The sequence below is a fragment of the Leucobacter sp. VD1 genome (genome assembly GCF_037150695.1).
Lineage (GTDB): Bacteria > Actinomycetota > Actinomycetes > Actinomycetales > Microbacteriaceae > Leucobacter.
In genome coordinates this window covers 113531-227664 of record NZ_JBBCPO010000003.1, presented here as the reverse complement: position 1 = coordinate 227664, position 114134 = coordinate 113531, and the positions used below count along the sequence as shown (strand labels likewise).

Annotated in this window: 104 protein-coding genes, 3 tRNA genes and 3 pseudogenes (2 of these 110 running past the window's edge); 37 read left to right on the top strand and 73 right to left on the bottom strand. The window is 65.0% G+C overall.

The window, feature by feature from the left end; all coding sequences use genetic code 11:
• The 4 genes from folE to tilS form a co-directional block, all read right to left on the bottom strand.
• Window positions 1–541, bottom strand: partial view of a GTP cyclohydrolase I gene (folE, locus tag WFL22_RS10105; RefSeq protein WP_336992670.1) — the 5' portion only. 56 nt of this gene lie to the left of the window's left edge; only the first 541 of its 597 coding nucleotides appear in the window; it begins with the start codon at window positions 539–541; the stop codon falls past the left edge of the window.
• A gap of 2 nt (window positions 542–543) precedes the next feature.
• Window positions 544–2751 carry an ATP-dependent zinc metalloprotease FtsH gene (gene ftsH, locus WFL22_RS10100; protein ID WP_336992668.1) on the bottom strand — a complete coding sequence of 736 codons (2208 nt, stop codon included), beginning with the start codon at window positions 2749–2751 and terminating at the stop codon, window positions 544–546.
• Between the two features lie 150 nt (window positions 2752–2901).
• Window positions 2902–3453, bottom strand: a complete 552-nt coding sequence (gene hpt, locus WFL22_RS10095; protein ID WP_336992666.1) for a hypoxanthine phosphoribosyltransferase — start codon at window positions 3451–3453, stop codon at window positions 2902–2904.
• A 30-nt stretch (window positions 3454–3483) separates the two neighbouring features.
• Complete coding sequence (gene tilS, locus WFL22_RS10090; protein ID WP_336992664.1) at window positions 3484–4551, bottom strand: tRNA lysidine(34) synthetase TilS; 1068 nt, start codon at window positions 4549–4551, stop codon at window positions 3484–3486.
• Window positions 4552–4664: 113 nt separating this feature from the next.
• On the opposite strand from tilS, the gene WFL22_RS10085 reads away from it, so the two are divergent.
• Genes WFL22_RS10085 through ppa form a run of 3 tightly spaced genes read left to right on the top strand, consistent with a single transcriptional unit; the run spans window position 4665 to window position 7333 of the window.
• Window positions 4665–6065, top strand: coding sequence for a glutamate decarboxylase (locus WFL22_RS10085; RefSeq protein ID WP_336992662.1), 1401 nt, complete (start codon window positions 4665–4667; stop codon window positions 6063–6065).
• Between the two features lie 43 nt (window positions 6066–6108).
• The gene (locus WFL22_RS10080) at window positions 6109–6783 is read left to right on the top strand and encodes a hypothetical protein (RefSeq protein WP_336652019.1); all 675 of its coding nucleotides are present in this window, start codon (window positions 6109–6111) and stop codon (window positions 6781–6783) included.
• Between the two features lie 58 nt (window positions 6784–6841).
• A complete protein-coding gene (gene ppa, locus WFL22_RS10075) occupies window positions 6842–7333 on the top strand; it encodes an inorganic diphosphatase (protein ID WP_336652020.1) in 492 nt (163 codons plus the stop codon).
• Window positions 7334–7471: 138 nt separating this feature from the next.
• On the opposite strand, the gene WFL22_RS10070 is transcribed toward ppa, so the two are convergent.
• From WFL22_RS10070 to WFL22_RS10060, 3 genes are all read right to left on the bottom strand, one after another.
• Complete coding sequence (locus WFL22_RS10070) at window positions 7472–8809, bottom strand: peptidoglycan DD-metalloendopeptidase family protein (RefSeq protein WP_336652021.1); 1338 nt, start codon at window positions 8807–8809, stop codon at window positions 7472–7474.
• A 104-nt stretch (window positions 8810–8913) separates the two neighbouring features.
• Window positions 8914–10113, bottom strand: coding sequence for an acyl-CoA dehydrogenase family protein (locus tag WFL22_RS10065; protein WP_336652022.1), 1200 nt, complete (start codon window positions 10111–10113; stop codon window positions 8914–8916).
• A gap of 98 nt (window positions 10114–10211) precedes the next feature.
• Window positions 10212–10676: an Lrp/AsnC family transcriptional regulator gene (locus WFL22_RS10060; RefSeq protein ID WP_336652023.1), complete on the bottom strand. Its 465-nt coding sequence runs from the start codon at window positions 10674–10676 to the stop codon at window positions 10212–10214.
• A 208-nt stretch (window positions 10677–10884) separates the two neighbouring features.
• Between WFL22_RS10060 and WFL22_RS10055 the strand changes: the two genes are divergently transcribed.
• Entirely contained in the window at window positions 10885–12243 is a 1359-nt protein-coding gene (locus WFL22_RS10055; RefSeq protein WP_336992660.1) for an MFS transporter, read from the top strand.
• A 10-nt stretch (window positions 12244–12253) separates the two neighbouring features.
• On the opposite strand, the gene WFL22_RS10050 is transcribed toward WFL22_RS10055, so the two are convergent.
• Entirely contained in the window at window positions 12254–13018 is a 765-nt protein-coding gene (locus WFL22_RS10050; protein ID WP_336652025.1) for a FadR/GntR family transcriptional regulator, read from the bottom strand.
• A gap of 292 nt (window positions 13019–13310) precedes the next feature.
• Here WFL22_RS10050 and WFL22_RS10045 point away from each other — a divergent pair, with 292 nt between their 5' ends.
• The 5 genes from WFL22_RS10045 to WFL22_RS10025 all read left to right on the top strand — a co-directional run bounded on the left by WFL22_RS10045 (window position 13311) and on the right by WFL22_RS10025 (window position 20076).
• A complete protein-coding gene (locus WFL22_RS10045) occupies window positions 13311–14831 on the top strand; it encodes an ABC transporter substrate-binding protein (protein WP_336992658.1) in 1521 nt (506 codons plus the stop codon).
• Window positions 14832–14931: 100 nt separating this feature from the next.
• Entirely contained in the window at window positions 14932–15879 is a 948-nt protein-coding gene (locus tag WFL22_RS10040; RefSeq protein ID WP_024355634.1) for an ABC transporter permease, read from the top strand.
• Between the two features lies 1 nt (window position 15880).
• Window positions 15881–16792 carry an ABC transporter permease gene (locus WFL22_RS10035; protein WP_336652027.1) on the top strand — a complete coding sequence of 304 codons (912 nt, stop codon included), beginning with the start codon at window positions 15881–15883 and terminating at the stop codon, window positions 16790–16792.
• Entirely contained in the window at window positions 16789–18609 is a 1821-nt protein-coding gene (locus WFL22_RS10030; protein ID WP_336992656.1) for an ABC transporter ATP-binding protein, read from the top strand. The genes WFL22_RS10035 and WFL22_RS10030 overlap by 4 nt, the downstream gene beginning before the upstream one ends.
• A 63-nt stretch (window positions 18610–18672) precedes the next feature.
• Entirely contained in the window at window positions 18673–20076 is a 1404-nt protein-coding gene (locus WFL22_RS10025; RefSeq protein WP_336992654.1) for an amidase, read from the top strand.
• A 107-nt stretch (window positions 20077–20183) separates the two neighbouring features.
• Here WFL22_RS10025 and WFL22_RS10020 read toward each other — a convergent pair whose 3' ends face one another.
• Together WFL22_RS10020 and WFL22_RS10015 are read right to left on the bottom strand one after the other, a co-directional pair.
• A complete protein-coding gene (locus WFL22_RS10020; protein WP_336992999.1) occupies window positions 20184–21062 on the bottom strand; it encodes an SDR family NAD(P)-dependent oxidoreductase in 879 nt (292 codons plus the stop codon).
• Entirely contained in the window at window positions 21059–22552 is a 1494-nt protein-coding gene (locus WFL22_RS10015) for an aldehyde dehydrogenase family protein (RefSeq protein WP_336992652.1), read from the bottom strand. Before WFL22_RS10015 ends, WFL22_RS10020 begins: the two co-directional genes overlap by 4 nt.
• Window positions 22553–22727: 175 nt before the next feature.
• Here WFL22_RS10015 and WFL22_RS10010 point away from each other — a divergent pair, with 175 nt between their 5' ends.
• Window positions 22728–23858 carry a 3-isopropylmalate dehydrogenase gene (locus tag WFL22_RS10010; RefSeq protein ID WP_336992650.1) on the top strand — a complete coding sequence of 377 codons (1131 nt, stop codon included), beginning with the start codon at window positions 22728–22730 and terminating at the stop codon, window positions 23856–23858.
• Window positions 23859–23917: 59 nt separating this feature from the next.
• Here the strand turns inward: WFL22_RS10010 and WFL22_RS10005 are convergent, their stop codons facing one another.
• The 5 genes from WFL22_RS10005 to WFL22_RS09985 form a co-directional block, all read right to left on the bottom strand.
• On the bottom strand, window positions 23918–24862 hold the full coding sequence (locus WFL22_RS10005) for a DUF808 domain-containing protein (protein ID WP_336992648.1): 945 nt from the start codon (window positions 24860–24862) through the stop codon (window positions 23918–23920).
• A 93-nt stretch (window positions 24863–24955) separates the two neighbouring features.
• A complete protein-coding gene (locus tag WFL22_RS10000; protein ID WP_336992646.1) occupies window positions 24956–25198 on the bottom strand; it encodes a hypothetical protein in 243 nt (80 codons plus the stop codon).
• Window positions 25199–25327: 129 nt separating this feature from the next.
• On the bottom strand, window positions 25328–26446 hold the full coding sequence (locus WFL22_RS09995; protein WP_336992644.1) for a fatty acid desaturase family protein: 1119 nt from the start codon (window positions 26444–26446) through the stop codon (window positions 25328–25330).
• Between the two features lie 145 nt (window positions 26447–26591).
• Window positions 26592–27134 carry a YaeQ family protein gene (locus WFL22_RS09990; protein ID WP_336992642.1) on the bottom strand — a complete coding sequence of 181 codons (543 nt, stop codon included), beginning with the start codon at window positions 27132–27134 and terminating at the stop codon, window positions 26592–26594.
• A gap of 61 nt (window positions 27135–27195) precedes the next feature.
• Window positions 27196–27864 carry a fasciclin domain-containing protein gene (locus WFL22_RS09985; protein WP_336992640.1) on the bottom strand — a complete coding sequence of 223 codons (669 nt, stop codon included), beginning with the start codon at window positions 27862–27864 and terminating at the stop codon, window positions 27196–27198.
• A gap of 181 nt (window positions 27865–28045) precedes the next feature.
• Here WFL22_RS09985 and WFL22_RS09980 point away from each other — a divergent pair, with 181 nt between their 5' ends.
• The 5 genes from WFL22_RS09980 (at window position 28046) to WFL22_RS09960 (ending at window position 32266) form a co-directional block, all read left to right on the top strand.
• The gene (locus tag WFL22_RS09980; RefSeq protein WP_336992638.1) at window positions 28046–29785 is read left to right on the top strand and encodes a cytochrome c biogenesis protein DipZ; all 1740 of its coding nucleotides are present in this window, start codon (window positions 28046–28048) and stop codon (window positions 29783–29785) included.
• 57 nt (window positions 29786–29842) lie between these two features.
• Entirely contained in the window at window positions 29843–30442 is a 600-nt protein-coding gene (sigK, locus tag WFL22_RS09975; RefSeq protein WP_336652038.1) for an ECF RNA polymerase sigma factor SigK, read from the top strand.
• Complete coding sequence (locus WFL22_RS09970) at window positions 30439–31203, top strand: anti-sigma factor (RefSeq protein WP_336652039.1); 765 nt, start codon at window positions 30439–30441, stop codon at window positions 31201–31203. Before sigK ends, WFL22_RS09970 begins: the two co-directional genes overlap by 4 nt.
• A gap of 146 nt (window positions 31204–31349) precedes the next feature.
• Window positions 31350–31763, top strand: a complete 414-nt coding sequence (locus WFL22_RS09965) for a DUF4383 domain-containing protein (RefSeq protein ID WP_336992637.1) — start codon at window positions 31350–31352, stop codon at window positions 31761–31763.
• Window positions 31763–32266 (top strand): hypothetical protein, encoded by a 504-nt coding sequence (locus tag WFL22_RS09960; protein ID WP_336652041.1) that lies wholly within the window; start codon window positions 31763–31765, stop codon window positions 32264–32266. Before WFL22_RS09965 ends, WFL22_RS09960 begins: the two co-directional genes overlap by 1 nt.
• A 30-nt stretch (window positions 32267–32296) precedes the next feature.
• Here the strand turns inward: WFL22_RS09960 and WFL22_RS09955 are convergent, their stop codons facing one another.
• Window positions 32297–32515, bottom strand: coding sequence for a hypothetical protein (locus tag WFL22_RS09955; protein WP_336992636.1), 219 nt, complete (start codon window positions 32513–32515; stop codon window positions 32297–32299).
• A 111-nt stretch (window positions 32516–32626) separates the two neighbouring features.
• On the opposite strand from WFL22_RS09955, the gene WFL22_RS09950 reads away from it, so the two are divergent.
• The 3 genes from WFL22_RS09950 (at window position 32627) to WFL22_RS09940 (ending at window position 34395) form a co-directional block, all read left to right on the top strand.
• Complete coding sequence (locus WFL22_RS09950; protein ID WP_336992634.1) at window positions 32627–33367, top strand: SDR family oxidoreductase; 741 nt, start codon at window positions 32627–32629, stop codon at window positions 33365–33367.
• 69 nt (window positions 33368–33436) lie between these two features.
• Window positions 33437–33970, top strand: a complete 534-nt coding sequence (locus WFL22_RS09945; protein ID WP_336652044.1) for a cysteine hydrolase family protein — start codon at window positions 33437–33439, stop codon at window positions 33968–33970.
• Entirely contained in the window at window positions 33967–34395 is a 429-nt protein-coding gene (locus WFL22_RS09940) for a GNAT family N-acetyltransferase (protein WP_336992632.1), read from the top strand. Before WFL22_RS09945 ends, WFL22_RS09940 begins: the two co-directional genes overlap by 4 nt.
• 59 nt (window positions 34396–34454) lie before the next feature.
• On the opposite strand, the gene WFL22_RS09935 is transcribed toward WFL22_RS09940, so the two are convergent.
• Entirely contained in the window at window positions 34455–34970 is a 516-nt protein-coding gene (locus tag WFL22_RS09935) for a potassium channel family protein (RefSeq protein ID WP_336652046.1), read from the bottom strand.
• A 130-nt stretch (window positions 34971–35100) separates the two neighbouring features.
• Window positions 35101–35397, bottom strand: a complete 297-nt coding sequence (locus WFL22_RS09930) for a hypothetical protein (RefSeq protein ID WP_336992630.1) — start codon at window positions 35395–35397, stop codon at window positions 35101–35103.
• Between the two features lie 215 nt (window positions 35398–35612).
• Between WFL22_RS09930 and WFL22_RS09925 the strand changes: the two genes are divergently transcribed.
• Together WFL22_RS09925 and WFL22_RS09920 are read left to right on the top strand one after the other, a co-directional pair.
• Window positions 35613–36485, top strand: coding sequence for an oxygenase MpaB family protein (locus WFL22_RS09925; protein WP_336652048.1), 873 nt, complete (start codon window positions 35613–35615; stop codon window positions 36483–36485).
• A gap of 171 nt (window positions 36486–36656) precedes the next feature.
• Window positions 36657–38549 carry a heavy metal translocating P-type ATPase gene (locus tag WFL22_RS09920; RefSeq protein ID WP_336992628.1) on the top strand — a complete coding sequence of 631 codons (1893 nt, stop codon included), beginning with the start codon at window positions 36657–36659 and terminating at the stop codon, window positions 38547–38549.
• Between the two features lie 160 nt (window positions 38550–38709).
• Here the strand turns inward: WFL22_RS09920 and WFL22_RS09915 are convergent, their stop codons facing one another.
• Entirely contained in the window at window positions 38710–40368 is a 1659-nt protein-coding gene (locus WFL22_RS09915) for a hypothetical protein (RefSeq protein WP_336992626.1), read from the bottom strand.
• A gap of 561 nt (window positions 40369–40929) precedes the next feature.
• Between WFL22_RS09915 and WFL22_RS09910 the strand changes: the two genes are divergently transcribed.
• Window positions 40930–41655 (top strand): hypothetical protein, encoded by a 726-nt coding sequence (locus tag WFL22_RS09910; protein ID WP_336992624.1) that lies wholly within the window; start codon window positions 40930–40932, stop codon window positions 41653–41655.
• A 78-nt stretch (window positions 41656–41733) separates the two neighbouring features.
• Here the strand turns inward: WFL22_RS09910 and WFL22_RS09905 are convergent, their stop codons facing one another.
• From WFL22_RS09905 to WFL22_RS09860, 10 genes are all read right to left on the bottom strand, one after another.
• Window positions 41734–42120 carry a hypothetical protein gene (locus tag WFL22_RS09905; RefSeq protein ID WP_336992622.1) on the bottom strand — a complete coding sequence of 129 codons (387 nt, stop codon included), beginning with the start codon at window positions 42118–42120 and terminating at the stop codon, window positions 41734–41736.
• Window positions 42121–42201: 81 nt separating this feature from the next.
• Window positions 42202–45060 (bottom strand): SNF2-related protein, encoded by a 2859-nt coding sequence (locus WFL22_RS09900; RefSeq protein WP_336992620.1) that lies wholly within the window; start codon window positions 45058–45060, stop codon window positions 42202–42204.
• 20 nt (window positions 45061–45080) lie between these two features.
• Window positions 45081–47660 carry a DEAD/DEAH box helicase gene (locus WFL22_RS09895; RefSeq protein ID WP_336992618.1) on the bottom strand — a complete coding sequence of 860 codons (2580 nt, stop codon included), beginning with the start codon at window positions 47658–47660 and terminating at the stop codon, window positions 45081–45083.
• Window positions 47660–49795, bottom strand: a complete 2136-nt coding sequence (locus tag WFL22_RS09890) for a site-specific DNA-methyltransferase (RefSeq protein ID WP_336992617.1) — start codon at window positions 49793–49795, stop codon at window positions 47660–47662. Before WFL22_RS09890 ends, WFL22_RS09895 begins: the two co-directional genes overlap by 1 nt.
• A 3-nt stretch (window positions 49796–49798) precedes the next feature.
• Entirely contained in the window at window positions 49799–49987 is a 189-nt protein-coding gene (locus tag WFL22_RS09885) for a helix-turn-helix domain-containing protein (protein WP_336992615.1), read from the bottom strand.
• Window positions 49988–50466: 479 nt separating this feature from the next.
• A complete protein-coding gene (locus WFL22_RS09880) occupies window positions 50467–51627 on the bottom strand; it encodes a hypothetical protein (protein ID WP_336992613.1) in 1161 nt (386 codons plus the stop codon).
• Between the two features lie 2447 nt (window positions 51628–54074).
• A complete protein-coding gene (locus WFL22_RS09875; protein ID WP_336992611.1) occupies window positions 54075–54401 on the bottom strand; it encodes a type II toxin-antitoxin system HicB family antitoxin in 327 nt (108 codons plus the stop codon).
• The gene (locus WFL22_RS09870; protein ID WP_336992609.1) at window positions 54398–54649 is read right to left on the bottom strand and encodes a toxin HicA; all 252 of its coding nucleotides are present in this window, start codon (window positions 54647–54649) and stop codon (window positions 54398–54400) included. The genes WFL22_RS09875 and WFL22_RS09870 overlap by 4 nt, the downstream gene beginning before the upstream one ends.
• A 239-nt stretch (window positions 54650–54888) precedes the next feature.
• Window positions 54889–55734 carry a hypothetical protein gene (locus WFL22_RS09865; RefSeq protein ID WP_336992608.1) on the bottom strand — a complete coding sequence of 282 codons (846 nt, stop codon included), beginning with the start codon at window positions 55732–55734 and terminating at the stop codon, window positions 54889–54891.
• A 42-nt stretch (window positions 55735–55776) separates the two neighbouring features.
• Window positions 55777–56553 carry a helix-turn-helix domain-containing protein gene (locus WFL22_RS09860; RefSeq protein WP_336992606.1) on the bottom strand — a complete coding sequence of 259 codons (777 nt, stop codon included), beginning with the start codon at window positions 56551–56553 and terminating at the stop codon, window positions 55777–55779.
• A 616-nt stretch (window positions 56554–57169) separates the two neighbouring features.
• On the opposite strand from WFL22_RS09860, the gene WFL22_RS09855 reads away from it, so the two are divergent.
• On the top strand, window positions 57170–57685 hold the full coding sequence (locus WFL22_RS09855) for a DUF1643 domain-containing protein (RefSeq protein WP_336992605.1): 516 nt from the start codon (window positions 57170–57172) through the stop codon (window positions 57683–57685).
• A 104-nt stretch (window positions 57686–57789) separates the two neighbouring features.
• Here the strand turns inward: WFL22_RS09855 and WFL22_RS09850 are convergent, their stop codons facing one another.
• The gene (locus tag WFL22_RS09850) at window positions 57790–58500 is read right to left on the bottom strand and encodes a Fic family protein (protein WP_336992603.1); all 711 of its coding nucleotides are present in this window, start codon (window positions 58498–58500) and stop codon (window positions 57790–57792) included.
• Between the two features lie 28 nt (window positions 58501–58528).
• On the opposite strand from WFL22_RS09850, the gene WFL22_RS09845 reads away from it, so the two are divergent.
• Window positions 58529–59293: an IS6-like element IS6100 family transposase gene (locus WFL22_RS09845; protein ID WP_001389365.1), complete on the top strand. Its 765-nt coding sequence runs from the start codon at window positions 58529–58531 to the stop codon at window positions 59291–59293.
• A gap of 86 nt (window positions 59294–59379) precedes the next feature.
• Here the strand turns inward: WFL22_RS09845 and WFL22_RS12460 are convergent.
• From WFL22_RS12460 to WFL22_RS09785, 12 genes and pseudogenes are all read right to left on the bottom strand, one after another.
• A pseudogene (locus tag WFL22_RS12460) lies at window positions 59380–60147 on the bottom strand (Gfo/Idh/MocA family protein); the annotation flags it as partial.
• A 212-nt stretch (window positions 60148–60359) separates the two neighbouring features.
• Window positions 60360–60533 (bottom strand): hypothetical protein, encoded by a 174-nt coding sequence (locus tag WFL22_RS09835; protein ID WP_018022989.1) that lies wholly within the window; start codon window positions 60531–60533, stop codon window positions 60360–60362.
• A 156-nt stretch (window positions 60534–60689) separates the two neighbouring features.
• A complete protein-coding gene (locus WFL22_RS09830) occupies window positions 60690–61586 on the bottom strand; it encodes a carbohydrate ABC transporter permease (protein ID WP_018022990.1) in 897 nt (298 codons plus the stop codon).
• A gap of 36 nt (window positions 61587–61622) precedes the next feature.
• The gene (locus tag WFL22_RS09825) at window positions 61623–62579 is read right to left on the bottom strand and encodes a carbohydrate ABC transporter permease (RefSeq protein ID WP_026159504.1); all 957 of its coding nucleotides are present in this window, start codon (window positions 62577–62579) and stop codon (window positions 61623–61625) included.
• A gap of 21 nt (window positions 62580–62600) precedes the next feature.
• Complete coding sequence (locus WFL22_RS09820) at window positions 62601–63575, bottom strand: phosphodiesterase (protein ID WP_336992598.1); 975 nt, start codon at window positions 63573–63575, stop codon at window positions 62601–62603.
• A 33-nt stretch (window positions 63576–63608) separates the two neighbouring features.
• Window positions 63609–64364 carry a tyrosine-protein phosphatase gene (locus tag WFL22_RS09815; RefSeq protein WP_018022993.1) on the bottom strand — a complete coding sequence of 252 codons (756 nt, stop codon included), beginning with the start codon at window positions 64362–64364 and terminating at the stop codon, window positions 63609–63611.
• Window positions 64361–65716 (bottom strand): extracellular solute-binding protein, encoded by a 1356-nt coding sequence (locus WFL22_RS09810; protein ID WP_336992596.1) that lies wholly within the window; start codon window positions 65714–65716, stop codon window positions 64361–64363. Before WFL22_RS09810 ends, WFL22_RS09815 begins: the two co-directional genes overlap by 4 nt.
• 41 nt (window positions 65717–65757) lie before the next feature.
• The gene (locus WFL22_RS09805; protein WP_018022995.1) at window positions 65758–66900 is read right to left on the bottom strand and encodes an ABC transporter ATP-binding protein; all 1143 of its coding nucleotides are present in this window, start codon (window positions 66898–66900) and stop codon (window positions 65758–65760) included.
• A 101-nt stretch (window positions 66901–67001) separates the two neighbouring features.
• Window positions 67002–67151 (bottom strand): hypothetical protein, encoded by a 150-nt coding sequence (locus WFL22_RS09800; protein WP_018022996.1) that lies wholly within the window; start codon window positions 67149–67151, stop codon window positions 67002–67004.
• Window positions 67152–67169: 18 nt separating this feature from the next.
• Window positions 67170–67943: a MurR/RpiR family transcriptional regulator gene (locus WFL22_RS09795; RefSeq protein WP_018022997.1), complete on the bottom strand. Its 774-nt coding sequence runs from the start codon at window positions 67941–67943 to the stop codon at window positions 67170–67172.
• Between the two features lie 91 nt (window positions 67944–68034).
• A complete protein-coding gene (locus WFL22_RS09790; protein ID WP_206476969.1) occupies window positions 68035–68880 on the bottom strand; it encodes a metallophosphoesterase family protein in 846 nt (281 codons plus the stop codon).
• A 160-nt stretch (window positions 68881–69040) separates the two neighbouring features.
• Window positions 69041–70171, bottom strand: coding sequence for a Gfo/Idh/MocA family protein (locus WFL22_RS09785; RefSeq protein ID WP_206476970.1), 1131 nt, complete (start codon window positions 70169–70171; stop codon window positions 69041–69043).
• A 164-nt stretch (window positions 70172–70335) separates the two neighbouring features.
• On the opposite strand from WFL22_RS09785, the gene WFL22_RS09780 reads away from it, so the two are divergent.
• Window positions 70336–71100, top strand: coding sequence for an IS6-like element IS6100 family transposase (locus WFL22_RS09780; RefSeq protein WP_001389365.1), 765 nt, complete (start codon window positions 70336–70338; stop codon window positions 71098–71100).
• 215 nt (window positions 71101–71315) lie between these two features.
• On the opposite strand, the pseudogene WFL22_RS12455 reads toward WFL22_RS09780, so the two are convergent.
• The 10 genes and pseudogenes from WFL22_RS12455 to WFL22_RS09735 form a co-directional block, all read right to left on the bottom strand.
• Window positions 71316–71537 (bottom strand): annotated as a pseudogene (locus WFL22_RS12455) (Fic/DOC family N-terminal domain-containing protein); the annotation flags it as partial.
• A gap of 245 nt (window positions 71538–71782) precedes the next feature.
• Window positions 71783–71857: pseudogene (locus WFL22_RS09775) on the bottom strand (DUF4113 domain-containing protein); the annotation flags it as partial.
• An 11-nt stretch (window positions 71858–71868) separates the two neighbouring features.
• Window positions 71869–73164 carry a type II toxin-antitoxin system HipA family toxin gene (locus tag WFL22_RS09770; protein WP_336992583.1) on the bottom strand — a complete coding sequence of 432 codons (1296 nt, stop codon included), beginning with the start codon at window positions 73162–73164 and terminating at the stop codon, window positions 71869–71871.
• Window positions 73161–73445, bottom strand: a complete 285-nt coding sequence (locus WFL22_RS09765; protein WP_336992581.1) for a helix-turn-helix transcriptional regulator — start codon at window positions 73443–73445, stop codon at window positions 73161–73163. Before WFL22_RS09765 ends, WFL22_RS09770 begins: the two co-directional genes overlap by 4 nt.
• A gap of 79 nt (window positions 73446–73524) precedes the next feature.
• Window positions 73525–74838 carry a Y-family DNA polymerase gene (locus WFL22_RS09760; RefSeq protein ID WP_336992579.1) on the bottom strand — a complete coding sequence of 438 codons (1314 nt, stop codon included), beginning with the start codon at window positions 74836–74838 and terminating at the stop codon, window positions 73525–73527.
• A gap of 157 nt (window positions 74839–74995) precedes the next feature.
• Complete coding sequence (locus WFL22_RS09755) at window positions 74996–75781, bottom strand: hypothetical protein (protein WP_336992577.1); 786 nt, start codon at window positions 75779–75781, stop codon at window positions 74996–74998.
• Window positions 75782–75824: 43 nt separating this feature from the next.
• A complete protein-coding gene (locus tag WFL22_RS09750; RefSeq protein WP_336992575.1) occupies window positions 75825–76898 on the bottom strand; it encodes a type IV toxin-antitoxin system AbiEi family antitoxin in 1074 nt (357 codons plus the stop codon).
• Window positions 76899–76957: 59 nt separating this feature from the next.
• Window positions 76958–77197, bottom strand: a complete 240-nt coding sequence (locus WFL22_RS09745; protein WP_336992573.1) for a hypothetical protein — start codon at window positions 77195–77197, stop codon at window positions 76958–76960.
• Window positions 77198–77381: 184 nt separating this feature from the next.
• Window positions 77382–77819 (bottom strand): hypothetical protein, encoded by a 438-nt coding sequence (locus WFL22_RS09740; RefSeq protein ID WP_336992571.1) that lies wholly within the window; start codon window positions 77817–77819, stop codon window positions 77382–77384.
• Window positions 77820–77896: 77 nt separating this feature from the next.
• A complete protein-coding gene (locus tag WFL22_RS09735) occupies window positions 77897–78139 on the bottom strand; it encodes a hypothetical protein (RefSeq protein ID WP_336992569.1) in 243 nt (80 codons plus the stop codon).
• Between the two features lie 216 nt (window positions 78140–78355).
• On the opposite strand from WFL22_RS09735, the gene WFL22_RS09730 reads away from it, so the two are divergent.
• Window positions 78356–79057, top strand: a complete 702-nt coding sequence (locus tag WFL22_RS09730; RefSeq protein ID WP_336992567.1) for an SOS response-associated peptidase — start codon at window positions 78356–78358, stop codon at window positions 79055–79057.
• 7 nt (window positions 79058–79064) lie between these two features.
• On the opposite strand, the gene WFL22_RS09725 is transcribed toward WFL22_RS09730, so the two are convergent.
• From WFL22_RS09725 to WFL22_RS12450, 4 genes are all read right to left on the bottom strand, one after another.
• Entirely contained in the window at window positions 79065–79529 is a 465-nt protein-coding gene (locus WFL22_RS09725) for a LexA family protein (protein WP_336992565.1), read from the bottom strand.
• 712 nt (window positions 79530–80241) lie between these two features.
• A complete protein-coding gene (locus tag WFL22_RS09720; protein ID WP_336992563.1) occupies window positions 80242–80664 on the bottom strand; it encodes a type I restriction enzyme endonuclease domain-containing protein in 423 nt (140 codons plus the stop codon).
• Between the two features lie 203 nt (window positions 80665–80867).
• The gene (locus WFL22_RS09715; RefSeq protein WP_336992561.1) at window positions 80868–82532 is read right to left on the bottom strand and encodes a phage/plasmid primase, P4 family; all 1665 of its coding nucleotides are present in this window, start codon (window positions 82530–82532) and stop codon (window positions 80868–80870) included.
• Between the two features lie 141 nt (window positions 82533–82673).
• Window positions 82674–82829, bottom strand: coding sequence for a helix-turn-helix transcriptional regulator (locus WFL22_RS12450; protein ID WP_442918976.1), 156 nt, complete (start codon window positions 82827–82829; stop codon window positions 82674–82676).
• A 128-nt stretch (window positions 82830–82957) separates the two neighbouring features.
• Between WFL22_RS12450 and WFL22_RS09710 the strand changes: the two genes are divergently transcribed.
• Together WFL22_RS09710 and WFL22_RS09705 are read left to right on the top strand one after the other, a co-directional pair.
• A complete protein-coding gene (locus WFL22_RS09710) occupies window positions 82958–83695 on the top strand; it encodes a helix-turn-helix domain-containing protein (protein WP_336992559.1) in 738 nt (245 codons plus the stop codon).
• A gap of 100 nt (window positions 83696–83795) precedes the next feature.
• The gene (locus WFL22_RS09705; protein WP_336992557.1) at window positions 83796–84824 is read left to right on the top strand and encodes a site-specific integrase; all 1029 of its coding nucleotides are present in this window, start codon (window positions 83796–83798) and stop codon (window positions 84822–84824) included.
• A gap of 179 nt (window positions 84825–85003) precedes the next feature.
• On the opposite strand, the gene WFL22_RS09700 is transcribed toward WFL22_RS09705, so the two are convergent.
• The 8 genes from WFL22_RS09700 to WFL22_RS09665 form a co-directional block, all read right to left on the bottom strand.
• A tRNA-Phe gene (locus WFL22_RS09700) sits at window positions 85004–85076 on the bottom strand.
• A gap of 64 nt (window positions 85077–85140) precedes the next feature.
• Window positions 85141–85217, bottom strand: a tRNA-Asp gene (locus WFL22_RS09695).
• 30 nt (window positions 85218–85247) lie between these two features.
• Window positions 85248–85320, bottom strand: a tRNA-Glu gene (locus tag WFL22_RS09690).
• Window positions 85321–85437: 117 nt separating this feature from the next.
• Window positions 85438–85722 carry a hypothetical protein gene (locus tag WFL22_RS09685; RefSeq protein WP_336652051.1) on the bottom strand — a complete coding sequence of 95 codons (285 nt, stop codon included), beginning with the start codon at window positions 85720–85722 and terminating at the stop codon, window positions 85438–85440.
• Window positions 85723–85750: 28 nt separating this feature from the next.
• Window positions 85751–87121: a M18 family aminopeptidase gene (locus WFL22_RS09680; RefSeq protein ID WP_336992556.1), complete on the bottom strand. Its 1371-nt coding sequence runs from the start codon at window positions 87119–87121 to the stop codon at window positions 85751–85753.
• The gene (locus tag WFL22_RS09675; protein WP_336652053.1) at window positions 87114–88679 is read right to left on the bottom strand and encodes a leucyl aminopeptidase family protein; all 1566 of its coding nucleotides are present in this window, start codon (window positions 88677–88679) and stop codon (window positions 87114–87116) included. Before WFL22_RS09675 ends, WFL22_RS09680 begins: the two co-directional genes overlap by 8 nt.
• A gap of 60 nt (window positions 88680–88739) precedes the next feature.
• Window positions 88740–90119, bottom strand: a complete 1380-nt coding sequence (locus WFL22_RS09670; RefSeq protein ID WP_336992997.1) for an ABC transporter permease — start codon at window positions 90117–90119, stop codon at window positions 88740–88742.
• Between the two features lie 5 nt (window positions 90120–90124).
• Window positions 90125–90901, bottom strand: coding sequence for an ABC transporter ATP-binding protein (locus WFL22_RS09665; protein WP_336652054.1), 777 nt, complete (start codon window positions 90899–90901; stop codon window positions 90125–90127).
• 131 nt (window positions 90902–91032) lie between these two features.
• Between WFL22_RS09665 and WFL22_RS09660 the strand changes: the two genes are divergently transcribed.
• Window positions 91033–92082 carry an LLM class flavin-dependent oxidoreductase gene (locus tag WFL22_RS09660; protein ID WP_336992554.1) on the top strand — a complete coding sequence of 350 codons (1050 nt, stop codon included), beginning with the start codon at window positions 91033–91035 and terminating at the stop codon, window positions 92080–92082.
• Between the two features lie 206 nt (window positions 92083–92288).
• Here the strand turns inward: WFL22_RS09660 and WFL22_RS09655 are convergent, their stop codons facing one another.
• The gene (locus WFL22_RS09655) at window positions 92289–92783 is read right to left on the bottom strand and encodes an SRPBCC family protein (RefSeq protein ID WP_336652056.1); all 495 of its coding nucleotides are present in this window, start codon (window positions 92781–92783) and stop codon (window positions 92289–92291) included.
• 514 nt (window positions 92784–93297) lie between these two features.
• Between WFL22_RS09655 and WFL22_RS09650 the strand changes: the two genes are divergently transcribed.
• The 4 genes from WFL22_RS09650 (at window position 93298) to WFL22_RS09635 (ending at window position 97632) form a co-directional block, all read left to right on the top strand.
• Complete coding sequence (locus WFL22_RS09650; protein ID WP_336992552.1) at window positions 93298–95373, top strand: ATP-binding cassette domain-containing protein; 2076 nt, start codon at window positions 93298–93300, stop codon at window positions 95371–95373.
• A 182-nt stretch (window positions 95374–95555) separates the two neighbouring features.
• Entirely contained in the window at window positions 95556–96287 is a 732-nt protein-coding gene (locus tag WFL22_RS09645; RefSeq protein WP_336652058.1) for a VIT1/CCC1 transporter family protein, read from the top strand.
• Window positions 96288–96403: 116 nt separating this feature from the next.
• Window positions 96404–96793: an MGMT family protein gene (locus WFL22_RS09640; protein WP_336652059.1), complete on the top strand. Its 390-nt coding sequence runs from the start codon at window positions 96404–96406 to the stop codon at window positions 96791–96793.
• Window positions 96790–97632 carry a LysR substrate-binding domain-containing protein gene (locus WFL22_RS09635; RefSeq protein WP_336992550.1) on the top strand — a complete coding sequence of 281 codons (843 nt, stop codon included), beginning with the start codon at window positions 96790–96792 and terminating at the stop codon, window positions 97630–97632. The genes WFL22_RS09640 and WFL22_RS09635 overlap by 4 nt, the downstream gene beginning before the upstream one ends.
• 171 nt (window positions 97633–97803) lie before the next feature.
• Here WFL22_RS09635 and ypfJ read toward each other — a convergent pair whose 3' ends face one another.
• The 4 genes from ypfJ to WFL22_RS09615 all read right to left on the bottom strand — a co-directional run bounded on the left by ypfJ (window position 97804) and on the right by WFL22_RS09615 (window position 106761).
• Window positions 97804–98694 (bottom strand): KPN_02809 family neutral zinc metallopeptidase, encoded by an 891-nt coding sequence (gene ypfJ / locus WFL22_RS09630; RefSeq protein ID WP_336652061.1) that lies wholly within the window; start codon window positions 98692–98694, stop codon window positions 97804–97806.
• An 82-nt stretch (window positions 98695–98776) separates the two neighbouring features.
• On the bottom strand, window positions 98777–100840 hold the full coding sequence (locus WFL22_RS09625) for an acyl-CoA dehydrogenase family protein (protein ID WP_336652062.1): 2064 nt from the start codon (window positions 100838–100840) through the stop codon (window positions 98777–98779).
• Between the two features lie 300 nt (window positions 100841–101140).
• Window positions 101141–102796 (bottom strand): DEAD/DEAH box helicase, encoded by a 1656-nt coding sequence (locus WFL22_RS09620; protein WP_336992548.1) that lies wholly within the window; start codon window positions 102794–102796, stop codon window positions 101141–101143.
• Between the two features lie 2 nt (window positions 102797–102798).
• Window positions 102799–106761 (bottom strand): efflux RND transporter permease subunit, encoded by a 3963-nt coding sequence (locus tag WFL22_RS09615; RefSeq protein WP_336992546.1) that lies wholly within the window; start codon window positions 106759–106761, stop codon window positions 102799–102801.
• 55 nt (window positions 106762–106816) lie between these two features.
• On the opposite strand from WFL22_RS09615, the gene WFL22_RS09610 reads away from it, so the two are divergent.
• Window positions 106817–108112, top strand: a complete 1296-nt coding sequence (locus WFL22_RS09610; protein WP_336992544.1) for a DUF445 domain-containing protein — start codon at window positions 106817–106819, stop codon at window positions 108110–108112.
• Window positions 108113–108118: 6 nt separating this feature from the next.
• Here the strand turns inward: WFL22_RS09610 and WFL22_RS09605 are convergent, their stop codons facing one another.
• A complete protein-coding gene (locus WFL22_RS09605) occupies window positions 108119–108754 on the bottom strand; it encodes a hypothetical protein (protein ID WP_336992542.1) in 636 nt (211 codons plus the stop codon).
• Between the two features lie 129 nt (window positions 108755–108883).
• Here WFL22_RS09605 and WFL22_RS09600 point away from each other — a divergent pair, with 129 nt between their 5' ends.
• Window positions 108884–109090: a DUF3073 domain-containing protein gene (locus WFL22_RS09600; RefSeq protein WP_336652067.1), complete on the top strand. Its 207-nt coding sequence runs from the start codon at window positions 108884–108886 to the stop codon at window positions 109088–109090.
• Window positions 109091–109165: 75 nt separating this feature from the next.
• Here WFL22_RS09600 and WFL22_RS09595 read toward each other — a convergent pair whose 3' ends face one another.
• The 3 genes from WFL22_RS09595 to WFL22_RS09585 all read right to left on the bottom strand — a co-directional run bounded on the left by WFL22_RS09595 (window position 109166) and on the right by WFL22_RS09585 (window position 111582).
• Window positions 109166–109909 (bottom strand): phosphoglyceromutase, encoded by a 744-nt coding sequence (locus WFL22_RS09595; RefSeq protein ID WP_336652068.1) that lies wholly within the window; start codon window positions 109907–109909, stop codon window positions 109166–109168.
• 44 nt (window positions 109910–109953) lie between these two features.
• On the bottom strand, window positions 109954–111075 hold the full coding sequence (gene ygfZ / locus WFL22_RS09590; protein ID WP_336992540.1) for a CAF17-like 4Fe-4S cluster assembly/insertion protein YgfZ: 1122 nt from the start codon (window positions 111073–111075) through the stop codon (window positions 109954–109956).
• A gap of 204 nt (window positions 111076–111279) precedes the next feature.
• Window positions 111280–111582, bottom strand: coding sequence for a hypothetical protein (locus WFL22_RS09585; RefSeq protein ID WP_336652070.1), 303 nt, complete (start codon window positions 111580–111582; stop codon window positions 111280–111282).
• Between the two features lie 148 nt (window positions 111583–111730).
• On the opposite strand from WFL22_RS09585, the gene WFL22_RS09580 reads away from it, so the two are divergent.
• The 3 genes in view from WFL22_RS09580 to WFL22_RS09570 are tightly spaced (each overlapping or abutting the next) and all read left to right on the top strand, a layout consistent with a single transcriptional unit that may run on beyond the window.
• Window positions 111731–112405: a winged helix-turn-helix domain-containing protein gene (locus WFL22_RS09580; protein WP_336992538.1), complete on the top strand. Its 675-nt coding sequence runs from the start codon at window positions 111731–111733 to the stop codon at window positions 112403–112405.
• The gene (mshD, locus tag WFL22_RS09575; RefSeq protein WP_336992536.1) at window positions 112406–113368 is read left to right on the top strand and encodes a mycothiol synthase; all 963 of its coding nucleotides are present in this window, start codon (window positions 112406–112408) and stop codon (window positions 113366–113368) included. It abuts the gene before it with no gap.
• On the top strand, window positions 113365–114134 hold the start of the coding sequence (locus WFL22_RS09570) for an RNA degradosome polyphosphate kinase (protein WP_336992535.1). It continues 1357 nt past the right edge of the window; the window shows 770 of its 2127 coding nt (coding positions 1–770); the start codon lies at window positions 113365–113367; its stop codon lies off the right edge, out of view. Before mshD ends, WFL22_RS09570 begins: the two co-directional genes overlap by 4 nt.

The window sequence follows — 114134 nt, the reverse complement described above, 5'->3', positions numbered from 1 at the left end:
CCCTGGCACCCGCTGCGGCGAGCGTTCCGCTCGAGGCAACGGTGACGGTGACGGCTCCGGTCTGTCGCACGCCGCGATCGGCGACGCAGCCGTGGCTCGCTTCGAGCACCACGAGCACGCCCTCCGGGGCGAGTCCGGCGTTGAGCGCGTCGACGATCTGCTGGCCCAGGCGCTCCTGCACCTGGGGCCGGGCCGCAAGCGTGTCGACCACCTTGGGCAGCGCGCTGAGCCCGACGATGCGGCGGCCAGGCCGGTATGCGATGTGCGCGACGCCGCGGAACGGGAGTAGGTGGTGCTCACAGACTGAGCGCAGTTCGATATCGCGCAGCATCACGAGCTCACCGGTGTGTTCCCCGACAGGAACCGCGTCGGCGAGGTGCTGCACCGGATCTTCGCCAACCCCCGCGAAGAACTCCGCGTAGGCGTCGGCGACGCGCGCAGGGGTGCTCGCGAGCTCAGCGCTATCGGGATCGGATCCGATCGCGCTCAGCAGCTCGCGCACCGCTGCGGCGATGCGTGCACGGTCAACCCGCTCGGACATGTCTAGCGGGAGTCGTCGCGGTCGTCGCCAGCGTCGCGCACACCCAGATTGCGGGGAGGCGTGCTCGTTTCGCCTGGCGCGAGCGGCTCGTCACCGACGCGCTGCTGCGAAGACTCGACGTTGCCCTCGGCGGCATTGCCATCGGCAGCGCCAGCATCGGTGCCGTCATGGCCGCCGGGTGCCGACGTTGCCGTGGTGCCAGAAGGCTGAGCCGAGGCGTCGTCGGCCGGCGCTTCAACGCTCGGGCCGTGGTCACCGGGGTGGCGGTTGTCGGTGCGAACCGAGGCGGGCACCTCGATGGGCGGACGGTTGGACACCGGGCGCTCATCGTTAGAGAGCCAGGTGGGCCGCTCGGGAAGCTTCTTCACGTCACGGAAGATCTCGGCGATCTGGACGTGGTCGAGCGTCTCCTTCTCGAGCAGCTCGCGAGCGAGCGCATCGAGGATGTCGCGGTTGGTGACGAGCACCTCGTAAGCCTCGTTGTGCGCCTGCTCGAGCAGAGCGCGCACCTCGGCGTCGATCGATACGGCCACGCCCTCCGAGTAGTCGCGGGTCTGCCCGAACTCGCCGAGGAACGCACCCGGCTGGGCCTGGCCCAGCTTCACTGGGCCGACCGTGGCCGACATGCCGTAGTCGGTGACCATCTTGCGAGCCGTGCCGGTGGCCTTTTCGATGTCGTTGCCAGCACCCGTGGTGGGGTCGTGGAACACGAGCTCTTCAGCTACGCGCCCGCCCAGTGCGTAGGCGAGCTGGTCTTGCAGCTCGTTGCGAGTCACCGAGTACTTGTCTTCGAGCGGAATGACCATCGTGTAGCCGAGGGCACGGCCCCGGGGCAGGATGGTGATCTTCGTCACAGGATCGGTGTGGTTGAGGCCAGCGGCCACGAGCGCGTGACCGCCCTCGTGGTAGGCGGTGATGAGCTTTTCGCGGTCTTTCATCACTCTGGTGCGACGCTGGGGGCCGGCGATCACACGATCAATGGCCTCGTCGAGCGCGCGGTTGTCGATGAGCTGCGCGTTGGAGCGCGCCGTCAGCAGGGCGGCCTCGTTGAGCACGTTGGCGAGGTCGGCACCCGAGAACCCGGGGGTCTTGCGAGCCACGACCCCGAGATCGACGTTCTTCGAGAGCGGCTTGCCCTTCGCGTGCACCTGCAGAATCTTGAGACGCCCGGGCATATCGGGGGCGTCGACACCGATCTGACGGTCGAAGCGACCGGGGCGCAGCAGCGCAGGGTCGAGCATGTCGGGGCGGTTGGTCGCCGCGATCATGATGACGTTGGTCTTGGGGTCGAAGCCGTCCATCTCGACGAGGAGCTGGTTGAGCGTCTGCTCGCGCTCATCGTGGCCGCCGCCCATGCCCTGGCCGCGGCGCTGGCCGACAGCGTCGATCTCGTCGACGAAGATGATGGCCGGCGCGTTCGCCTTGGCTTCCTTGAAGAGGTCGCGCACACGGCTCGCACCGACGCCCACGAACATCTCGACGAAGTCGGAGCCCGAGATCGAGTAGAACGGCACCCCCGCCTCTCCGGCGACCGCGCGCGCGAGCAGTGTCTTGCCCGTGCCGGGCGGGCCGTACAGCAGCACACCCTTCGGGATGCGCGCACCGACGGCCTGGAACCGCGAAGCATCCTGCAGGAAGTCTTTGATCTCGTGTAGCTCTTCGACGGCCTCGTCGGCGCCTGCGACATCGGCGAAGGTGACCTGCGGCATGTCTTTCGACACGAGCTTGGCCTTGTTCTTGCCGAACTGCATCACCCCACGGCCGCCGCCCTGCATGGATGACAGCATCCACCAGATCAGCAGACCGATGAGCAGCAGCGGCAGCAGGAAGCCGAGCAGCGACCACAACGGGTTGGGCTGCGGCACCTTGTCGTTGAAGCCGCCCTTCAGATCGGCCTGATCGATAGTGTCGATCACGGCCTCGCCGCGCGGCGCCACATAGTAGAAGTAGACCTTGTCGGTGCCGGCCTTCTTGTCGACCTTTTCGAGCGAGAGATTGACTCGCTGGTCGCCGTCGATGATCTCGGCCTGCTTCACCTGGCCGCTCGAGATCATCTCGAGGCCGCGCTCGGTGGTGACCTCGCGGGTGTCACCGCCCGAGAGCAGCGACCACCCGAGCAGCACGATGATCGGTGCAACGATCAGGTACAGCAGCGGGCCTCGGAAGAGCTTGCGGCTCTTCGAGGTGCTCTTCGTCGGGTTCTGTGCCAAGTCGGGGCCTTTCGAGACGGGCGGTGCTGCGGGTGCAACCGTAAGCGTAAGCGTAGCCAATACCCCTGACATCGAACTGCGCTGGGGCGCTTGTCCGCTCAGGGCGGAGCGGTGGAGCCCCGCCAGGCATGCGGAGCTCGGCCCGCGCGATCAGCTGTAGACGTGAGGCGCAAGCACTGCGACATCGCGCAGGTTGCGGTAATCCTCGGCGTAGTCGAGGCCGTATCCCACCACGAACTCCACGGGAATATCGAAACCGACGTAGGCCACATCGACCTGCACCTTGAGCGCCTCAGGCTTGCGCAGCATCGTGCAGATGCGCACCGACTTCGCACCGCGGCTCTCGAGATTCTCCTTCAGCCAGGCCAGGGTGAGGCCCGAGTCGATGATGTCCTCGACGATGAGCACGTCGCGCCCCGTGATATCGCTGTCGAGGTCTTTCAGAATCTTCACGACACCGCTCGACTTCGTGCCGGCACCGTAGGAGGAGACCGCCATCCAGTCCATCTGCGCGTGAAAGCGCAGCTCGCGGGCGAGATCGGCCATCACCATGACGGCGCCCTTGAGCACGCCGACGAGCAGCGGCGGCGCGTCGGCGTAGTCGGCCTCAATCTCGCGGGCCATCTCAGCAAGACGGGCGTGAAGCTCGGCTTCGGTGTGCAGTACGACGGAGAGGTCATCCCCCAGCTGTTTCGCGTCCATGCGTCTATTCTTCCACTGCTCGGGGGCGGATCAGCGCGGCGCTCTCGGAGAACCCGTCTGCCGCGCGAATCCGAGCTGCGATTGCGCACGAGCGACGCGGATACCCGGCACGAAAACCGGCCCCTGCCCGTGCCAGTCGACGACCAGCGCGGCAATGCTTGCCGTGTGCTCGCGGCTCAGCTGAGCGCCGAAATTGCGGGAGGCGACAACGCGTATCACCCGCGCGAGCAGCGCCATCGGCAACGATGCGAGCTCGGCGACGGGCAGAGCGACCTGATCTGAGTCCCCGGCAGGGATGCTGCGATTCGCACGGGCGGCGATGCCCGCGGCGAGGGCGTCGAGCGCATCGGCGTCCTCGCGTGCGAGATCGGCACTGCGCGCGAGCGCCGCAGGCATCCCCGGCCCCAGCTCTTCCACCAGCATGGGCAGCACCCGTTCGCGCACCCGTACACGGGCGAAGGCCGGGTCGCTGTTGTGCGGATCGCGCCACGGCTCGAGGCCGGCCTCCGCACACGCGGCCTCGGTGGTGGCCCGGGTGATCTCGGGTGATGATGCGAGGAAGGGGCGCAGGATCGCGGTGTCGGGGCCGGTCTCTGAGAGTCGGCGCCGCTGCGGGATTCCGGCAAGGCTGCGAGTGCCGGAACCTCGTGCCAGCGCCAGCAGCACCTGCTCGGCCTGATCGTCGCGGGTGTGGGCGGTGAGGATCGCGGCAGCCCCTGTGCGCGCCGCGGCCAGCGCGAACGCCTCGTAGCGGGCGCGGCGCGCGTTCGCCTCAGGGCCTGCTCCTCCATCTTCAACAGCCACCTGCTCGACGATGACCGGCGCGAGGCCGAGCTGTTCGGCCTGCCGGGCCGCAGCAGCGGCGATATCGGCTGAGCCGCTTTGCAGGCCGTGATCCACCACCACCGCACCGGCCAGCAATCCCGCCCGCCTCGCCTCGTACGCGGTGGCCGCCGCGAGCGCCAGCGAGTCTGCGCCGCCCGAGAGGCCCACGAGCACGAGCGCAGCGGATCCGCCCCCCAAATCATCGCGCAAACACCACTCTGCGAGCGCGCGCCGCACTGCAAGCCTGGTGTCGAGAAGAGCGCGCTGTACCATGCGATCAACGTTAGCGGGAGGGGCAGCAGGGCAGGCCGCGAAAATGCTAGGGTGCACGAAGACCACGTGCGCTGGGCGTTAGGGCCTGCGCCGGTCACGGCGAAGGAGCAGTCATGTCTCATGTCAACCGTCATCACCACGGCGGCGATGCCCGTGCGCAGCTCGATGTGAACCCCGTGTTCGTCAGGCCTGGTGAAGCGACGGAGCTGCCGAAGTTCGAGCTGCCGAGCCACGCCATGTCGCCGAGCACCGCCTATCAGATCGTGCACGACGAGGCCATGCTCGACGGCAACTCACGACTCAACCTCGCCACTTTCGTCTCCACCTGGATGGATGACGAGGCGCTGCGGCTCTACGCCGAGGCCGCCGACAAGAACATGATCGACAAGGATGAGTATCCCGCCACCGCCGACATCGAGGAACGGTGCTGGCGCATGCTCGCGAACCTCTGGCACGTGCCCGACATCAACGACACGATCGGCACTTCGACGATTGGATCATCAGAAGCCTGCATGCTCGGCGGCCTCGCACTGAAGCGGCGGTGGCAGGAGCGCAGGCGCGCGGAAGGCAAGCCCGCCGACAGGCCCAACCTCGTGCTCTCTGCGGGCGTGCAGGTGGTCTGGGAGAAGTTCTGCAACTACTGGGATGTGGAGCCCCGCTACGTTCCGGTCACGGAAGAGCATCTTGTGCTCGACGGGCACCATCTCGAGCAGTACGTCGACGAGTGCACGATCGGCGTCGTCGCGATTCTCGGGCAGACCTACACCGGGCTGTACGAGCCGGTGCGCGAAATTGCGGCGAAGCTCGACGAGATCGAACGGGAAACCGGCGTCGATGTGAAGATTCACATCGACGGCGCCTCGGGCGCGATGGTCGCCCCGTTCTGCCAGCCGGAGTTGGTGTGGGACTTCGCGATCGACAGGGTCAATTCGATCAGCACCTCCGGCCACAAGTACGGCCTCGTGTACCCCGGTGTCGGGTGGGTGGTGTGGCGCGACCGCGCGGCCTGCCCGGAGAGCCTCATCTTTCACGTCAGCTACCTCGGCGGAGACATGCCGACGCTCGCGCTCAACTTCTCGCGCCCCGGCGCGCAGGTGCTGCTGCAGTACTACCAGTTCTTGCGTCTCGGCTTCGAGGGCTACCGGGTGGTGCAGCAGAACTCGCTCGAAGTGGCGCAGTTCCTCTCTGCCGCCATCGAGCAGATGCCCGCGTTTGAATTGGTGAGCCGCGGCGACACAATCCCGGTCTTCGCCTGGCGCCTGGTGGCCGGCCACACCAAGAACTGGACACTGTTCGACCTCGCGGATCGCCTCCGCATGCGCGGCTGGCTCGTCCCCGCCTACCCCATGCCCGATGACATGTCGGATCTCGTCGTGCAGCGGATCGTGGTGCGTGTGGGCCTGAGTCGCGATCTCGCAGGGCACCTGCTCGATGCCATCACCGATGAGGTCGCATTCCTCGACGCGCTGGAAAGCCCGCTGCCCAGCAGCGGCAACGGTGGGTTCGCCCACTGATCCGCCCCTGGTCGTGACAGCCAGACACCGATCGGAGCCGCCCATGCCGAGCAGCAGCCCCGCCGGGCCCGGCGGAGGGCCGGCAGCCCTGCTGATGCCGACGCTGCGCAAGCAGAGCGTGCTCTTCATGATCGGTTCAGCGCTGTTTGCCGTCGGTTCGGCGCCGGGGCTGTCGACGGTGCTCGGGCCGCAGCTGGGCAACCTGGCGTTCTTCATCGGGGCCTGGTGGTTCACCGCTGCGGGGTTTGTGCAACTCGCGCTGAGCGGGCCACCACGCGGCAGTGACGGGCGGGGCGCTCTGCGAGCAGAGTGGCTCTCAGCCGCGATTCAAAGCGTCGGCACGCTGCTCTTCAACGTCAGCACCACTGCTGCGCTCTCGGCGACAACGATGCTCGCCGAACGGCATCTCGTCTGGCGCCCGGACGCCGGCGGTTCATTGGCCTTCCTCGTCAGCGCGGGCTTCGCGTGCGCTGCCTACCGCAGCGCACACACGACACTGTGGGATCCGCGACGGGGCGAGTGGTGGTCGGTCGTGGTGAATCTCGCCGGCTGTGTGGCCTTCGCAGTGTCGGCGATCGGTGCTTTCATCGAACCCGACGGCGATCCGCTCTCTCCACCGGCCGTGGACTGGGGCACCTGCATCGGCGCGGTCTGCTTCTTCATCGCATCGTGGCTCGTGCTCCCCCGCCAACGCTCGGCGACGCATCGGGTACCCTGAGACCGGCAACACACACCGAGGCAGCCAGCTGCTGTCTCTGCGACAGAAAGAGGAGCGCATGGCCGCCGCATTCGACGCAGTCATCGAGATCCCCAAGGGGAGCCGCAACAAGTACGAGGTCGACCACGAGACCGGTCGGGTGTACCTCGACCGCGTGCTCTACACGGGCTTCGTCTACCCGACCGACTATGGCTTCTTCGAGGAGACCCTCGGCGAAGACGGCGATCCGCTCGACGTGCTCGTGCTGCTCGACTACCCGGTCTTCCCCGGCGTGGGTGTGAAGGTGCGCCCGGTGGGCGTGCTGAAGATGAGCGACGAGGCCGGCGGCGACGACAAGGTCATCGCCGTGCAGCACAAGGATCCGCGCTGGTCGCATATCCAGGACGTCGCCGATATCCCGGAGTACACCCGCAAGGAGATCGAGCACTTCTTCGAGCACTACAAGGATCTCGAGCCCGGCAAGTGGGTGAAGGTCGACGCCTGGGGTTCGGCCGCCGACGCCGAGCAGCTGATCATCGAGGCGCAGCAGCGCCTCGCAGAGCAGCACTGAGGCATTCCCGGGGCGCGAGGCACGAGCGCCCCGGGGCAGCAGCGCCTCGCAGAGCAGCACTGAGGCTGCGCGCACATACGAGTGAGGGGCTCAGGATCATGTGATCCCGAGCCCCTCACTCGTATGTGCGGACGCGTTCTAGAAGTTGATGTAGAACGCAGGGTTCACGAAGTCGTACCAGCCGCTGTCTTGGTTCGGGCGCATCTCGAAGTGGAGGTGGCAGCCGGTGCTGGCGCCGGTGCTGCCGACGTAGCCGACGACCTGGCCGGCGTTGACCCACTGGCCGCCGCTCACGCTGGCCCACTGAATCATATGGGCATAGCGGGTCTGCCAACCGTTGGGGTGGTTGATGTTCACCATGTTGCCGCCGCCGTATGGGTCCCAGTAGGACATGGTGACGGTGCCTGACTGGGCGGCCACGATGGGCGTCCAGCACGCGGTGGCGAGGTCGATGCCGGTGTGGTTCCAGCGGCCCGGCGAGCGGAAGCCCTCGGACACGTAGTAACCGCTGGTGGGGCGCACCCATCCGTTGCTGGAGACAGGGGGCGGGGGCGAGATCACGCCGCCGCCGCCACCGCCGCCACCCCCGGTGCCACCACCGGGGTTCTTGGCGGCCTCCTCCTGGGCACGGCGCAGCGCCTCGGCGGCCTCAGCTGCCTGCCGCTGGCGCTCCTTCTCGGCGGCGATGCGCTGCTCCTCCTCGATGCGCAAGCGCTCGCGGTAGCCGTCCACCGTGGATGTGGTCTCATCCTTGAGCGCTTCGAGTTGCAGCTGCAGCTCGCGCTGTTGGGCCTCCTGGGCCCGCACACGATCTTCCTGCGAGGCCGCGGCCTCGGCGGCGGCCTGCTCCTTCACGGCCTGCTCCTGTCGCAGCACTTCGCGCTCGGCGCGGGCGCTCTCGGCCTGCTGGCTCAGCGCGTCGGCGGTGTTCGCGGCCTGCTCGGCCTCCTCCGAGAGCTGCGTGTTGCGCTCGGTGGCCTTCGACATCGAGGCCATGCGCTCGAGGAGGGCGTCGGCGGTGCTCCCGTCCGAGTCGAGGAAGAGCTCCATGCTGCGGTCGACACCGCCGGAGCGGTACATCTGGGCGACGATGACGCCTGCGCGATCCGCTGCGGCCTCGGCCTCCTGGCGGCTCTCCTCGGCCTGGCGCTCAAGGTTCTGCAGCTTCTCAGTGGCACGCGCGAGGTTCTGCTCGGCGGCGTTCAGCTCGGCCATAGCGACGGACGCAAGAGTGCGCAGACGGTCGAGCTCCTGCTGGCTCTGCGAGAGCAGGCCCTCGATCTCGGCGACCTTCTTGCCCGCCGAGGCCTCGTTCTGCTTGGCGCGCTGCACGTCGTCCCAGGTGGGGAGATCGAGCGCCTGCGCGGGAGCCGGCGCTGCAACAGCCTGCCCTCCGACAAGCAAACCGGCGGCGAGCGCGCAACTGCCGAGCACTCCGAAGACTCGTCTCAACGACCCTGCGTTCTTCTTCCCCATGTCCCCTGACTCCGTTTTCCGGACAGTGTGGTCCCAGCCCACCGTAACACTCCCGCTCTCAGCACGCACGGCTGGCAACGATCGGCGGCAGGCGTTCGGGCGCATCAGCCGTCGAGCAGGGCCGCCGCGAACATCGGTCTGGCAGCGTCGACGCCCGGCGGGTGGAAGAGCCCGGCGGCGGCGTCACGGTAGAGCCGGCTCGCCTCGTGTTCGCCGTCGAAGCCGGCTCCGCCGGAGCAGATGAGCGCGGTCTCGGCGCAGCGACGGGCCGCGTCGGCGGCGTTGATGCGGGTGCTGACGAGGTGCAGCGGCCAGCGTGCGCCGTGGTCGACGGCGTCGTCGAGATCTCGGGTGATCGCGTCGAGCTGTGCGGGCACCGCGAGGTATCCGAGATGAGCGTCGGCGAGTCTGGTGCGGTGTTCGGGCACCTCGGCGAGGCTCGTGCCGCTGCGGGCGGATCGGCGCCGACGCAGCCCCTCAGCGGCGACATCGAGCGCGCGGCGCGCAACACCGGCGTAGACGGAGGCCACCAGCAGCTGAAAGTTGCTCGCGATTGCGAAGGTGAGGAGATCCGGGTGGTCGCCCGCAGGAATGCGGCGCGCCACGCGATCCGCCGGCATGGGCGCGCCGTCGAGCACCGTGGTGCGGCTCTGCGAGGCCCGCATGCCGAGCACGTTCCAGTTGTCGGAGACCGTCACCCCGCCGCCGTCGCGTTCGAGGAAGCCGAAGACAAGGGTGGGCTGTGCGGGGTTGCTGTCGTCGAGACCGTGCACGATGAGCCGCGTCCAGACAGGCGAGAGGGAGGTGAAGATCTTCACCCCGGTGAGACGGTAGCCGCCCTCACCGTCGGCTTCGGCACGGGTGCCCGACCCCTGCAACACCCAATCGTTGCCCGGCTCGCTGATGCCAAAGGCGAACATCTCGCCGGCCATCGTCTCCTCGAAGACACGCGCGAGGGAGCGGTCGCCGCGCACGAACATGGCGCGCGCCACCCCCGTGCACATGAGGTGCATGTTGATCGCGAGCGCCGTCGCCGGGGCTGCAGTAGCGAGTCGCTGCTGCAGCCGCGACACCTCGTGCAGGGTGAGGCCGGGGCCGCCATACTCCTCTGGCACGAACAGTCGGAGGTAGCCGCGCTCACGCAGCTCTGCGAGATCGTCGGAGCAGAAGCCGTTCTCGCGATCGGTCACGGCGGCTCGCTCGCGAAAGCGGTGCAGCAGTTCGTCTGGCAGATAGCGCTCGGCTCGTTCGGCGTGCCTGGCTTCGCGATCCGGGGCCTGATTCTTCGTCGCGTTCTCGCTCACCCGGCCATGCTATCGAGCGCCCCCAACGGGTGCGGTTCGACTTCCGGGGTTCTCCCCCGGCGCGGCGCAGCTGCGGCGCAGGAACCCGGATCCGCCACTCACTCCTCCGTCGCGAGCAGCGCAGTGACCCGGTACGGAATGACCTCGCGCAGGAAGAGGCTGGTCGAGGTGCGGTTGATACCGGGGCAAAGGCGGATCTCTTCGCTTACCCGGTAGAGGTCGTCTGGGTCTTTCGCGACCACACGTAGCAGCAGGTCGGTGCTGCCCGCGGGCGCGAAGCACTCGAGCACCTCGGGGATGTTCGCGAGCGCCTCGACGGCCTCGCCGATCTGGTGCTGGTCAAGTTCGACCTGCACGCTCGCCCCCACAGGGCGGCCAAGCGAGGCCGGCGAGATGCGCGCGCTGTGCCGCCGCAGCACCCCAGAGTCACGCAGCTTCTCGAGTCGCGTCTGCACGGTGCCCCGAGCGAGGCCGAGCCGCATGGCGATCATGGCGGTTGGCATGCGCGCATCCTCGTCGAGAAGCGTCAGGATGCGACGGTCAGTCGCGTCGATTCCGCTCATATTGCCCACTTTCTGCTTTATTTATCCGTGCAGTATTGATCATAATGATCAATTGGCATCAGCTCGCTTGCACGATTCGCAGCATGTCGCTGTACTAGCTCGCAGGGCGCGGTCAGCGCACCGACCCGGCCCCGCAAGCGCAGCACCCCGCGCTCGCGGATCGAAACGCAGCACCACCCCCGCTGCAGAACCGAAAGCGAACACGCCTGTGAGCACCACCCCTGCCCTCGCCTCCCCGGAAACCGACGCCGCCGGCGCGACCTCACCCCTCGTCGCGCTGCACCGACCGAGATTGCGTGCGACGCTGACCGCCCTCACCCTCTTCAGCCTGCTCGCCGCGGCAAACCTCGCCACGCCTCTCTATCCACTCATCGAACGCAGGCTCGGCATCGACAGCTTCGGCGTCACTGTCGCCTTCTCGAGCTACGTACTGAGCCTGCTCGGAGGGCTGCTGTTGTTCCGCCGCCTGAGCGACGAACTCAACCGCCGCACCGTGCTGGTCTGCGCGCTGGTGGCGACGGCAGCGGCAACATTCGCTCTTGCACTCGCCCCGACGTTGGCCTGGTTCTGTGCCGCACGGGCGGTGCAGGGACTCGCGATCGCGGCCGCGACCGGCACAGGGTCGAGCGCCCTGCGCGTCTTGCTGGCAGGACGCTCCGACCTCAGCGGACGCCTCACCCTGCTCGCCACCTCCGGAGGCGTCGCCGCCGGGCCGATCTTGGGCGGGCTACTCTCACTGCTCGGAGCCGAAACGAGCGCGCCGTTCCTCGTCTGGTCGGCGCTGCTGCTGGCACTCGCGCCAGCCATCCTGTTGATCGCCCCACACCGGGAGTGCCGCCAGGCGATGGCCGGGGCGCGACGCGGCAACCGAGGAAAGTCTTGCCCGCGCTCAGAGACAACGAGGCCCTGCACTGCGAAACGCAGCGCTTTCGCACCTCCAACAGACACGGCCAGCGCGGCCAAAACGGCCAGAACGGCCCACCCGGCCTGCTCCGACACCGCCCCAGCCGATGGAAACTCTACGATTCGATTCGCCGCTCTCGTCGGCTTCGCGAGCTTCGCGCTCTTCGGCCTGTGCCTGTCGCTCGCGCCTTCGTTGCTCTCCGAGTTGCTGGCGACCGACTCGCTCCCGCTGCTCGGCTTGCTCGCCTCGCTCGTGCTGCTGGCCTCGGCCACGATGCAGCTGCTGCCGCTGCGGGGGGCCTGGCGCGCACCTCTCGGTCTCTCGCTCTTCGCGGCCGGCCTGCTCGCGCTGGGCGTCGCCCCCGCCATGTCTGCCCCGGCCTGCTTCGTCGTCGGCAGCCTCCTCGCCGGCGCCGGGCAGGGTGTCGCATTCCAGGCGGCGTTCGGTGCGGCCGTCGCAGCGGCACCCGCGTCGCGTCATGCGTCAACCGTCAACCTGGTCTACGCCATTACCTACCTGGGCAGCGCGCTTCCCGTGCTCGGGCTCGGGCTCGTGGCTCGCAGCACCGGTCTCGCGCCGGCCGTGCTGGGGTTCGCGGTGCTCGTCGCGTGCGGCTGCCTCATCCTCGCGGTACGCTCCCTGCGCAGGAGCATCTGCCACTGAGCGCAGTCCGCTACGGGGCGCGGCCGAGAAACTGCTCGAGGGTCCGTTGTTCGGGGTCGCTCAGCATCGAGCTGAAGCGGTCAGCGAGCGCGGTGCGGGCGATCCGACCGGCCTCTGTCGCGTCGCGCCGTTCGATTGCCTCGAAGAGCCCGGTGTCGATGCGCACCGATTCGAGCTTGACGCTGTTGTCGCCCGGGCTGCGCTCGGCGTCGCGCTGCAGCAGGCCGCGCAGCGCACCCCAGACGGCGTGGCCACTGAGAGAGAGGATCTGATTGCCGCTCGCCGCCCATACACGCTCGTGGAACGCAAGGTCGGCGTCGGCGAAGTCGGGCGCATCGGCCTCGGCCGCCTCCCGCATGCGCTCGATCCCTTCGCGCATGAGCGCGAGCTCTGCGTCGGTGTGGCGGATCGCTGCCAGCTCGCTCGCGGATCCATCGAGGATGATCCGGTACTGCAGCAACTCAGCGAGATCGAGCGAGGCGGTGCCGAGCATGGTGCGGAATGATCGCCCGAGCGTATCGGGCGACGGTGCGAGCACCACGGGTCCGCCGCGGGTGCCGGGGCGCGGTTCGAGCAGACCCATGCTCTGCAGCACGCGCAGCGCCTCGCGCACGGTGGGGCGGCTCACTCCGAACTGACCCATCAGGTCGCGCTCGCTGGGCAGCTGGGATCCCACGGGGAATTCGCCCGAGAGGATCGCGTGCTCGATCTGCTCGACGATCCGTTGGTAGGTGTAGACCGGCGAGGCTGCGGTGAAGCTGTGCGAGGAGGTCAACGTTGAGGCTCCTTGGGGGCGCGTCGTCTGGCAGAGGCGCCTTCAGTCTAGTGCCCGGCGCGGCAGGGGCGGCGGGTGTTCCGGCCCGAGTCTCTAGGTCGGCTCTGTTGCACCAAGTGGCCTTACCATCTATCCTGTTGCTTGTCTCTCAGTGCCGAGAGCGCGATCGACGTCCTCCCGGTTCGAAAGCTCCTCGCGCACCGACGACAATGGCCTGGGGCAGGTTCCGCGCCCCAACGTCACATGCCCGACACGCCGACTCCGTCGGCACTCCCTGCGACAGGAAGCAAAGATGCGACGCAAGACACCACTCATCCTCACCGCGGCACTCGCGGCGGCCACGGCGCTCGTGCTCGCTGGCTGCTCGGCCGGCTCGGGCGGCAGCACCGGCGCAGCCGACACCGCCGAGCGCACCTCGGCCACCATCGCGCTCACCGCCGCACCCGTGAACCTCGACTTCACCACCACCGCCGGCGCGGCGATCCCGCAGGCACTCATGTCGAACGTGTACGAGGGCCTGGTCGAGATCAACCAGGAGGGCGAGATCGTCCCGCTGCTCGCCAAGGAGTGGAGCCTGAGCGACGACCGCAAGACCTACACCTTCACACTGAACGAGGGCGTTACCTTCTCGAACGGCGAGCCCTTCACCGCCGCCGACGTGAAGTTCAGCTTCGACCGAGTCAAGACCGACTGGACCACCACCCTCAAGGGCAAGATGGACGTCGTCGAAAGCGTCGAGGTACTCTCCGACACCGAGGTCGCGGTGCACCTCACCCAGCCCTCGAACGCTTGGCTGTTCAACATCGCCACCCCCATCGGCGCGATCTTCAGCCCCAGCGGCGTCGACGATCTCGCCAACGCTCCGGTGGGCACGGGCCCCTACGAGGTCGCCTCCTGGACCCCGAACGAGAGCCTTGTGCTCGACACCCGCGACGACTACTGGGGCGACGCCCCCGGCGTCGAGCAGGTCACACTGAAGTACCTCGCCGACGCCACCGCGACCACCAACGCCCTGCGCACCGGCGACGTCGACGCGATCGTCAACCTGCAGGCACCCGAGCTCGTGAGCACCTTCGAAGAGGACCCGGCCTTCGAGGTCGTCTCGGGCACCTCGAGCGGCGAGATCTCGCTGTCGCTCAACAACCGCATCGCCCCCTTCGACGATGTGCGGGTGCGCCAAGCCGTGCTGCACGCGCTCGACCGCCAGGCGATCATCGACACCGCCTGGAACGGCTACGGCTCGCTCACCGCCACCTACGTGACCCCGCTCGAGCCGTACTATGTCGATCTCAACGACGCCTACGAGTACAACCCCGAGAAGGCCAAGGAGCTGCTCAAGGAGGCCGGAGCCGAGAACCTCGACATCACCTTCAAGGTTCCGACTCGCCCTTACGCGCAGGCCGTCTCTGAGATCGTGGTCTCCCAGCTCGCCGCGGTGGGCATCAACGCCACCATCGAGTCGTCGGAGTTCCCGGCAGTGTGGCTCGAGGACGTGTTCACCAACCACAACTACCAGATGACCACGGTGCTCGCCGTCGAGGCGCGCGACCTGCTCACCGTTTTCAACAACCCCGACTACTACATCGGCTACGACAACTCGAAGATCGCGCCCATCGCAGCCGAGGCCGACGCCGCAGACGAGGCCGGCTACATCGAGGGCATGCAACAGGTGCAGAAGCAGATCGTCGACGACGCTGCAAGCGGCGTGCTGTTTCTCTTCCCGAACATCGTGATCACCACGGCAGGCCTCGAGGGCGTGCCGGAGAACGCGATCGTCGAGGCACTCAACCTCACCGATCTCTCCTGGAAGTAGCGACACCCGGTCCCCGGTCGCGGCGCCCCGGCGCCCCGACCGGGGACCATCCCGTACCCCCGTTCCGAGCCCGCCGATCCGGGCTGCGACAAGGAGCCCCATGGCCATACGACTACTCGTGAACCTCGTGCGCTTCGCGGCGACGTTCCTCGTGGCGACCGTCGTCGTCTTCCTCTTCATGCGGCTCATCCCCGGCGACCCTGCCCAGGTCGCTCTAGGCGTCAACGCCAGCCCCGAGCTGCTCGAGCAGATGCGCGCGCAGTTCGGCACCGACCGTCCCCTCGCCGTGCAGTACCTCGACTGGGTTGGCGGCCTGCTGCGCGGCGACTTCGGCGTCTCCTACGTCACCCGGCAGGACATCAGCCCCCTCGTCATCGACCGACTGCAGGTGAGTCTCATCCTCGTCCTCACCGCGATGGCGGTCGCACTGCTCGTCGCAATCCCGCTCGGCACGATCGCCGCCGTGCGCCATCGCAACTTCTCGGGCATCGCGATCGGTGCCGTCTCGCAGCTCGGCGTCGCGATCCCCGGATTCCTCGCAGGCATCCTGCTCGTCATCGTCTTCTCCATCCAACTCGGATGGTTCCCCGCGGGCGGCTGGACGCCCCCGAACCAGGACTTCGGCGAGTTCCTGCGCCGACTGTTCCTGCCCGTGCTCGCCCTCGCATCAGTGCAGGGCGCAATCCTCACCCGCTACGTGCGCAGCGCCGTGCTCGAGATCATGAGCGAGGACTACTTGCGCACCGCCCGCGCGAAGGGCCTCAGCAAGACGGGGGCACTGCTCAAGCACGGCATGCGCAACGCCGCGATCCCGGTCATCACCGTGACCGGCGTGCAGATCGCCGCGCTCATCATCGGCGCCGTGGTGATCGAGCGCGTCTTCGTGATCCCCGGCCTCGGCTCGATGCTGCTCGACGCAGTGGGCAACCGCGACCTGCTCACCGTGCAGTCGCTCGTGATGGTGCTCGTCGCGATCACCCTGCTCATGAACCTCCTCATCGACGTGATCTACACGATCGTCGACCCGCGCATGCGAAAGAGCTCCTGACATGGACACCACGCAGAACCCCGTCCCCTCCAGCCAGGCTCCGCGCACGAGCGCGATCGCCGCGCCCCGCACGCCCCGCCGTCGCATCGGACGCCGGCGCCTCTCACCCACGCTCATCGCAGGCCTCGTGCTGGTGGGCATCGTCGCCATTACCGCACTGCTCTCCTTCGTATGGACGCCCTACGACCCGGTGCAAGCGAACCCAGCCGACCGGCTGCAAGGACCGAGCCTCGCCCACCTCTTCGGCACAGACAAGTACGGCCGTGATCTCTTCTCCGGGATGCTCGTGGGCGCCCGCATCACCCTCTTCGTCGGTCTCATCTCGGTGGGTATCGCCCTGCTCGTCGGCACCCCACTCGGCATCATCGCGGGCATCCGCGGCGGCTGGATCGAAGAGGTCATCATGCGCACCTCAGACATCGCCCTCGCGTTCCCGGCACTGTTGCTCGCGATCATGTTCGGCGCCGTGTTCGGCCCGTCGACGGTGTCGGCGATGATCGCGATCGGCATCTCCACCATCCCGGGCTTCGCCCGGGTCGCCCGATCCGGCACCCTCCAGGTCATGAGCACGGAGTACGTGCTCGCGGCACGGGCCGCGAGCCAGTCGCGATTCCGGATCGCGGTGCGCCACGTGCTCCCCAACATCATCGGCATCGTCGTGGTGCAGTGCTCTGTGGCCTTCGCGCTCGCCGTGCTCGCGGAGGCGGCTCTGAGCTTCCTCGGCCTCGGCACCCCGCCGCCGACGCCGTCGTGGGGGCGCATGCTGCAGGAGTCGCAGCAGTTCCTCGGCACGCATCCCTCGCTCGCGATCTTCCCCGGCGTAGCCATCGCGATCGCCGTGATGGGCTTCAACCTGCTGGGCGACGGCCTGCGCGACCGATTCGATCCGAAGCTGAACGGAGGCCGCTCATGAGCGCCACCCCCGAAGCGGCCGGCACGCCGCTGCTCACCGTCGACCACCTGCGGGTCTCCGCCGGCGAGCGCACGCTCGTGCACGACTTCTCGCTGCACATGCAGCGGGGCGAGCGCATCGGCCTCATCGGGGAGTCCGGATCGGGCAAATCGATGACCACCACCGCGCTGCTCGGCCTGCTGCCCTCCGGCGTCACCGCGACGGGCTCGGTACGGTTCGGCGACTCGCCCCGCAACCTGCTCGAGACGCGCGACTCCGAGCTCATGAAGATCCGCGGCAACGACGTGGCGATGGTCTTCCAGGAGCCACTCACCGCACTCAACCCGCTCATGCGCGCCGGCGATCAGGTCGCCGAGATCATGCTGCAGCACCGCACCGTGTCGGGCAAGGCCGAGGCGCGACGCCGCGCGGTCGAGATGCTCGACGCGGTGAAGCTGCCGAACCCGGCCGAGGCAGCCAGGGCCTACCCGCACCAGCTGTCGGGCGGGCAGCGCCAGCGCGTGATGCTGGCGATGGCCCTCGCCAACGACCCGAGCCTGCTGCTCTGCGACGAGCCCACCACCGCGCTCGACGTCACCGTGCAGCGCCAGGTGCTCGACCTGATCCTCGAGCTGGTGCGCGAGCGCGGCACCGGTCTACTCTTCATCACCCACGACCTCGCCGTCGTCGCGAATATGTGCACGCGCGTGCTCGTGATGAACCAGGGCGAGATCGTTGAGGAGGGGCCGACCGAGCAGGTGTTCACCCGGCCGCAGCACCCCTACACGCGGGGCCTGCTGGCGGCGTCGGATCTCGAGGCGACCGATGCAAGCGGACGCCTCTTCACGGTCGCGAGCGCCGCGTCGTACGTGCCTCCGACCCCGGAGGAGGAGCGCGCCGCGGAGGCCGCGGCAGCGCAGGCCGCACGCGCCGCACGCGCGGCCCAGACTGCTGCGGAGACGGCCGACACCCCGGTGGCCGTGGCCGGCACGACCCCAACGGGCCCCGAGGCCGCCGCTCACACCGCTGAGCCGGTGATCCGCGTCACTGACCTCGTGCGCACCTACTCCCGGGGCCGCACGAGTCTCTTTAAACCAGCACCCCTCGTGCACGCGCTCAAGGGCATCTCATTCGAGGTGCCCGAGGGCGGCAGACTGGGCGTCGTCGGCGAATCGGGATCCGGCAAATCGACCCTGCTGCGCATCCTCGCGGGCCTCGACCAGCCCACCTCGGGCAGCGCTGTGGTCGCGGGCAACGAAGTGGCCGGCGCACGCGAGTCGCAGCTGCGCGAACTGCGCCAGAACCTGCAGATCGTGTTCCAGGATCCGATGGGATCGCTCGACCCGCGTATGACCGTCGAGCAGATCATCTCCGAACCCCTGCTCGTGCGAGGCCGCAACGAGAGCGCCGAGCAGCGCTCCCGCATGGTCGCCGAGATGCTCGAGGCCGTGGGGCTGCCTGCCGATGCGGCCGAGCGCTACCCCCACCAGTTCTCCGGGGGCCAGCGCCAGCGCATTTCGATCGCCCGCGCGCTCATCTGCCGGCCGAAGGTGGTGGTTGCCGATGAGCCCGTCAGCGCGCTCGATGTCTCGGTGCGCGCGCAGGTGCTCAATTTGCTCGCCGACCTCGTTGACGAGTACGGCCTCACGCTCGTGTTCGTGTCGCACGACCTCGGCGTCGTGCGACACCTCTGCGACTCGGTCGTGGTGATGCAGTCCGGCGAGATCGTCGAGGCCGGCGACACTGAGACCGTCTACAACGCCCCTCAGCATCCGTACACGCAGCGCCTGATCGATTCGTCGCTCACGCTGCGGCAGGAGCTGGCCAACGCTTTCTGAGCCGCCACGACCGCCCGCCCGATCCGCAGCCCCGCGGCCCCGCGCCGCAGTGAGGAGATCCACATGACCGACCCGCAGCAGATCATCACCCTCGACGCTGGTGCCCTCTCGGCGGCGTACGCGAGCGGCGATCTCACCCCCGACGAGGTCGCTGAGGCGGTCATTGCCCGCGTCGAGGCGCGCGAGCCCGAGCTGGGAGCCCTCTATCTGTTCGATCCCGAGCAGTTGCGCACCGACGCCGCGGCATCGGCGGCTCGTTGGCGTGCCGGCGAGCAGCGAAGCCGCTTCGACGGCGTGCCCGTGACGGTCAAGGAGAACATCGCTCGGGCCGGGCAGCCGAAGCCCTCCGGCACCGCAATTCCGAACCCGCCGATCGCCGAGCGCAACGCCCCCACCACCGACCGGTTGCTCGAAGCCGGTGCCGTGATCGTGGGCTCGACCACGATGCCCGACTGGGGCATGCTGTCATCCGGCGTCTCCAGCCTGCACGGCATCACCCGCAACGGCCTCGATCCGGCGCTCACCGCGGGCGGCTCGAGCTCGGGCGCGGGCACCGCGGCTGCCGCAGGCTACGGTCCCCTGCACGTCGGCACCGACATCGGAGGCTCCATCCGCCTGCCTGGCTCCTGGCAGGGCCTCACCGCGCTCAAACCGAGCGAGGGCCTCATCCCCCTTGACGTGCCCTACACCGGCCGCGCGGCCGGCCCCCTCACGCGCACGAGCGCCGACGCGATCCGCCTCATGTCGATCATTGCGCGGCCCGACCCCCGCGACTATCTCACGCGCCCGTACCCGCCGATGGACTGGTCGACCGAGCCGCTCTCCCCCGCCGGCATGCGCGTCGCACTGCAGCTCGACGCCGGTTCCGGCCTACCGGTAGAGGCCGAGACTCGCGCCGCAGTTGAGCGCGCCGCGCAGCTCTTCGCCGACGCAGGCGCCACCGTTGTGCCGCTCGACCCCTTCGTGCCCGCGGAGGTGCTCGACGGGCTCGTTGATTTCTGGCGCAGCCGCTCCTACGCAGACTACGAGGCGCTGAGCGAGACGGATCGCACTCATGTGCTCCCGTTCATCGCCGAGTGGTGCGGTGCCGGCGCCGGCTTCAGCGCGGCCCAGACGGTGCGCAACCGCGGCTGCGCCGACACCATGGCGCAGCTCACGCGCGCCGCGACCGAGCCGTTCGACCTGGTGCTCTCACCCGTGACCCCGGTGGCCGCGTTCGCCGCCGAGGATCCGATGCCGGTCACTGACCCGCTGCAGACCATGGGTCACATTTCGTTCACGGTGCCCTACAACATGTCGGGTCAGCCCGCCGTCTCGGTGAATGCGGCGGTGCAGGCCGACGGTCGCACCGTGGGGTTGCAGATCGCGTCGCGGATCGGCAGCGACGATCGTCTGCTGCGCGTCGCCCGCTGGTTCGAGACCGTGCGCGGCGACGCGGCCGCGGTCGATTGGGACTCGATCACGTAGTGCCGGGTTCCATCCCCAGGATGCGTCCGAGCCCCGTCTGTCAGCTTTCCGAGGGAAGCTGACATACGGGGCTCGGCTACTGCGGTGCGGGCGGCGCCGGCGCTGCGTTACGCCGTGGGCGGCGTGAAGCGGCCGTCAATCGCTGTCCAGCCGCCGTCGACGAACAGCGTGGATCCGGTGACGAAGCTCGACGCGTCGGAGGCCAGGTAGACGACGGCGCCGGCGAGCTCGTCGGGGCGCGACCAGCGGCCCAGCGCGCTCTTCGTGGCGTAGGCGCGGTCCCACGCCTCGTCCTGCTTGATCTGCACGGTGAGCGGGGTTTCCACGATGCCGGGGGCGACGACGTTGACGCGCACGCCCTGCGCGCCGAACTCGGCCGCCGCGGTCTTCGCGAGCTGCACGAGGCCGGCCTTGGTGGCGGCGTAGACGCCTTGCCCGGGCTCGACGACCTGGGCGCGGATCGATGCGAAGCCCACGATTGATCCGCCGCCGTTCGCGGCGAAGGCCTTGCCGAAGTGGCGGATCAGCTGGAACGACGAACGCAGGTTGAGGTTCACGACGCGGTCGTACTCGTCCATGGTGTAGTCCGCCATGCGCTTGCGCACGTTCATGGCGGCGGTGAACACGAGCGCCGAGGCCGTGCCGAAGCGCTCGGCGGCGGCTTCCACCTCGGCGTCGTCGAGCACATTGAGGCGGAAGGCCTCGGCCGCACCGCCGCGCTCGGCGATCGCGGCGGCGGTGGCCTGGGCCGCATCGAGCGAGAGGTCGGCGACGACCACGTGCGCCCCGTGGGCGGCGAGCGCCAGGGCGGCTTCGCGGCCGATGCCCCCGGCGCCCACGACCACGGCGGTGCGGCCGTCGAGGCGGAAGAGCTGAGAGTAGTCGGGGGTGCTGGTCATGCGGTGCTGCTTTCTGTCGGTGGGGGCGGCGCGGCGGGAGAGGCCTGAGCCGCGGGCGGCCGAGGCTGCGCGCGGCGGGGTGGTCAGCGGCGGGCGACGGGCCGGATCATCGCCATGCGGGTCACGGTGAACTCCTCGATGGCATAGCGGGGGCCTTCCCGGCCCACCCCCGAGTCCTTGACGCCGCCGTAGGGCATGATGTCGGATCGGAAGCCGGGGATCTCGTTGACGACCACACCGCCCACTTCGAGCCGGTCGAGCGCCGCGAAGGCGCTCTCGAGCGAAGTGGTGAAGATCGCGGCCTGCAGGCCGTAGCGGGAGTCGTTGACGACGTCGATCGCCTCGTCGACCGAGTCGACCACGGTGAGGCAGACGACGGGACCGAAGATCTCCTCGCGCCACACCTCGACGTCGCGGGGTACGGAGCCGAGCACGATGGGCGGCACCGCCGCAGCGCGGTCGGCCTGCGCGAGGGCCTCGGCCGAGGGGGCGAGCAGTTCGGCGCCGGCGTCGAGGGCTCGCGCGACTGTGGCGCGGATCCGGTCGCCGGATGCGTCGTTGATGACGGGGGCGACGTTGGTCTCGGGATCGCGGGGGTCGCCGACCACCAGTTCGCCAAGCCGCTCGGTGAGCCGCGCAGCGAAGCGGTCGGCGATGCGGCGCTGCAGCACGATGCGCTGTACCGAGATGCAGGCCTGCCCGTTAGCGTAGAAGCCGCCCGCCAGCACGGCACTGACGGCCGCTTCGACATCGGCATCGTCGGCGACGATGAAGCCCGTGTTCGAGCCAAGTTCGAGCAGCGCCTTGCGGGGGGCCGCTTGCTGGGCGATGAGGTGGCCGATCTTCGCGGATCCGGTGAACGAGACCACCTGGGCGCGGGGGTCGCGCACCAGCAGTTCGCCCACTTCGGGGCCGCCGTTGACGAGCTGAGCCGCGGCACCGGTCACGCCGTGCGCGGTGAGCACGTCGCGCACGATCACGAAGAGCTCGATGGTGGCGAGGGGCGTGTTGGGGGCGGGCTTCACGATGATCGGGCAGCCCGCGGCGATCGCGGGGGCTAGCTTGTGGGTGGCGAGCAGCACGGGGTAGTTGAAGCCGGCGATGCCGACGACCACGCCGGCGGGCTTGCGGGTGTAGTAGCCGACCATGCCGCGGCCGAGCTCCTGCAGATCGAGGGGCACGGTTTCGCCGGTGACGTGGGAGGTCTCTTCGGCGGTGGCCTCGAAGGTGACGATGGTGCGGGCTATCTCGACGCGGCAGTCGCGCAGCGGCTTGCCGGTCTCCAGCACGAGCAGCTGCTCGAAGCGCGCGCGGTCGGCGCGCAGGCGAGCACCGATGTCGGCGAGGATCGCCTTGCGCTGAGCGGTGGTCAAGGCGGCGACTTCGGCCCGCGCGGCCTCGGCGGCGTCGAGGGCGTCTGCGGAGTCGGCGGTCGTGCTCTGCGGTGCCTCGGCGACGAGGCTGCCGTCGAAGGGGAACACGATCCGGGCGCGGTCTGCGACCTCGTGCCAGGCAGTGCCGATGGGCAGACTGCCGGCGGGCGCGCGCAGCTCGATGGGGTGCGGGGAGGGGTGCATGGGGGATCCTTCACAGCCGGAGAGCCGCACGGGTCGCGTCATCGCGAGCGCCCCCTGCGACGGGGATCGGTGCCGCCGCTCTTGGCGAGGGCACCCGGGAGGGCATCCTCGCCATCGAGTGGCCTTACCATTAATATAGGTGAAAAGATCCGCTGCAACAAGGAACGAGACCCCGATGACGCGCTCCCACTCCATTGCTGTCCTCCCCGGCGACGGGATCGGCCCCGAGGTCATCGCCTGCGCACTCGAGGTGCTCGACGCCGCCGAGCAGCGCTTCGACTTCACCACCGAGCGCAACGAATTCGCCGCCGGCGCCAATCACTACCTCGCCACCGGTGAGCTTTTCGATGCGATCGAACCGCTGCTGCGCGACAAGGATGCGATTCTCTTCGGCTCCATGGGCGACCCCCGCGTCACCCCCGGCATCCTCGAGCGCGGGTTCATCCTCGAGATGCGCCAGCGCTTCCAGCAAGCCGCGAACGTGCGCCCCGTGCGCCTCTACCCCGGGGTCCCCACGCCTATCGCGGGCCTCACCCCCGAGCGCTGCGAGATGGTGATCGTGCGAGAGAACACCGAGGGCGCCTACGTCGGCCGCGGCTCCACCGTGCACGCCGGCACCCCCCACGCAGTCGCGATGCAGGAGTCGCTCAACACCCGCGCCGGCATCGAGCGCGTCGTCGACTTCTCGTTCAGGCTTGCCCTCGGACGCCGCCGCCGCCTCACGCTCTGCCACAAGACGAATATCCTCGTCGCCGCCGGTCAGCTCTGGCAGCAGGTCGTCGCCGAAGTTGGCGAGCGCTACCCCGAGGTCGAGGTCGACTACGTGCACGTCGACGCAATGTGCTTCCACCTCCCGCTCACTCCCGAGCGCTTCGACGTGGTGGTCACCGACAACCTCTTCGGCGACATCATCACCGACCTCGGCGCGGTGATCCAGGGCGGCCTCGGCGTGGCTACGAGCGCCAACCTCAACCTCGACGGCAGCGCCCCCAGCATGTTCGAGGCGATCCACGGCTCCGCACCCGACATCGCGGGCACCGGCTGGGCCAACCCTGCCGGCGCAATCCTCTCGCTCGCCCTCATGCTGGGACACCTGGGCGAGGGCGAAGCGGCGCGCGCCGTCGAGGCCGCCACGGTCGAGGTGCTCGGCGGGCTGCCCGCACTGGCCGGTGCCGAGATGGGCCTCAGCACGCCGCAGATCGGGTCGCGGATCGCGGAGATCGTACGAGAGGGGCGAGCCGACGCCGCGCTCGTGCCAGACTCTCTGCTCGGCGTGCTCGCCGCCGTCGCACCGTCACGACTCTAAGACGTTCGCGGATCCTCACCCGCGCTCACCCACTCGAAGAGCCGCGGCGCGGATCCGCGCTACCGCAGCTCGGGCTTCGAGAAACGCAGCCGGGCTACCAGCGCGAGCACCGCCACCACAACCGCACCCCACACAAGACCGAAGACCGCAGACAGCCCGCTCTCGATCAGCCAAACCACAATGCCTGGTCCGTGCACGGCGTGCGTGATGTCGTGCACGATGCCGTAGGGCGCTGCCACACCCACCTCCGCGAGGTTGACCAGCAGAATATGGCCGCCCACCCAGAGCATCGCGACCACACCCACAATGCTCAGCAGGCGAAACACCACCGGCATCGCTTTCACGAGCCAGCTGCCGAGCACTTTCAGCGCCCGCGGGCGGCGACGCCGCAGCCAGAACCCGGCATCGTCCATCTTCACCAACAGCGCCACGCTTCCGTAGACGATCACCGTCATGAGCAGACCGACCACGATAAGGATCGCGAGCCGCATCAGCCACGATTCGGCGTCGATGTTGGCGAGCGAGATCAGCATGATCTCGATGGAGAGCACGAGGTCGGTGCGCACTGCGCTGCCCACAATCTGCTTCTCGTCGGTTTCGGTGCGCTCCACCACTTCCTCGACGGTGTGCTCGTCGCCGTGCCCGCGCAGCGCTCCGATCCAGTGCCACACCTTCTCGGCACCCTCGTACGCGAGGTAGGTGCCGCCCACGAGCAGCAGCCAGGGAAACACCCACGGCGCCCAGATGCTGAGCAGCATGATGCCGACGATGATGCCCGCTTTGTTGAGCAGCGAGCCGCGCGCGATCCGCCACACCACGGGCAGCTCCCGGCTGGGGCTGATGCCGCGCACATACTGCGGGGTGACCGCGGCGTCGTCGATCACCACACCCGCAGACTTCGCCGAGGCTTTCGCAGCGCCGGCCACGACGTCGTCGATCGAGGCGGCCGCCGCTCGCGCCAGCACGGCGATGTCGTCGAGAAGGGCAAAGAAGCTACCGCTCACTGGGATTCCTTAACGGGTCGGGCCTGCGCAGGCGAGGGGCGGATCACCTCACGCGATCCGCCCCTCAACTCTACGGTGTGTGCCGCCGCGAACTCAGCTCTCCTCGTCGGGAGTGGGGGTCTTCTCACGCGTTTCGGGGTGACGCACCAGCCCCGGATCGTGCATCCCGTAGCGCGGGTTGTCGATTCGGCCCTCACGGCCGTAATCGACTGTGGATCCGTCGAGGATCGGGCGGTTCTGCGTGCCGCCCTTCGGCGGTGACGACGCGGTACCTTCGCCGTTGGCGGCCTCGGTCGCGGTCGCCTGGTGCACTTCGTTCTTATCTGACTCGGACATCTCTTCCTCCGTCTCTCCGGCTTCAGCTGCGATGCCAACGCTACGCGCGGCATCGCACACCAAAACACCCCGTTGACTCCGAGAGTTGAAAGCGTTAGAGCACCCGATTCAGGCGGATCGGCACTTCGCCTACGCGCGGCGATACTGCGCCGTGATGGGGCAGTCGAAGGGGTCGCGGGCGGCGAGGCCCACACGGTTGAGATAGTCGATGACGATCGCGTATGAGCGCCACAGCGACGTCTCCGTGTAGGGCACGTCGAGTGTGCGGCAATGCTCGCGCACGATCTCGCGCGCCTTCGCGAGGTGCGGCCTGGACATGCTCGGGAAGAGGTGGTGCTCGACCTGGTAGTTGAGGCCGCCCATGAGAATCGTCGCCCACCAGCCGCCGCGAATATTGCGGGAGGTGCGCACCTGCTTCGTGAAGAAGTCGAGCTTCGCGTCGTGGGCGATCACCGGCATGCCCTTGTGGTTCGGGGCGAAGGAGGCACCCATGTACACCCCGAAGACGGCGAGCTGCACACCCATGAACGCGAACGCCATCCCCAGCGGCAGCAGCAGGAACACCGGCACCAGCAAGATCGCGAAGCGAGCCGCGATGATCCCGATCTCGATCCAGCGACCCTTCACCGGGCCCCGACCGAACAGATGCTTGAAGCTGTGGAAGTGCAGATTGAGGCCCTCGAGCGTGAGCAGCGGGAAGAAGAACCAACCCTGGCGCTTCGTGATCGCGCGACGCAGGCCGCGCGCTTCCACAGCATCCTCTTCGATGAACGAGATCGTGTCGACCTCGATGTCGGGATCTTTGCCCACGCGGTTGGGGTTGGAGTGGTGGCGGGTGTGCTTTGAATCCCACCAGGAGTAGCTCATGCCGATGGCACCAGCGAGGATGCGCGCGAGACGGTCGTTCGCCGGGCCGAGCGAGAGGATTTGCCGATGCGCGGCCTCGTGCGCAAGAAACGCGATCTGCGTGAAGATAATGCCGAGCGCGGCGGCGATGAGCAGCTGGAACCAGCTGTCGCCCAGCAGAATGAAGCCGGTGACTGCGCCTCCGAATGCGAGCGCGACTGCGGCACCTACCGAGCTGTAGAACCAGGGCGCGCGGCGCAGTAGCCCGGACTCGCGCACCACCTCGGAAACCCTGGTGTAGGCCTTCGCGATCGGCGGAAAGTCTTCACGGCGAGCCCTCGTGGGGCGCAACGGCCCGAGGCCGTCGAGCCCGGAGACTTGCTGGGCACTGGTAGACGACATACGCGGCACCTTGTTTCTGTCAGAACCGCGCGGGAGGCGATTCGGGAAAGCCAAGGGCGGGCGCCGATCGCTGTCCTCACGCTATCGGCAGCACCATACGGCAGGCTGCATAGGAGGCGAAGACGCGCAAACGCTCAGATGATGCTCAGGCGATGCGGTGCTCGTGAATGGCGGTATTCAGGGACACCGCACCCAGTTCGAGGTAGAGCTGCTGCTCGGTCACCGACACCGTCATCGTGTTGCGTCGCGCGAGCCCCGCGACCGCCGCGTCGATGAACCCAGGGTCAAACGAGCGCAACGGAATGTGCTCGGCGCGATGGATCGTCTTGCCCTCCCACGACGCAAGCAGCTTTGCTGGGTCGCGGTGCGTGTAGACGGCTGCCCGGTCGGCGAGCTTGCTGCCGAAGTGCAGCCGCTGCGCGTCAGGCGCACCGATCTCGATCCACCCCGTGATCCGCCCGGTGAGATCACGCACCAGCACCGCAGGCTCCTCCGTCGACGACACCCCACCGGCGCCGAAGGCGATGCCCTCCTCGTATTCGAGGCAGTATGCGAGCACTCGGGTCATCATGAATGCGTCCGTCTCCGACGGGTGCCTCGCAACGCGCAGCGACCATTCCTCGTACACGCCGCTGTCAACATTCGCCAGCTGCACCTCGAAGGTGTGAATCGTCGCGCCAATCGCCATGACTCCCGAGCCTAGCGGCGCAACAGTGGCCGCCCCACTCGCGGGGCGGCCACTGAGTGTGTCACTGCTGAGGTTCGGCGGGCGGCATCAGCACGCCGTCGACGAGGTACACCACCGCGTTGGCGGTCTGCACGCCGCCGCAGATCACGTTGACCCCGTTCACCTGCAGTGCGTCGCCCGAACCCGTCACCGTGAGATCGTCGCCCTCGACGGTGGTGTGGTCGCCCGCGATATCGGCCGGCTCGATCTGGCCGGGCACCACATGGTAGGTGAGAATGCTGGTGAGCAACGCGCTGTCGGTCTTCAAGGTGTCGATCGTTGCGGGGTCGATCTTGCCGAAGGCGTCATCGACGGGAGCGAAGACCGTGAACTCGCCGCCGTTGAGCGTGTCGACGAGGTCGACTGCGGGGTTGAGCTGACCGCTCACCGCCGACACGAGCGTGGTGAGCATCGGGTTGTTCGACGCCGCGACCGCAACCGGATCCTGCGACATGCCCTGGATCGAGCCTGCCCCATCAGGCACTGCCTCGGCGTAGGCGGCGCAGCCGGGCCCCACGAGGTTCGCTGCCGGATCCATCGTCTCCATCGACGGCGATTCGGTCTGGCTCGACTCCTGCTTCGTATCCGACGACATGTCGTTGGATGCTCCCATCGAACATCCGGTCAGCGTCGCAGCTCCGACGAGCGTGAGCGCGAACGCGGTGCCGAGGGTCTTCTTCGTGGTGAACATGATTCCTCCTCAGATTGCCAACCGCGGAAACTCGCGGATTGTTGAGGTGTTCGGAGCCGAACGGCACCCGGATGGGAAATTCGTGAAAAAAAATCGAACACCGTCGCGAGGTGGCGTTCTCGGCCGCGAACCCATCCGATTCGCCGCCCGCACCGAACTACTCGGCAACGAAGGGAATCTCATGGATATCGTGCTCATCGGTCTGCTCGGCGGACTCATCACCGGCATCTCGCCGTGCATTCTGCCGGTGCTGCCCGTTATCTTTCTCACCGCTGGGGCTCGGCCCGCAGCGCCAGGCCGCGCCCCCGAGGTGATTCCCGCGAAGCGCAGCCGACCGTTCTGGATCATTGCGGGCCTGGTACTCAGCTTCTCGGTGGTCACGCTCATCGGATCGCTACTGCTCGGACTGCTGTCGATTCCGCAGAGCGCAATCAGGTGGGCTGGCGTGGGCGTGCTACTCATCATCGGTGTCGGGATGCTATTTCCCGGCTTCGAGCAGCTGCTCGAAAAGCCATTCCAGCGACTACCTCGACGCCGCGTGGGCGACGGCGGCAACGGCTTCGGGATGGGGCTCGCGCTCGGCACGGTGTTCGTGCCCTGCGCAGGCCCCGTGCTCGCCGCCATCATCGTCGCAGGTGCCACGGGATCCATCGGCCCGGAAACGGTGCTGCTGACGCTATCGTTCGCCATCGGTGTGGCTCTTCCACTACTGCTCTTCGCGCTCGCCGGCAACGGGGTCGCGCAGCGGATCCGCGGCTTCCGCAAACGGGAACGGGCGATCAGGATCACCGGCGGCGTCGCGCTCATTGCGCTCGCGATCGGGCTCGCATTCAATGTGCCGCAAGCCCTGCAGCGGCTGCTCCCCGACTACACCTCCGGCCTGCAGCGCGAACTCGCCGACAGTGACGCGGCGCAGAGCGCACTGAACCTCGGCGGCCTCGTCACCGATGAAAACCGCGACCTCGACCGCTGCGCCAATAACGACCCCGAACTCCGCTCCTGCGGCACCGCCCCCTCGATCCGCGGTATCGAAGCCTGGCTGAACACTCCCGACGGCCAAGCCCTCGACCTCGAGCAGTTGCGCGGCAGGGTGGTGCTCATCGACTTCTGGGCGTACTCGTGCATCAACTGCCAGCGCTCGATCCCCCACGTCGTCGCGTGGGATCGCGCCTATCGCGACAGCGGGCTCACCGTGATCGGTGTGCACTCCCCCGAGTACGCCTTCGAAAAGGATCGGGCCAACGTTGAGGCCGGGGTGCGCGACTTCGGCATCGAATACCCGGTGGCGCTCGACAACTCCCTGTCGACCTGGACGAACTACCGCAACCGCTACTGGCCCGCGCACTATCTCATCGACGCCGAGGGCACCGTACGACATATCTCCTTCGGTGAAGGCGACTACGCGACCACCGAGCGATTGATGCGCCAGCTGCTCGCCGACGCGAATCCGCAGCTGCAGCTGCCCCCAAAGACCGCCACCGACGACCGCACCCCGGATATCGGCAGCACCACCCCTGAAACCTTCCTGGGCTCATCCAAGGAACGCAACTTCGCGGGGCCCGGCGACTACCGCGCCGGCACGCGCACCTTCGAGTTCCCGAAGCAGCTTCCAGCAGACACCTTCGCCCTTGAAGGCGACTGGCGGGTCGAAACGCAGTACGCAACGCCCGCCGGCAGCGAAGAGGGGCGGATCCGCCTCGCCTATCGCGGGCAGGAGGTGCGGGCCGTCGTCTCGGGTGAGGGGGCTATCGGGGTCTCCTTCGACGGAGCCACGGCCGGCAAGGCCGCGACTGGTCGCGAGATCGAGGTCGGAGGCACCCCGAAATCGGTGCGGATTGTGCGACCAGAGGATCCAGCCTCTGGCACGCTCGAACTGCGTGTGCCCCCGGGTGTGCAGATCTACTCATTCACCTTCGGATGAGCGCCCCGCAGAACCGAACACGACGAGCACAGGAAGCGAAAGCGGGGTGTATGCGCCATGATGGAGGAAATGGTCATCGACGGCATCGACATTCCGGAGGACGGCGCCACCGCCGATCCTGCCGACGCGGCACTCGCCCGGGCAGCGAGCGGTGACAGGCGCGCCTTCGCAGAACTCTACGATTTGCTGTCGGCGCGGGTGTTCGGACTCATCACCCGCGTGCTCGTCGACCACGCCCAGAGCGAGGAGGTGCTGCAGGAGGTGTTTCTCGAAGCCTGGCAATCGGCGAACGCCTTCGACGCCCGCCGGGGCACGGCACGCACGTGGCTCCTCACCATCGCTCACCGCCGTGCAGTCGACAGGGTGCGCGCGTCTCAGGCCGCTCACCGCCGCGACCTCACCGCCGGCGCTCGCGAGCTCGCGGTGCAGTCTCCCGGCGTCGACGATGAGGTCGCCGTGCTCATCGATGGCGGTCGCGCGGTGCGTGGCCTCGATCTCCTGCCAGAACCTCAGCGTCGCGCCATCGTGCTGGCCTACTTCGGCGGCTACAGCCACCGAGAGATCGCCGTGCTGCTCGATACGCCCCTCGGCACTGTCAAAACGAGAATCCGAGATGGGCTCACCAGACTCCGCACCGTAGTGGAGGGGACACGATGAACGAGCAAGATTTCCGGGCGCTGTCTGCGCTCCACGCGCTCCACGCGCTCTCCCCCGATGAAGAGCGCGACTTCTCAGCGGCCCTCGCCGCCCACCCGCAGTGGCAGGCCATCGTCGATGAGGATCTGGCCACCGCGGCTGCGCTCGGCACCGGTATTCCGGCGGTGGCACCGCCGGCCACGGCGCGCCGCTCGATCCTGGATGCGATCGAGCAGCTGCCCCAGTTTGACGCCCCAGCATTCGGTGCGAGTGCGGTGCCAGCGGAATTGGATCAGAACGACGACGACTCCACGCCCGCGATCGCCGGACGGCGGCGGGGGTGGCTGGCGCTCGCAGCCTCGGTTGCAGTGCTGCTCGCCGTCTCGCTGTCGTTCCCCCTGGCAAGCCTGCTCACCCCGCAAGACCCGGTGACCGTTGCGCTCGCCCAGCTCGAATCAGCGCCGGACGCACACTCGTCGACAGCCGACATCGTCGGCGCTGGGGAGGCCACACTGCACTGGTCGCCGTCGCTGGGACAGGCCGTGCTCGTCGCAGACGGCCTGCCGGAGATCCACCAGGATCAGGACTACGAACTCTGGGTGATTCGCAACGGAGAGCCGTCGTCTCTCGGCGTGCTGCACGCCGACAGCAATAGAAACGCCCAGACACTCACCGAAATGCCGGGTGCGGGCGAGGCACTCGCCGTCACGATTGAACAGCACGGCGGCTCCCCGAGCGGGGCTCCCACGAGCGACCCCATTCTCGTGGTGTCAGCAGCCTGACGGGCGAGCAAACAGATAGCACACGCGAAAGCGACACACAAGTACCTGTTGCGGTTGACTACCGCGTTGAAGACTGGACGGGAAGAGACGACCGAAGCCCACCCGGCGATCACGGTCGTTACGAGCGATCCCAAAGGAGCAGTATCGTGAACAACTCAGCCAACCGACTTGTCGGTGTCATCTTTGGAGCGGTCTACGTGCTTGTGGGCCTGCTCGGCTTCACGGCGACGAGCGGCGTCGGTTTCGTCGCCACCGAGGGCGGTCTGCTGCTCGGCATCTTCGAGGTGAACCCGCTGCACAATGTGGCCCACCTGCTCATCGGCGCAGCCCTGCTCATCGGCGGCCTCGCGGGAGTGCGCGCGGCGAAGGCCGTGAACGGGATTGTAGGTGCCGCCTATCTGCTGCTCGGCATTGTCGGCTTCTTCATCGCCGACACTGGTGCGAACATCCTCGCACTGAACACCGCCGATCACATCCTGCACCTGGGCAGCGCGCTCATCCTGCTGGGTGTGAGCCTCGGAGCAGAGCGGGCGGGGGTCACCGCCCGGCCAGCAGTGTGATGATCGGGCAGCTCTGGTCCGCTCTCGCCGCGCTCGGCTCAGGGCTCATCCTCCTGGCCGTCGCGGCGGGGGCGAGCCCGTGGCTCGCACTCCCCCTCATCACTGTTGCTGCGGGAGAGATCATCTGGGCGGTTGTCACGATGCGGGCGGGGCGGATCATCGCTCCCCGCACCACGGCGATCTTCTGCACCGCCATGATCGGTGTCGCCGCCACGCTGCTCTTCACCCGCAGCATCGGGATTCTCCCATTTCTCGCCCTCGTGTCGCTGCACTGGGTCACCGCAGTGTGCGCGGCCCTCCAACTGCGGCTCGCACGGCGCCGCGATCCGCCATCGACACCCGCTCAGGCCGCGGATGCCTCCGCGCCGGGAGCCGCGAAGTTTCTCATCGTACTGACCGCGCAGGCGATGCTCGTCGCCGCGATCACGACACCCGCACTCGCCGACACCGAAGCCGGTGCGGCCGCCGTTCCGCACGGCACCTCGATCCACGGGCACCATTAACGGGCAGGCTTCGAGCTGCCGGGGTGCGGATCAGATGATCAGCAGCAGCCCCACGATACTCAGCACCAGCCCCGCCACGGCGAGGCCGGAACCTGCCGCGATCCGCCCCGCGCGCACCAGACCGCCGATGGACAGCCCCAGACCAACGCCGGCCATCACGAAGCCGATCACCAGCGGCATGAACACCGACACCAATCCCACCACAAAACCAGCGACCGCGAGGCCATTGCTCTGGGGGCGTTGGGGCACCTGGGCATACATCGGTGCCGCATACACCGGCTGCGCTCAACCTTATCCGCGAGCCGGCCGCACGTTCACCCCAGATCGCGGGGAGCACCACAACCTGGAATGATGATCGCTATGAGAATCGCGATCGCAGGCGGCACCGGCACGGTAGGCCGCCACACCGTCACCGCGGCGCAGGAGGCCGGCCACGAAACAGTCGTGCTGAGTCGCTCGCACGGGGTGAATCTTGTGACCGGGGAGGGCCTGGAGGCGGCGCTGCGGGGCGTCGACGCTGTGATCGACGTGACGAGCATCGCCACGCTCAACGAGGCGAAGGCAGTCGAGTTCTTCACCGCCACCACAAAACATCTGCTCGCGACCGCGGAGTCCGCGGGAGTGGGGCACGTCGTGGCGCTCTCGATCGTGGGCATAGACCGGGTGCCGCACGACTACTACGCCGGCAAGCTCGCTCAGGAGCGCATCGTGGCCGCTTCGTCCGCGCCGTGGACGATCCTCCGGGCGACGCAGTTCCACGAGTTCGCGGCACAGATGTTCGAGCAGGCGAAGATGGGGCCGCTGCACCTGGCGCCGATCGCGCGGGTGCAGCCCGTCGCGGCGCAGGAGGTCGCCGAGCGGCTGATTGCCCTCGCCGCGGGGTCCCCTCAGGGCCGCGCCCGGGACCTGGCCGGGCCGCGGGAGGAACGACTCTCCGACATGGTGCGGGCCTTCGCGCGGGCGAGCGGGCATCGCGGGTGGATCCCCGCGATGCGCGTGCCCACCCGGCAGATGCGAGGGATGCAGGCCGGCGGGGTGTTGCCCGGCCCGGATGCGGATCGTGGCCGCCAGACCTTCTCGGAGTGGATCGCGCAGCTCTGAGCGGGGCTGCGGCACGCGCGGTCACGAGCACGAGCACGAGCACGAGCACGAGCACGAAAGAATAGAGCCATGTCTACGAACACCGCTCTGCTGATCATCGACCTCCAAGTGGGCGTGGTCTCCGACTGCGTCGACGTGCCCGGCGTCTTGGCACGCACCGCTGCACTCGTTGATCGAGCCCGAAGTGAGAACGTCCCGGTGATCTGGGTGCACGATCACGGCGGCCTCGAAATCGGCAGCGACGGATGGCAGCTCGCCGCTCCCCTGGTGCGCCGCAGCGACGAGCCGATCGTGCAGAAGACCTACCGCGACTCGTTCGCAGAGACCGACCTCGCCGAGGTGCTTGCTGCCTGGGACACCACCCGTCTAGTCGTCGCAGGAGCACAGAGCGACTACTGCATTCGCACCACCACGCAGGCCGCTGCCGTGCGCGGATTCGACGTCACTTTGGTATCCGACGCGCACACCACAACCGATGCCGAATTCTCTGGGTCTCGTATGACCGGCGAGCAGATCGTGGCACACACCAACATGTATTTCAGGGGCCTGCGCTATCCCGGCTTGCGGTTAGGTATCGCCACGCACACCGAGGTCGAACTGTGACGAGGACCCTCGCCGCTGGATACACGCTCCGCGGCGACGCACCTCCTCTCACCGACTATCTCGAACTCCGACGGGTGAGCGGTCTCTCCGAGAAAACCCCCGAGCAAGGGGTTGCAGCGCTAGAGGGGTCCTGGGCGTTCCGCCACGTCGTCGACCCGAACGGAACGGTGGTGGGCATGGGCCGAATCATCGGCGACGGAGGATGGTACTTCCTCATCGCCGACATGGCCACGCTGCCCGAGCATCAAGGACGCGGTATCGCCTCGGCAATCCTTGACGCCCTGCTCAACCACATCCGCGCCTCGGCACCCGCGGGCCCCTACGTCACACTCACCGCAGACCCCCCAGGACGCAGACTCTACGAATCCCGGGGATTCACCGATGTCGCACCGGCCGCCACCGGCATGCACCTCCGACTCAGCTAGCGACCCCTGGACCAGACCCCCTCCTGCGCGGAGCGCCAGCGCTCCGATAGTGCAGCGGCCTACTTTCGGGTGCGACGCCCCTGAGCGACGGCTGACGTGATCACCCGGATCGTGACGGCCACCAGCACCAGATTCGCGAGCATCTGGGCCGTAACCGCGATCCGCGCAATGCTCGACACCGGAACAATGTCGCCAAAACCTACCGTTGTGAGCACTGTCGCAGAGAGATACACCGAATCGACCTTGTTCAGCGGCTCACTGAACGCCGTCGGATCCACCGCCGAAAAGATGAGGTACACCCCAGCCGACACGAAAACGGCCATCGGCACCAGCAGCGCAATCGCCTCTATCGCTTGAAACACGGGAGTGGGCGACTTCACAATGGCCCGCGACTGCCACGCCACACAGACCAAGAACGCGCACATGCCGACCACGAAGAACACCAGCGGCGCGAAGCCACGAGGACCAACAGGCAGCAGCACATAGACCAGAAGCAGCGTGGCAACTGTGCCGGCGCTGCGAGCAAGTGCGTGCAAGAGCGCTTTGCGCCCGGGAGGCGAAGCCGCTGCGCTCATGGAGTCCTCTCACACATTCGTGGTCATCTCACGATATGCGAAAAGGGTACCCTACCGACCCCGGCCTGCCACAGCGCGGCCTCGCGGGCCAGTGCGACCAGGCACGCCGGGCGCCGCGGGCCGCCCAGGCTCAGACGCCGAGGGCGCCGATGAACAGCAGGGCGAAGACGATGATCGCTGCAGAGAAGAGGAAGCCGATCCCTCCAGTCACCATTCCCGCGATAGCAGCACCCTTCGAAACGCGAGCCTTCACAGCCACAATTCCAAAGACGACAGCGAGCACCCCGGCGATCATGCTCACCACGAGCACCGCCATACCCGACAACGCAACGAAGTTCAGGATCAGCAGCAGCACACTGGCAATTCCCGCGACAAGAGCGGCAGGCGCAGCCCAGGTGGGCGCTGCGGTTTCGGACGACTGCGACACGGATGTTCCTCCAAGATGCGAACAGGCAATGAGCCACCAAGCTACAGCGTACGAGGCACGCGCAACAGAGCTCTGCCCACTTTCCCGCGCACGGCTCGCAACTTGCATCAAATTTGCGCGATCTGAACCCAAAAGCACCCGATGGCCGGTCTTATTCACCAATAGGCTGCCAACAGCACCACGAAGCGTCATCGCTTACCACGGGAGGGAATACTGTGACAGAAGAACATCTGAGCCGGAAGCTCGCAGACGCGCCGAGGGCCGACGAGGGGTACTACGGCCCGGACAGCGTCTCCTGGAGGGTCTTCTCCGACCCCGGCTCGATGCTCGGCGCAAAGAACGCCGTCTTCCTGCAGATGCTCGAACCCGGCATGATGACCCACTTCGAGCGCGTGTCACTCACCACCGAAGGGCCCGAGCAACTCGCGGCGCGCTTCGACCGCACCTCGGCCTACCTGCGCGACGCGATCTTCGCCGACCGCGCCCACGCCGACGCGGCGGCCGCCCACGTCGACCGCCTGCACGAGCGGGCTTCATGGACAAACCCCGAGACCGGTGAGGTCGTCAGCGCCAAGCAGCCCGACTGGCAGCGTTGGACCTGGTGGACGTACATTTGGTCGGCGGTGCGCGGATACCAGGAGTTTGGCCCCGGACTGTCGCCCGCCGACTCCAACAAACTCGTGCAGGAATCCCGCCACGGTGCCGAGAGCCTGCACGTGCCCGGGCCGTACTTCCAGACCTTCGACGAACTCGACGCCTACATCCGCAAAGAGCTCGAAACGAAAGCGCTCACCCTGTTCGCCGCTCTCGCCGGACACACGCTGCGCCACCCCGACGTCAAAGGCCCCATCGCCAAGTTCGTCACGCGCCGGGTGCTCGACGGCGTGCTCTCACTGCTGCCCGAAACCGCGCTCTACTTCTACGCCGTGGAGGACCGCGGCCCCAAGGCGTTTGCACGGGGCGCGCGATTCACCAAGTGGATCGCAAAGCTCGCCCGCAAGAACCGCTCCGCGGAGCAACTCATCGCCGAGGCAATCGGCGACTCCATCGCCAAGCCCTACCAGCGAGTGCGCCCCGCACGGGCATAGTCCTCGCACCGGCCGGTGATGGGCCGGTGCCGCACACGCCTGCGATCCGCCGTCCTGCACGAGCACACGCTCAGCAGGGCGGCGGTGTGCGTGTTCAGGCGCGCTCTCGTCGATATGGCATCGCATTGAGAAACCTGCACGCGCGATCCACCCAGCTGAGATGATGTACAGGTGAGTCGTATCGCGAACCTCCTCAGGTCCTATCCGCTCGTATTCGGCACGCTCCTCGTCGCAGCGGTCGGGCTGATCATGCTCGCCACGCCCGCCGCCAGGATCGCACCCTGGATTGTGGGCGCATACGCTCTAGGGATCGCCGCATGGTCGGCCATCGACATGATCCGCCAACTGCTCCGCGGGCACGCCGGACTGGACATTCTCGCCGTCACAGCGATCACCGCAGCAGTCGCCGTCGGAGAGGTGTGGGCCGCACTCATCGTGGTGTTGATGCTCACCGGCGGCGCAGCGCTCGAAGACTACGCCGAGCACCGCTCCAAGCGCGAACTGACCGCACTCCTGCGCAAAGCACCGCAGCTGGCCACCCGCATTGTCGAACACGCCCAGAACGCTCCTGAGAACGCCGTCACAGAAGACGTGCCCGTAGACGAGATCGCAGTCGGTGAACTGCTGCTCGTGCGGCCCGGTGCGCTGGTGCCCGTGGACGCCATCCTCGTTTCTGAGCACGCCGTCTTCGACGAGTCTTCTTTGACGGGCGAAAGCCTCCCCGTCGAACGCACTGCCGGCGAACGTGTCGCGAGCGGTGCCGTGAACGGCCAGGCCGCCGTGACGATGCGGGCAACAGCGCTCGCCTCCGATAGCGAGTACCAGCAGATCGTGCGGCTCGTTGAACAGGCCACGAAGAGCAAAGCCTCAGTCGTGCGACTGGCCGACCGATACGCGCTGCCCTTCACGCTGCTCGCGTTGATCATCGCCGGTGCCGCCTGGGCACTGAGCGGCGATGCCGTCAGGTTCGCCGAGGTGCTGGTCGTGGCAACGCCATGCCCGCTGCTGATCGCCGCCCCAGTCGCCTTCCTCGGAGGCATGAGCCGTGCCGCGAGGTTCGGCTTGATCGTGAAGGGCGGAGGGACTCTCGAACAGCTCTCACGCGCGCGCTCCGCAGCATTCGACAAGACCGGCACCATCACCAAGGGAAAGCCCGCGCTGGAACGTCTGCTACCCGCAGCCGGCTTCGACGCAGACGAACTGCTCCGGCTTGCCGCATCCGCAGAGGTCTACTCATCGCATGTGCTCGCAGGGTCTGTGATCGACGTAGCAAAACACCGTGAGCTGCGCCTCCTCGATGCGGAGAGGGCCGAAGAGATCGCAACACACGGGGTAGCCGCAACCCTTCGGCTGGCCCACGCCACCGACCCGGTGGTCGTGCGTGTCGGCAAGCCTGCATGGATTGGCGAGCACGCGGCAGACCTGAGCCTCGCGGAGCTAGCTCCCGGCGAGCTTGCGATCTATGTGGCTGCCGACGACCGCTTCGCTGGCGCGATCGTCATGCGCGACCAGGTGCGGCAGGAGGCTGCTCAGGCTCTGAGCGAACTCGACGCCCTCGGAGTCTCGCGCACACTCATGGTGACCGGAGATGTCGCCGCCACCGCGAACCCGATCGCCGAACGCCTCGGCATCGACGAAGTGCATGCCGAGTGCCGGCCGAGTGACAAGGTGCGGATCGTGCAGGAGGTGCAACCGCGACCGCTGATCATGGTCGGCGATGGCCTCAACGATGCGCCCGTGCTCGCCGCGGCAGACATCGGCTTCGCGATGGGCGCGCGCGGAGCCACCGCCGCCAGCGAATCCGCAGACGTCGTGAACCGATATGACACCCTCGCATCGCTGCCGCGCGCGGTGATGATCGGGAAGGACACGGTGAGAATCGCACTGCAGAGCATCTGGTTGGGCATCATCATCAGCATCGGGCTCATGCTCATCGCCGCCTTCGGCTTCCTGCCCGCCATCCTCGGAGCTTGGCTGCAGGAGCTTGTGGATCTCATCGCGATCCTCGGAGCGCTGCGCGCCGTCGGCCCCCGATCTGAACGTACCGCGCGTCGGCTCGGCTGACTGCGACCGAGCCGGCATCAGGCGCCGGCCAGGCACGACTGTGCGGAGGAAGGGCGGTCAACCACCGACCAGAACGCCTGCGATCACAGGCCGCATCCTGGCCTCAGAAAGAGTTCGGGGAGGGGCGGCAGGTGCCACCCCTCCCCGAAGCTCTGAGCAGCTACGCTGCGGTGTTCGCGCGACGACGTGACCGGGAGAGCACCAGGACACCCCCGACGGCCATGAGCGACACCACACCAAGTGCGGGGAGCACCGTCTCGTCGGCACCGGTGCGAGCGAGTGCAGGCTCGGATTGCTGCCCCGTCTCACGCACAACCTCGATCTTGACCGAACCGACTTCCTGACCGTTCAGGAGCATCACGAGACGGTGCGTGCCGCTGGGCACGCTCGCGGGAATCGCAAACGTAGTATCGAGCGTGCCTGCCGCACTCGATGTGCGCGCGCCGAGCGCGATCGGTTGCGAGTGCAACTCGAAGGTGTACTCGGTGTCGAAGAGCAGGCCCCAGGCTTTGAAGGGAACCGACGATCCCGCAGTCACGCTTTTCACACCCGAGATCGACAGCGTGGGTGCGGCAATTCGGCCGCTCGGCGGGGTGGCGATGACGTAGTCGACAGTGTTGGCCGCGCGGAGGGTGGCGACAGCATAGACAGATTTCCCGACGAGGTCCGCCGTCATGGCGAGGCTCGCCTGATCCGCACCCGCAATCGGGGTGCCGTCAGAGAGATACCAAGCCCAGCTCACCGAGGTGGGCGTAGGTGCCCACGTCGTCGTGTCGATGTCTGCGGTCAATTGGCCGAAGAGACTGTGAAGACCGTGCAGGGTCGGCGCATCGCCAGGCGTGAACCCACCCTTGTGCACGGTGTTCGAGAACGGAGAGTTCGGGGTCACATAGTTCTGCGTATCTGGCGCTTCGAGCGTGGCGATCACGTAGACGCCGGTGCCCTCCAGGCTGCTGGCCGCGGCGAGGGTGGTCGCGGTGCCGGACTGCAACAGCGCATGCGTATCCGCGCGATACCACGCGTACGTCACCGTGGCCGGCACCGGAGTCGTGCCGGTGAGATCGAGGGAGGCGGTGAAGTCGGTGCCGATCACACCGGACCCGCTCACCACCGGGGTGTTCACGTTCTCGAACCCACCCTCATGGACAGTGTTCGAAAACGGAGAGTTGAGCGTCACGTAGTTGTGCGTATTTGGCGCTTCAAGCGTCGCGATCACATAGACACCGGTGCCCTCCAGGCTGCTGGCCGCGGCGAGGGTGGTCGCGGTGCCGGACTGCAACAGCGCATGCGTATCCGCGCGATACCACGCATACGTCACCGTGGCCGGCACCGGAGACGTGCCCGTGAGATCGAGGGAGGCCGTGAAGTCAGTGCCGATCACACCCGACCCGCTCACCAACGGGGTGTTCACGTTCTCGAACCCACCCTTGTGGACAGTGTTCGAAAACGGAGAGTTCAAGGTCACGTAGCTCGGCGTCCCCGGAGCATCAAGCTGCGCGATCACATAGACACCTGTGCCTTCCAGGCTACTGCTCGCAGGAAGCGTCGCGCTCGGGCCGGACTGCAACTGCGCTCCGGTATCCACGCGGTGCCAGGAGTATGTCACGCTCGTCGGCACCGGAGTCGTGCCGGTGAGATCGAGAGACGCGGTGAAGTCGGTGCCGATGACGCCGGATCCGCTCACCACAGGGGTGTTCACATTCTCGAAACCTGGGGCCGCTGAAGCGGCTGCCGGAACGAGGTTGAAGGACAGCAGGCCGAGCAGGGCTGCGAGCAAGAATGACCATCGACGAAAACGGCGAGAAGCAGGAGGTTGCATGTGTGGACCCGGATTCTATAGAGGCTGCCATAGCCACTCAACGGAGAAAGAAATACCGCATGCAAGAATAACCCGAAGTTGGCCACTATCCAAGATTGTTCTTGAGTCACCGGAGCCGAAACTGCCGCGCAGGGAGCCACCAGCCGGGAAAACTGGAGAGAAAACATAAAAGAACCCCCGCAAGTAGAAGCCTTGCGAGGGTTCAGCAACGGTGTAATAGCCGTTACGTGGCTCCGACCGGCATCGATCCGGTGACCTTTCGATTAAGAATCTTGTCATTTCAGACCATACTGCGGGATGCCAGAATCTTCGTTTTACCTGATCAGATACCAGAAATCATTCTCGCTATCTACTAGCAGTTGTCACTGAATATGCGGGATAGATGCGGGATTTAGCTCAGTACATGAAGCCTGGATCGTAAGCTTTCAGCGGCAGGTTCAACCTGAGATGCGGCTTAGACGAGTGCTGTTGGTTTTCTTTCTCTTGCCAGGCACCAGACCCATTCTTTCGTAGATAGATCTGTTAGAAAAGTATCGGATCAAATGCGGCAAGATACCTACTATGCACTCCTCCCCCGCGACCAGTACCGGCAGCTCCATCACAAGTCACGATGGAGTCTCGGACTACACCCCTCTGACCCACCTGGTGCGCACGGGTCTCTTCGAGCTTGCGAAGCGTCGTCCGATCTTCCACTCTGAGGCCGACTTCCAGTACGAGTTGGCAACCCAGCTCACACGGTTGGACTCGTCCGTGGAGATCCGCCTCGAGTGGCCGGTGCGCGTACCCGGCACTCGCGTGATCAATCTGGACATGCTCCTGCGACTTAACGGGCTTCAATATGCCGTCGAGCTGAAGTACATCACCGCGAAACTCGACGTCACCATCGGGGACGAGGCGTTCCTCCTCAAGTCCCAGGCCGCACAGGATCTTCGACGATACGACATCCTCAAAGACATCCTCAGAGTCGAATCACTCGTCGAGACCGGTGTGGTGGGTGCCGGCATGTCCGTCACGATCACCAACGATCGAACGCTCTGGCGTGAGACGTTGCGGGAGGGCACCGTTGATGAAGCGTTCCGTCTCCATCACGGCCGCATCGTGACCGGTGACCTGGCCTGGGCCGACCATGCGGCCGCCGGCACCATCCGCGGCCGAGAGGCTGCGCTGTCTCTGGCCAGCAGCTATCTGTTGGACTGGGAGGACTACTCGCAGCTCGACGCGGCCCGCAACGGTGAGTTTCGCATGCTCATCGTCGAGGTCGCCGGCACGGTTCCGTCGGGGAACTAGGTCCCCCCTGCAACACACGAACGCCCCGCGACTTCGGTCCGGGGCGTTCTGTTTTGTGCTCTTTGAGAGATCGTATCTTTAGTGATCGCTGCCGTCAGTGGGCTCGTCGTCGTAATACCATTCAAGATTTCCGGGGTCCGGGGCGACAAACCCGGCACTGCGGGCTGCATCCAACGCAGTATCAAGATCGGCGGCGATCTCGTGAGGAATCACGAGGGTAGCTCGCATACCATCCACTCGATCAACTACACCCTGTGCGATTGCCACCGCTCGCGACAACTTCGCATCCTCGGTTGGTTCCTCGGGTTCATCAACATCGATTTCAATGAGGAGTTTCACCGCACGACCGAGGTTTTCATTCACCTGCGCAATCTCAGAAGGTGTTTCGCTCGACGGCACTGCCGAGAGGTATGCCTCAACGGCAGTTTCAAAGGAATTCACAAGTGATGCATAGCTAGTACTCATCGATTCATTATCTCGGCTGACGCGGACAATGAACAGCTAATACTGAGGAGGTCGCTCTGCTTTGTGGAGGAAAAACCTGATTCAATCGGCGATCTTCCATCTCACATTGAAGATCCGCTCTCTCAGCACCTCTGCTTGAAGCGAGTGTTCGAGCATCTCAATGTACGTGTCAGCCTTGTCTCGTAGACGGTCGCGCTCTTCGCGGAACTTCTCGTAGAGTTCATCGGCTTGTCGAGCAAGCTTCTGAACCTCCTTACGAAGCTTCAGCCGCTCAGCGAGGTCCGTAGCCCGTCGCTCCCTCGCGTTAATCTCATCCTTCGTTTTCTCCAGCTTTCGTGCCTCAGCCTCGTACTTCGCTTTGTGATCTTTGAGCCGCGACTCTACAAGATCGCCCTGGTCGAGACTGAACTGAGCCGTCCGGTTCTGGACGTCTTCGGTGTAGAGCTCCATCTGCTGATCCAGCATGGAAGCAAGAGCGCTCACGTCCAAACTGGTGAGGGGCCGTGTCCCCTGGCATCGGAGATCCAAGATGTCTTCCGCGAGTTCATTGTCGACGAGGTCTCCGTCATCGGAGATGCCCGCCGCAAGTATGTACGACTCGGTGGACACATCGAACTCAGTACGTGTGGTGAACGTGAGGAGCTCGACCGTAAGTAGCCCGGACTTGCCGGCAAGTTGACGCACCGCCGCGGATACCCGGTCTGAGCTACTGAGTGAGAACACCAACTCCGCATCAGGCGTTGATGCCGTCAGCGCGGAGCTCACAACGTGCTGACCAAGGTCGCTGTTGTACCGGTACTGATGTGCGCCTTGCTGCGGGTGCGACTTGAAGAAATAGCGTCCTGTCGGAATCCCCTGTTCGGGAGCCCGATGCAGGGTGAAGTGTCTCCCGTCGCCCTCGAACGAGGCCACGTCCTGCAGCTCATGGCGAGTGATCTGCAGCAGCAACCGCTCGAAAGTGTTCAGCAACACATCCTTCTCAGCGTCGTAGCTCTTGAGCTTGTCCTGCACGTGAGGATCGAGATTGTCGAACACGCGAGCCCTAGCTCGCTCCATTTCTTCACTGATCTCGACCTGGTAGCGTCGCTCGAGCTCATCAAACGCGGCGTTGATCTCGTCGCTGGTCTTGCATCGTTCAAGGATGGCCGCGATCGACTTCTCGAAATCGAGCCCGTCTTCGATAGAGCCCAGCACCTCGTCGGAGGCGCCGAACACCGAGGTGAACAACTGGAACTTCTCGGTGAGCAGTTCCAGGATGCGCTGCTCTGCCAGGTTCCCCTTGTTTGAGAAGTTCACCACGACGACGTTGTGCTTCTGGCCAAAACGGTGGACACGGCCAATGCGCTGCTCAACTCGCTGCGGGTTCCACGGGAGGTCGTAGTTCACCAGCATCGAGCAGAATTGCAGGTTGATACCTTCTGCAGCGGACTCTGTAGCGATCATGATGCTGCCACGATCGCGGAACTCGTCGACCAGTGCTTTACGCACGTCGGCGGACTTGATCTTCGTGATGAGATCGGAGCCCTCGTTTCGCGCGAGCCAGTCCTGATAGATCCGCTTGGACTCCTCCGAGTCGTTCTTGCCGTTGAACAGTACGAGACCGTCGCCATACCCCGCCGCAGTGAGTTCCCTTGCGAGGTACTCCTGGGTCTTCGTGGAGTCAGTGAAGATGATCGCCTTACGCGCGGCGCCGACCTCCTGCAACCGACTGAACCCTTGGTCGAGTGCATCGAGAAGTCGCACGGCCTTCTGGTTCGTCGTGATCGACCGGGCGAGAGCCGCATACGAGCGGAGCTCGTCGACCTCGGCTTGGATCTCGTCAAACAGCTCGTCGTTTGAGGACTCTTCTGGGATTGCAAACAGCGTAGATTCTGACTCTTCGATCTCCTCAGAGGTCATGTCCTCATCGACCAGCGCGCCACGGTTTGAACGCACCTTCCCCGACCGAAGCTCCCCCTCAAGCCTGTTTGCAACACGCTCAAGAGTGGAGGCCACGGCATACGTTGATGATCCGAGACGCTTCCGAAGAATCAGAGCCGAAAGGTGACGCTGCGATTGAGCAAACGCGTGGAGCACAGGCCGCTGCAGGTACTCGTTGACCTTGTCGTAGAGCTCGATCTCAGCGGCAGATGGAGTGAATTCGAACGCCATCGGGATGCGCTCTGTGAAGCGAATGTACTTCTGAGCATCCTTCCGAAGCGTGCGTTTGGCGATGTGGGAAATTCGCATCGCCAAGTCGTCGTTCCCGTACCCTCCTGGGTCGTCGACGTAGCGCTCTTTGAAGCCCTCGATGGAGTGGAAGAAATCCGGATCAAACACGGACACTAGCCCGTAAAGTTCTTCCAGTCGGTTCTGCAGGGGTGTTGCCGTCAGCATCACGGCTTTCCCGGCCGCCCGCATCACTTCGGACACCGCCTCTGCGATCTTGGCACCGGGCTTCCAATGCGACCGGAGGCGGTGTGCCTCGTCGGCGACAACGACGTCCCAGTGCCTGGAGAGATCGTCGTAATGCCGGAGAACGAACTCGTAGGAGCTGATCAGGATGTGCTGCGCGCCCGACTGCTGCTGCGCAAGCAGCTCATACTTGTTCTTGCTGTCGAGAAGCTTTGCCGGCAACGCGAACTTGTCACTGAGCTCCTGCTGCCACTGCTGCCGCAGTGACGACGGTGCGATGATCAGGATCCGGCGCTTCCGCTCCGCCCAATACTGCGAGAGCACAATTCCGGCCTCGATGGTCTTGCCGAGCCCCACTTCGTCAGCAAGGATCACACCCGGGGACGTAGACGACTTGAGCGCGAACAAGGCCGCATCGATCTGATGCGGCTTCGGTTCGACCTGAGCATCGAACAAGAGCCCAGCAAGCTTTCCCACATGGTCAGATGCGTACGAACGCTCCAGCTGATGGGCATAGAACTTCGACTGATAGGGGGAAAGCGTCATTGCTGGACCTTGCTCGGTGGTTACCGGTAATCGCTGGCGAGATCGGACTCGTACAACGCACGAGCATCATGCTGAGTACGAATCGCCGCTCGGACCTGATCGCGCTTGAGATCGAGTACGCGGTACTTGCCGTCCGTCTCAGCCACCGACTCGATGCGTCGGAACTCTTGTCCGTACGCCTCGGTGAAGTCCGCGAGGCCGCGAAGCTTGGGCATGGCATCTGCAAGATGGTGCCCGTGGGGATCCACGAGATCCGCAACGATGCCGTCTTGCCCCTCGGCGAAGAACACGAAATCAACGCGAAGGGCTTTCCACTTCTGGGTGCCGTCAGTGTAAGCGATTGCCAGTGATTCCTTGACCGCGCGGTCAGGGTTGCGCCACCACCCTACGAAGCCGTCACGGCCTGCTTCAGCTTCAAGGACGTACCCTTCCCACGTGTTGAGGTTCGCCGGGAATTCTCCGGTCTCAGTGACCATGAGGTGATTCCGGTACAGGGGAATTTCTTTTTCAGTGCCGTCGGGTTCGCGGAGCTTCGTCTCAGCCTGTCCGGTGCGGGGTCGCACCAATTGGATGCGCTCCGGTGTATTCGACATCCCTTCAAGCCGGTCATATTCGGCCTGCTTCTCGTCAGGAAGGTTCTTCCGGTCTACGCGAGTATCAGTGAGCCAACGCTTGGTGAGCTTGTCGGCTTCTTCTTCAACGCTGGAGACGAGCTCAGGCACCATTCCGAGTGCAGCGACCTGGATGCATGCTTCCAGGAGATCATCTTCGTCTGCATCCTCGTCGACGAGGTAGTTCACATACTCCGAGGCCAGCGTGGGGCTGAGGTGTCTGCCGGCAGCGCGATATGCCTCGAGGATCGATCGGGTGTCTGCGATCAGCTCGATTGCCGACGCCTTCACCCCTTCCTCGCCAAAGCGCGCACGGATTTCCTCACCAGACATAGTGAGGATGTCTTTCCGTGCCTCTTCGACCTTCTCTTTGAACTGGGTCGCTCTGGACTCGACCACGCGGCAGAGTTCATCGCTGGCCTGTTTCCCGGCTTGAGCAACAACCTTGTCCTTCGCAAGCGCCGCAGCGAGTGCGAGTGACCGGGTAATCGGTTTTGCCCGTTGCTTCGGAATCGTCACCGTCGGGAGTGTTTCGAACTTGTCCCACACTCCTTCGGGAAGCTCTGTGTTCGGCAGCAGGGTGACCGGCTGGAACAGCACGCGCCGACCCTCGCCACCACCGGTGTCGTTGTCGTCATCGTGCGCGGTGGCGCCCTTCATGAGCATTTTCGCGACGCCCTCAGCCGTCTCCCTGTCGAAATGCGGGAGCATGCAGTCGACTGAGTTCAAAAGCTCATCGCCGGGGATGCGTCGCGCCAAAGGGGTACGGATCATACGACCCAGGAGCTGCGTGATGTATGTCGGATCAACAGCCGACCTAAACGAAATGAGCACCTCGGCACGAGGGCAATCCCAGCCGGTAGAGATCGCCGTTTTGGCGAGCAAGACACGGATGTGCTTCGAATCCTGCACCCGCTGCGGCTCGATGTAGGGCACCGTGTAACCGCCGGCATGGAGATCCTGGTGTTCACCGAAGACGTGCGCGACTGACTCGTACCCAAGCCCAGGCCACGTTTCGAACACAGTGTCGAGCGTGCGCACGATGGTTTCATCGTCAGGCTTATCCGCCAGCTGGACCACGAGAAGAGGTGCGACATTGTCGGCTTCACCTTGCTCCTTTGTGTATTCGTCCCAGGCATTGGTCGAAGCGATCGTCTTTTCGACGGCGTGCTTCAGGAGCACCATGTCGAAAACACCGTTCTCAGCGGGGATCGTCAAGACGATGTTGTCTTTCAGGAGGCCCGAGGCCTGCACGAGCGCGCTATCAACCTGCACTGACGGCAACGCGTTCCGGTTCTCGATCGCCTTCATCGCAGTCTGGAAGCGCTCCACTGTCGCAGAGATACCGAAGACGATGGGGATTGCAGGAACTGTCCCTTGACCGTTGATGAGCTTCTGCACGATCGTCGCGCGATTCTGTGCAGGCTTCATGCCCCTGTGCGCCTCGTCGAGCACGAGGTACAGCGTGAGGTCCTTGTTCTCGATCGTGTTCGCGATGGTGTCGTAGATATTCGACTGCATCTCGTCAGGAGAGGGACGCATCGCATCGAACATGTTGTCGGGGTTCAGACGCGCGCCGGCGCCTTTCACCAGGTTCGAACTCTTGCTGAGCTTCTGTGTGTTCAGGAAGTACACGTGACCAGCTTGGAATGACGAGTCACGGAAATCGTTCGTGATGAGCTTCAACCGGTTGTCGAGCTCGCTCGCTGCAGATTGGATTCGCGCGCGAGACTGCTCGTTCAGTGACGGGTCGTCGGAGAACCAGAGCACTACGGCTCCCGGGTCCGGCTGGAAATCAAACTCTTCTGACCCGAAAATAAGCGCTTCGATCACGGCAGCAGCCATGACGGTCTTACCGGCACCGGTGGTTGCCGACAGCGAGAACTGCGAAAGGAGATTGTGCCGGTGGTAGTTGTCTCGTGCAATACCGAGGTTCCGCAGAACACCTGCGACAGCGTCTGCTTGGTAGTCCTTGAGTGTGTATCGCATTAGAACCCCCGGCTCTGGTTGATCTCGAAGTTCTGCAAGTAGGACTCGTAGAGCTGCACAGTGTGAACCTCGCTCGGGAGTTCACGGCAGATCATCTGGAACGCAGAGGCATTCTCGGTGATAACGAACACAGTCTTGACGGTGTCTGTCTGGCGCATCGCGCTGAGGAACTCGTCTGCGTTGTCGGTGTTCTCGAGCACCGCATAGACCTCTGACACGTTCCAACCGTCGTCTCCGAGATCGTCGATGAGGCGACCTGTCGAGCCGGCACGCATCCACAGCATCGGCGCGATACGAGAGAACGCCCGGTTGTGCCGCACCGAGAATGGCGTCTCGTAAGTGAGCGTGAAGAACGCAGCGTTCTCCTCGAACCCGTCAGCCATCGGGAACTCATCCGTGAACTTATAGTCACCCTTGATCGGGTCACCGTCGGGGGTCAACCCCGTGATCGCTGCCTTGATACGAGGCTTGGTGATGTAGTCACAGATGCCCCACTTGTCCCAGTCAGGATCACCTGGTCGGAGCCCCTGCTTACGGAGCTTCACCTGTTCATCGGCGCCTACCTCGTTGTTGGTGATGGCGATGCTGCGCCGCCGGCCTCCGTCTTGCTTGTTCAAACGCATGACAGCGTGAGCTGTCGTGCCAGAACCAGAGAAGAAGTCGAGGACTACCGCTTCTGGCTTTTCTTTTATGAAGAAACGGAGAGCGTCTTCTACCGCGTAGAGCGACTTTGGGTATGGGAATTTTCTTCCAGGAAGACATGCTTTGACAAACCATGCTCCGTGCTCAGCCGCTGAGTGAGACACCTTGTTCCAAGTTGTCATAGGCGCATAGGTTTTGGCGCCCTCGCGATAACGAAGCTTCAGATCGCCTTCTGGGTTGCGCCCGAGAACTTCGATATCTCCGGATTCAACTTTGGCGACCATGCCGCTCTGAAGATACTGCGGGCTGCGCAGACCAGTAGTGACATCACGTTTTGAGAAACGCACGTATCCTTTTGCCAAGTAATCAGTGAACGTCTGCGGAGACAAGCGCCACATTAGTTCGCGACCATACCCGTCAATTGGCCACACTGCGACTGTGCCATCCGGTGGAGTGTAATCATCAGGATGAAGATCGATGTTCAACGGTGCGCCCACTGAATGATAAGTTCCGTCCTCCTTGTCTAAATGAATAGGCCAGAACATGCTGGGAATACGCGTCCGAAGACTACCCTCTCCGTTCCGAATCAGTCCGTTCCAGCGAACTTGAGGGATTGCATCTGCCTTGACTTCCCGGAGCATGTCGGAATTTGATGGCTTAACGAAAGAGCTTCCGAACATAACGAAAAAAATGTATTCGTCGGTACGACTGAAACGACCTGTTCGTGAAGAACCGCTCGGGTTGATCACACTCGCAATCATCTGAATATCTGCCCCAGGGAACGTCTGCTCCAGCAGCATCCCAAGTCGCAGATACTCCTTCTCATCGATCGTGACGATCAAGACCGAGTCATCCGGGTTCAGCAGATCCTTCGCGACCAGGAGGCGTCGCTCCATGAAGGCGAGCCACTTCGAATGGCGGTAGTCATCGTCACCTTCGACGTAGTCGTTGTTGTACTTCCAATCACGGGCACCCGTGTTGTAGGGCGGGTCAATGTAGATCGCGTCGATCTTCCCGCGGTGCGTGTAGGTCAGCATCTCAAGCGCATGGAAGTTCTCTGCGTTGATCACCGTGTGGAACGGCTTGTCTCCACCATTCGCCACACGACCGGTCTCAACGAGGCCTGGATAGATCTTGTCCTCGAACTCCGCGACCACTACGAGGTCGGCGACATCTGCAGTCGCTTCTTCGGGCTCACCGTTCGTGATCTCGAGGAGAGTCGCGGTCTTACCGGTCTCCGTCTTGGAGAGTGACTCCACTGCCCACAGCCGCTGATCCCCCTTCGCGGTCTCACCGCGGGCGGGGAGGATGCGCACCTTGGAACCCCGCCGGATCTTTTGACCGGGGAGCTCAACGGCTTCTGGCTGGTGACGCTCAAAAACGAGCCCGAACGAGCGTCGCTGTGTGAGGGCAGTGATCTCCTTCTCAAGATCCGCGCTCAACTGCGGGTCAGTTGCCCGAAGCTGTCTCATGAGGTCTGTAAGTCGTGACATCTATTACTCGTTCTCTCCGGATGAAGCCCCGCCCTGGCGCACCCAGTCGTCGACTTCACTAGCTTGAAATTTCCACAGTCGACCGATCTTGTGCGCAGGCATCTCCTGCGTGTGGATCCAGGTGTAGACCGTGTCTTTAGACACCCCGAGGTGCGAAGCGATGTCATCGGCTGACAGCCACTGCTCTGACATACCGCCCCCTTTACCCGCCAATCGGGTTATGTCTCATTAATCAGGATCTTATTCGTTGTCATCCATTTACACACGTGACAATCGGGGTTGGTCGGAATAAGACGGGTCTTGGCAGAGAGGTCCATCACAACTTCGGTGCTCACACAGGGCGCAGTTCACTCCCCCACTATCACTGAGCCCTCAGACACTAGGCCGAGGTTCACCTCACCGCCCACGCTCATCCCCGATATGCGCAATTTACGCACCGAAACGCTAAGCGCATCCTCTCCGTCGTTCATATACGAATGAAACTCGCGCTCAAACTGCTCAGCATCTTCTCACTTCAAGGGGTAGGATTTTTATAGCGGATATTGATACTTATCCCAGCTATTTCGTGAAAGCAACCCCGCTTGAGACTTGTGGGTCGTGCATACACTGACGCATAAGTCAAGAAGTTCAGATGATTACCGATCACAGGCACCAATCCGGTCGGTCAATTATTACTGAACTTGCAGCTCAAATGAAGCTCTAGTCTCGGCGCCAGATAGGCCTCGGCGTCGAGCGTACCCACGGACTGGTTGTCCACGAAGGGGTGGGCGCCAGCCCGGTACCAAGTCAAGAAGTGACTGCTCAAGGAATAGATCCTCGGTCCAGCGTGGATGAGCATGCTGCCAGTCCTCATCGTGAATGATGAACTCTTTAAATCGGCGACCAAAGAACGTCGGCGCCTCCATCCCACGCATCATAGATTGCTTCGGGGTCTGCTGACTCCACTTAAGATAAAGAGCCTGAAGGTAACTTGTCGGCACGAACGAACAGGTCAGGTGAGGACTGCAATCTAAGAAGAACGACTGCAGCTGTTCTACGTAAGGAGCGCTGAAACGTAGTTGTCTGCCACCCTTCACGTCTTCCAAAGCAGCTCGAGGCCCTGTTACCCCGTGCTCTTGTTGGATGGCCTGCTTGAGACGGTGTTCTGAGCTTTTGATGTACGACTTGAGTGACGAGACCGCGCTCAGGATGCGTTGAGTGTCTGCTCGATGGTCAGTCCCAACAATTGAAGAACTCGATCCGGTGCGGATCAGGTATTTTCTACGTTGATCTCTGAAGTGAAGAAAGGTCACGGCAGTGATCTGGAGAGATCTCGATTGGAGTACTGCAAGAGCCTCTTGGGTCTCATCGCTGAAACCTTCGGCAACAACGAACAGTTGCGGTTCTCCCTGAAGCTCTTCCGGAATCTCTTGTTGAAATAATTCGGCGAATGATTCCCTCAGTGCGAAGTCGCCCGAGCTAGGGCTGTACATGATCTCAAGGTCTGCGAGCGTGAGCTTCTTAGCGGAAGCGAAGTAGCTGACTATCTGACTTACTACGTCGCGTGATGCACTCCCCGCTTTAAGCTCAATCACGCAAAGTCTGCATTCGCTATCAAGTGCGAGAAGATCAGCTCGCCTTCTATCGATACTCACTTGCCGCGCAATCATCAATAGCTCGATTCCAAGCAAGCTAGGAACCGCTTCAATAATCTGTTCCAGCAGCGCTTCTGAAGCGATGCGACTCGGTGCCAGTACTCGAGGTTCACCATCGTCAAATCGAAGCACTCGTGCAGTCCGAGCGCGGTCAGGCATTGATCTCAGATTCTCAAACTCGGGCACGGAATCAAACATATTTGCATTTGAAGCGACACCGAACTCACCCGACTACGGGCTGTCGTTGGCACCCAGATTCCTTTCTGCTCATAAATGAACGCTTGGGATCACAGGCCCCGATCTCAGGGATTTCAATTTCCAGAATGATTCACAGTTGGCACTCAGGCTCGAACCAGCCCTGCCCCCAATCTTCCACGTCGCAGACGCGCCTGTAGCGCGCTCTGTCACATGACAGAACTTCGACCCCCCGGCGAAGATCTGTGCACCGGCGGCGCCATCTCCAAAACCTGGGTGTGGAGCGAACGCAGCGAAGCAAGTGCAGCAGCACATCCAGCCCGGCCGCGCGGTAGGGCGGGAGCACCACCAGAGAGCCCAGTGGGCTCTCGCAGGGGCCAGGAGCGAAGCGACGCAGTGAGGGCCCAAGGAGCGCCAGCGACGAAGGGTGAGGGGGCGGAAGGATCGGGCGAAGCACGCATCCGAAACGACCCCGAATGAGTGTCGGCTATGCCGACTAGCAACCACGTTTTGAGACCACTCGGAGAGGGGACGAAAAATGGGGGCGCTACCACTCACCCTTATGCTCTTCCCTCCGGGGCGCCTACTTTCGGAGCTACAGCGGAGAAGTAGGCGTTTCTTCGGCGTCAACTCAAGGCAAAAGTCATATTTCAAGGTTCAGAATATGAAGCCAAAAGTCAGATTCTGACGTTGGTTCATATTCTGAGGCGAGATTTTGCCGCGGAATCATGCCATTTTTTGGTGAATCTCAGAATCTGGATTTTGAACGCAGTGGTAGCCAGAATCTGAGCCGCGTATCGCGCGGTAGGGCCGGAATCTGATCTCAGATTCTGGGCCGTAATTCACGTGGCTCCAGTCGTGGCACACGGCTGGTCTCTACCGTTGACGCCGGGGGTGTTCGGCCCTGCCGAGCACCACATTGCTACGCTCTTCCACCGCTTCACAGCAGGGGGTCGAAGGCTCCATCGGAGCCGGAGATCCACGGCTCGGAGTGAGGGTGCTGCACACGGCAGCACCAGGGCATGGAGCCCCGCGGAAGGCCCGGATGACTCCGCTCACGGTGGGTCAGATGAGGGGTGGAACAGAGCACTGCTTCGCGGTGCTCGGGGCCAGCACCAGCTGCTTGCAAGGGTCCTTGATACCCGCATCGGGGCACGTGGTGCTCGACGAGGAAGCTGGGTGGCGACCCACCCCGCGACACGGAAAAGCGCCTCTGCCCAGTGGGATGAAAGACTGCACCGAGCACCATCTGGGCTGCCTGAAAACTTAACTTCTGGACACTGCATCGCAGTGGCCTCAGTCAGCTCCTGCGGGGTCACCACCACGCAGCCAGATGAGGGGCTTCGGGAGCAACTCTCGCGCGTCGCGAGACGCTGAAACGAAGGAGGCTCGGGGGGTACTGAACGGGTGGAAGAAGCAGTGCACAGGCATCGCGTGGGTGCTGCTTCTGGAGCTCGTTCGAGGCGCGAAAGCGGCGTCTTGCATCCCTGAGCAAACGAAGAGAAAGCGGCTGAGAAGCGACGGGCTTGGGACTGTTTATGGAGCCTGGGAACTCCACTTTTTGAGCAGCCGAATCAGGCTGCGAGACAGGCTCTTGAGGATCTCTCACGGCTCTGAAACTCGGTCTCACGAGCACGCCTGAGAGCCCGCGTAGCGGCGACCTCGAGGCGGGTTCCAGAGACGAGAAATCGGGGGGGCGGGGTAGCGGCCTGTCGGCTACCACAGCACCTTGCTAATGCGTGTGCAACCAGGCGGAGTTCGCGGCGAATGCCGAGGACTGCGCTTGCTTTGGAGCTCTGTCGCTGGCGCGGTTCCCGGAGTGTGCAGCATGCTCGCGGAGGGAGACCGCTCCAGCGAGAGAGCGGATCTCGCACCGGTGCAGATACGCGCCACGCCCCACGCACCCCGAGAAACTGAGCTGAGATACCACCCCCGAAGCGGGGCTTCGAAGCGGGTTTCAGACCCCGTACCCTGGCACACTTGTGACCGTTTTCTGGTCACTTGTGACCGCAAATTGGCCACTTGTGGCCAGAAAGTGACCAGATGTGTACCAGGGTTCAGGCCCGAGGGCCTCGAAACAGCACTGAGAAGCTGATTTCAGCCTCACCGAGTGCACCCTGGCCTCGTTGTGGTCACAAAGTGGCCACGTCTGGCCCACTTGTGGGCGTTTTGTGACCAGGGTGCGAAGATCAGCACCGCCCTGGTACACCTGTGGCCAGAATTAGGCCACATTTGGCCCACTTGTGGGCGAGAAATGGCCAGGGGCGTGCGTTACCACCTCGCCCTGGCACACTTGTGACCGTTTTGTGGCCACTTGTGGGCAGATTGTGACCAGGGCTCTCGAAGCGCGCCGCGCTCGAGCCTGAGAGAAAAAGAACCCCCGCAGCCGGCGCTAGGCGCGAGCTACGGGGGTTCTGAGTGTTATGGCCTTGGAGGGAGCAGTGTGCGGGTTACGCTCCGACGAGTCTGCTTGCGACGAGTCGGTTGAGTGATACCTGCTGCTCCGCCGCATCTATTGCGAGCTGCCGGTGCATTTCCGGTGTGACACGAGTCATGAACTTTCCGGAGAATGTGCGATCAGCAAATGCGACAGGCGGCGTCTCGCCGGAGGCTTGCATATCTTCGAGCACGTCTGAGACAAGTGCAAGGATGCCCGAGAGCGCAGCCGTTTGATCCTCGGCGATCCAGGAAACCGACGGCAGCTCAGCAACAGTAGCCAGGTACGCCTCGTCTTCGGCGGACCAGCGCACGCGGTAGGTGTAATGGTTGGCGTTCATGGCTTCTCCTGTTCTTGTTTCTCGATCGCGGCAAGTACTTGTTTGACTTGGTAAGGCTTGGATTCTCCGTGAAAGTTCTGGATATTTACTCGCGGATCCCCTTGCCAGGGCATCCGGTACACCCGATGTGAGGTACCTCTCTGACGGGGTTCTCCAAAGTGGTGATCGCACACTTTCACGAGATCTGCATACCGGATGCCCTTGGGGTTGTCTTGCATCTTTTTGAGAATCTGTTCGACGCTGGGCACGTATCTATAGTATCAGTATGGATACTGTTTTGGTGACTTCTGCTTGACTCAGAATGATGTTCCGTGGCCTTCCGTCACACGAGGCACTCAAGCTCATTACCGGTTTCCTGAGCTGAATCAGTGGCGTCTACTCCGGTGAACTTGCACAGCGCCTGGGCCTCAGAGATATAAGAACCCCCCGTAGCCGGCGCTAAGCGCGAGCTACGGGGGTCGAGTGAGAGGCTGTGTTCCTGCGCCGCTTAGCTCTTGTCGAGCATCGTGCAGGTGGTGAGGAACTCGATCATCGTGGTTCCGTCGTTCGTACGGAACAGCTCATCGAGTGCCACGTTGAACTCTTCTTGCCTGGCATACGGGATGTTCAGCGGCTCGTAGCCGGCTTGCATCAGCGCACCAGTCATCATGATGCGCGCCGTGCGCTTGTTGCCGTCGAAGTAGAACTGGCTTCGTGTGGCAGAGGCGAAGTACACGAGTGCGCGTGCTCGCGGATCAGCAAGCGCACCAAGACCCGCGATGAGGTTCGCGTAGTCGGCCACCAGGTGCTCACCGTCAGTTCCGTGCGCGTCACCGTCGATGCTGCCACCGCTCGCGAGAAGCACATTGCCACCACCTTGGACGCTTCCTTCGCCCCTGAAGTGCCCCGACTCGATCGCTTCGTGCCTCGCGAAAACGCCATGGATGCGGTCGCTGGTGGCTTTGTCTAACCGGAACGTGCCGTCTGCGACAGCGTTCGCCATCAGTTCCATGCCTTCGGTGAGGGCGAGGATCTGCTCGGCTTCTTCGATCCGCTTGCCGCCGACGGTCACACCGTCAAGGAGTGTTTGCACCTGCGGCAGTGTGAAGGTGTTGCCTTCGAGCGCGGCCGCGTTCCACACGAGCTCGGGCAGCGACTTCCGAAGCCGATACAGTGACCGCTGGATCTCAGACGGCTTGATGAGGTCGAAGTTCACTTTCCCAGGGAGCCAAGAGATCCGGCCGGTCTTAAGCTGCTGGAAGGCGTCGCGACTGGCAGCCTCCGGCGCGCCGGGATGCTTCTCGTGACGCGCGTGATTCTCAGCTGCTCGCTTTGCGAAGTCCGCAGCGGTCATGCCCCACTTTTTTGGCGCTGGAGTCTCGTGATTCATCGCAGCTCACCACCCCGCCGTGATCTCATCAGCGAGGGCGTCGTAACCGAGACCGTAGAGGTCAAGCGCCGCCTGAATGGGAGCGACCACGGGGTGTCTGACCGTAGGCGGCGTCAGCATGTCAATGAGATACGCCTGCATCGTGGGAGCCACCATGACACCAGCGGCCTGGTACTCTCGCATCTCAACCAGAGTCACAGCAAGCCGTTCGGCTGCGGCGTCAACGTCGGGAGCCCAGGCGATCACGGGACCGGGGTCTGGAGCGTGACCGAGATAGGCTCGTGCAGCAGCGACACCAGAGAGCGCCCCGCCCAGGGGTGCGATCGCGCTGCTTGCGACGTCGATGATACGATCTTGGGTGACCCCGACCTTCGGCGCGAAGAAGCGCGCGCCTGTCCGATGTTGAGGAGCTGCGTACCGTCCGGCGAGCGGCAGCAGCTGATCTTGGGTTTCGATCTGCCGCGTCAGCCGTGCGACCCAGTCAATCACTGCCTGTGCGCCGCTGTCCTGAGCGAGTATGTCCCAGTCATGCAGCTCAGTGAGATCCGGCGTAGCCGGGTCAGCGATCACACGGGCAGCTACGGCTGAAGCTGGGTCGCTTGCAGGCACGAGAGAGAGGTCGAGGTCGAGACCCGCAGCAAGGGCGAATTCTCTGAGCGTCGAGAGTGTCGGAGACGTGACACCGTCGCGAACGCGTTGCACAGTCATGCGTGAGAGCCCGGTCGCCCGCGCGGTTGCGCTGGGGGTGCTTCCGAGCTCTTGAATCAGTGTTGCAACATCCATGTATCAAGTGTAACAAAGATGTGGCGCAAGCGGGAGTGATGTGGCGGATGTATTCGATCGATGACCAGGGCTCTCGACGCGCGCCGCGCTCGAACAGGAGAAAAAAGAACCCCCGCAGCCGGCGCTAAGCGCGAGCCACGGGGGGGTAATTAGAAGCTGTGCTCGTTGGCGGTATAGCTCCTATCGGGCAGCATGCAGTTGGTGAGGAACGCGATGAGGGTGGTTCCGTCACTTGTTCGGAACAGCTAATCGAGGGCCAGGTTGAACTCCTCTTCTCTTGCGTAGGGATATTCATCGGCTCCTAGTCGGCTTGTTTCAGCGCACCGGTCATCATGATGCGCGCCGTGCGCTTGTTGCCATCGAAGTGGAACCGGCTTCGTGTTGCAGACGCGAAGTACACGAGAGCACGAGCTCGCGGATCAGCGAGGGTCGCGAGGCTGGCGAAGTGGCGTTCAAGAGACGACTCAACCTAACGAGAAATCGGAGGCGGCCCTTTCGGCTTGCAGGAGCACCTCGATTATCCATGAGCAACCAGACGGAGTTCGTGGCACTCGCCAACATCAACGACTCACCCGCACGACCACGCAATGTCTGCGCCCTCCCGTAGGTTGGACTTATGACTACGTGGCTCTGGGAGAAAACCGCAGACGGAACCGCCCGATTCGTGCTTGGCACCGAGGGCGAGCACCCACTCGTCTGCTTCGGTATCAACCCCAGCACTGCTGTGCCGAACAACCTCGATCCAACGGTGACTCGAGTGAGCAAGTTCGCCTCTCGCACCCCGGGTCAGTTCGACAGCTGGGTGATGTTCAACGTCTACCCGCAGATCTCCACTGACCCAACGGGGATGCACCTCGCACTCGACCCTGACCTCAAAGCAGAGAACGAGCGTCACATCGCGCAGCTCGTTGACGGCCGCGCGCTCACTCTGCTCGCAGCCTGGGGGACGCTCGTTGAATCACGGCCCTATCTCTTGGATGCCATGCGCGACATCGTGCAGCTCCCAGAGCTTCAGGCCTGTACATGGGTCTCACTCGGTGACCCCACGAAGGCCGGCCACCCCCGTCACCCGCTCTACCTCAAGAGCGCCACGCCGTTTGTGCCGTTCGATGTCGCAGCGTACGTCGCCTGATTTGTGTCACGAATTATTGCAAGGCTTGCGTCTCGCGATGTGTCCCCAGTTGTTTCAATTGGCAACATCCGTCACTTCTTACTAACGGTTAGATTCAGTAGCTGTTACCCATCCTGCATTAGCACGCCGAACACGCGAGGTGCGTAGAAGCGTCGATTGCGTGTGCTCGCATCAAGGGGCTCCAGCACACCCAGCTCGCACAGCTCGTCGATCAATCGACGGACTCGCTGGGTCGTGAGATTCAGTGACTCTGCAGCGGTCTTCACGTTAAAGACAGTCTGAGCGATGCTGAGGTCCACCAGCGAGTGCGCCGAATCAGCACGAATCGAAGACGCACGGATCTGCTCCTTGAGCTCACTCTGTACCCGCACAAGCGCGTTGAGCTGTTTCAGCGTCTGCCGTGCAGACGCATCAAGACCTTTGGCGAAGAAGGTCACAAAGCTGTCCCAGTCACCGTCTGTGCTCACGGCGAGCAGCCGGTCGTAATACTCCTGGCGCCGCGCCTCAAACCACGGCGACACGGTCAGGATCGGCTCAGTCAACACCTCCGAGTGCAGCAGGTGCAGCACGATCAGGAAGCGCCCGAGTCGGCCGTTTCCGTCGCGGTACGGGTGCAGGGTCTCGAATTGATAGTGAGCCATTGCTGCTGCGACTACCGGATCGATTACATCCCGGTGGTCAGCCTGCATCCAATCAGCAAGGGCTCGAAGATCCGCCTGAAGCGGGAGCCCCGGTGGCGACGGCACAAACCGCGCTGCGTGCACCGGCAATGCACCCGGAGGGGCTCTGTTGCAAAAATCGTGAAGCTTGAGCATGCTTGGCGGAGATTGGACGGACGGAACGATGACGGATTTCAAGTGGCGCCATTTCCAGGGTGATGTGATCCTGTGGGCGGTGCGCTGGTATTGTCGCTATCCGATCAGCTATCGCGACCTTGAGGAAATGCTGGCGGAACGCGGCATTTCGGTCGACCATACGACGATCTATCGCTGGGTCCAGTGCTACGCCCCGGAGATGGAGAAGCGGCTGCGCTGGTTCTGGCGGCGTGGCTTTGATCCGAGCTGGCGCCTGGATGAAACCTACGTCAAGGTGCGGGGCAAGTGGACCTACCTGTACCGGGCAGTCGACAAGCGGGGCGACACGATCGATTTCTACCTGTCGCCGACCCGCAGCGCCAAGGCAGCGAAGCGGTTCCTGGGCAAGGCCCTGCGAGGCCTGAAGCACTGGGAAAAGCCTGCCACGCTCAATACCGACAAAGCGCCGAGCTATGGTGCAGCGATCACCGAATTGAAGCGCGAAGGAAAGCTGGACCGGGAGACGGCCCACCGGCAGGTGAAGTATCTCAATAACGTGATCGAGGCCGATCACGGAAAGCTCAAGATACTGATCAAGCCGGTGCGCGGTTTCAAATCGATCCCCACGGCCTATGCCACGATCAAGGGATTCGAAGTCATGCGAGCCCTGCGCAAAGGACAGGCTCGCCCCTGGTGCCTGCAGCCCGGCATCAGGGGCGAGGTGCGCCTTGTGGAGAGAGCTTTTGGCATTGGGCCCTCGGCGCTGACGGAGGCCATGGGCATGCTCAACCACCATTTCGCAGCAGCCGCCTGATCGGCGCAGAGCGACAGCCTACCTCTGACTGCCGCCAATCTTTGCAACAGAGCCCCGTTCGGGTCGCCCACCGAGATCGTTCCCGCCGTTCCGTAGATCTCGATCATCGGCGCCCGCGTCTGCCAGATGTCGAAACTCATCGTGACGGTCGAACTGACGCCGCTCTCGTGGAACAGGATGGCGGAGATGTGCGTGTCGATCGCCACATCGAGCGGAGTGCCCTGCAACGGACCGCTGCCGATCGACCGACGGCGATCCGACGTGCTCACGGATCCGGCGACCGAGACGACCGGTCCGAACATCGTGACCAGCGTCGTCAGGTAGTACGGGCCCATGTCGAAGAGCGGCCCACCGCCGGGCTGGTAGTAGAACTGGGGCGACGGATGCCACGACTCGTGCCCCGGCGACGACCAGTGCGCGGAGGCGCCCACGGGCGCGCCGATCGTGCCGGCATCGAGAAGGTTCCGCGCCGTCTGCACGCCGGTGCCGAGCACGGTGTCCGGTGCCGAACCGACACGGAGGCCGGCGGCATCCGCCGCTCGCAGCAGTTCGGCGGCCTCGGCGACGTTCAGGCCGAGCGGCTTCTCGGCGAACACGTGCTTTCCGGCGGCGATCGCGCGCAGCCCGACCTCGACGTGAGCCGCGGGGATCGTCAGGTTCAGCACCGCGTCGATGCGATCGTCCGCAAGAAGGTCGTCGACGCTGAGCGCCTCGACGTTCTGCTCGATCGCGACGGCGTCCGCGCGCTCCGCGTTGACATCCGCGACCGCCACGAGCTCGAGGTTCGACAGCTTCGGGATCTGAGCGAAGTACTGCTCGGCGATCTTGCCGACGCCGATGACGCCGATCCTCATCGGAGTGGTCATGGATGTTCCTTCAGTTCGGCGCACGACCGCCGTCCTTCATCTCGCGGCGGTCGTGCCCGCGACGACGAGCGACGTCGTGAGGTTCATGTGGAAGCCATGCAGGTCGCCGATGAACCGATTTGTTGTCGGCTCCGACAATGCATGACGTGACCAATGTACCGAACTTCGAACGGTGGGTCCGATTCACCCGCAATCGCCGCTCACGGCAGATCAGCCAGGTCCACGTCCTCGTCGTCTTCGTCTTCGTCTTCGTCTTCGTCTTCGTCTTCGGACGTCCCTGTACTCGGACCGAGGTCGGGGTCGACGTCCTGACCGGGCAGCACGCCGTCCTCGTCGGGCATGGCGCCTTCTTCGTCGGGCAGCGAATCGGACATGGTGTTCTCCGTTCTGGTCGGAATCAGTTGCCACCAGAGTCGCGCTGCCCGGCCATTTCGCCATCCCCGTTGACACACAACCTGGCGCCGTGACTCGCACAAGAAATCACCCGGGTCATCAGGGAACGGAGACGCGCCCCGCGATCTGCGGCGTCCCTACTTCAACCCTGATCGCACGAACGCGTCGACGACGTAGCGCTGAAGGAAGATGTAGATCAGCAGCACGGGGACGCACGCGAGACCCGCAGCCGCCATCGTCGCGCCCCAGTTGTTGCCCTCCGCCGAGAGGAAGCTTCGCACTCCGACCTGGATGAGCGCATCGCCCTGCTTCATGATGAGCGCCGGCCAGAGGTACTCGTTCCATGCCGAGATGAATCCCATGATCCCCAGTGCCGCGAGCGCGGGCTTCATGTTCGGGACGACGACGGTCCAGAGCGTCGACCAGCTGCTTCGGCCGTCGAGCTGGGCCGCCTCGAGCAGTTCGCGCGGGAACGATCGCATGTGCTGCACCATCAGCAGCACGGCGAACGCACCCGCCAGCTGCGGCACGACGACGCCGCCGATCGTTCCCAGCATCCCGAGCTGGGACACGAGCAGGTAGTTCGGGATCATCGTGACCTGGAAGGGTACGAGCCAGGATCCGATGAAGAGGAACATCAGCAGCTTCTTTCCTGCGAAGTCCCATACGGCGAAGCCGTAGGCGGCGAGCACGGCGATGAGCAGTTGCGCCGCGGCCAAGAGCAGCGACATCACGAACGTGTTGCCGAGCATGCCTGCGATCGGGATCGTGTCCCAGACGTACGCGAAGTTGTCGAGGCTCAACGGCCAGGGCAGCAGAGTCTGATCGAGGGCGTTCTCCGGTGCCCGCATCGCGGTCGCGAACATCCAATAGACGGGGAAGATGCTGAAGATCGCGAGTCCGATGAGAATGATGTGCCCCACGATGACGCCTGTACGGCTCTTCGAGCCGACCGCGAGGTCGTCCGTCTTCGACTGCACCTTGTTACGTGTCCCGGAGACGGCAGCGGGGAGCGGGATGGTGACGAATGCCATGATTCTTGTCTCTCGGTGGTGAGGGGAGCGCTGGGCTCAGTTGTCGTAGAAACTCAGCCGGTCCTGCAGCTCGAGGAACACGAGCGCGATGACGCCGAAGCCGATGAAGAAGATCACACCGGCCGCGGCCGAGATTCCGGCGTCGAAGTTCTGGAAGCCGAACTGGTAGAGCAGGTAGTAGATGTTCGTGGTGGAGTTCGTCGGTCCGCCCTGGGTGAGCAGGTCGATGATCGGATACGTCCATTGCGCGGCGAGCAGAATCGTCATGAGGGCGAGGAACACGATCGTGGGCGAGAGCAGCGGAAGCGTGATCTTGCGGGTGATCGCCCCGTTGCCGGCTCCGTCGAGCGACGCGGCCTGTCCATATTCAGGGCTGATGCCCGCGAAGCCCGCCGCCACCACGAGCACGCCGAATCCGAGCATCTGCCAGCCGACGATGACGACCACGGCCCAGATGGCCAGGGTCTCGTCACGGAAGACGTTCGGCATGTCTATGCCGATGGCGGCGAGCACCGTGGCGAAGGCCCCCTGCTCGGCGAACAGCCAGCGCCACACGGCGCCGGTGGCTACCGGGGTCACCAGGAACGGCACGAAGATGAGCGCCTGGTAGAACGTACGCATCCGCCCCTGCACCTGCTTCGCCAGCATCGCGATGACGATGGGCAGCACCAACGAGAACACCAGGAACGCCGCGACGTACACGACGGTGTTGGTGATCGCCGTGTGCAGTTCGGGCAGTTGCGCCACCTCGACGTAGTTGTCGAAGCCGACGAAGGTCTTCGGGCTGGTCGGCAGTAGATTCCAGTCGTAGAACGACAACCCGAACGTCTGCACCAGCGGGCTGTATGTCCAGAGGATGAGGAACGCCACTCCGGGGAGCACGTAAAGGTAGGGGGCGAGTGCGCCGGGGCGGATCCTACGCCGGGGCGTCGGCGTCGGATCCGCTTCGATCGCAGGCGCAGTTCCCGAAGGAGCGGAAACGGCAACGAACATGAGGTTCTCTCCTGGTGGGTGTTATTCCGAGGCCGCGGCGTCGACCGCCGCCAGCTGCTCGTCCGCGCTCATCCGGGCGAACTCGGCGAGCGCTTCCGAGGCCGCGGCGTCGACCGCCGCCAGCTGCTCGTCCGCGCTCATCCGGGCGAACTCGGCGAGCGCTTCCGGGGTCATCTCGTAGACGGTCGGGAACTCGCCGATCGGCACCACGGAGTGCAGTACGCGGTCGCCGTAGACGTGGACGAGGTTGTACGACTGACCGCCGTCCTGACCGCGAGCGCCGGGGTAGATGACATTCAGGTCCTGCGTGTAGCAGGTGGCGGAGGCCACCGACACCGGGACGCCGGCGAATGTGCTGTGCGTCGAGTAGTGCAGATGACCGCCGAGGATGCCGCGGACGTCGGTGCCCTGGATGACCTCGGCGAAACGCGCCTGATCCTTGAGTTCCACCAGCGCGGCCAGACCGAGCGGGCTCGGCACCGGCGGGTGGTGCAGGGCGATCAGCGTGCCGTCGGGCGCCGGAACCTCGAGTTCGCGGGCGAGCCATTCCAACTGCTCCTCGCTGATCTCTCCGTGGTGGTGGCCGGGGACCGTCGAATCCAGCGCGATGATGCGCAGTCCGTTGATGTCGAAGACACGGTCGATGGGTTCGGACTGCTCGCCCTCCTCGCCGAGCAGGCCGCGCCGGAACGCGACGCGCTCGTCGTGGTTCCCCATCACCCAGATGACTTCGGCGCCGAGCTTCTCCGCCGCGGGCTCGACGATCGCCTTGAGGCGCTCGTACGCGTCGGGGCGGCCGGTGTCCGCGAGGTCACCGGTGAACACGATGGCCTCGGGTCGAGCGTTCGACTTCGCGAGACCCTCGAACAGCTCGATGAGGTTCTTGTCCGAGTCGATCCGCTCGTACAGCAGGTCGCCGTCCGCGACGAAGTGGGTGTCCGAGAGATGCAGGATGTAATGGTCGGGCGCCGGATGCTGGCCTTCGATGTGCGTCATGAGTTCTTCCGTTCGGTGGTGTTGTATCGGGGGTCAGTCGATGAGGGCGGCGGTGAGACGGTCGAGCTCGTCCGATGTCAGCCCCTGCGCGAGCAGGTAGCCAGCCATCGATCCGTACTCGCGCTCGATCCGCTGGAGGAGCGCTGCCATGATCGGCGCCGGGCTCGCAGTGACCAGATCGACGACATCTGGAGTGAGTTCAACGCCGCGGCTCGTCACCGTGTGCAGCATCGCGTCGGCCCATTCGCCGCGCAGGTTGTCTGCGGTCTGCGCGTAGTCGGCCACGACGTCGTCCAGCTCGACGCCCGCTGCCCGCAGCGCGAAGGCGATCACGAGACCGGTGCGATCCTTGCCCGCCGTGCAGTGCACGAGCACGGCCTCGTCCGCGCCGACGTCGGCGATCACTCGCACCGCCGCCGCGAGCTGCGCGCCCCGCTCATCCACCATGTGGTCGTAGAGCGGGCCGAGTGCGATCGCGCCGATGGCCTGCGCACCGGGCGCAGCATCGTCGAACACCGGCAGATGATGCACTCGGGCGTCCAGGCCCTCGACGAGGTTCTGGGCGCTGAGGCTCTCCTGCGTACCGCGAAGGTCGACGATGTGGGCGATCCTGAGTTCTGCGAGCCGCGCACGGCCCGCGTCATCCAGACGGTGCAGGGCGTCGGAGCGGAACAGCGTGCCCCAGCGGGAGGTACCGGTCGCGGCGCGGTAGCCACCGGTGTCGCGCAGGTTGTACACGCCCTCGACGATGTGGCGCCGGTCCGGGGAGAGGATGTCGGCGGCGCTCATTCGATCAGTCCCTGCGCACGCTCTGCCGCCTCGGTCATCGCGGTCTCGGCGTCGCCGCCGTAGTAGATCGACTCCTCAATGGCAGTCGCGAGAACCTGGTCGACCTGCGCATAGCTGTCGCCGGGATAGGACGTCCATGGCTCGAGCGCATCGAGCTGTTCCAGGTTGGGCTTCACCAGCGGGTTCTGCTCGACCCAGTCGTACAGGGAACCGCCCTCCTCCGTCAGGGAGTTGCGCAGCGGCAGGTAGCCGATCTCGGTGGAGATGAGCTCGTAGGCACGATCGCTGGTCATCCACTGCATGAGCTCCCACGATGCCGCCTGCTTCGCGGGATCGGTGGCGAACAGGGCGAGGAACGATCCGGAGTTGGTCGGCACGACCGGCTGGTCGCCGAACGAGGGCAGCGTGCGTGCGCTCAGCGCCCATCCGCCGGCCTGCGAGCCCTGCAGGAACGCGCCCTGCAGCCCCGAGGTGTTCACGTGAATGGCGGTCTTGCCCTGCGCGAATGCCTCGTGCTGTGCGACGAATGCCTCGTTGGTGAGGATGCCGTCGTCGAACATGCCGCGGAACGTCTCGACGGTGTCGATCGCGGCATCGGAGCCGAACCCGATCGTGGAACGGTCCTCGCTGAGGACCTCGGCGCCGTTGGAGGCGAAGAGGCCCTGCATGCACCAACTGCCGCCGGCCACGAGGCACGACACGCTTAACGAAGGGGCACCCGATGAGGCCGTGATCTGCGCGGCGGCAGCGGCGACGGCATCCCATGTCGACAGGTCGACGGTCGCCGGATCGAGGCCGGCCGCCTCGAACTGCGCCTCATTGATCCACAGCACCGGCGTGGAGAAGACGTAGGGCAGGCCGTAGGTCGCGCCGTCCCAGTCGGCGAGCACCTGGGCGCGCTCGTGATACGGGTGCTCACCGCCGAACTGCTCCTCGAGCCCCTCATCGCCCACGAGCGCGCTGAGGTTCTGCGCGCCGAGGGTCGTCGCGGCGAAGTCGAGCTCGTTGAAGGCGAGCTGCGCGATGTCCGGCGGATCGCCCGCGAGCAGCTGCTGCTGGACGCTGGCCGCCGTACCATTACCTGTGCTGGAGTCGCTGGGCTGACCGACGACCGTGATGTTCGGATGCTCTGCCATGAACTCGTCCAGGAGCGTGTTGATCGTGTCCGACCAGATGCCCGCGTTCGAGAGGAGGTACGACTCGAAGACGATCTCGACCTTCTCGTCAGCGGGAAGCTCGGTGAGGGCTCCGGCGGCGTCGGCGTTCGTGGCGCCAGCGCTCGCGCAACCACTGAGGGCGATGCCGAGCAGGGCGAGCGAGGCAAGGCCTGCCCGGCGGGTGCGGGTATTCATTTCGTGGGATCTCCTGATCGAGGTGGGTGAAGGGAAGGAGGTCAGTGGGTGAGGACGGGCTCGGCGACGGGGTCTGCGACGGATGCGGTGGCATCGTCAGGAACCCAGTCCATGCGACGACCGGATGAACGCTCGAAGACGTGGACGTGCTCGGCTGCGGCGTGCAGAGTCACCTGGTCGCCTACCGCGACCTCCACGTCACGGGACGTGCGCATGTGCACTCTGGAGCCGCCGACCACGCAGGTGACGATCTGCTCGCCGCCCAGGTTCTCCACGATGTCCACAGCGCCGACGAGCAGCACTCCGGTTCGGCTGGTGGCCGAGTCCGCGATGTGCAGCTGTTCTGGGCGGATGCCGAGCACGACGTCGAGATCCGGTGTCATCCCCGGCCACAGATCTCCGGCGAGCCCATCGCCGGACACTGAGACGGTGCTTCCGAGAGCCACGATCTGCGCTTCGAGGAGATTCATGGCAGGACTGCCCAGGAATCCGGCGACGAACACCGATTCCGGACGGTCGTACACCTCTTCCGGTGTGCCGAACTGCTCGATGGCGCCGGCGTTCAGCACCACGATCTTGGTGGCCATCGTCATGGCCTCGACCTGGTCGTGGGTGACGTAGACGAACGTCGCACCCAGCTTGCGGTGCAGTGCGGTGAGTTCGTGGCGCGTCTGCGTACGCAGCTTCGCGTCCAGGTTCGACAGCGGCTCATCCATGAGGAACGCCTTCGGGTCCCGCACGAGCGCACGGCCGACGGCGACGCGCTGACGCTGGCCGCCGGAGAGCTCCTTGGGCTTGCGATCGAGCAGGTGACCGATCTCGAGTGAATCGGCGACGTCCTGCACACGTCGTTCGATTTCCGCCTTGCCAAGCTTCTGCACCCGTAGAGGGAAGCCGAGGTTCTTGCGCACGCTGAGATGCGGGTAGAGCGCGTAACTCTGGAAGACCATCGCGAGGTCGCGCTTCTTCGAGGGGAGTTCCGTGATGTCATCGCCGTCGAGCCGGATGCGGCCCGTCGTCGGCTCGAGAAGACCCGCGATCATGCGCAGCAGAGTCGTCTTGCCGCAACCTGATGGGCCGAGCAGGACGACGAAGTCGCCGTCGTCGATGGTCAGATCGATGTCACGGACGGCCGCAGTGCTCTTGAAGCTGCGGCCGATGCCGGAGAGCTGAATGGTGCCCATGAGTCGCCTCCCGCAAGCGGCTTACCTCATGAGCGCTTCTCATGAAATTCGCTTGCGTGGCAATTCAAAGCGCCGGAAGTGAACTCCAGGCGAACGCCGGTTCAACGTTCTGTCAACTCGTTGCGAACAGTGGACTCAGCATCCGCCGGATCGGCATCGGGCGACTCGCCCTCCCTATCCCCCGACTCGGCAATGATGTCGAGAACCTCGTCGCGGATCGCCGCTCTGGCATGTTCGGCAGTCTCATTCATCCGCTCAGCCACCGCAACCTACAATGCGGTCAGGAGCAGGATCTGCACCAGTCCACTGCCGAGCGTCCCCTGATCCCACGCCTGGAAGCGCGCTCCAGCGGTCAGGAGCAGCTCGGCATGCTCGGACAACGGCGAGCGTGCAAAACCGGTCACCCCGACCACTGTTGCCCCTGCGCCAGCGGCAGCCGCAGCGGACGCGAGCGTGATGGCGTTCGCGCCGCTCGCACTGACCACAAGGCACACATCCCCCGGCGAGAGGACGCTCGCAGTGAGCTGTTGCACGACACCGTCGGCCGGCGCCTCGCAGGAGCGGCCGTTCATCACGAAGCTGACCGCCACCGCTTGCGCCGAAGCATGCGAAGCACCCGTTCCGACGACGAGGACACGCGGCGCCTGGGCGATGGCGTCAGCGGCGGCATCGAACACGTCGGCGTCGACCGATGCGAGCGACGTCTGGATCAGTGCCGCTGCGCCGTCCGCGAGCGATTGCAGCCACCCCTTCGTGCCTTCTGTCCTCGCCCCGCCGCCGTGCGCCGCCGCACCGAGATCACGCACGAGCAGCAGCCGAAGGTGCTGGAATCCGCGGAACCCGAGAGCCTGGCTCATCCGGCTGACTGTTGCGGCAGAAGTCCCGGCCGCCTCTGCGAGGTCCGCGCCCGACATCTCGACGACCTTCTCCGGCTGCTCCGCACAGATGAGCGCCACGCGCTGCGCGGAGGGGTTGAGCGAGGGCAGGACGGAGAGGATGTGGTCGATCGTGCCGCCGAGTGGCGGTTCAGTGCGCGCATTCATGTGTTTCGGTCTATCACGTGTCGGTTCCCACGTCGCGACGACGAGGTGAACGAAGTCGCCGCGACGCGGGAAGGTGATGGAGTGATGGCGGTCACGCGGGGAGCGTCACGCCCATCGCATCGAGGGCGATGCGTGCCTGCTCGACCTCCAGGAACTCCGGCTCGACGATGTCGATCGGAGCGCGGAACACAGGCAGCACTCGGTCGTCGAGCTGATACTCGACGACGCCCAGCTGGGTCAGGCCGGGACCGATGACATCCGCAGACACCGCGGTGCGATGCACGAAAGCGGTCGATGGGGCCGAGACCACCACTGCGCCCTCACGCTCGGAGAGCGCGTAGCGGTGCAGATGGCCGCTGCCGAAGGCGCGCACGTCGAGCTGCGCGAGCACGGCCTCGAATCTCGGAAGGGACTGCGGCCCGATCGTCAGATGCGTGTTCTGATACTCGGGTGCGTACGCCCACACCGGCTTGTGGGTGAAGAGCACGACCGGCCGAGGACCGGCCTGTGCCGGCAGCGTCTCGATCCAGGCCCACTGCTCGTCCTCCTCGGGAAGACCGGAATCGAACAACTCGCTGTTGAGGCCCACGATGGCCCAGCCGTCGACGATCTCGACGAAGCGATCGAGGCCGAAGTGCGCGCGGAAGGCCGCGACGCGATCGCTGGTGACGGGGCGATCGCCGAAAGGATCATCGCCCGGCTCGCCGACATCGTGGTTGCCGGGGAGCACGCGCAACGGTGCGACGATGCCCGCGAGCACTTCCTTCGCCGCGACGCGATCACGGTCCTCATCGGGATCGAGAATCGTCACGTCGCCGGTGTGCACGACAAGATCCGGCGCCAGCTCATTGATGAACTCGACGATACGAGCGGCGTTCGCGGTCGGGCTGCCGCCGAGGTAGCTGATGTGCGTGTCTGTGATCTGGACGAGTTTCACCGTGTGCTCCGCATCTGAACAGGAACGCCGCGGGCTGCGACGCCCTCACGCTAGATCGCTCGGATGACCAGGAATTCAACGTCGGATGAACGGCTCGTTCATCCGGTATCCGTCTACTGAAAGCTGCTTACGGTGACGTCCTCCCCGTCTACGACGTCTCCTATCCGAGCGTCACCGCGAAGGGATCGAAATCGGCCGGCACCACGGGCACCTCGCCGACCGTGCTCTCGATCTCGAGGTACTGGCCGGTCGCCGCCGAGTCCTGCGCCGACAGCAGCACGTCGAACACGTGGTAGCCGAGCTCGCCGGTGGCGATGTGCGGGCGATCCGCCGCGATGGCTCGCGCCATGTCGAGCACGCCGAGACCTCGGCCGACGACCGTGCCCTGCTCTTCGATGTCGATCCACTCCTGCGTCGTCGACATGCCGTCACGCAGCACGCCGAGCGGTTTGACGTAGGCGGTGCGGCCCGAGAACGTGTTCGGGTCGGGCATCACCAGCGTGCCCTCGCTGCCGTGGATCTCGATGACGCCGTGACGCTCGAGCGCCGAGTCGAAGCTCAGCAGATGCGTGCCCTGCTGGCCGCCTTCGAACGTCGAGAGCACCTGCACAGTCGACGGCACCTCGACGGAGAAGCTCTCCCCCGCACGCGGCCCGCTGTGGATCTGCCGCTCGGTGCGCCAGCGCGATCCGCGCGCCGCGACACCGGCGATCGGACCGAGCAGGCTGACCAGTGCCGAGAAGTAGTACGGCCCCATGTCGAGCAACGGGCCGGCGCCGGCGGCGAACAGGAAGGCGGGCTCCGGATGCCACAGGTCTGGACCCTGCGTCTGGAACGCCGTGTGCACGAACTGCGGGGTACCGATGATGCCCTCGGCGATCGCGCGCTTGGCGGTCTGGAAGCCCGGTCCGAGGATCGTGTCCGGCGCCGACCCGATGCGCACGCCCGCGGCATCCGCTTCGCGAAGCAGCGTCAGCGTGCTCTCGCGGTCCATTCCGATCGGCTTCTCGGTCCACACGTGCTTGCCCGCGGCGACGGCGCGAGAGGAGATCTCGATGTGCGTGGCGGGGATGGTGAGGTTCACGACGAGGTCGACGTCGGGGTGCGACAGCACAGCATCCGCGTCACCCCACACCGGCACACCGTGCTCTTCCGCCTTCGCGCGGGCACGCTCGGGGATCAGGTCGCCGACGGCGACGACGCGCACGTCGGGGAACGAGGTGAGGTTCTCGAGATAGGTCTGACTGATGACACCCGTGCCGATGATGCCGACGCCCAGGGGCGCGCTCATGCGACGAACCCGCAGTCCTTCAGGAAGGTGAACCCGGCCGCGATGTCGTCGAAGACGTCACCCGGCGCGTGGTCGTACTCGATCACGGCGTATGCGATGTTGTGGCTCTGTTGCAAAAATCGTGAAGCTTGAGCATGCTTGGCGGAGATTGGACGGACGGAACGATGACGGATTTCAAGTGGCGCCATTTCCAGGGTGATGTGATCCTGTGGGCGGTGCGCTGGTATTGTCGCTATCCGATCAGCTATCGCGACCTTGAGGAAATGCTGGCGGAACGCGGCATTTCGGTCGACCATACGACGATCTATCGCTGGGTCCAGTGCTACGCCCCGGAGATGGAGAAGCGGCTGCGCTGGTTCTGGCGGCGTGGCTTTGATCCGAGCTGGCGCCTGGATGAAACCTACGTCAAGGTGCGGGGCAAGTGGACCTACCTGTACCGGGCAGTCGACAAGCGGGGCGACACGATCGATTTCTACCTGTCGCCGACCCGCAGCGCCAAGGCAGCGAAGCGGTTCCTGGGCAAGGCCCTGCGAGGCCTGAAGCACTGGGAAAAGCCTGCCACGCTCAATACCGACAAAGCGCCGAGCTATGGTGCAGCGATCACCGAATTGAAGCGCGAAGGAAAGCTGGACCGGGAGACGGCCCACCGGCAGGTGAAGTATCTCAATAACGTGATCGAGGCCGATCACGGAAAGCTCAAGATACTGATCAAGCCGGTGCGCGGTTTCAAATCGATCCCCACGGCCTATGCCACGATCAAGGGATTCGAAGTCATGCGAGCCCTGCGCAAAGGACAGGCTCGCCCCTGGTGCCTGCAGCCCGGCATCAGGGGCGAGGTGCGCCTTGTGGAGAGAGCTTTTGGCATTGGGCCCTCGGCGCTGACGGAGGCCATGGGCATGCTCAACCACCATTTCGCAGCAGCCGCCTGATCGGCGCAGAGCGACAGCCTACCTCTGACTGCCGCCAATCTTTGCAACAGAGCCCCCGGAGGAGCCTCGGCACGACGGCCGATCACCACCTGCGTCTCACGCACCATCCCTGACTCACCCTGCAGCGGTGTGCCCTGCATGAGCTGACCCTGTAATGAATCCAAGAAAGACAGCGAGATCGCGCGCCCATGGGACGCCGCAGTAAACCCCGCATCGGCCATCCGCATGTAGTTCAAGATCTCAGTCATCTCGGACGTCCGCGGTTTCTCAGCGTCAGCCTTTAGCACCGACTCAAGCGGTGCGTAGGTTCCTTCGAGAGCCGACGTACTCTGGGCCTCCCGACGCAGCGTCGGGTACCGGAGCAGCTGCGGGTTCGGCAAAGACCTTGCCGTGCTGTCTAGCGATGCGAGTGCCGCACGGGCATTCCCCACGGCCATGTATGCGGCGCCGCTGAGCACAGGAGCCTCATCGGGCAACGGCGCAGGCACAAACGCACGATGTTCCCACGAACCATCGTGTGCGTCTACGCCGTGAATGGGCACCAGGGAACCCATATCGCCATTCTTGAACATATCGAGTTCCATACGAAACACAATAAGCCGTTTTGTTTCACTACTCCACCCTTTGCGCCACTCTGTAGTCGGATGTGGGCACTATGCGGGATATTGCGCCACTCCTTTGGCTAAGCCCGCACCTCCACCAGCTCATCCCAGTGCGTCGTCGCGCGCTTCGAGAGTAGCTCGCGCTTCATCTCCCAGCCGGCCCCGCTTAGAGCCGCACTTCATCCAAGCGCTCTTGAACTTCCTTGGTGCGCTCTTTCGGTAGCTCCGCTGCTGCAGCAAAGTCAGGCCATGCGGAGACAACCTCTTCGACTTCGCGCACAAGACCCCGATACCCCGGAACCATGAACTTCTCCCCGACCGCATGAAGGTCGTTCCTGGTGATGTTCTCGAACGACCCGTTCACGCTCATCAGGTGCTTGCGCGTCCACGGCGAGGCCGGGTTGTAGGCGAAGGTGATGTCGTATGCCGGTGATGGCGACCACATCCCTTGCCTATCCATGAGGAAGGCGTGGTTCTTGGTGTGGTCGTCGTTGTTGCTTGCGAGCACGTTGAACACCATGCGACGGAACAGCTCCTCACGCTGCTCACCGCTGTTCGCGCCAAGCTCCTGAGCCACTGTGAACAGTGAGGCGTAGTCGTGGGTTTCTACCTGGTTGAAGTCCAGCGCAGCTAGACCACACAGCGACTGCATGTGGAGGCGTTCACCAGCCGTCCCTGGGCGGTCGAACCGGCGCGTCACGAAATGCGCCCGGCCACCTTCCTCAAGGAGCTCGCTGTCGGCCATCTGAATCCCGGCCGCGCGTGCCATCAAGAAGTATGCGTATTCGGTACGGCCGTAGTTCTGCCCCCGACCAAGCTGGCTGTCTTCACCCACCCCGTCGAACTTCAACAGCCACTGCTCGAACCCTTCAGGAGCTTCAATGCCGCCGGCTCGTATCTCACCGGTTTCGCGGTTCCAGGCGATGACTGCTTTCGCGCGAGCGCCACCGGCAGACGTGCCGACCTGGATGAGTTCAGCGAGCGATTCTGTCGCGACACCCTCATCGCTGAGGTTCCCCTGCACCGCGGCGCGGGCCGCTTCAACGAGAGAGTTCATCTCGAGCGCTGTCGGCACGATGCTCGGCGACGTGTCAGGCGTGAACGTCAGTGCGCCCATTGCTCGGGAGCCCACATATGCCAGACGGTCAAGCGGTGTGACCTGCGACGGCAGGATGCCCTCGCGTGCAAGAACCGCGTCGATGATGCCGTTGCCGAAACGGTCAGGTGCCGCATCCGCAAGCATCGGCGGCAAGTTCTGGAACGTATCCGGGTTCAGGCCTGGAAACGTGAAGAGTCTGCGCCTGGTCGTGGGTTTCATCAAGATCGGCGACAGTGGTGTGCCGGTGCGCACCCATTTCGGGTCGTACTCGAACGTGTAGGCGCGGCCGGTGCCTGCGGCGACAGCCCCAACCACCTCGCCCCACGCCCTGACCGTGAGCACCTGTGTCTGCGTGAACGTCATCGTGTCCTCCGGGAGGCTCGGCGTGGTTCGGAGAGATTCGCCGCTTCACGGGCCATCCGTAGCGGACTCACCTCAGGTTCAGGCTCCAGGGTTCCAAGCCAATCATCACGGCCCAGCGCCTGCAACACTTTCACGATCGTCGTCAGGGTCGATCCCTTTCCCGACTCGAGCTTTGACAGCGTCACCTGCGACACGTTCGCTCGACGTGCAAGCTCTTCCTGCGTGACGTCCTCGATCAGACGGGCGCGGCGGATCTGCTCGCCAAACTTTACTTCGTCCATAACAATCACATTTCTACTGTTTATAGCCAATTCTAGCTTTAACATGTCGAAATGTATATGTTTACTCACCGGGTCATTACTACGCCCGCACCTCCACCAGCTCATCCCAGTGCGTCGTCGCACGCTTCGAGAGCAGTTCGCGTTTCATCTCCCAGCCGGCCGGCTGCTTGAAGCCGCCCAGGCCGACACCGATCGCCTCACCGCCCATGCGTCTCGTGATCTCGTCGAGCGTCTTGCCGATCTCGCGGCCCTCGAACTCTGGCTGAAACAGCGCGAGCGGCTGGATCGCGCCAGCAGGCCTGAGATCCGTGAGTGTGACGCCGGCACGCGCGTACCTGACTCCTGGTAAGTACTCCGGGAACAAGTCCGGGAACACTCGTGACGCTGCCTTCGTGAACGTGATCGGGTCATCGGACGGCGTGCCAAGCGGCACCGTGACGTGCGCCGAGTGTCTGGGGCTCCCGGTGTCGGCCCATCCGGTTGCCACCCAGACGCTCACCTGGCCGGCGAGCGAGCCCTGCGCCCTGAGCCTCGCAGACACCCGCTGCGCGTACAGCGAGATGACCTGCTTCATCTCGTCGAGCGTCTGGATCTTCTTCGAGAACGAGCGCGAGTAGATGAGCTGATCCTTCTGCTCCCGAGGCTGCTTCTCGAGCTCGATGCAGGGAACACCGCGCAGTTCCATCACCGTGCGCTGCAGCACGACTGAGAACTTTTTCCGAATCAGCTTCGGGTCGGCGTCACGCAGGTCCTTCACGGTATGAATGCCCATCGCAGTGAGCTTCTTGCCTGTGCGGCTCGCGATGCCCCAGATCTCCGTGGTCGGCATCGACGCCATAATCCGGTCAAGCTGCTCAGACGAGTACTTCCCGATATGCATGACGTCGTTGCAGGACGGGTCCTTCTTCGCGCCGACCGAGGCCAACTTCGCCAAGGTCTTGGTCCTGCCGATCGACACCCGGACCGGGACGCCGGTGTGCTGCAGCACTGTGTGTCTGATCTCCTGTCCCAGCGCAGTCAGCTCTTCCACTGAGCCCCTGAGGGCAACGAATGACTCGTCGATCGAGTAGACCTCCTGGGCACTCGCGTATCTCCCGATCAGCGTCATCACGCGGTCCGAAAGCGAGCCGTACAGCTCATAGTTGCTCGATCTCACGACAACACCGTGGAGCTGGCACCAGGCCTTGATCTGGAAGTACGGCTTCCCCATGATGCTGGGATCCAGGCGTTTAGCCTCGGGGCTCGCCGCCACGACGCAGCCGTCGTTGTTCGAGAGCACTGCGATCGGCCGGCCCGCGAGCTTCGGTTCGAAGACCCGCTCGCAGGAGGCGTAGAACGAGACGCAGTCGATCAGCGCAATCTGGTTGCGCGCATCTGCCGGGCCCTCGAACATAGTTTCGATTTTACCGGCGGGCACTGACGGTGCACTCAGTGACTACGGCACATCAGCCATGAAAGTTGTCTCCACTTTGATCAGTAAACTCCAAAGTTGGTAATAACTGGCGAAACATGAGAGAACTTGCTCGCCAATATCACTCCCACCAAAAGCTCTACTCTGTGTCCAGTGCATCAAGGAACGCCCGAGCGCCAACCGCCGCATCGGAAACAAGCTGCTCCTCTGACGATTCATCACCTGTGTCGATCATCGTTTGAGCGAACGAACTCGCCCAGGTGCTGTTTGATCCCACGAACCTGGAGGCGACCCATCGGATTTCGTCAGGATCTGCGTATTCCTCAGCGAGGATCAGTTGACGTGCCACTGCCCGTCCTGCCTCACTGGGACCTCCTTCGTTGTACAGAACGACGTACATGAAGTCGTACTTGTCCTTCGGCAGCATTCGGCCTTTTGCCGCGGCCGCTTTTGCGATCAAATACCCGCCCAGGCTCGCAAATCGCAAAGCAACGGAATCGGAGGCATCCGGGAAATCATCTCGCACCTTCTCGTTGACCCTCAGCTCACGCACGACCGGTTCAATCAGTGCAGCCGCGGGGCCAGCGAGTTTGCAGCCGACAGCAAGCCTCGAGCCCGGCAACGGAACCGTATCTGCGGTGTGATCCCAAACATCACATAGGAACTCCAACCGGACTCTCGCGTCACCGAGTTGCGCATCCCAACGCCACTTGTTGCCCGAAGTGAATCCTCCCGACTGGAGTGCGGAGTCGATCCACGAGAAGCCTCGAGTCTCAGTGTCGTCAAAGCCGAGCGCGAAGAGAAGGTCGATGTCGGTGGTTCCCTGATGCGGCAAGGGTGCGTGAGTCGCCAAGAAGTCCGGGTTGAGGCCGCCGATCACGACGAAGTCGTGGGCATGGTCTCCGGCGAGCAGCGCGAAGCGCACCAGCGCTTCTTCTGCACGCGCACGCGCTGCGCGTGTACGAACCTCAGAATCCAATAGCTGTCTCCCTCAAATACTCCGCGGCCTCAGTCGCACGGCCGCCCTCTCGCAACAGGTCCGCGTAGACGCGAACCGGTGACATCACTCGTACGCCGTCGTGCTCACTCGCGAGGTTAAAAAGCTGCGGGCGCTCGGTAAAGAGGCGGACCCGACCACCCTTCGGGACTTCGGTGAAATCATCCAGACCCCACAGCAGGCCGATGACTTCTCGCTCCTCATCCTCGCTGATGTAGATGTCCACAGTGGGCACGCTGGTCAGGTGCGGTGCGATCCGGTCAGCAGCCGCAGCTCCGGTGACCGCCCAGGTCAGACTTCCCAGCCCGGATTCCAGCCTTTCGATCGTGTGCTCAGGCTCGCGCCACGGAACCGTGAACTCCGGGCCGCGCCCGGTTCTCCACCTGACAAGATGTCCGGCCCAGTCGCTGAGCAATCGCCCGAGATCACGGAACTCGCGGGTTGCTGAGCTGCCACGTTCTGCACCGGTCTTAATCGTGTACTGCTGTTCATCAAAATGTCTCAGCACTCTCGCGACATGAGCCGTCGACAAGCCCGTCGACTCTGCGATCACGTTCACCCGGTCCACCTCTGAACGCTCATCCACTGGCAGACGCGCTGCTCGAGAAAGAACGTATTCAGCGACCACCGCAGAGGCGCCAGACCACCTAAAAGTGCGATCCGCGTCACCGGCAATCGGCGGTAACCGAGAGATGTACACCTCACCTGGGATGGTGATCTCGGCACGGCCGGCAGTGTCTACCCATGAGATCTCCTCAGCGTCAAGAAGCTCGCGCGCCCCGGGGCTCATGCGGCGAGCTGCCAGTACCGGCATTGGTATAGTCCCTGACCCTGTGCCTGAGAGCTGCCTCCACCCCGGATGCCGTTCATCAAGTACGCCGATAAGTCGTCGCGCATCGGCAGGAAATCCCTCACCCAACCAGAACGGCTGCAATTCCCACGTCGAAGAACCTCGCGTGAGACGAACACCTGCGCCTTCCACCGACGGGTGAAAGGCCGGAGGAATCACGCGCAGAAGCGCACTGATCGACTGGTTTTCTCTCATTTCATGAGTTTATTCTAATTTGGGAGAAAAACCATGAAAATTGAGATTACCTTCCGACTTCAGTCCTCTGCGGAATACAGCTCCGCGAGGCGCTCAGCGGCAGTCACTGGCGTGAGTTCTGCGATCTCATGATCAGTTGCACCGAGACGCCGAAGCTCCATCGCCAGGCCTAGCGGGAGAGCATTCCCCGGCAGTTCTCGCTGCGCGCCTTCTCGTTCGGGTAGCACGCGGTCCGTCACGCACGCCCAGAAGACGTCCTTAGTGACCTCAAGCTGGTCGCGCAAAATGTGGCTGAACACACTCGCACCATACGGCTGGTCATTGATGGGGCGCGAGATACGAGTACGAAGCACCTTCCCCGACCGCAGCTGAAGCTTGAACGTGACGTGGTGCGTGACTGGCTTCCCCTTGGCGCCACGGACGACTTCCCAGCTCTCGTGGTCGCAGAAGTCGTGATGGTCGTTCTTCGTTGCGGCGGGAAACTTAGTTCCCACCGTTCACCAGCCACTCACGAACCTGCTCGTCCGTGGAGAGCGAGACGAGCTGCACGAGGGCCCAGTTATCTGCATGGTTCGGTGCGGTGCTGAAGTGTTCAGCCCAGTCTTCAACGTACTCACGTAGTTGTGACACCATGTCGTCGATGGCTTCCTCAATCGTTTCGCCTTCTGACACAAACCCGCGCTGATTCAGTACCAGTGCGTGTACGCCATTCTCAAAGTACGTGAGTGCACGTGGCGAGAGGCTCTGCGATAGGTAGCACCGCAGCTGCTCAGCGTCAGTGACAGCGGAGGCTGTCGAATCCTGGCGGCTAATCGTTACCGGGATTCCCGCTGACGAGGCGTCCATAATGTCTCGCCAGTGCGTGCGCGCCTCGGTGGAGGTGTACGACCTGCCGCCGGGAGCACTCACCATCACAGTCATGATGCCTCCAAGCTTTATTTACGTTCTTTACGTTACGTATAACAGTGTACGCGACAGTCGCTGAGAAGGCGAGACCGTCACGCGTTCGCGATCTTCTCGGCGAACGCATCCCACGCCGCCTGCAGCTCGTCGAGGCTGCCAGTAGCAAGCCAGTACCGGGTGACGTTCATGCCCACGAGCTTCAGCTCGACGTAGAGCTTGTTCGGCTGCACCTGGCGATCGAGAATCGCGTTCGCCAGCACGATATGCGAGGGGTTGATCCAGGTGCGTGACGCCCCAGCCGGCCCTCGCTCATCCGGCATCGGAATGAGTGCGCTCATGTCCTGATCGTAGTGAACGAGCGGCGCTGCGCATAGAGCTGTGGTGCACACGGTCATAAGCACCCGGCACCCCAGGTACCTTATGACCGTGCCCAGTTTGCCGCATGATTCTGCGGATTCTGACCACCCAGCGACCATGACGGTCGCGGACTGTCATGCTCTTGCGGCCCTAAAATGCACCGTGACGCAGCACCCGGCGCCGACTACGCTGGCCTCATGTGCGGAAGAGTCATCGTCGACTACGACGAACTGATCCCAGCGGCCGCAGATACTGTGCTCGCTGACTGGATCACGGCTGCGCCCGCGGGTGCGACGTCGTCGTGGAACCTGAAGCCCACCCAGCATCTCCCCGTCGCCTACACCGACCACAAGACCGGCGAGAAAAGGTTCGAGACGGCGTACTGGTCGCTCGTGCCGGTGTGGTCGAAGGAGCTCAAGACCAAGTTCCCGACCTTCAACGCACGCTCTGAGACGGTGACCGAGAAGGCCTCGTTCAAAACTTCAGTGAAGCACCGCCGCTGCGCGATCCCCGTCTCCGGGTTCTACGAGTGGACAGGCGACAAGAGCGCTCGGGTGCCGCACGCGATCTTCGGACCTCAGAAACTCCTCACCATCGCCGGCCTCATGTCCTGGTGGCACGAACCCGGTGCTGACGAGGATGCCGGCTGGCACCTCACGGCCACGGTGCTGACTCGCGCTTCGGCTGGCGTCATGGCTCATCTCCATGACCGGATGCCGGTGTTCTTGGCAGATGAGTTCATGAACGACTGGATCGACCCTGAGCTCACAGGCAACCAGGCCTTCGTTGACGCGGTGTCTGCTTCTGCGGTGCCGCTCGCCGATGACCTGTTCGAGTATCCGGTCGCGCCGCTCAGGGGAGATGGGCCGGAGCTCATCGAGGCTGTGTCTCAAGGCTAAGCGCTCGTCACACCCTCGAGGCCCGGTGCAGCACCCAGGTGACTACACCCCACACACTCAGATCGCTCAATTCAGGCACCTCGATGTCTGGAAACGCTGGATTCTCCGCACACAGCCACGCTGCTCCTTCTGCCGCGTACAACCTCTTGACCGTGAGTTCTCCGTCCAAGATGGCGATCACGATGTGCCCGTGCTGTGGGGTGATTGCTCGGTCGACGATCAGCCGGTCGCCGTCAAAGATGCCGGCTCGCTGCATGGAGCTGCCCACCGCCCGCACGATGAACGTAGACGTTCGGTCGCGCACCAGGTGCTCGGTGAGGTTGATATCCCCCGACCAGTAGTCTTGCGCCGGGCTTGGGAATCCCGCCTGAACCGCCTCTGCGACCTCGGCGATCACAACGTCACCGGCCTCTGCGACCGGGAGAGGATCTGCGACAAGCACAGATCCCGAATTGGGTGAGCGATCGAACATATGTTCGATTCTAGAAACACCCGCTGACATTGCAGGGAGAGCGTCCGTCCATCGTTCTGAGCCACTCCGGGAGCACACCGCACATCGCTGCCCGGAAGGAAGCCGTCAAGAAAGTAGATTGCTCAGGGTAGAGATGCTTCGACTTGGAAGCCATGCGACTTTACGCTGCCAGCCTCGATAACAGCTCTTCACCCACTTAGAAGCGACTGCACGCCTGAGTGACTACCACCAAAAGGCACGTAACTGGCTTGCCAGAGACGTAACTGCCATATTCCTGCGTATCGGAGCCCAGCTACGCTGAAATCCCTGGGATCTCAGGGTTCTTCACTTCCTGTAACTCTGTAACGCACAGATTCCAGTTTCCATGCACATGGCAGGTGAATGTAGGTTTCTGAATGTGTAGTTTCTTACACTTCCCATTCTTAATTTCAAATACTGAGTTACAGAGTTACAACCAACAAAACTCCAGACAGGAAGCCAATAATCTCGTAACCGTAAGCGTTACGAGCGCGTTTCACCGTTACGTTCAACTTCGACGCTTCATCTCTTCGCTGAGCTCCTAGATGAAGGTTTTTTATCGTGTTGTGCGTGATTGGCTTTGCTCTTGAACCGGTCCTCGTGAGTTCAACACAGCTCAGAACCTTGGCTGCAGCCGCCAAACGGTCTTGCTCTGGCGAGCTTATCCGTGTGCAGCGAAACACGAAAGGTCAAGCTACGCCGCGAGTGCCTCGACTTGGCGCAGCACGGTCACGATCGCGTCTTCCGAGCAATCCGGCGGGTACCCGTGCCTGCGCAGCAACCGCTTGTTCGAGGTGCGCAGTTTCGCACGAACTTGCTCTTTCACCCGCCAGTCGGTCTTCGCGTCGCGGCGCATGATTCCGACGAGGTCGTGCGCGATCGCTTTGAGCTTGTCGTCGCCTAGTTCCAGCACAGCTGCATCGTTGGTGCGGATCGCGTCATAGGACGCGAGTTCGTCCTCGCTAATGCCGAGCTCTTTCGCACGATGCCCCTCAGCGAGCACCCGCTGCGTGAGTTCCGCGAGTGCGAGCATCACCTGCGCGGAATCGAGCGCCCGGTTCTGATACTTCAGTATCGAATCGGTCAGCACCTCGGAGAACTCGCGGCTCTTCACCACGTTCCGCTGAGTCGCCGGGGAGTTCCCACCTAAATGCAGTCCATGTCGAGCAGACCGTACCGCAAAGACAGCAGGTCACTGCCGACAAGAACACAATCGACAGTGACCCTCACATTGCCATCAATGGCGAATGTGCCGTGCTTCATGCTTGCCGCACGCAGCCAGCATGAAGCACGGCACGGGTCAATCGGAACGCGGCATGATCAATCCGTGCTCACTCCTGCCGCTGCAGGCGCCGTTCCCGTCGAGATAATTCTCCCAAGGCCGCGGTAGTTCGCCTTCAATGGTGATGGGATGCACTTCTTATTCGGATCTGATCCCGGGTAACTGCTGTTCGCCCACCGGTCGAGACCGTATTCATCAATCAGCAGTTCTGGGTCATTCATTCTTGTTCCCGGCCGCTGGAGGGTTTCTTCCCATTCAGTCGAACCAGCAAGGTGCTCCTTGATCGCTTCGCAGAATGAAACCTTGCCGGTGATACGCCCGCTCGGTTCATTCCTGAGATGCCAGGACTTGAATAGGTCATACAAGAAATCCCAGGGTAGGAGATCCCAAACAAAGAGTTCACAGAACTCCTCCCAGAATGCGATCGGGCTGCTATTCCGCCCATGCGCCTGCTGCAGCAATGCTGCGCACACCGGCGGGACAGAGAACGATGTATGCGTCATCGCAAGGGCTTTCTTCACCACATACTCCAACACTTGCTCCTGTGCGAGATAGTCGTCCTTGATGTACTTTCGTTCGATCAGTTCGAAATGCTTCCTGAACGGAATCATGAGGTGACGTCGCAGAAGCGAGCCAGATTTGTCACGTGTACGGACGCCCTCTTCATTTATGCACTGGAGCATAAAGCCGCGCCACGTTACCCAGATCGGGTCCTTATTCTTTCTCTCGAGACAGAAAGCGTCACCTGTGATAACTGCTTTATAGTCCATCGTGTCATGGTGAAACGCATCGACTAGGTTTTCGTCGACCAGGATCACATTGTTGTACAACAGTTCCCACTTTGCGAATCGACTGCTGAAGCCAGATATCGGAATAGCCGTGTGGTTCCCCTCCCCGACGAGATTGCGAAGGAGAGCCACAAAACTACCCTTTCCGTTGTTTCCGGATGTTGCTGTCGGCAGTACACATTTGTTCCAGAGAACATGCGGTCTAACTGTTGCGCTGATCACTTCCCAAAGAAGTTGCGAGACACCCTCATCGTCAGACAAGCCCTCAATCCAGGTATCGATGTCCCACGTCACACCATCGGGCATTGTGATCTTTGGGCTGATGGCATTCGGGTTGTATGAAACAGCAATCTTCTGCAGAAATACATATTCTTCAGAAAATGGGAGAAGCTTCTGCGCCGAATGATCAAAGACACCATTTTTTACCGGTATGAGATCGGGATTGAGAGTCCGTTTCACTCGTTCTGCTTTGAGTTTAAGAAACTTCAGAACCTCTTGCCGATCCCTTGAAGACATGCCTGGGCACAACTCAGTTATCACGTAATTGATCTCTTGCTCGCTTGTGCTGTATATCCCCTCACTCTCCTGATAAATGGCAAGGGCCATGGTTTCATCCACATGCGGCTTGTTCGCGAAGTCGATTACAACAATTGGCTTTCGAGAAAGCAGTACCTCCGAGGCCACATCAGCCGTGAGTGTCAGCTGCAATGGAAGCTTTGGCGCAGAGGGATTCCTCCCCTGCCTCCCTTCATTCTCAAGCGCCATCTCCCGGTTGATTCTTCCGAGTAGTTGATCGCGGATCTCAGCGAGGGAAACGGATGGGTCTCCGGCAACAGTAGGTAGATACTCACCGACCACTCTCCCAATCAGGGTCTCCCTCGAGACCGGAGGTGCGGGTACAGTAGAAGATGTCAAAATCAAACTCCTTCAGGGGTTCTTGCTGGCTCGTTGTTAGCGCAACGAGCCAGCATTTTTTGTTCTTGTATCGAGTGGGCAAATCTTGTCGATGGCGTGAGTTGCCGGGCTCCCGTTGCGAGACCGGCAACTCACAGAGAATTACTCCGCGTGCTCTGCAAGGAACTCCTCAACACTTTCCCGGGTCCACCGGACCGCGGAGTTAATCTTGATTGCCTTAGGCAACGGCTCTCCCAACGATCGCTTGCGATAGATGGTGCTTTCGCTCATACCGAGCAGCTCAGCTAGGTCAGTCACCTTGAGCAAGGCCCCTTTCCTTATGATGTTCGAGTTAATCTCCACAAGATTCCTTTCTTTCAAGTTTTACAACTTGTGATTACGCTAGTAAGTAGACGTGACATTTACAAGTGCTATATCGTGAAAACATGAAGGAAGCAGAGTCATTCCCCGCGGCCGTTGGCGCCTACATCGCCAACACGAGGGCCGTTTTGGGGCTCACCCTTGATCAGATCGCACAGGCCGCGAGATTGTACGGGGCAAACTGGAGCCCGAGTAGCGTGAGGAACCTGGAGCGAGGCCAGGCGTCGCTCACGCTGCCGACCTTGATCGTGTTAGCGCTAGCGCTGGGCAGGGTTCAGGGGAGGCCAATTTCTGTTCTTGAGCTGTGCTCCACAGCAGAGAATCTTGTCCTCACCGAGGGAGATGCTGGCATCGTCGTCTCAAGGGAGTGGCTCGAGGCCGTTCTGGGCAACGAAACGGTGACGTACGACCTGCAACTGAGCGCGGACTTCGATACGCATGAAGAGCCCGCAGAGTCCCCGCACACACGAGCGAAGCGACTCGAGCAGAAACGAAACATGTATCTTGTCAACGGCAGAGACGTTCCGAAGGAGCTCAGTGACGAGTTGTTTCGAGCTCTTGATGATGCCCGCAAGACTCCCCCGGAACCAGTCACGCTCGCCGAGAAGCGTGCTGCGGACAAGCTTTCCATCACGCCTCTTGAGCTTCAGAGATACGCACTTAGGCTTTGGGGGCGCGCACTCGAAGCAGAGTCCGCATTCCGTGCTGGCGATGGAAGTAGCCCTCAGGCCCGTGGCCGCATCACCCGGGTACTAGTAGACGAGATCAGGAAGGTAGTAGATCGAGATGTCTCGCGCACGTAATCCCATCGGCTCTCACGGAACAATCAACACCAAGGAGATTGCTCCTGGGAAGTTTCGTGCGCGCACACGGTATCGTTTCGCGGACGGAAAGCTGCGCCAAGTGGAACGCTTCGCTTCGACAAGAGCAAAGGCGGAACATGCACTAAAACGTGCGCTCCTGACAATCGAGGAAGATTCTGGCGGCGAACTCAAACCGTCTATGACACTCAAGCAGCTTGGTAAGCGGTTTCTCGAGACTCGACGTGAACTTGGTCGTTCAGAAGGAACGATAGAAACCTACGGATATGCAGTAACCGCACACATCACTCCACGAGTTGGAGACCTCAGCGTCGCAGAGGCCACCCCAGAGCGCCTGCAGAGCTTTCTCACGACAGTTGAGAAGGAATCTGGACCTGGGGCCGCAAAGAACTGTCGATCAACGCTGAGCGGCATGCTGGCGCTTGCGGTACGCAATGGCGCATTGGCGCACAACCCGGTTCGAGAGTTGGAGCGAATCACACAGCGCAAACAACGTGCAAGCACCGCCATTCCGCTCGAGGAACTGTCAGAGTTTCTCAAGAAGGTGCGAAACGACGCAGACCTCAAGCGGTGGGACACCGTTGAGCTCATTGAGTTCATGCTTCATTCCGGCTGGCGGGTGGCGGAGGTATGCGCACTTACCGCAGATTCGGTCGATTTCGCGAAGGGCACTGCATCAGTCGAGGCAATCAATGTTCGAGTCAAAGGCAAGGGCATCGTCCGGCAAGAGTTCCCTAAGACCGAAAAGTCTGCACGCACTACTCCCCTGCCTCCAGCAGCGGTAACGCTTCTCAAGGACCGTCATGAGCGACTGAAGCCGAACACTAACCTCTTATTCCCCACGCCACTCATGAGGCTCCGAGACCCCTCCAATACCCAGCGGGAGATTCGGGACCGACGCGACGCGTTAGGCTATCCCACCCTCAGCACACATGCCTTCCGAAAGACGGTCGCCACGATCCTCGACAAGGCCGGCCTCTCCGCAACAGAGATCGCCGACTACCTCGGGCACGAGAACCCCAGCATGACCCAAGACGTCTACATGAACACACTCAAGGGCGCGGGAAAGGCTGCGCAGATCATGGGCCAACAGCTCAAAGGACTGATTTGAAAGTGCGGGGTAAATGCGGGGTACTGGACTGAAAACTTTCCAGGCCACCTGCACATGAGCCCAGATCAGCTTCAATCAACTTTCACTTCTGACACAAAAACACCTGATCAGTAAACAAAAAAGAACCCCCAAGAGTAGAAGCCTCTTGAGGGTTCAGCAGCGGTGTAATCTCCGCTACGTGGCTCCGACCGGCATCGATCCGGTGACCTTTCGATTTTCAGTCGAACGCTCTACCAACTGAGCTACAGAGCCGGGCAATCACTTTCATGGCGACCGCCAGAGACGAAGAAACCCTTCCGGAGAAGGGTTCTTCGTCTGGCGACCCTGACGGGACTTGAACCCGCGACCTCCGCCGTGACAGGGCGGCGCGCTAACCAACTGCGCCACAGGGCCATGATGTATTCAATTGTATTCGGTAAACGGTGACCCCAACGGGATTCGAACCCGTGCTGCCGCCGTGAAAGGGCGGTGTCCTAGGCCGCTAAACGATGGGGCCGTTGCGATTTATTTCTAACTCGCTGGCTACCGAGATATGATCATATGCGGCTTATCCAATGGAGCGCAAATCGGGGGCCAAGAAACGTGCATCCCTGGCGTGTCGCGAGGCAGGGCCTCAGCCGCCGAGCGCCCGCTGTACCCGATTCAGCGAGATGTTTTCGTGCAGCATGACGCCCGAGCTGGTGCGCTGCTCGAAGTGGTAGCCCATCTTGCCGCGGGACAGCATCCCGATCAGATAGGGCTCGCTCGCGTTCCACATGATCCACGTCGGTTGCCCGAGCGCATTCGTTCCTAGGTAGGTGATCTCAATGTCGCGCTCCCCGATACGCTGCACGCTCGGCGTCAGCGCGTTGTGCGAGAGGGCGACTCCGGTGTGTCCCGTCTGCTGCATCTCACTCATGGCACGATCCTAGCGAACGGGACACCGTTTAAGACAGGCCCGAGAAAAAGGCGCCCGTGGCGCGCGCAAGGCCGTGGAGGTCATCGACGTGGGCAAGTTCGCGCGCCGAGTGCATCGATAGCAGCGGCACACCGACATCGACAGTGCGAATACCGAGGCGCGTTGCGGTGAGCGGGCCGATCGTAGATCCGCAGGGGGAAGTGTTGTTCGACACGAACTCCTGAGTCTGTACCTCGGCGGCATCGCACACTCGCTGCCACAGCGCCGCACCGTGCGCGTCGCTGGCGTAGCGCTGGTTGGCGTTCACCTTCAGCATCGGCCCCCGGCCCGCGAGCGGCTGCACCCGCGAGTCGTGCCGCTCGGGATAGTTGGGGTGCACCGAGTGCCCCGCATCGGCCGAGAGGCACCATGAGCGGGCCAGCGCACGCGCGGAATCTTCCACAGAGGCTTTGAGACCAGCCCGGAGACGGCCCAGCACCTCTTCAAGGAACGGCCCACACGCACCTGAGCGGGTCTCCGAACCGAGCTCCTCGTGATCGAAGGCGGCAAGCACAGCAATCGTGCCGGGGGCCGGCTCGCTGGCGAGCAGCGCCGCGAGACCCGCAACAGTCGAGCTGAGATTGTCGAGCCTCGGCGAAGCGTAAAGCTCGCCGTGCACGCCGATGCGCGCGGGCGGCTGCGTATCGTGCAAGCGAACGTCGGTGCCGGCGATCTCATCGGTGGTGACGCCTGCGGCATCGGCGAGCAAGCCGAGCACCGACGGGGCGGCGGAGGCATCTCCAGCAGCGGGCATAAGCCCGATCACCGGCTGGGTGTGACGCTGCCTGTCGAGGGTGAGGCCAGAGTTCACCTCACGGTCGAGGTGGATCGCGAGCTGCGGGATGCGGGCCACAGCGCCAGTGCGCACGAGATACTCGACCCCGTCACGGGTGACAACACGCCCGGCGAACTCAAGATCGCGGTCGAGCCACGAGTTGAGCAGCGGGCCGCCGTACACCTCGACGCCAACCTGGCTCCAGCCGTGCGCCGAAAAATCGGGCTGCGGCTTGACTGCGAAACCGGGCGAATCAGTGTGGCAGCCCAGCACTCGCACAGGGCTGTCTGGCGCAACCTTCTTGCCTGCACGCCAGGCGATCAGCGCACCGTCGCGGCGCACGAAGCCCCGCGAGCCGTCGGTGATCGGCTGCCACGCCTCGGTCTCGTCGTGGGCGACGAAGTCGGCCGCGTCGAGCGCCTTCTCAAGGGCAACCGCCGCGTGGTACGACGACGGCGCCTCGGCGATGAACTCCGAGAGGAAGTCGATGTAGGCGTCGCGATCTTTCAGCAGGTGCTGCGGCGCACGAGCGGAGCGGCCGCCGCGCCTGGCGCGGCGGGACGCCGGGGAGACCGCATCACTCATGGTCGGCAACCGTCTCAGCGGTATCGGTCTCATCCGCGGGTGCCTCGAACGCAGTTGCGAACTCAGCGAGGAGACGCGCGCCGAACCCTGTCGAACCGACCGAGCGCCACAGCTCGTCGCTCTCGGCCTGCATCGTGCCGGCGATGTCGAGGTGCCCCCAGGGCAGACCATCGACGAACTCGTTGAGGAACAGCGCCGCGAGGATCACACCGGCGTACTGGCCGCCGATATTGGAGAGATCTGCCACGTTCGACTTCAGCTGATCGCGGTAGCGGTGATCCAGCGGGAAGCGCCAGATGTTCTCGTCGGTGGCGTCAGCCGCTGCCTGCAGCTGCTCGGCGACCGAATCGTTGTTGGCGAGCATTGCGGCGGTGCGCGTGCCGAGCGCCATCATCGCCGCGCCGGTGAGCGTGGCGATATCGACGATCGCGTCAGGTCGGCGCTGCTCTTCGGTGGCGAGCACCAGGCCATCGGCCATCACGAGACGCCCCTCGGCGTCGGTGTTTTTCACCTCGACGGTCTTGCCGCCGCGGATCGTGAGCACGTCACCCAGCTTGGTGGCGCTACCCGAGGGCATGTTGTCGGTGCACATGAGCCAACCGGTGACCGCGGTCGTTGCCCCGAGATCGCGCAGAGCCGTCATCGACGCGAACACCGCGGCCGCACCCATCATGTCGAACTTCATGGCCGCGTGCATCGCATTCGACGGCTTCAGGCTGATGCCGCCCGAGTCGTACATGATGCCCTTGCCGATGAGAGCGAGGTACGCCTCGGCATCTGCGAGCGCGGTGCCCTCGGGGCGGTACGAGACCTTGATCATGCGGGGCTCTTCGATACTGCCGGCGTTGACGCCGAGCAGGCCGCCCGCGCCGAGCTGCATCAGCGCCTCACGGTCGAACACCTCGACCTCAAGCCCGAAGTCGGGCGCAAGTCGTTCGATAACCTCAGCGAATTTGACAGCGCTGAGGTGGCGGGGCGGAGTGTTCGCGAGATCGCGCGAGATGGCCGCGGTGCGGGCGAGCACGAGGCCGCGCTCTACACCGTACTCGGCATCTGCAGCATGCTCTTCGCCGATCTGCAACATGAGCTCTTCGAGGGCGACGGTTTTAGGGTCGCTCTTCAGTGCCTCATAGCGGTAGCGCGCAAGCACTGCGCCCTCGATCGCGGCCTGCACGGCCACCTCGGCGTCCCACTCGCCCGTGGCCAGCAGCCCGGTCAGGTCTACCGCGATCCGCGATTCTTCCCGCGCAGCACGCGTGAATGCGGCGACAGCGTCGCGCAGGCGCGCATCGCTGTCGATGCCTGCCTTGCCGGTGCCCACGAGCACCCGCAGCGGAGTGCCGGGCAGCAGCAGAGTCTGGTTCTCACCGGCGGTGAAACCGGCTGCGGCGAGCGCGTCACGGCCGATCTCGGCGATGCCATCGGGCAGCTCGCCCTCGGCAGACACGAACACCGCCAGCGCACCGGGGTTGGCAGGCGGCTGCGAAGAAACGCTCACGCTTGTGGCGTGTGCGAGAGAAGGGACAGGATCGAAGGCAGGATCAATCACAACGGTCATGGCTTCAGCCTACTCGCGCCCTCTGACATTCCCGCGGGGCGTTCGCTCCCAGCCGTGCCATCACTGCGCCGCGAGTGCGGCCACAGGAGAGACCCTGATCGCGCGCCGCGCCGGCGCCGCAGCGGCGACGAGCGCCAGCACCAGGCCGAACACTGCGACCCCGCCGATGATGGGCCACGGCACCGTGGGCGCCATGAGCCCGGCCTGGGACCCGAGCAGGGATTGCGCTGCGGCCCACCCGTAGAACACCCCGAGCAGCAGCCCGAAGCCGAGGGCGGTGAGCGTCATCTGCGCGCTCTCCACGAGCACCATGCGGCGCACCTGCGCCCCTGTGAAGCCGAGCACCCGCAGCAGGCCGAGCTCGCGGGTGCGCTGCAGCACGCTCAGCGAGAGGGTATTCACGAGGCCGACCGCGGCGATCACCGCCGAGAAGCCGACCAGGCCGGTGAACACTGCGGTGGTGACCGCGAGCGTCTCGCTGAGGCCGGCCCTGAGCGCAGGGGAATGTGCGAAAGCCTGCAGCGTCATTGTCTCGTAGCTCGCGAGCGCCACCGCGAACATCGTGACGAGGGTGACCCCAATCACCAGCCCGATTGTGGAGCGCGCACTGCGCTCCGGAAAGCGCCCAGCGTTCGCCACCGCCAACCGCCCCGACGGCCCACGCCCGAACGCACGCCCAGAGAGCCGCAGCAGCGGCGGCATGATGAGATGCGCCCCGAGCGCGATCCCCGTGAACGAGAGGATGCCGCCAACGAACGAAATCAGTAGCGCGAGCGGCGTCGCGAGGCCGAGCACGATCCCGATTGCGAGCAGTGCGGCACCCGAGACGAGCAGAATCGTCGCCCACACCGTGCGGGCGGGGCGGCGGCGCGACTGCTCGGCGGGCAGCTCGACGGCGGCACCCGTCGCCGCGATCGGCGAAACGCGGCCGACGCGCCGCGATCCCGTCCACGCAGCCGCCCACGTCGTAAGCGCCACGATCCCCACCGCCACCAGGGCAAGTGGATCGAACAGCGGGTAGTCGCGACCTTCGGGGAGCCAACCGAGCTGCGGCCCCCACACGGTGACTGCCGCACACAGCGCCACGGCGATCCCGAACCCCGCGACCCCGCCGAGGAGACCCGCGACGAGCCCCTCCCCCGCAACCCGCGACCGCACGCGCGCCGAGCTCGCCCCGACCAGACGCAGCAGCGCGATGGTGCGCGTGCGGCCCGCAATGATGGTCGAGAAGGTGTTGGCGGTGACGATCGCGCCCACATAGAGCGCGATCACAATGAAGATGAGCGCGACCATCATCAGCACGGCACGGAAGGTGCCGCTCTCTTCAATGACGGCGGGGTCGATCGCGGCAGTGAGGATGCCCGTGAACAGGATCAATGTCACCGCGAACAGCGCCGACAGCGCCGACACGATCAGCGTGGAGGCGTGCTCGCGCAGCATGGCGATCACGCGGCGGCCCCGGCAGCGACCGATTCAAGGTTCAGCATCGTCTCGGAGATTTCCTCCGCGGTCATCGCCTCGCGATCCGAGACAATGCGGCCGTCTGCGAGGAACAAGATGCGGTCGGCGTGGCTCGCCGCACCAGGATCATGGGTGACCATCGCGATGGTCTGGCCGCCGGTGCGGGTGGCGGATCGCAGCAGGCCGAGCACTTCACGCCCGGTGCGGGAGTCAAGCGCACCCGTCGGCTCGTCTGCGAAGATCACATCGGGTTGCGTGGCCAGAGCGCGCGCGATCGCAACCCGCTGCTGCTGGCCGCCCGACAGCTCGTGCGGGCGATGCTTCAGGCGGTTCGCGAGGCCGAGCGATTCGACGAGTGCCCCGATGCGGTGCTGCTCCTCGGGGTTGGGGCGGCGCCCATCGAGCTCGAACGGCAGCCGCAGATTGCCCATCACATCGAGGGTGGGCACCAGGTTGAACGACTGGAACACGAAGCCGATACGGCGCCTGCGCAGCTTCGTGAGCGCCGCATCACCAAGGTGGGTGATCTCGTCATCACCCAACCAAACCCGCCCTTCGCTGGGGGTGTCAAGGCCCGCCATCACGTGCATGAGGGTCGACTTGCCCGATCCAGAAGGCCCCATGATCGCGGTGAACTGGCCGCGCCGAATCCCGATCGAAACGTCGTCGAGGGCGGTGACCCGCTGCGGCCCCGTTCCGTAGTGCTTGCCAAGGTGGGCGACACGCGCCACCAATCCCATATCGCTCGAGTGAATCTCCATACTCACGAAGCTACGGTTGAGGTGGCGGATCGGGGATCGCCCCGCAGTACCGCCTGCATGGTCCCCGGGTACCGTTCGCCAGCCTGCAGCGCAGTGGGGAATAGTGCGGCGATGCGCACGTTGCATCACCCATGAGAGCTTTCGGATTCCTGTCCTTCGGGCACTACGGGCCGGTGCCGGGGTCGCGCGTGCGCACCGCGGGCGACATGCTGCGGCAGACGATCGAGCTGGCGGAGGGCGCCGACGAGATCGGCGTGAACGGCGCTTATGTGCGCGTGCACCACTTCGCGAGGCAGGCGGCATCGCCGATGCCGCTGCTCACCGCGATGGCGGCCCGCACGAAGCGCATCGAGGTGGGCACCGGTGTGATCGACATGCGCTACGAGAACCCGCTGTATCTCGCCGAGGAGGCGGCCGCGCTCGATCTCATCGCCGACGGGCGGATCGCGCTAGGCGTGAGTCGGGGATCCCCCGAGACCGCGCTGCGCGGCTACGAGGCCTTCGGGTACACGGGCTCGGCGGATCCGCGCGGCGCCGACCTGGCGCGCGACAAATTCGATCGCTTCATCCAGGCAATCGACGGGGAAGCGCTCGTCGACAGCGATCCGCAAATGGCGCCTCCAGGCCGCCTCGCCATCGAACCGCGCTCACCCGGGCTGCGCGACCGCATCTGGTGGGGCGCCGGCTCACGCGACACCGCCGAATGGGTGGGCCGGCAAGGCCTCAACCTGATGAGCTCCACCCTGCTCACCGAGGCGACTGGCCAGCCGTTCCACGAGTTGCAGCGCGAGCAGATCGAACGGTTCCGCGCCGCCTACCGTGAGGCCGGGCACACGGGCGCACCGCGCGTCTCGGTGAGCCGAAGCGTGTTCCCGCTCGTGAGCGAGCAAGACGAGATGTTTTTCGGTGCGCGCGGCCGCGACGGGCAAGACCAGGTGGGGATCATCGACGGCCTGCGCTCAACGTTCGGCAAGACCTACGCCGACACCCCCGACCGCCTCATCGACCAGCTGCGTGCCGACGAAGCGGTGATGGCGGCCGACACCCTCATGCTCACCATCCCCAACCAGCTCGGCCCCGAATACAACCTGCACGTGCTGCAGGCCTTCGCCGAGCACGTCGCCCCCGCGCTCGGCTGGAAGCCCAACACGGAGGGACCGGTGGAGGGCGACGCGGTGTGAGCTGAGGCCGTGGTGCCGAGTGGCGGGTTTTGCGGGATCTGAGCAGGTTCCGGGCGCGAAATTCGCCTTTACCCGCTGCTGCACCTGAGCCGGTTGCTCGCCTGATCCACCCAGGTTTGACCGCCGCGCCCGCGCCCGCGCAGGCTCTCTGGCGGTGCCCGCTTCGGGAGGGCGGGGCGGATCGCGGGGCCTGGCCGCGGGGCCCGCTACGGGCGCATGTCGAGGTATGCCTCGCGCATCGACGGGTAGTAGCTGTCGAAGCTGGGGCGTTCGGTGCCCTCCGTGGCGGCGACGAGCAGATCGAGGTAGTACTCCCAACCCGGGCCGATCTCGCCGACCTCATCGACACTGTCGAGGTGGTGCACGAGGGTGAGCAGCGAGTCGTCGCCGTCGCGCTCCACGAGCAGTTCCAGATGCCACCCGCCAACCTCATCCTCGGCTTTGAGCACCAGGCGCTCAAAGGCATCGCACGCGATGATGCGGATGCTGATCGCCGGCTCGTGATCCTCGAAGCGCATCCGCACCCGCACCGCACCGCCGGCTCGCCCGTCGCCCTCCCACGGCCCGAACCACTGCTCGGTGAGCTCCGATTCGGTGAGGTACGCCCACGTCTCCTCCGGCGGCAGGGCGAGGGAACGCACGAGCGAGAGATCCGCACCCCGCGTCGTCGCCACGATCCGTCCGCTGGTATCCATCGTCATGCTGCTCTCCTGTCTCCGGGTCTCCAGAGTACGCCGCCCACAAGTCAGCTGCCCGCCCGCCGCTGCCCCCACTGCCTGCCTGCCAACCGCTACCCCGCCAGCCGCTACCCGCCCACCGCCCGCGCACCGATCCAGGTTCATGCACCGGATCCGCTCGGATCGAGGTGCTTACAGCTCGATCGGTGCGTTTGCGTGCTCGGGGCGGAGGCGGAGGGCGAAGGCGGGCGGGCGGGCGGGAAGTCGCACTTGCGCTGGGGGCCCGGGTCTGGCGTACACTCGTGGGCGTGAAGAACTAACGCAGCCTCAAATCCCCGTTCCGGTTCCGCCGCGCTGATCGCGCCAGGGTCGATGCCACGGGATGCTGCGTGATCACTTCGGGCCCGCCTCGCGCGGCTGACGCCTGATTCTCGTGCTCCGAGCCGCCGCATACGCGCCTCGCGACACGGGCTCGGCACCCCGTTTCACGCCCATCTCGGCCGCCCCGCGAAACACCAGATTCCGAGAGGCGGCCATCATGCCCGCATCGAACACCACCCCACATCTCAGCGCCGCGGCCCGTGCGGCCGCGGACCCCGCAGCAGCAGGCACCGGATCCGCATCCGGCCCGACCCACCTCATCGTCGACGGCGTCTCACACGCCTACGGTGACCGCCGGGTGCTCAGCGACATCTCGTTCACCGCCAGGCCGGGCGACCGCATCGGTCTGATCGGCGAGAACGGCACCGGCAAGTCGACGCTGCTCGGCATTATTGCCGCGGCGGGCGCAGATGCGAGATCGGCGGATCCGGCAGCGGATCCGCGCCACGCCGCCGCTCGCAACGCCGGGAGCGATGCGGAGCGCAACGCAGGGCGCGCCGCCGCCCGCGACGCCGGGCGCCCCACAGGACGCGGCACCGCCCTGCACCCTGACGCGGGCACGGTCGCACTGCCCGGTTCGGTCGGCCTGCTCGCCCAGCAGCTCCCCTACCCGGTTACGACACCCCTTGCTGTCGTGCTCGACGACGCCCAGCGCGGTGCGCTCGACGCTCTCTCCCTGCTGGAGCACTGCGGCGAGCGCATGGCGGCGCAGCCGAACGACCCCGGCACGGCGGAGGCTTTCGCTCGCGCTCTCGAGGATGCCGAGCGCTCCCAGGCATGGTCGGCGGCGGCGCGGCGGGGTGAGTTGCTCGCGGGGCTCGGCCTGGGTGGGATCCCTGAACAGCGGCCGATCGGGGAACTGTCGGGCGGGCAGCGCCTGCGGCTCTCGCTCGCGGCGCTGCTGCTGGAGGCCCCGCAGACGCTGCTGCTTGACGAGCCGTCGAACCACCTCGACGATGCCTCGGCGGCCTACCTCGAACGGGTGCTCATCGACTGGCCGGGCATCGTGATCGTGGCGAGTCATGACCGTGCGCTGCTGGACGCCGTGAGCACGCGGATCCTCGATCTCGACGCGCTGCCGTTGCCCGCCCGCGTGCTCGCCGACGCGAAGGATGCAAACACCGAGCATGCAGCGGGACCGACAGCCGGGGGCAGCCGAACGGACCCACGCCGCGATCCCGGGTCGCTTCCGACCGACCCTGCGACCGATGATCCAGGCGCAGGTTTCGGGGTGCGACTGTGGGGGGTCGGCTATTCTGCGGCGCGTGCCGCTCGAGGGGCCGAGATGGAGCGGTGGCGGGCGCGGTACGCTGCCGAGACCGCCGAGCGGGAGGCGCTGGTCCACGAGATCGAGGTGGGGTCGCGCGAGGTCAATCGCAAGCACGAGTCGAAGTCGGAGGCGAAGATCACGCGCAAGTTCTACGCCGATAAAGACGCACGGGTCACCGCCCGCCGCGCTCGCAACGCTCGGGTGCGGCTCGACGCGCTCGAACGCGAGCGGGTGCGGCGGCCGCCTGCCCCGCTGCGCTTCGAGGGGTTCGGGGCGCCTCGCGATACGGGGCCGCTCGAGCCCGGTCGCAGGGGCGCGCTCACCGGCAGGGGCGCTCCGGCCGGCGCGAGCGCACCCGGGGAAGCCACGGCCGCTCCGCCGTCGCTCATCCGGGCTGAGCGGCTCTCGCTGGCGGGGCGGCTCCGGGCGACTTCGCTCGAACTCGCGCCGGGCGGGCGCCTCATGCTCTCTGGCCCGAACGGCTCGGGCAAGTCGACGCTGCTGGCGATCCTCGCCCGCCGTCTCACTCCCGACCGCGGCGAGCTCGAGATCGCGCCCCGCGCCCGCGTCGGGTACCTGCCGCAGGAGGTGGAGTTCGCGGATCCGGATCGCCCGGCCGAGCGCGCGTACCGCGACGCCGTCGGCGCCGAGATCGCCGAGGCGGTGCCGCTGCCCGACACGGGTCTGCTGGCTCGGCGAGACCTGCGCCGCCCGGTGGGGGCGCTCAGCGTGGGACAACGGCGCCGGCTCGCCCTCGCCGCGCTGGTCGCCGATCCGCCAGAGGTGCTGCTGCTGGACGAGCCCACCAATCACCTCTCGCTCACGCTCGTGGAGGAGCTGGAGACAGCGCTGCGCGATTTCACAGCCGCGCCGGAAGCCTGCACCGGGCTGGTGATCGCGACGCACGATCGCTGGCTGCGCTCGCGGTGGGAGGGGGCGGTTCTGGAGCTCGATGCGGTGTGATCCGGCGCCGCCCGGGTGCGCGCGCCGGGGAGGCCGCACCGGTGCACGAGTTCGCCCCGTCGAACTCGTTCCCTCGCCGAATCGACCTTGGATCAGGGCTTCTCCCTCGCCCGAGAAACTTGTTACGGTTGCTGCCGGCGCGCCGCACCCGGCGCGGCACCACACTCCGAACCGGGGAGATCATGAACGACGGGCCCATCAACATCGCGAACCCGCACGAGTACGATCACACGCACTCGTCATCAGCAGGGTCGGGTTGGCTGCGCGCCTCGGTGTTCGGCGCGATGGACGGCCTGGTCTCGAACATCGGCCTCATCTCGGGTATCGCCGCCGCTGGTGCGAGCCCGGGCATCATCGCAATCACTGGCGTCTCAGGCCTGATCTCTGGCGCGATCTCGATGGCGCTCGGCGAGTACACCTCGGTGCGCACGCAGAACGAGCAGCTCGCCGTTGAGGTGCAGACCGAGCGGGATGCCCTCGACCGTAACCCCGTCGGCGAGCAGGCCGAGCTGACCGTGATGTTCGAGCACCTGGGCATGTCGCCGCAGACCGCGCACGACGCGGCCACGCAGGTGCACGCGAACACCGAGCAGGCCCTGAAGGTGCACCTGGCGCACGAGCTGGGGCTGAGCCCCGATGATCGGCCCTCGCCGATGGTGGCCGCCGGGTCGTCATTCGTGGCCTTCAGCGTGGGTGCGATCATCCCGGTGCTGCCCTTCCTGCTGGGCTTCGGCACCCTCTGGTGGGGGCTCATCTTCGGCGGGGTGGGGCTGCTCGCAGCGGGATACGCTGCGGCACGCTTCACCGACCGCAACCCGTTCTCTGGCGCGGCACGTCAGCTGCTGTTCGGCGGCGTGGCCGTGGCCGCGACCTACCTGATCGGCTTGCTGCTGGGGGTCTCCGCGCTCGGATAGCCCGAGCTTTCATTCGGGTGCCCCAACCCCGAGCACATATTTCGGTGAAGCACATGACCGGACGCGCCCGTTCTCGCCGCAGCCACCGAATTAGCCCGCAGCCCTATGCTTATGGGATGGTGTCGGATGAGTTCGCCGAGCGAGTGCTCGCGGTAGTCGCGCGCATCCCCGCCGGGCGAGTGATGACCTACGGCGACATCGCCACAGCGCTCGCTTCGTCTGCGCCTCGCGCCGTCGGTCGCGTGCTGGCCCACTACGGCCACGCCGTTCCCTGGTGGCGGGTGGTACCGTCGAGCGGCCGACCCCCGCAGGGGCACTCACGAGAAGCACTGCCCCACTACCTCGCTGAAGGCACACCACTGCGCGCCCTCGCGCCCGACGGCCACGCGCAACGCCACCACTCTCACCAGACCGCTTCGGAGTTCCGTCCCGACGAGTACCGCATCGCGCTCTCCGCCGCCCGACTCCCCTACACCCACGAGATCTACGCGGAGGTCGCCCTGTGACGCACACGCCCCAGACAGAAACCGGCAGCGACTCGCGGCCCGCACCCGACAAGCCCCCGATGCGCCTCGGTTTCGCCCGCGGCATCGCGCCGAGCAAGTGGGAACGTCGCTGGCAGGAAGCCGTGGGACGCCCCCTCGAACTGCACCCCGTCGAGGTCGCCTTCGGCCGCACACCGGGCGCAGCGGTCGACGTAATGCTCGAACGTGCGGCACCGGGAGCCCACCCAGAGGGGATCGAAGGATCGGCGCCCCCGCGTCACGCCCTGCGCCTCTACACCGAGGCGATCGCACTCGTGGTGCCCATCGACCACGAGCTCGCGCAGTCCGAAGGCCTCGACCCGGCAGAGCTCGCACTCGTGCGCCTGCTCGACCACCCCGACCACGCACCCGAGTGGCCCGCAGCAGAACCATGGGCCGACCCCGCGTGGCGCCCCGCCGATGCCTATGCCGCGCTCGATCTCGTAGCGACCGGCGCCGGCGCGATCCTGCTGCCGCGCCCCCTCGCCCGCCACCTCGCCCGCAAACGCGAGCACGCGGTAATCACCCTCACGGGCGCACCGCTCGCGGGCACCACGGTGTGGGCGAGCTGGGAGCGCGACCGCGATGCCCCCGATGTGCAACAGCTCATCGGCATTTTGCGCGGGCGCACCGCCCGCAGCTCGCGCCCCGGCGCCGACGGCCCCAGCAGCGAAGCCAAGGCCCAGCCCGCCCGTGCCCGCAAACCCAAGCCCGCTGCGAAGCAGGGCCTCAAACCGAACTCGCGCGGTGCTCAGCTCGCCGCCGCGAAGGAGAAGGCCGAGCGCGAGAAGGCGGCTCGGCAACGCGCCAAGCGTCGCTGACCGCCCCTCGATGCGCTGCTCGGCTGCGACTACCCAGCAGCTTCGGCAACCGTCACGATAATCGCCGCGCAAGCGCGCAACCGTGCCTCAGAGTGCACCGCCGATAGCGGCACGCGAATCGTCGGCGTCAGCGCCGATATGGAGACCGGCGCTGGACCTGGTGGCTGTCTCCTAGAGATCCGAGGCCGGCACGTCAAAGGTGCCGCAAGCACCGGGCCCGCCGCGGTAGCCTTCCTGGAACCAGCGCTGCCGCTGCTTCGAGGTGCCGTGCGTGAAACGCTCGGGGTTTACCTGCGCACCCGCCGACTCCATGATGTGGTCGTCGCCGACCGCTGCCGCGGCGCTCATGGCATCGGCGATCTGCTCGGAGGTGACCGGCTTCAGAAAGGGCACCCCCGCACTGTCGGTCACCGTGGAAGCGTTCTGCACCCACGCACCAGCAAAGCAGTCAGCCTGCAGCTCGAGCCGCACCGAGCCCGAAGCCGGCCCCGATTCGCGGCCGGTCTGCTCCAGCGTGCCGATAAGGTTCGAGATGTGGTGGCCCCACTCGTGGGCGAGCACGTACATCTGCGCGAGTGATCCTTCGGATGCCCCGTAGTCGCGGCTCAGAGTGTCGAAGAAGGCAACATCGAGGTAGATCTTTTCGTCTGGCGGGCAGTAGAACGGCCCCGTTGCCGCGGTGGCAAGGCCGCAGCCCGACTGCGTCTGCGCATCGAAGAGCACCACTTCGGCAGGCGCCCGGTACCCGTCGACCTCGCCCGCCCAGTACTTGTCGAGGGAATCGGCGGTGGCCGCCATGCGGCACTCCGCATCGGCATTCGCGTCGGCCCCGGTCTCGCAGCCGGGCAGCGCCTCAGAGCGCTCGCCAGACAGCGAGCTGCCACCGATGAGTTCTTCGACCACGGGAGCGAATGGCAGCAGGTTCACACCAAACAGCTGGGATCCGAGCGCGAGCAGCAGCGCGATACCTACGCCGCCTCCGGCGATCATCCCGCCCCGCTTGGCACCGCTGCGCTTCGACACGCGCCCCGTGTCGATTCGTGCGTTGTCGTTGAAGGTCATGTCCCCACCTGCCCCTGCGTCGGGCCGATCCGCCGCGCTTGCAACTCTACGCCGCGAACCGGCCCCGAACGAGCCTCAGCCGCTACCGCGCCTGCTTCTTCGCCTTGTACAGGTCTTTCTCGTGGGTGGGCCAGGTGCCCGCGGCACGCTGCGCCTCGACGTAGGCGTGCGCTTCTTCCTGGCGCTCAGCCTCGATGCCCGTGGCGATCTCGGCCCGCAGCAGCTCGGGGCCGAGCCCGAAGGCCGCGACGAGATCGAGCGCGTGCGGCCGCAACCGAGCGATGAGACGGTCGATGTAGGCCGTCACTGCTTCGGCGCGCTGCCCGGAGATGCGACCGTTCACGAGATACCAGGCGGCGTTGCTCTCGATGAGCCCGAAACCGAAGAGGTCGCGCAGCCAGGTGAGCACCTGACGCGACCCCTCGTCGTCGATCTGAGCGAGCGCCTCGGTGAAGGCCTCCCACTGCAGCAGCTCGGCGTGCGCACGGGCTGCGGAGATGAGCTTGTGCTGCTGCGTGTTGAAGGCGTCTTCTGCTGCGATCGCCTTGGCCCGCTTGTCGCTCTTCGGCACGTCCTTGGTGGCCTCGCGCAGCGCCAGCGCGATCTCCGAGATCATGGTCTGCACGCGATCGGCAAGCAGCTCGCGCTGCGCCTCGGGGCTGCGCAGACTCTCGACCGAGCGGGCGACTTGGCCCAGATCGGCGATGCTCTGGCCCACCTGGCGCAGGCCGAAGCGGCTCACCCGGCCGCCCAGCTGGCTCGCCGCCGCCTTGATGAGGGCGGCGCGATCGGCGCCCTTGAACTGCTCGGCGTAGTCGGTGAGCAGTCGCTTGCCCACGAGCTGCAGCAGCACGTTGTTGTCGCCTTCGAAGGTGACGTAGATATCGAGGTCAGCGCGCAGCCCGGTCACCCGATTCTTCGCCATGAAACCGGCGCCGCCGCATGCTTCGCGTGCTTCTTGGAGCGTGTCGAGCGCCGCCCAGGTCGAGAGCGGCTTCAGGGCCGCAGCGAGGGTTTCGAGGTCTTCTCGGTTCTCGGGGGTGTCGCCCGCACCCGAGAACACCTCGTCGAAGATGGTGAGCAGGCGCTCGTCGGCAAAGGCCATTGCATAGCTCTGCGCAATTCGGGGAATGAGCCGACGCTGGTGCAGGCCGTAGTCGAGCAGCACCGTCTCACGCCCTGAGGCGCCCGGGAACTGGCGCCGCTCACTGCCGTAGCGCACGGCGATGGTGAGCGCGGCCTGCATGGCGCGCACCGCAGAGCCGTCGAGCGATACGCGACCTTGCACGAGGGTGCCGATCATGGTGAAGAAGCGACGGCCGGGGCTCTCGATCGGCGAGGTGTAGCTGCCGTCGGGGGCGACATCGCCGTAGCGGTTGAGCAGATTGGTGCGGGGCACCCGCACGTGGGTGAAGTGGAGGCGGCCGTTGTCGATGCCGTTGAGGCCACCCTTCACGCCGTCGTCTTCGCTGCCGACGCCAGGCAGCAGATCACCCTCGGGGGTGCGGATGGGCACGAAGAAGGCGTGCACGCCGTGGTTGACGCCGCCGGTGATGAGCTGCGCGAACACCACAGCGGCGCGGCCGTGCAGGGCCGCATTGCCGAGGTAATCTTTCCAGGCGCCGGTGAAGGGGGTGTGGATCTCGAACTCTTCGGTCTCGGGATCGTAGGTGGCGGTGGTGCCGATCGAGGCAACATCGGAACCGTGGCCGATCTCGGTCATAGCGAAGGCACCGGGCAGCGCGAGGCTGATCACGTCGGGCAGCCACTTCTCGTGGTGTTCGCGAGTGCCGAGGTGCAAGATCGCTGCGCCGAAGAGGCCCCACTGCACGCCGCTCTTGATCTGCATCGAGGGATCGGCGAGCACGAGTTCTTGGAACGCGGCGATGTTGCCGCCGTGGTTGTCGCCGCCGCCGAGATCGCTGGGGAAGGCGCGCTGGATCGCCCCTTCTTCGACCAGAATGCCGAGCTGTTCGAGCACGCGGGCGCGGTGCTCGGGCATCGACTGCCCAGGAATGGTGTGCAGGCGGGGATCGGCCGCGAGACGGCGTGATTCGAGGCGTTCTTGCTTCCAGCGGCCGAGCAGGGCGTCGCCCACTCGGTCAATGTCAATGCGTGCGGTTGACTGCGCGTTGGTGTCGCTCATCGATGCTCCTTCGACGTGATGCGCGGATCCGCCGCGCTGCGCGCCGGCGATCCGCTGACCTGCTCACAGGCTAGGGGGCACCACTGACACCGACAACCGCGCGCCGCGCTCCCCACAATCAGGGCCGCAGCCGCCCCCGGATCGCATTGTGCAAGATCTCCAAATCGAGACCCAAGAAGCTAGAGAACACCTCCACCGCATTCGCCCCAGCCTGCGCCGCAGCCGACCTCTCGCTTCGCCCCGAAGCCCCTCCCCCCGCGTCTCACCGAGGCCCCTCCCCCGCGCCCGACGACGACCCGTCTACGCGGCGGTCGGGTCGTCGCCGGGTACGTGGTCGCCGAACGATGCTGGCACGATCTCGGCCTGCTCGAGGAGTTCGCGGGTGCGCTGCTGCCTCGTGCGCGGGATCACGGTGAGCACGAGCCCGCCTCGGCCCGCGCGGGCGGTGCGGCCGGCGCGGTGCAGATAGGTCTTGTACTCGTCGGGCGGATCGGCCTGCACGACGAGGTCGACATCGTCGATGTGGAGTCCGCGCGCGGCCACATCGGTCGCCACGAGCACTGAGGCTTTGCCCGAGGCGAAGCGTTCGAGGTTGCGCTCGCGCCGGGCCTGGCTGAGGTTGCCGTGCAGCGCGGTCACCCGGAGCCCGGCTTCTTCGAACAGCTCGGCGAGTCGTTCGGCGTAGGCGCGGGTGCGGGTGAACACCATGGTGCGGCCCGAACGTGATGCAAGTTCGACGAGCACGCGATCCTTGTGCTCGCGCAGCACCACAAGCACCCGGTGCTCGGCTTCGCTGACGGCCTCACCCGCCACCTCGTGCACGGCGGGGTTCCGCAGAAACTCGGCAACGAGGTCGGAGACTCCGCTGTCGAGGGTTGCCGAGAACAGCAGCCGCTGCCCGCCGCGCACCGTGTCGCGCAGCACCCGCTGCACGGGTTCGAGGAAGCCAAGTTCGCACATGTGGTCGGCCTCGTCGATCACTGAGACGAGCACCTCGCGCAGGTCGAGTTTGCGGCGGTTGATGAGGTCGCGCACGCGGCCGGGGGTGCCGATCACGATGTCTACGCCGCGTTCGAGCGCGTGCACCTGCGGGTCGAGTGGCACGCCGCCCACGAGCTGTGCGGTGAAGAATCCTACGGAGCGCGCGATCGGCTGCACGGTGCGGTCGATCTGCAGGGCGAGTTCGCGGGTGGGGGCGAGGATCAGCGCCTTCGGGTTGCGTGCCGCCCGCTTCGGGGCGCGCTCGCCTCGCCGGGGCCTGTCGCGGGCGGGCTTGGCGTCGCCTGCGAAGGCTCCTTCGGCTTTCAACTGCAGCAGGCGTTCGACGAGCGCGGCACCGAAGGCGATGGTTTTCCCTGATCCGGTGCGGGCCCTGCCGAGCACGTCGCGGCCGGCGATCGCGTCCGGGATCGTCGCGGCTTGGATGGGGAACGGCTGATCTGCTCCGAGCTCGCTGAGCACTCGCACGATGTTCGCACCAAGCCCGAGGTCGCTGAAGGCGACGCCCTGCACCTCGGCGGCGGTGGTGATGCGGGCGTCGAGGCGCTGCAGCACGACAGGTTCGGAGGGGGCGGATCGGGCCGTGACCGGCGTCCGCTCGGCGCGCGCCGGTGCAGGCCGACGCTGCGAACGGACCGCCCCGGCGGATCGCTGCGGCCTGGCAGCCTCAGCCGAGCGCTCAGCACCGGCAGAACGATTCGAAGGTGTCGAGCGGCCGGAGCGATCTGCGCGATCCTGCCGCGCCGGGCGCCCCTCCGCCTGCCGCTTCCCGTCGTGGGCGCTGCGCGGGTGACCGGCTCCGCTGTCGCGGCCGGCACCACGGGCGCCTCGCGTCGGCTTGCCGTCTTCGGCAGCCGAATCGCGGCCCCCGGCCCAGCGTTTGCCAGCCCGCGCGGGTTTGCGCCCCGGCTCGTAGTTCGACGGCGGTTTGAATCCGCGACGACCCTTCTGCGCCACGGCTATCGCCCGCTCTCGTCTTCGGGTCGTTCCTCAGCAGTGTCGGCCTGATCCGCGATCTCGGCTTCGGCGCGTGCAGCATCAGCATCGGCGCCAGCCCCTTGCGCAGCTGCTTCGACCTCTTGGGTGGCCTCCCACATGAGCTGCTCCCAGTTCAGCTCGCCGGTCACCGGAGGTGCCGCGGCGGGTGCACCAGCACCAGTCTCGTCCTCGCGAGAGGCATCGTCAACGGAGGCCCCTGCGGAGTCATCCGCCACACCACCCTCGGAGTCGAGCGTGGGGTCGTCGTCGGCGAAGCCAAGCTCGGAGAGCGCCAACGACATCTGCGCGGTCGCGGGGCTCCCCGCCTCGTCAGTGTCGGTTGCAAGATCCACGCCCGTCGCGTCTGCAGCCGGGTCTGCGTCGGCTGCGCCGACGGCGTCGGCACCAGGCTCAACGTTCGCGTGCTCGGCCTCTTCTGATCCGCCGCGCTCAGCCACCTCAGGTGCTGACAGCCCCACCCGCATCAGTTCGCTGAGAATCGCGCGCTGCGTGTCTGCGTCGGCAGGGGTCGGTACCGGGGCCGGCACCGGCGCAGGCGTCTCGAGCTCGTCACCCTCAACTGGGCTCTCGGCAGCCTCCCCACCGGGATGCTCCGGCTCGGATGCCGCCTCAGCAGCGTCGCCCTCTGCAAACAGCTCGATCAGCTCCTCAGGCGACTCGGCGGGGTAGCCCGTCGTGGCCTCGCGTGTGGCCTCGGCTCCGAGCACGCCCACGGTTCCCACCGATCCGACAGCCCCGGCGAACGCGAGCGCATCGGCTCCCCCGGCCGCAGCTGCCCCAGGGGTGCGCTGCGGGCCACGCCGCTTCGGGCCGCGACCTGAACCGCGGCGAGGCCCGCCGCGACCCTCCCGCCGCCGCTCCACCGCGTAGTACAGCGTGGGCAGCACGATGAGCGTGAGCACCGTCGACGACAGCAGGCCGCCGATCACCACAACCGCGAGCGGCTGCGAGATGAACCCGCCCTTACCGGTGATGCCGAGCGCCATGGGGGTGAGCGCCAGAATCGTCGCGAGCGCGGTCATCACAATGGGGCGCAGACGCTGCAGAGCGCCGTGTTCAACGGCGTCGAGCAGGGCATCCCCGCGGGCCCGATACTGGTTGACGAGGTCGATCAACACGATCGCGTTCGTCACCACGATGCCGATCAGCATGAGCACGCCGATCAGCGAGGCGACGCCGAGCGGGATGCCCGTCGCGATGAGCAGCAGGATCGCGCCGGTAGCGGCGAACGGCACCGAGATGAGCAGCAGCAGGGGCTGCAGCAGGCTGCGGAAGGTCGCGACCATCACCACGTACACGATGAGGATCGCGGCGAGCAGGGCCAAGCCGAGCTGTTTGAAGGCCTCAGATTGCTGCGCCATCACACCGCCGATGGAGGCGGTGGCCCCCGCAGGCAGCTCCACGGTGTCGAGGGCGGTGTTCACCGCGGCACTTGCCACGCTCAGGTTGTCGCCCTCAGGCAGCGCCGACACGGTGACCATGCGCACACCGTCTTCGGTGCGAACGGTCACGGGGCCGTCAGCGATCTCGATGGTGGCGAGGGAGTCGAGTTGTGCTGGCCCGACTGCCGTCATGATCGGCAGGGCGGCGACGCCAGCCTGATCGGTGGGGGCGGTGCCCTCGGCAAGGTAGATCGACACGCTGTCGGCGTCCATCGTGATCTGGCCGACGGGGCGCGGCTGCATCTGCTGCGCAACCTGGCCAGCGACCGCGGCCTCGGTGAGGCCCGCAGCGGCAGCGGCATCGCGATCCACGGCGACGCGCAGGAAGGGGCGCGAGGCACCCAGATCGCTCTCGACCTGGCGCAGGCCGGACTGCTTCTTGAGCTCGGCGAGCACGGCGTCGCTCGCCTGGGCGAGGGTCTGCTGGTCTGGCGCTGAGACGTTGACCTCGATAGCGCTCGACGTGGTCGCCCCGCCGCCCGACTGCCCCAGTGAGAACTCACCCGCGTCATCGAGGCCGTCGACAGCCGTGAGGATATCGTCCTGGGCCTTCGACTGATTGGCGTCGGGGTCGGTGGTGATCGAGTAGCTCACCGAACCGTCGCCGCCGCCTCCGAAGAGCGCGCTCATCCCGCTGCCGCCGCCGATGGTCACCTGCACGGTCTGCACGGCGTCGACATCTGCGAGCGCACCCTCGACGCGTTCTGCCTGCGCGAGCTGCGCGTCGAGGCTGGTGCCGGGGGCGAGGGTCTGCACGAGCCCGATCGAGTTCTGCTCGTCTTCGCCCATGAAGTTCGTCTTCATCAACGGGCTCAGCGCGACGGTCAACCCGAACACTAGTACCGCGGTGAGCAGGGTGACCGCCGGGCGCTTCAGCGTCCAGTCGATCACGGGGCGGTACCAGCGTTGCAGCGCGGTGAGGGGCGCAGTGGCAGGCTGCGGATCGCGGCTCGTTGAGAGCTCGGCACTGCGAGGCCGCCGATCCGCTCGCAAGAACCAGTATGCGAGCACCGGCACGATCGTGAGCGAGACGAGCAGCGAGGCGACAAGCGCGATGGTCACCGTGAACGCGAAGGGGCGGAACAGTTCGCCCACCATGCCGTCGACGAACGCCATCGGCAAGAACACGGCAACTGTGGTGACTGTCGACGCGGTGATCGCCCCAGCAACCTCCCGCACGGCCTCGATGATCGACTTCGCCTTGTCGGCGCCGGGCACGAGGTGCCGCTTGATGTTCTCGATCACCACGATCGAATCGTCGACCACGCGACCGATCGAGATGGTGAGCGCACCCAGCGTGAGCATGTTGAGCGTGTACTCGGCGAAGTTGAGGCCCACGAAAGTGAGCAGCACCGAGGTGGGGATAGAGATCGCGGTCACCAGGGTCGCTCGCACCGACATCAAGAAGACGAGGATGACGAGCACCGCGAACACGAGACCGAGCAGACCCTCGGTGGTGAGGGTGTGAATCGACTGCTCCACGTAGGGCGCCTGGTCGAACACGACGGTGAGCTGCGCTCCGCCGAGCTGATCCTGCAGCTCATCGAGCTTCTGCTGCACCGCGTGCGAGACGTCGACGGTGTTCGCGGCCGACATTTTGGTGACGGCGATGGTGAGGGCCGGCTCCCCGTTGATGCGGGAAATGCTCTGCTCGGGGCCAGGTTCGAGGCGCACCTCTGCGACGTCGCCGATAGTGAGGGGCGCCCGCTGATCGGTGTCGGGGTCGTAGCTGCTCGTGCCGGGAAGCGGGATCGCGGCGATGTCTTCGACAGAGCCGAGTGCCGTGCCCGCCTGCACGGCGAGCGTGCGATCACCCTCGGTGATAGTGCCGGCCGCCATGAGCACGCCGCTCTGATGCAGCGTGTCGGCGATGGCCTGCGAGCTGAGGCCGTTCTCGGCGAGTGCTCCCGCGTACGGGGCAATCGTGATCCGCTCCTCGCGGGCACCGGTGAGCTGCGCGTCGCGCACTCCGTCGAGATCACTGATCTCGGGGATCGCCACGCGGTCGATCAGCTGCGCGGCTTCTTCCGGCGTCTGCCCTGCCGCCGGCGTGACCGCGATCTGGATCACGGGGAAGTCGTCGATACTGCCCGACATCACCTGCGTGTCGGCGGTTTCGGGAAGGATCTTCGAGATGCGGCTGATGGCACGCTCGACCTTTTGCTCCGTCACGGTGAGGTCGACGCCGTAGGTGAACTGGGCGACGACCATCGACGAACCCGTGCTCGATGTCGCCGTCGAGCTTTCAAGCTGCGGCACCGCGCGCAGCGCCGTTTCGATGGGGCCGGAGACGTCGTTGTTGACGACCTCTGGCGACGCCCCGGGGTAGCTGGTGACCACCGCAATCGCCGGGAACTGCACGGACGGCATCAGCTCCTGTTTGAGGGAGCCAACGCCGATGAGCCCGAAAACCGCGGCGACAATAGTGACAAGCGCGATCAACGCGCGGTTCTTCAGGCTGAGCGCCGTGAGAAGGTGCATGAAGTCTATTCTTTCATGCGGCGTCGCAGTTCCCACCGTGGAGGATAATACTGAGATGCCGTCGTCTCGCACCCGCCGCACCTTGGGGGCCGTCTCCCCCGCAGACTTCGAACGGCTCGCCGAGCTGCGTCGCATGCAGCGCCTCGCCGTCGCACTGCTCATCGGCATGGCTGTCGTGTTCGTCATCTCGTTCGCGCTGCAGACCCACTACCCGTGGCTCGGTTACGTTCGGGCGGCGAGCGAGGGCGGTATGGTCGGTGCGCTCGCCGACTGGTTTGCCGTTACCGCGCTCTTCAGGCATCCGCTCGGTCTGAAAATTCCGCACACCAACCTCATTTCAAGCAAGAAAGACGACATCGGCGCTGGGCTGGGTGCGTTCGTCGAAGAGAATTTCCTCGCCGATGACGTCGTGCACGACAAGCTCGCGGGCATCAGCGGTGCACGGCACGCCGGCGAGTGGCTGTCGCAACGCCCCAACGCCGAGCGCGTGGGCGACATGGTGACGAGCGCCAGCCTCGGCGCTTTGACGGTGCTCGACGACAACGATGTGCGAGAACTCATCGAACTGCTCGTGCGACGGCACGTCGTCGAGCCGGAGTGGGGGCCGCTGCTCGGGCGCACAGCGGAGTCGTTCGTGGCCGGCGGGCACCAGCAGGCGCTCATCGACATCGCAGCCTCGCGGGTCGAGGAGTGGCTGGTCTCGCACCCGGAGGCCTTCGACCGTGTGATCTCCTCGCGGCTTCCCTCCTGGGTGCCGAGCATCGTCGATCGCTTCGTCGATGACCGCCTGCACGCCGAAACGGTGAAGTTCGCGCAGCGGGTCGGTGCCGATCCTGAGCATCCGTTCCGTCTCGCAATTGCGCGGTTCCTGGCGGATCTCGCACGCGATCTGCAGCAGCAACCGCGTCTGCAGCAGCAGTTGGAGGCCTTCAAGCACGAGATTTTCGACAGCCCGCGCATCAGGGCTGTCGCGGCGAGCACTTGGGATACCGCTCGCGCAGCGCTCGTGTCGATGCTGGAAGACCCGCAGAGCGAACTGCGCACGCGGATCGTTTCAGCGTTGCAGGATTTCGGCAACAAGCTGCTCGACGATCCGACCCTGCAGTACAAGATCGACGTGTGGGTGATGGGCGTCGTCGAGCACCTGGTGCGCAACTACCGCGGAGATATTGCGGGCGTCATCACCGAGACCGTGCAGCGCTGGGATGCCCAGGAAGCTGCCGAGAAGATCGAGCTACAGGTGGGCAAGGATCTGCAGTTCATCCGCATCAACGGAACCGTCGTGGGCGCGCTCGCCGGTCTTGCGATCTACACGGTGGCGACGCTGGTGATCGCGCCGCTCGCTCACTGAGGCGGGCTACTTCGCGAAGGCCACCGGCAGCAGCATGTCCTGCACCCGGTCTCTTGCAGCGGTGTGGTCAGCTCGGGTGGCGATCGCGCAGCGCGTCTCGCGGCAGTCGAGGCCGTCGACCGACGCCTCAGGAACGGTGAGCTTCGTGGTGAAGGCACCCTTCTGGGGGTCGTTGTAGCGCTGAGTAGCGAAGGCCTGCCACGCCCAGTCGTCAGTGATCCACACGCTCGACAGCGCTGAAGTATCGGCAGTGCCCTCCTTTGCGCCCTCGGGAATACCGCCGAGGCACGGCCCGGGCTTGCCGCCTTCCTGCTGCGGAATCGCGCAGATCCCCACGTATATGCCGATTCCGGTATCAAAGCCGCTGCCGCGCACCACAAGCTGCTCGCCCGGGCGCAGCTCATCGAGAGCGACAGGAGTTCCGTCTGCCGCTTCGACACTCAGTTCGCGCAGGCGCCCATCCGCACCTTCCGCGGTCGTCTGCGAGACGAAGGTGTCGGGCACCTGCTGTCCCGATCCGCCTGCGCTCTGATGGGTAAGAATCGGCAGCAGCACGGCGAGCGCACCTGCCAGAACGAGCACTGCGATCACCAAAATGGTGATGAGCAGAATCCTGGTGGCACGGGGGCGACGGGAGGTCATGCCTTCATCGTAATGGGCGCGCTTCGAAGCGCGTGCGATCTGCTAGAATCTGCTCCATACGTCTATTTGTATAAGTACCTGCCTCGCGGAAGATTGCCCGCGAGGCCTGAATGTGTAAGGGGGTCACGCATGGGGCGCGGCCGTCAGAAGGCAAAGCACACCAAGGTCGCCAGGGAGCTGAAGTATTTCAGCCCCAACACCGACCTTTCACAGCTTCAACGCGAACTCGCTCAGAGTTCGCACCACGGCTCCGATGAGGATGCCTGGGAAGAGTACGCCAGCAAGTACAACGCTGACGACGAGGACGACTCCTCCGACGAGCGCACCGAACGCTGATCCGACTCGCACTCGGAATACACGAAAGGGCCCCTCTCGCGAGGGGCCCTTTCGTGTACGAGCCGAGTCTCTCCGTCAGTGCTTGCCCTGCGCGGCTACCGCAGCAGCACCGGCCGCAGCGGCCTCGGGATCAAGGTAGCGACCAGCGCCGGCGGGCGTGCCATCCTCGGCGATGTCGTAGACGAGCGGCATCCCCGTGGGAATGTTGAGGCCCGCAATATCGGCGTCCGAGATGCCCTCGAGATGCTTCACGAGGGCGCGCAGCGAGTTGCCGTGAGCAGTCACCAGCACGGTCTTGCCCGCGTTGAGATCGGGCAGGATCTCACCCTCCCAGTAGGGCACCAGACGCTCGACCACATCTTTCAGGCACTCCGTGCGCGGCTGCTCACCGTCGATGCCGGCGTAGCGCGGATCGTTCGCCTGCGACCACTCGCTCGAATCATCGAGCGCGGGCGGCGGCGTATCGAAGGAGCGACGCCACTCCATGAACTGCTGCTCACCGTACTTCTGCAGCGTTTCGCTCTTGTCGAGCCCCTGCAGCGCACCGTAGTGACGTTCGTTCAGGCGCCATGAGCGACGCACCGGAATCCACAGCCGATCGGCGCTGTCGAGTGCCAGGTTGGCCGTCTGGATAGCCCGGCTCAGCACCGAGGTGTGCAACACGTCGGGCAGCACGCCCGACTCGGCGAGCAGCTCACCAGCGCGAGCAGCCTCGCCGCGCCCCTGCTCAGTCAGTCGCACATCCACCCAACCGGTGAACAGGTTCTTCTGGTTCCAGTCGCTCTGCCCGTGACGGAGCAGGATCAGCTTGTTCGTCATGCTTCCAGTCTATGAGGTAACCGGTGGCCGCCGTGGCGGCCGCATCAGAGCCGCTTGAGCCTTGGAATTTCGCGCGTGGCCCCGGCATCGGATGGCACGATCGCCTCCTGAGCCGCGGCGATCCGCTCCTCAGAATCAGCAAGTGCCACCTCAAGGGCGGCATCCTCCGGCAGCGCGCGCTTCAGCAGGGCGAGCGCGATGCCGCCCCACTCGTGGTGCAGCGCTGCCCGAGTGACCCGCCCCACCGGGCGTGCTTCAGGATCGCGCGCTTCGCCGGGCTCGGGCGCACGGTAGACGAGCGCGCCCGCGATAGGCAATTCACCGCCGGAGCCGTCGAGGTGCAGCATTGCGAGACGCCGGGGCGGATGCCCCAAGTTGTGCACCTTCGCCACGGTCTCCTGCCCGCGATAGCAGCCCTTCGTGAGGTGCACTGCCGTGCGCAGCCAGTCGAACTCGTGCGGAATCGCACGCTCGTCAACATCGGCGTGCTGCGCCGGGCGCCAGGCCCGCACTTCCAGCGCTTCAAGTGCGAGCAGGCCCGCGGGGCGCAGCGCACCCTCGCGCAACAGCGCGGCAACGGCGGGCAGATCCTCGCGAGCGAACACGAACTGCGACACCGCCCAGCCCTCGGCCGCGTGCCCCGCAGCCCTCGCATACTGCACACCGCCCGCGGTCACAGCTGCCCACGGATCCTGCCACTCGGCCGCGGGAGACAGTGCGCGCAGCGCAGCCGCCGCCGGCCCGCCACCGGTGAAGGCGAGCACCGTCGCATACTCGGCAGAGACGTCGTGCACCTCGACGCGCAGCGCGAAGCGCATGCGCTGCAAGAACGCCGCGAGCGGCTCAGCTGACCCCTCATCGACGAGCAGCCAGCTGCGCTCTCCATCATCGACGATGCGGATCGCGCGCTCGATGCGCCCGTTCGGGTCGAGCAGCAGGGTTTCAGTGCTCTCGCCAGGGCGCAGACCCAGCAACTGCTGACTCGTCATCGAGTTCAGCCAGCTCAGGCGATCGGGGCCCGAAACCGTGATGACTCCGCGGTGCGACACATCTACGACAGCGGTGCCCGCTTCGAGGGCGCGCTGCTCGGGCAGCGGCTCGCCGTAGTGAGCCGCCACGCCAGCCGGATCCGCAACGGCACCCGGAAGATCCAAGAACGACGACATCAGCACCTCCTGCTCACGCATCGAGCAGCGAGCAGGTGATTAGCGCTGCCCCTTAAAGAGCTTGTAGACGACAGTGCCCGAGATCCACGCGATCGCGACACCTGCGAGACCGAGGAGACCGAGAAAGAAGAGTTCGAGAGCGAGAAGCATGAGGACAGTCTATTACACCCTGCCGACATGCCCGCCGCGACAACAAGCGGGGCGTTAGGCGAGCAGCAGCCCGATCACATCGATCACCGCGATCAGTACCACTGAGCCAGCCACACTGAACGAGACGCGAGTGATGAACCCCTCGCGCTGCGCCGTGCCCAGCTGCAATGCGAAAGTGACGAGCGTGCTCGCCCCCACAGCGAATGCGAGCCACGCGAAGCGATCATCGTGCGGCACCAGCAGCGTCACGAGCGCGCCGATGAGCGCCGCCACAGCCCACGCGATGATCATGCGCGGAAAGTGCCACGACTGCACATCGGGCATCTCCGGGGCGTCAGACTGCACGGGCTCACTCACGCCCCCTATTCTTTCACAGCGCCCGCCACCACGGGCCGATGCGAGGCCACGCCGACATAGGACAGCCGAAATCACCCCGAAACTGCGACGAAACAGTGCCCGCAGTACTATGGCCTCGGGTCGAACGAACAGCGGAGGGAGGCGGTCCATGCAGCTGCTCTGCCTCGCCGATCGCGATCCCGCCGATTCCCTCCCGGCCCTCGACCTGCTGCCTCACGAGGTGCGCACCTCGCCGCTGTCGCTGCGGGTGCCCGAGACAATGGCGGCCCGCTTCGACGCGATCCTCGTCGACGGCACGCTCGATGCTCGCCGCGCCCGCGCGGCCTGCCTGGCACTCGCGGAGGGCGTGGAGACGCCGCGCGTGGTGATCCTCCCCGAACTCGCGCTCACCGCGCTCACCCCCGAGTGGAGCGTGAGCGAACTGCTGCTGCCCACAGCCAGCCCCGCCGAGACCGAGTTGCGCCTGCGACTCCTCGGCCGGCCGGCTTCGGCCGCTGCCGCTCCCCCGCCCGCGGTCCAGGCCGCGGGCGTTGTCATTGACGAGTCCAACTTCACTGCGCGGCTGTTCGGCCGCCCGCTCGATCTGACCTACAAGGAGTTCGAGCTGCTGCACTTCCTCGCGGGGCACCCCGGGCGGGTGTTCACCCGCGAGCAGTTGCTCGGCGAAGTGTGGGGAACCGACTACTTCGGCGGCACGCGCACCGTCGATGTGCACGTGCGGCGCCTGCGGGCGAAGCTGGGCGAGCACGAGGGGCTCATCAGCACGGTGCGGGGTGTGGGGTACGGCTTTGCGCGAGCCCGTGTCCCAGCAGAGGAGGAGTAGATGTCTGCACGTCTCACAGTTGCGGAGGGTGCCTCCGATGCGGCACTCGCCGAGGCTCGTGCGCTGATCGCCGAGGCTGAGGCCCACGACGGCGCATCGCCGGTATCGGATCAGGCAATGTTGGCAGCGGCGCAGGGCCAGCGCGTGCTGCTGCGGTTCTCGGAGGCTGCAGGTGAGGCGGCCGAAGCTGTCGCTGCTGTCGCGCCCGTGGCGGTTGGGATCGTCGGGCAGGGCGAGGTCGATCTCGCGGTGCGGCCCAACGCGCGGGGGCGCGGCGTCGGATCGGCCGCGCTCGCGCAGACGCTCGCGCGCACGAACGGCGAACTGCGCGCCTGGGCTCACGGCGAGAATCCTGCAGCAGAAGCGCTGCTCGCGCGAGCAGGCTTCGCGCCGGTGCGCACGCTGCTGCGCATGGCGCTCGATCCGGCGCTGCTGCCCTCCGATGGGCGCGATCCGCTCGCCCTGCAGGCGCCAGCCGGTCTGCGGTTGCGCGCTTTCGATCCCGAGCAGCCAGCCGATGCCGCGGCGTGGGTGCGAAGCAATGCGGCCGCATTCGCATCGCATCCCGAGCAGGGGCGGATCACGGAGGCTGATTTCGCGCTCATGCGTCAGGAGCCGTGGTTCGAGCCGGACGACCTGATCCTGCTCGCCGAGGAGCCGGGGCCTGAGCTTGCTGGATCCGCCTGGATCAAGACGGTGCGCGGTGAAGAGGGCGTCGAATGCGAGCTCTACGCCGTGGGGGTGCGGCCTGAGCAGGCCGGCCGCGGGCTCGGGCGGCTGCTGCTCGATGTGGCGCTCGCCCGTATGGCGCAGCACGCGCCCACACGGGTCACGCTGTACGTCGATGGCGAGAACGAGCGCGCGGTGCGCCTCTATGCGCACGCTTCGTTCACCGTCGATTCACGCAGCCGTCAGTGGGCGAGAGCGGCTTCGTCAGGGGTCGATGACACAATGGACGCATGACCGAAGACACCCGAAAGATCACCGTCGATCGAGCAGAGCTGCCCGCCGACAGGTACATCGATCGCGAGCTGAGCTGGCTCGCCTTCAACCAGCGCGTGCTCGAACTCGCTGAAGATCCCGGGGTGCCGCTGCTGGAGCGCGCCAATTTCCTCGCCATCTTCGCTTCCAACCTCGACGAGTTCTTCATGGTGCGCGTCGCGGGCCTCAAGCGACGCATCGTGACGGGGCTCGCGCTGCCCACCAACGTGGGCCGCTCGCCGAACGATGTACTCTCCGACATCAACCGCACCGCCTACGAGCTGCAGCTGCGCCACGCCCGCTGCTTCCGCGATCAGGTGCAGCCGGCGCTCGCCGAGGCCGGCGTGCGCGTGGTCGACTGGGAACAGCTCGACGCCGCAGACCGCGCCCACCTCACCGACTACTACGAGCAGCGCATCTACCCGATCCTCATGCCGCTCGCGGTCGATCCCGCGCACCCGTTCCCGTACATTTCGGGCCGCGCCCTCAACCTCTCGATCCGGGTGCGCAACCCGCGCACCGAAAAGGTCGAGTTCGCCAGGCTCAAGGTGCCGCAGATGATTCCCCGCTATGTGCGGGTGGATCAGCGTGAAAGCATCGACGATGTGCGTTTCATCGCGCTCGAAGAGCTGATCGCCAACCAGCTCGACGGCCTGTTCCCGGGCATGGAGGTGCTCGACCACCACGTCTTCCGCGTCACCCGCAATGAAGACATGGAGATCGAGGAAGATGAGACCGAGAACCTCAT

What these genes read in the sequence shown, in the direction of transcription:
- hpt (WP_336992666.1), bottom strand. Translation starts at nt 3,453, where the DNA reads ATGGACGCGAAACAGCTGGGGGATGACCTCTCCGTCGTACTGCACACC.
- tilS (WP_336992664.1), bottom strand. Translation starts at nt 4,551, where the DNA reads ATGGTACAGCGCGCTCTTCTCGACACCAGGCTTGCAGTGCGGCGCGCG.
- WFL22_RS10085 (WP_336992662.1), top strand. Translation starts at nt 4,665, where the DNA reads ATGTCTCATGTCAACCGTCATCACCACGGCGGCGATGCCCGTGCGCAG.
- WFL22_RS10080 (WP_336652019.1), top strand. Translation starts at nt 6,109, where the DNA reads ATGCCGAGCAGCAGCCCCGCCGGGCCCGGCGGAGGGCCGGCAGCCCTG.
- ppa (WP_336652020.1), top strand. Translation starts at nt 6,842, where the DNA reads ATGGCCGCCGCATTCGACGCAGTCATCGAGATCCCCAAGGGGAGCCGC.
- WFL22_RS10070 (WP_336652021.1), bottom strand. Translation starts at nt 8,809, where the DNA reads ATGGGGAAGAAGAACGCAGGGTCGTTGAGACGAGTCTTCGGAGTGCTC.
- WFL22_RS10060 (WP_336652023.1), bottom strand. Translation starts at nt 10,676, where the DNA reads ATGAGCGGAATCGACGCGACTGACCGTCGCATCCTGACGCTTCTCGAC.
- WFL22_RS10045 (WP_336992658.1), top strand. Translation starts at nt 13,311, where the DNA reads ATGCGACGCAAGACACCACTCATCCTCACCGCGGCACTCGCGGCGGCC.
- WFL22_RS10040 (WP_024355634.1), top strand. Translation starts at nt 14,932, where the DNA reads ATGGCCATACGACTACTCGTGAACCTCGTGCGCTTCGCGGCGACGTTC.
- WFL22_RS10035 (WP_336652027.1), top strand. Translation starts at nt 15,881, where the DNA reads ATGGACACCACGCAGAACCCCGTCCCCTCCAGCCAGGCTCCGCGCACG.
- WFL22_RS10030 (WP_336992656.1), top strand. Translation starts at nt 16,789, where the DNA reads ATGAGCGCCACCCCCGAAGCGGCCGGCACGCCGCTGCTCACCGTCGAC.
- WFL22_RS10025 (WP_336992654.1), top strand. Translation starts at nt 18,673, where the DNA reads ATGACCGACCCGCAGCAGATCATCACCCTCGACGCTGGTGCCCTCTCG.
- WFL22_RS10015 (WP_336992652.1), bottom strand. Translation starts at nt 22,552, where the DNA reads ATGCACCCCTCCCCGCACCCCATCGAGCTGCGCGCGCCCGCCGGCAGT.
- WFL22_RS10010 (WP_336992650.1), top strand. Translation starts at nt 22,728, where the DNA reads ATGACGCGCTCCCACTCCATTGCTGTCCTCCCCGGCGACGGGATCGGC.
- WFL22_RS10000 (WP_336992646.1), bottom strand. Translation starts at nt 25,198, where the DNA reads ATGTCCGAGTCAGATAAGAACGAAGTGCACCAGGCGACCGCGACCGAG.
- WFL22_RS09995 (WP_336992644.1), bottom strand. Translation starts at nt 26,446, where the DNA reads ATGTCGTCTACCAGTGCCCAGCAAGTCTCCGGGCTCGACGGCCTCGGG.
- WFL22_RS09990 (WP_336992642.1), bottom strand. Translation starts at nt 27,134, where the DNA reads ATGGCGATTGGCGCGACGATTCACACCTTCGAGGTGCAGCTGGCGAAT.
- WFL22_RS09985 (WP_336992640.1), bottom strand. Translation starts at nt 27,864, where the DNA reads ATGTTCACCACGAAGAAGACCCTCGGCACCGCGTTCGCGCTCACGCTC.
- WFL22_RS09980 (WP_336992638.1), top strand. Translation starts at nt 28,046, where the DNA reads ATGGATATCGTGCTCATCGGTCTGCTCGGCGGACTCATCACCGGCATC.
- sigK (WP_336652038.1), top strand. Translation starts at nt 29,843, where the DNA reads ATGATGGAGGAAATGGTCATCGACGGCATCGACATTCCGGAGGACGGC.
- WFL22_RS09970 (WP_336652039.1), top strand. Translation starts at nt 30,439, where the DNA reads ATGAACGAGCAAGATTTCCGGGCGCTGTCTGCGCTCCACGCGCTCCAC.
- WFL22_RS09960 (WP_336652041.1), top strand. Translation starts at nt 31,763, where the DNA reads ATGATCGGGCAGCTCTGGTCCGCTCTCGCCGCGCTCGGCTCAGGGCTC.
- WFL22_RS09950 (WP_336992634.1), top strand. Translation starts at nt 32,627, where the DNA reads ATGAGAATCGCGATCGCAGGCGGCACCGGCACGGTAGGCCGCCACACC.
- WFL22_RS09945 (WP_336652044.1), top strand. Translation starts at nt 33,437, where the DNA reads ATGTCTACGAACACCGCTCTGCTGATCATCGACCTCCAAGTGGGCGTG.
- WFL22_RS09935 (WP_336652046.1), bottom strand. Translation starts at nt 34,970, where the DNA reads ATGAGCGCAGCGGCTTCGCCTCCCGGGCGCAAAGCGCTCTTGCACGCA.
- WFL22_RS09915 (WP_336992626.1), bottom strand. Translation starts at nt 40,368, where the DNA reads ATGCAACCTCCTGCTTCTCGCCGTTTTCGTCGATGGTCATTCTTGCTC.
- WFL22_RS09910 (WP_336992624.1), top strand. Translation starts at nt 40,930, where the DNA reads ATGCACTCCTCCCCCGCGACCAGTACCGGCAGCTCCATCACAAGTCAC.
- WFL22_RS09905 (WP_336992622.1), bottom strand. Translation starts at nt 42,120, where the DNA reads ATGAGTACTAGCTATGCATCACTTGTGAATTCCTTTGAAACTGCCGTT.
- WFL22_RS09900 (WP_336992620.1), bottom strand. Translation starts at nt 45,060, where the DNA reads ATGACGCTTTCCCCCTATCAGTCGAAGTTCTATGCCCATCAGCTGGAG.
- WFL22_RS09895 (WP_336992618.1), bottom strand. Translation starts at nt 47,660, where the DNA reads ATGCGATACACACTCAAGGACTACCAAGCAGACGCTGTCGCAGGTGTT.
- WFL22_RS09890 (WP_336992617.1), bottom strand. Translation starts at nt 49,795, where the DNA reads ATGTCACGACTTACAGACCTCATGAGACAGCTTCGGGCAACTGACCCG.
- WFL22_RS09885 (WP_336992615.1), bottom strand. Translation starts at nt 49,987, where the DNA reads ATGTCAGAGCAGTGGCTGTCAGCCGATGACATCGCTTCGCACCTCGGG.
- WFL22_RS09880 (WP_336992613.1), bottom strand. Translation starts at nt 51,627, where the DNA reads ATGTTTGATTCCGTGCCCGAGTTTGAGAATCTGAGATCAATGCCTGAC.
- WFL22_RS09875 (WP_336992611.1), bottom strand. Translation starts at nt 54,401, where the DNA reads ATGAACGCCAACCATTACACCTACCGCGTGCGCTGGTCCGCCGAAGAC.
- WFL22_RS09865 (WP_336992608.1), bottom strand. Translation starts at nt 55,734, where the DNA reads ATGACCGCTGCGGACTTCGCAAAGCGAGCAGCTGAGAATCACGCGCGT.
- WFL22_RS09860 (WP_336992606.1), bottom strand. Translation starts at nt 56,553, where the DNA reads ATGGATGTTGCAACACTGATTCAAGAGCTCGGAAGCACCCCCAGCGCA.
- WFL22_RS09855 (WP_336992605.1), top strand. Translation starts at nt 57,170, where the DNA reads ATGACTACGTGGCTCTGGGAGAAAACCGCAGACGGAACCGCCCGATTC.
- WFL22_RS09850 (WP_336992603.1), bottom strand. Translation starts at nt 58,500, where the DNA reads ATGCTCAAGCTTCACGATTTTTGCAACAGAGCCCCTCCGGGTGCATTG.
- WFL22_RS09845 (WP_001389365.1), top strand. Translation starts at nt 58,529, where the DNA reads ATGACGGATTTCAAGTGGCGCCATTTCCAGGGTGATGTGATCCTGTGG.
- WFL22_RS09835 (WP_018022989.1), bottom strand. Translation starts at nt 60,533, where the DNA reads ATGTCCGATTCGCTGCCCGACGAAGAAGGCGCCATGCCCGACGAGGAC.
- WFL22_RS09830 (WP_018022990.1), bottom strand. Translation starts at nt 61,586, where the DNA reads ATGGCATTCGTCACCATCCCGCTCCCCGCTGCCGTCTCCGGGACACGT.
- WFL22_RS09825 (WP_026159504.1), bottom strand. Translation starts at nt 62,579, where the DNA reads ATGTTCGTTGCCGTTTCCGCTCCTTCGGGAACTGCGCCTGCGATCGAA.
- WFL22_RS09820 (WP_336992598.1), bottom strand. Translation starts at nt 63,575, where the DNA reads ATGACGCACATCGAAGGCCAGCATCCGGCGCCCGACCATTACATCCTG.
- WFL22_RS09815 (WP_018022993.1), bottom strand. Translation starts at nt 64,364, where the DNA reads ATGAGCGCCGCCGACATCCTCTCCCCGGACCGGCGCCACATCGTCGAG.
- WFL22_RS09810 (WP_336992596.1), bottom strand. Translation starts at nt 65,716, where the DNA reads ATGAATACCCGCACCCGCCGGGCAGGCCTTGCCTCGCTCGCCCTGCTC.
- WFL22_RS09805 (WP_018022995.1), bottom strand. Translation starts at nt 66,900, where the DNA reads ATGGGCACCATTCAGCTCTCCGGCATCGGCCGCAGCTTCAAGAGCACT.
- WFL22_RS09800 (WP_018022996.1), bottom strand. Translation starts at nt 67,151, where the DNA reads ATGAATGAGACTGCCGAACATGCCAGAGCGGCGATCCGCGACGAGGTT.
- WFL22_RS09795 (WP_018022997.1), bottom strand. Translation starts at nt 67,943, where the DNA reads ATGAATGCGCGCACTGAACCGCCACTCGGCGGCACGATCGACCACATC.
- WFL22_RS09785 (WP_206476970.1), bottom strand. Translation starts at nt 70,171, where the DNA reads ATGAGCGCGCCCCTGGGCGTCGGCATCATCGGCACGGGTGTCATCAGT.
- WFL22_RS09780 (WP_001389365.1), top strand. Translation starts at nt 70,336, where the DNA reads ATGACGGATTTCAAGTGGCGCCATTTCCAGGGTGATGTGATCCTGTGG.
- WFL22_RS09770 (WP_336992583.1), bottom strand. Translation starts at nt 73,164, where the DNA reads ATGACGTTCACGCAGACACAGGTGCTCACGGTCAGGGCGTGGGGCGAG.
- WFL22_RS09765 (WP_336992581.1), bottom strand. Translation starts at nt 73,445, where the DNA reads ATGGACGAAGTAAAGTTTGGCGAGCAGATCCGCCGCGCCCGTCTGATC.
- WFL22_RS09760 (WP_336992579.1), bottom strand. Translation starts at nt 74,838, where the DNA reads ATGTTCGAGGGCCCGGCAGATGCGCGCAACCAGATTGCGCTGATCGAC.
- WFL22_RS09750 (WP_336992575.1), bottom strand. Translation starts at nt 76,898, where the DNA reads ATGAGAGAAAACCAGTCGATCAGTGCGCTTCTGCGCGTGATTCCTCCG.
- WFL22_RS09740 (WP_336992571.1), bottom strand. Translation starts at nt 77,819, where the DNA reads ATGACTGTGATGGTGAGTGCTCCCGGCGGCAGGTCGTACACCTCCACC.
- WFL22_RS09735 (WP_336992569.1), bottom strand. Translation starts at nt 78,139, where the DNA reads ATGAGCGCACTCATTCCGATGCCGGATGAGCGAGGGCCGGCTGGGGCG.
- WFL22_RS09730 (WP_336992567.1), top strand. Translation starts at nt 78,356, where the DNA reads ATGTGCGGAAGAGTCATCGTCGACTACGACGAACTGATCCCAGCGGCC.
- WFL22_RS09725 (WP_336992565.1), bottom strand. Translation starts at nt 79,529, where the DNA reads ATGTTCGATCGCTCACCCAATTCGGGATCTGTGCTTGTCGCAGATCCT.
- WFL22_RS09710 (WP_336992559.1), top strand. Translation starts at nt 82,958, where the DNA reads ATGAAGGAAGCAGAGTCATTCCCCGCGGCCGTTGGCGCCTACATCGCC.
- WFL22_RS09685 (WP_336652051.1), bottom strand. Translation starts at nt 85,722, where the DNA reads ATGAGTGAGATGCAGCAGACGGGACACACCGGAGTCGCCCTCTCGCAC.
- WFL22_RS09680 (WP_336992556.1), bottom strand. Translation starts at nt 87,121, where the DNA reads ATGAGTGATGCGGTCTCCCCGGCGTCCCGCCGCGCCAGGCGCGGCGGC.
- WFL22_RS09675 (WP_336652053.1), bottom strand. Translation starts at nt 88,679, where the DNA reads ATGACCGTTGTGATTGATCCTGCCTTCGATCCTGTCCCTTCTCTCGCA.
- WFL22_RS09670 (WP_336992997.1), bottom strand. Translation starts at nt 90,119, where the DNA reads ATGCTGCGCGAGCACGCCTCCACGCTGATCGTGTCGGCGCTGTCGGCG.
- WFL22_RS09665 (WP_336652054.1), bottom strand. Translation starts at nt 90,901, where the DNA reads ATGGAGATTCACTCGAGCGATATGGGATTGGTGGCGCGTGTCGCCCAC.
- WFL22_RS09660 (WP_336992554.1), top strand. Translation starts at nt 91,033, where the DNA reads ATGAGAGCTTTCGGATTCCTGTCCTTCGGGCACTACGGGCCGGTGCCG.
- WFL22_RS09655 (WP_336652056.1), bottom strand. Translation starts at nt 92,783, where the DNA reads ATGACGATGGATACCAGCGGACGGATCGTGGCGACGACGCGGGGTGCG.
- WFL22_RS09650 (WP_336992552.1), top strand. Translation starts at nt 93,298, where the DNA reads ATGCCCGCATCGAACACCACCCCACATCTCAGCGCCGCGGCCCGTGCG.
- WFL22_RS09645 (WP_336652058.1), top strand. Translation starts at nt 95,556, where the DNA reads ATGAACGACGGGCCCATCAACATCGCGAACCCGCACGAGTACGATCAC.
- WFL22_RS09640 (WP_336652059.1), top strand. Translation starts at nt 96,404, where the DNA reads ATGGTGTCGGATGAGTTCGCCGAGCGAGTGCTCGCGGTAGTCGCGCGC.
- ypfJ (WP_336652061.1), bottom strand. Translation starts at nt 98,694, where the DNA reads ATGACCTTCAACGACAACGCACGAATCGACACGGGGCGCGTGTCGAAG.
- WFL22_RS09625 (WP_336652062.1), bottom strand. Translation starts at nt 100,840, where the DNA reads ATGAGCGACACCAACGCGCAGTCAACCGCACGCATTGACATTGACCGA.
- WFL22_RS09615 (WP_336992546.1), bottom strand. Translation starts at nt 106,761, where the DNA reads ATGCACCTTCTCACGGCGCTCAGCCTGAAGAACCGCGCGTTGATCGCG.
- WFL22_RS09610 (WP_336992544.1), top strand. Translation starts at nt 106,817, where the DNA reads ATGCCGTCGTCTCGCACCCGCCGCACCTTGGGGGCCGTCTCCCCCGCA.
- WFL22_RS09605 (WP_336992542.1), bottom strand. Translation starts at nt 108,754, where the DNA reads ATGACCTCCCGTCGCCCCCGTGCCACCAGGATTCTGCTCATCACCATT.
- WFL22_RS09600 (WP_336652067.1), top strand. Translation starts at nt 108,884, where the DNA reads ATGGGGCGCGGCCGTCAGAAGGCAAAGCACACCAAGGTCGCCAGGGAG.
- WFL22_RS09595 (WP_336652068.1), bottom strand. Translation starts at nt 109,909, where the DNA reads ATGACGAACAAGCTGATCCTGCTCCGTCACGGGCAGAGCGACTGGAAC.
- ygfZ (WP_336992540.1), bottom strand. Translation starts at nt 111,075, where the DNA reads ATGTCGTCGTTCTTGGATCTTCCGGGTGCCGTTGCGGATCCGGCTGGC.
- WFL22_RS09580 (WP_336992538.1), top strand. Translation starts at nt 111,731, where the DNA reads ATGCAGCTGCTCTGCCTCGCCGATCGCGATCCCGCCGATTCCCTCCCG.
- mshD (WP_336992536.1), top strand. Translation starts at nt 112,406, where the DNA reads ATGTCTGCACGTCTCACAGTTGCGGAGGGTGCCTCCGATGCGGCACTC.